This is a genomic window from Neobacillus sp. NPDC058068 (assembly GCF_042885335.1).
Lineage (GTDB): Bacteria > Bacillota > Bacilli > Bacillales > Cytobacillaceae > Neobacillus.
This window is the reverse complement of sequence record NZ_JBHVSI010000005.1, coordinates 115343-230685: the sequence shown is the minus strand read 5'-3', so window position 1 is coordinate 230685 and position 115343 is coordinate 115343. Positions and strand designations below refer to the sequence as shown.

Below are 115343 nucleotides of genomic sequence, written 5' to 3'. Positions count from 1 at the left end.
TGGCTTTGAAAAATGGCGTACCCGTTAATAGCCGCCCAGACGAATATAACCGTTATGACTATATTCCACTTGGAGTGGGGGTTATCATTTCACCATGGAACTTCCCGTTCGCTATCATGGCAGGTACAACGGTAGCAGCCATTGTTTCTGGTAATACTGTTCTATTAAAGCCAGCTTCAACGACACCGATTGTTGCTGCTAAATTTGTTGAAGTAATGGAAGCGGCAGGTCTTCCAAAAGGCGTCTTAAACTTCGTTCCAGGAAACGGCTCTGAAGTGGGCGACTATTTAGTTGACCACAAAGATACTCGTTTCGTTAGCTTCACAGGTTCACGAGAAGTCGGACTTCGCATTTTCGAACGTTCTTCTAAATTAAACGAAGGTCAGATTTGGATGAAGCGTTTAATTGCGGAAATGGGCGGTAAAGATACCATCGTTGTTGATAGTGAAGCCGATCTTGAGCTTGCAGCACAATCCATCATGGCTTCGGCTTTCGGATTCTCCGGACAAAAATGTTCCGCATGTTCTCGTGCAGTAATTGTTGAAGATGTTTATGATCAAGTATTGAACCGTGTTGTTGAATTAACAAACCAATTAACAATTGGTGATCCTGTAGACAATTCAAATTACACGGGTCCAGTTATTGATAACAACGCCTTCAAGAAAATCATGGAATACATTGAAATTGGCAAGCAAGAAGGCAAGCTATTGGCCGGTGGTGAAGGCGATAACTCTAAAGGTTATTTCATTAAACCAACAATCATTGCCGATCTTGCTCCGAAAGCGCGTATCATGCAGGAAGAAATTTTTGGACCAGTGGTTGGTTTTACAAAAGCGAAAAATTTCGATGAAGCCATCGAAATTGCCAACAATACTGAGTATGGTTTGACAGGTGCAGTTATCACAACAAATCGTGCTCACATGGAACAAGCTCGTGAAGACTTCCATGTTGGTAACCTTTACTTTAACCGTGGCTGTACTGGAGCAATCGTTGGCTATCAGCCATTCGGCGGCTTCAACATGTCCGGAACTGACTCGAAAGCGGGTGGACCAGACTACTTACTGCTTCATATGCAGGCGAAAACAACTTCCGAAATGTATTAATTCAAACAAATACTATTCTTAGTATTAATATGAATAACAGTAAAAAAGCCTTCATCCTTAATAGGGATGAAGGCTTTTTACATTCTAATAAGTGTAATAACATTATGCAGCCAATAGTTTTTTTCCATTGTGTAAGCCTTTATCTTTCTTCATCAGTTCCCTGCAATTGTTGAAAGGAAACTATTTTGTTGTAAAAATATATATTAAGCATTAATATACTTAATATAAGTTGTATTATTAAAGGGTAAGGGTGAGCTAAGATTAAGAATGAACCTCTGTATCAACAAATAAAAAATAAAATTAAAGAGCAAATACAATCTGGTAAGTTACGAGTAGGTGACCGTGTTCCCTCAGAAAAGGAGTTAACTGAAAAATTCCATGTAAGTCAGATTACCACTAAAAATGCACTTGCAGGTCTTGCGGAAGAAGGAATAGTAGAAAGAATTAAAGGGAAAGGAACGTTTGTCTGTGAGAGCAGTCTAACGACTTCAATCAGACAACCGAATAAACCGAAAGGATTAATTGGACTTATTCTTCCTAGTATGAAAACAAGGATTGAACAAGAGTTTGTGAATAATATTGAAAAATATGTTTCCCAGACTGGTCATAATCTAATTATAAAGATAACAAGAGAGTCTCAATTTGAAGAAGCAGATGCTATCGAGATGTTTAGAGAAATGGACGTTAAGGGGATGATTATTTTTCCTACAGAAAAAGAAACCTATAATGATGCTGTGCTAAGGCTAACGCTAGATAAATTCCCCTTTGTATTAATAGACAGGTATATGGAGAATATTTTAACTTATAGTGTGACCTCTGAAAATGAAGCTGGAACTTACGAGGCTATCTCATACTTAATAAATATAGGACATAAAAATATTGGGCTTATATCCCCAATTATCACTAATACAGTGACTCACGAGAGAGCTAGAGGATTCGAAAATGCCTTTTTAAAAAGGAAAACTACCATTAATAAAAATCTATGGCTGACTTTGAGCTTCAATGAAATAGCTCAGAGTAAAACCCCAAAGTTAATTAGAGACTTTTTATTGAATAAACCTGAAATGACAGCTGTGTTTACAATGAATGCTGAGTTAGCTTTGTATACTCATTTAGCAATAAGTTCACTAAAGAAAGAAATAGGTCGGGAAATTGAATTACTAACCTTTGATCCACTAGCTATATCTGGAATTTCGTTTATAAAGCAGGATATTGCTGAATGTAGTAAAAAAACAGTTGAACTACTTTTAGAACAAATTGAAGGTACTTATAAACCCAAAAGAATTTATGTACCTGTTGAACTTAAAATAAGTGAAAGTGTAGAAATATTGGAAACTATAATAACTTAGACTATGGGTACTATATAGGACAATAAAATCGTTCAATGTAGGTATCTGTTTAAACAATAGTAAAACCCAAACGTAGACATAACCTTGTGTCGGCGGTTGGTTTTTTTTATTTGTTTGTTTTTACCTCTTTGTATAAAAGGTATATTTTATACTAATTTTAGTATATTAATGAAATGTCGGATAATTTAAAATATGAATGTAAGCACTTCCAATAACTGAATAACTTAGATTTTTAATAAGAAATTATTTAAGGAGCTATATAATATGACAGAAAAGAATATTCCGAGAAAAGAATATCCACGTCCCCAATTTGAAAGGGCAGACTGGATGAATTTAAATGGCGAATGGAACTTTAAGTTTGATAGAGAGAACCAAGGTGAAAAGGAAAAGTGGTTCAAGGAATCAAATTTTGATAAAAAAATTATTGTTCCTTTTACATATGAAACAAAAGCCAGCGGCATTGGTGAGGAAGTATTTTGTCCTAATGTCTGGTATCAAAAAAGCGTAACCATTCCTAGTGAATATGAAAAAAAGAATTTAATACTTCATTTCCAAGCGGCTGATTATATAACAAAGCTATGGGTGAACGGTACTTTTGTTGGGAAAAGAAAAGGTGGACAAATCGCTTTCTCTTTTAATATAACTGATTATTTAGATGAGAAAAATGAACTAAATATTGTTGTGAAAATTGAAGATAGTCAAAGTTGTTTCCAGCCAAGAGGAAAACAACGTTGGTTAGATGATAGTTATGAATGCTGGTATGTTCAAACAACGGGAATTTGGCAAACAGTCTGGCTTGAGTTTTTGAATGAAGCCCATGTTCAAGCAGTTAAGATAACTCCTGATATAGATACAGAATCAGTGGAGTTTGCCTATGAAGTTTCAGGAAATATTGATCCATCTTTAGTCTTGAAAACAACTATTACATTTAAAGGTGAATTAATTAAAGCATTTGAGCAAACGGTTAATCGCCCAAATCAAACAATCAAGACGAATATTGCAAGTGAGTTTCACCATTGGAGAGTGGTCCATTGGAGTCCACAAGCTCCCAATTTATATGATGTAGAATTTACTTTATACAAAAACGGTGAAGTCATAGATTCTGTAAAGTCATATTTTGGAATGAGAAAGGTTTCAATCGAGAATGGGAATGTTTTATTGAATAATATTCCACTTTATCAAAAACTTATTTTGGATCAGGGTTATTGGGAAGAGTCCCATTTAACACCACCCTCAGAGGAAGCGATAATTGAGGATATTGATCGGACAATGGAGATGGGCTTTAACGGAGTAAGGAAGCATATGAAAGTGGAAGATCAGCGCTTCCTTTATTGGGCAGATAAAAAAGGTCTACTTGTTTGGTCTGAAATGGCTGCAACCTATGAGTTTTCAGATGAGGCTGTTCAGAATTTTACAGAGGAATGGATAGAAGTTGTTAAACAACATTATAATCATCCAAGCATTATTACATGGACTCCGTTTAATGAATCATGGGGTGTGAAAAATATTTATACAAACCAAAAGCAGCAAAAGTTTACAGAGGGGATCTATCATCTTACAAAGGCTATTGATAGTATGAGACCTGTTATTGTAAATGATGGCTGGGAGCATACCATTTCAGACATTATTTCGTTACATGATTATGTAGAATATGGTGATGAATTTTTAAAACGATATATCGATAAAGAAAATGTAGTTCATAACGATATAGCATTTAATAATTTTAAACATGCGATGGCACAAGGTTATAAATATAACGGTCAGCCAATCATTATAAGTGAATATGGCGGCATTGCATTCAATTCCGAAAAAGGCTGGGGCTACGGTAATCAGGTAAAGAGCGAAGAAGAGTTCTTACATCGTTATGAATCTATTACTCAAGCAATAAAAGAAACTTCATATATTAGTGGATTTTGTTATACACAAATTACCGATGTGCAGCAAGAGGTTAACGGCTTATTAAAGGAAAATCGAGTAGCCAAAGTAGACTTAAACAAAATCAGGGCAATTAACAATAAATAATTGCCAGATTCATAATTAAGTATAATCTCCTCCGGCTGAAAATTTTAAAAATTCAGCCGAGGGTATTTATATATAGTAAAATATTTATTTAAAAGTGGAATTGCTATTAATTATACTGTATTTAATTGGGAGGGGGACAAGGTACAAGCTGTTAGGGTATCATTTTTATTTTTTAAAAAATCAGGGGGAAAACCAATGAGGAAAATATCAGTATTAATGTTCTCCATACTTTTTGTGGTTATGATGGCTTTGTCAGGCTGTAGTTCAACTAGTTCAGGCTCCGGGGGTTCTTCTTCAGCTAAAAATGAAATTGTCTATTGGAACCCGTTTACGGGGCCAGATGGTAAGAATATGGAACAAATAGTTAATGAATATAACAAGACAAATCCAAAATTCAAGATAAAAAATGTATCCATTACAGCTGATGATATGTATAAAAAGATCCCAACGGTCGTTAACTCTGGAAAAGGGATTCCTGATCTAACAATTGTCCATGCTGAGAGAATTAAACAATTTGTTGATAATGACTTATTAACCAAGTATGACGACAAATTGGCTGACTATCCTGAAATTAAAGCTGAAAACTACGTACCGGCAGGATGGAACATTGGTGATCTTAATGGAAGTAGATATAGTGTTCCATTAGATGTACACAGTTTTGTCATGTATTACAATAAAGATTTACTTGAAAAATATGCACCCCATGCACTTGATGACAACGTGATAACCTTTGATGAAATTAAAGCAGCCGGAGAATTGGCTAAAAAAGATAAAATCGTTGGTATTGGTATAACTTGGACCCGACCAATCTTTTTATCGATTTACAATCAACTTGGTGGAGATATAACTAGTGACGGTGAAACACCAACTCTTAATACTCCAGAAGCTAAGAAAGCATTAGAATTATTAAAAGGGTTAGTTGATGACAAAATTACTAACAAGGATGGAGAAGACCCAGGTAAGTTATTCAAATCCGGTAAGGCAATCTTTTTTCCAGAAGGAATCTGGATGCAAAATAGTGTAAATGAAGCGAAAAATTTAAAGTGGGGTTTAACAAGCTTCCCTCAGATTTCACCTGATAAAATTGTCAACTGGACGTCTTCTCATCAATTCGTTATGTTTAAGGACAAAAATCGATCTGAAGAGAAGACAAAGGGAATAATGGATTTCCTTGATTATGTCAGAGAAAATTCACTTCCATGGGCTAAAGCTGGCCAAAACCCTGCAGCATTAGCGACATTAGAAAATCCTGAATATCAAAACTTACCACAATCATTTTTAGTGAAAAATCCTGAAATGCAAAATACTCTTAAAATCTTTGATTATAAGTACAATGGTTTTGTAGCCGAAGAAGTTGATAAATTAGTTGGTGATGCGATATATGGAAAATTGAATATTGATAAAGGACTAAAAGCGGCTCAAAAAGCAGTTGAGGATAAAATATCGACAAATAATAAAAAATAAAATTGCTAGAAATTAGTTTATTAATATTGGGTGTTAGCAGAATTATAGAGAAATCCTTATAAGAGCATAAGGATTTCTCTCTCTATTCGATAACGTAAGAATAGGAGTTAAAAATTTATGATAAATACTGGAGTGAACAAGGAATTAAGTATGTCTGCAGGTATAGAAAAACATTCGGGTAAAAACCGTATTAATCTTTCTCCATATCTTTACATCGGACCACATCTAATATTATTTGCAATTTTTTTTCTTTTCCCCACTGTATATGGTATTTATATTTCATTTACCAACTGGGATCTAATAGGAGATCCCGAATTTGTAGGGTTTGCTAATTATAAAGAAATATTGTTTAATCAAGAATCTACATTTTATGATCAACTACGTATCGGATTGGGAAATACTTTCAAGTTTGTGCTTTTTACAGTTCCAGCTTGCATTATTGTTCCTTTGCTTTTAGCTGCAGGCCTTAACACTAAACCGAAGGGGATGAAGTTTTTTCAAGCATTATTCTACATGCCCACTTTGTTCTCCGTTTCTGCCGTAATGATTATTTTTTCCATGCTTTATAGTGTTTCTTTTGGACCACTTAATCATTATCTTAATGTAGAAACGAACTGGCTCGCTACCCAGCCATATGCTTGGATTACATTAGTGACTGTTACTGTTTGGTGGACAATCGGTGCGAATATGATTATTTATCAGGCCGCTCTTAACGGTATTTCAAAAGATTTATATGAGGCTGCCTCTATGGATGGGGCAAATAGTATACAAAGATTCTTTAGAATCACTTTACCTAGCATAAGAGCTCAAATATTATATACTGTTGTCATTACAACAATCGCACAATTTAATGTATATGGACAACCCCTTATGTTAACAAAAGGAGGACCAACAAGCTCAACTACAGTTTTGTTAATGTACATTCAAGAGAACGCATTTGGTTCTGGAATTTCCATTGCTGGTATTGGGGCAGCACTGGCTGTAATCCTAGGTTTATGTATTATGGCTGTTTCTGCCATCCAATTCTTCTTTTTAAGACAACGTGATTAGGAGGTGCTTACCTTGGAGAAAAAAAGAATTTCAAAAATTGTTGCTGTAATCTTTTTACTTTTAATGGTGTTTATTTGGATTGTCCCTGTCCTGTATACAATGATCACTTCCTTCAAAAGTGAGGCAGATATTCAAACAAATGCTTTTACGATTTTACCTATTAATTGGGTTATTGGTAATTACCAGGATGTCCTCTTTGGTAACACAAGTGCTCCAGTTGCCAAATGGTTTTTGAACTCGCTTATTATATCGGTATCACAAACAGTATTAGTATTAGTAATCGTTTCATTAGCTGGTTATGGATATTCAAGAATGAAATTTAAGGGAAGAGATGCTATCTTTGTCTTTTTAATGGCAACGATGATGTTCCCAGCAGTCGTAAATCTTATTCCACTCTATAAAATTATTGATACATTGGGTTGGGTAAATAATTATTTAGCGGCGATTGTTCCAGGGGCAGCTGGAGTATTTAATATTTTTCTCATAAGACAGTTTATGCAGGGGATTCCTAAGGAATTTGATGAATCTGCGAGAGTGGATGGTGCCTCTGATTTCCAAATATTCTTTAAGTTGATCTTGCCATTGATAAGACCTGTATTGACTGTTGTAGCATTGTTTACATTTACAGCCTCCTGGAATGACTTCTTATGGCCATCTATTGTGTTTAATGATGTTGAAAAAATGCCAATTACACCAGGATTACAATTACTCCAGGGGATGTATGCACTAGATGTAGCTCATGCTTTAACTGGAGCACTGGTAGCAATTGTTCCAACATTTATTCTATATTTGTTCACTCAAAAATATTTTATGGAATCACTCTCCTTGTCATCCGGTGTTAAAGGATAATTAAAAACAAATTCTGCCTGTTAAGGAGGCTTAATGGTGAATAGAAAGCTCGAGAGAAGATTACTTATGGTCGGTTCTACATGGCAAATAGTCTCAGGTCTCCTTACCATTTTTGTTTATGCATCATATATAAAAAATGAAGGATTGAACTCCTCATATAACACTCTAGCAAAACTTGAGGCTGCACAATCCATTTTTGGCAGTTTGTATATGTTTTCGGTTACCTTTGGGATGCTATTTGTTATTCTGGGAATTTTAAACTTTGTTTTAGCGAAAACATTGAAGGACGATAAAGCGGAAGTAAAGAAACCTATCTGGTTTATTCTATTAGGGTTTGCTTCCTATTTGGTGATGGACCTTTTAGGATGTTTGCTGTTTCTATCGGCAGGAATTTTAGCGTTAGCTAAAAATAAATCAATCTCAAAGATGGTAAACTATCAATTTCAAAAGCAATAATATAAATAGTAGTCCTGCTAATTCAGTCACTATGGACTTATAGAAAATCAATAGTATATAACCAAAGGAAAGTTTACCTTCTATCCTTTCTTTTGGTTATAGGGTGATTTTTTTTTGCCTGTTTTTAACGTTGATTGGTTGCTAAGAGAATATAAAGGAGGAGATTTTTCTGAAAAAGTTTGTAACGACGATCGTTTTGGCTGGCTTTCTATTTTCCATCCCCTTATCGGCCTTTGCCTACAGTAACCCCCTTAGATTATCAAATTCTTGGAATTGGGATACAGGCGTGTTTTATGGAGAAGGAGATCCCTATATTTTAAAACACAACGGTATTTATTATCTTTATGTCAGTACGGTGGATGATAAGAGTGGAGTAAAAGCTTGGAAGTCTGAAGATTTGGTTAATTGGGAGTACGGTGGATTGGTGACGGAGGAGCCTACAACAAAGGCTGCCTATGCCCCTGAGGTTGTTTATTGGAATGGTGATTTTTATATGTACACATCACCTGGGGGACATGGGCATTATGTGTACAAAAGCTCCAATCCATTAGGTCCCTTTGTGAAGCAAACCGAAAACCTGGGCATGGGAATTGATGGACATGTGTTTATTGATGATGATGGAAAATGGTATTTCTACAGTACGGGCGATCGAAGAATTGATGCACGTCCAATGACAGATCCCTATACCTTTGGTCAAGTATCAAACACAGGGGCAGAAATGAATGGCTGGACAGAAGGACCAACCGTTTTAAAAAGAAATAGTAAATATTATATGACCTATACAGGCAATCACGTATGGAATAAAGCATATCGGGTTGATTATTCAAGCAGTGATAGTCCGATTACTGGTTTTTCTCATAACCTTGACCAAAATCCGATTTTGATAAATTCGGAAGGATCGAATGTAGGACTTGGGCACAATTCTGTCGTTAGAGGTCCAGATCTTGACTCTGAGTATATGGTGTATCATAGTCATGCGAATCCAGGACGATATATGAATCTAGATCGAATCGCTTGGAATGGCGAAAAGATGCTTGTTCTTGGTCCTACGACTTCAGAACAGCCAAACCCGGACTTACCCGATTTTAGTGAACGTTTCACACAATCATCATTTACTGAAAATTGGGAAAATAAAAACAGAGGAAGCTGGGGTGTTGCTTCAGATATGCCTGGTTGGCTCCAACAAACGACAATAGAAAATACCCATTCATTTAAACAATTGACGAAGGCTTCTACTTTATCAGACTACACTGCAGAATTCAATATGAAAGCGATTGAACAAGGAGCGAAAGGTGATCCACAATTAGGAGCAGTTTTCTCTTATAAGGATGAAAACAACTACGGCTTAGCGGTGTTAAATCCTAAGAAAAATCAATTAGAATCTTCCTTTATCGTAAACGGGGTCAAACAAAGCAGTGAAGCGACGGACCTGCCTAAGGGCTATGATTATTCAAAGCTCCATCAATTACGAGTAGAGAAGTCTTCTACCACTTATAAGATTTTCGTAGATGGAATGCAGAAGCAAACACGCAAAATAGCTGGGCTAAACGGAGGAAAAATTGGATATATTACTTCTAATCTTCATGCGGCATTTGGCTATACTGCATTCAGTAATAAAGTGAACGGAAGTAATGTATTTAATGCATATAAACCTTTACCGGGAAAGATCGAAGCTGTTCACTATAATACAGGCGGTGAAGGAGTAGGCTTTCATGATTCAACTGCAAAGAATACTAGCAATCTTTATAGAAGAGATTCTGTTGATATTAAAGTGAATTCTGAAGGTGGATATAACGTAAGCTTGAATAAACCTGGTGAATGGTTCAACTACAATGCCAATGTTGCTGAAGACGCTACTTACAATGTAGACCTAAGAGTTTCAGCCTCGAGCGATGATGCCCAAGTAAAATTAGTGTTAGATGACTCGATTGATTTGACAGGTGCATTAAATATTCCAAAAACAGATGAGTGGAAAACATTCTCGATTGAGGGCATTGATTTACCAAAAGGCAAGCATTCGATAAAAATAGTCGTTAACGATGGAACGTTTGATTTAGCCAATATGAATTTTCAAAAATATAAAGAAGTAAAACAAGTGATTTCAGATTTTAATGATGGAAATAGTGATGGCTGGGAGGAAATAGAAGGATATTGGACGGTTAAAACAAATAAACCCAGCGCTTTTGATGCATACAAACCTATACCAGGTTCAATTAGTGCCGCATACTATATAACTGGCGGTGAAGGGATAGCCTATCATGAAACAACAGCTGAAAATATTGGTGGAGTATTAAGAGGAGATGCTGTCGATATCCGTAACAATCCAAAAGGCGGTACTGCTGTTGGATGGAATCAAACAGGAGAATGGTTTAAATACAATGTCGCAATAAAAGAAACAGGTCTCTATAATGTTCAATTAAATACAGCAACAACATTTCATTCGGCAAAGGTTCGTTTATGGTTAGATGATAAAACAGATTTAACCGGTGTGTTAGATGTCCCCAACACAGGTGATTGGAATAATTGGCAGCCTGTTATTAAAGAAGGGATTACATTGCCGGAGGGTGAGCATACGATTAAGGTTGAGATCGTAGAAGGAGAATTTGATTTTACTAGTCTTGATTTTACATCGTTTGATATTCATAAACCAGTGCCAGGTATCATTGAAGCTGCTGAATACAATCTAGGTGGTGAAGGTGTAGGCTACCATGATAACACTGTGGGGAATAGTGGAGGAAAATATCGAGCCGATTCTGTCGATATCCGAGTGAATCCGGAAGGTGGTTTCGCAGTTACCTCCAATCAAACAGGTGAATGGCTGGCATATGACATAAACATTGAAGAAGAAGGAACATATGGTTTAGATTTACTTACATCAGCAATCAAAGATGGAGGAAAAGCAAAGCTCCTTTTAGATGATACAATTGATGTAACAGGAGAAATGACCATACCAAATACAGGTGATTGGAATAATTGGAAAAGCGTTCCATCGGGAGACGTTTCATTACCAGCTGGAAAACACAATTTAAAGCTAGTAACTCTTCAAGGAGAATTTGATGTTTCTAGATTAACACTTCACAGGTTTGACAATCATAAGAAGCTTCCAGGAAAAATCATGGCGGCTGATTATATTACAGGTGGAGAAGGTATTGGTTATCACGATAATTCTCCTGTAAATATCGGTGGTAAATATAGAAGAGATTCAGTAGATATTCGCGTTAATCCTGAAGGTGGTTATAATGTTGGCTGGAATCAAGCGGGAGAATGGTTAAAATATAACGTCGATATTGAAAAAGAGGACAAATATCAAGTAGCCATCAGAATTGCAACTGATTTAGAGGGAAATCAAATTAGGCTTTGGCTTGATGATACTGTTGATTTAACAGGTATCATAGATGTGCCAAAAACAGGCGGCTGGGATAACTGGGAAAATGTCATTAAAGAAAATATCTTTTTACCCGCTGGCAAACATACGATTAAGGCGGAAATGGTAAAGGGTGAATTTGACTTTAGAAGTATTGATTTTACTTTAGATAAAGGAGAAAAACCACCGGCAACTGAAGGGGAATATAGTGCAGCACCAGGTACCTTTGCGAAATCTGTAATCGGAGATAATAAGTGGAAGGATTATACGGTTGAAGCAGATATTAATATTGGAGCCGGGACAGGTGACGGCGGCTTAATTTTTAGAGTAAATAATCCAGCCAATGGGATTGAACTTGGTCAAAATAATCCTAATTTTATGCAAGGATATCTTGCGTATATCAATAAAGATGGTGTTCATTTAGGAAAATTTAATTTTTATTGGTCGTACCTAAAAGGTGCAAAAATCAGTGCTCCTCTAAATACATGGCAGCATATAAAAGTTGTTGCAAAAGGAACCAATATTAAGATATTTGTTGGTGATATGGATAATCCTAAAATAGATTATACCGATAATAGCAGCACAGCATTTACACAAGGAAAAGTAGGACTTAGATCAAACTATAATTTTACGAGATTTGATAATTTTCATGTGAAACCAATAGAAACGAGTCACAAAACAATTTTGAAATTGCTTGATAAATACAATGCTTCTGGAGAAATAAATCACAGTTTATATAAACAATTAAGCAATAAACTAGAACAGTCAAATCATCATATGGAAAATGGCCATATTGAACAGTCCTTAAAACATTTAAATGATTTTCAAGAATTGCTTGATAAAGCAAAAGGAGATTATGTATCTAAACGTGCAAAGGAAGAATTATTGTCAGATGTAGATAGATTAATAAGAGAATTAAAACAAAAAGGTAAATCTTAGATGTCTGCCATTTTTATAAAATGAGTAGCGTTTTGTACTTAACGATAAAATCAATTCAAAGATAGTCATTATAAGCCAATATGGAGGTGCTAATTATGGAAACGCAAACCCACCATATCATTACGAGTCAAAAAAGTGAAATGTTTATGAATCCCCTGCTTGAAAGTGGCCCGGATCCTTATATTTATAAACATACAGACGGGTACTATTATTTAACCATTACTTTATCTGATCATATAGCCATTTGGAAGTGTCCGACCATCACAGGAATTTCGACAACAGAGAAAAAAATAATATGGTCACCTCCAGCAGAAGGTCCATATAGCCACAATATTTGGGCACCTGAAATACACTTTATTAACGGGAAATGGTTCATTTATTTTACTGCCAATGATGGTGGTGGTGATGATACTCGGCAAATCTATGTACTTGAAAATTCTTCGCAAAATCCATTGCTGGGCAAGTGGCATTTCAGGGGTGCAGTGAATACCGATCATCCTGGTTTAGATGGAACCGTTCTTCAGCATAAGGATGAGTTATATTTTCTATACTCAGGATATGGATATTTTCCTGATTATGGTTCAGCACTTTACATGGCAAAAATGGAAAACCCGTGGACACTAATAGGTGAAAACATATTACTATCGGCTCCGGCGGATGAATGGGAGAAACAAGGTGGAATGGCAATAAATGAAGGTCCAATAATTCTAAAACGGAACGGTAAAATTTTTCTCGTTTTTTCTGCAAGTGCAACATGGTCTGATGACTATTGCTTAGGGATGCTTACAGCAAGTGAAACGGCGAACCTTCTTGATCCTGATTCTTGGGTAAAACATCCGGGACCCGTTTTCTCGAAAAGTGTAAAAAACCGAGTATTTTCCCCTGGGCATAATAGCTTTACTCAATCCCCAGACGGAACTGAGGACTGGATCGTCTACCACGCATTTTCGTTTTCGGAGGATGAAGGAGACCATGGTCTGGGAAGGCTTCGGAATCCAAGGGTTCAAAAAATCAATTGGAAACCAGATGGTACCCCTAATTTTGGTACTCCACTACCAGCCTATACCCCGATGGTCAAACCTTCTGGAGAAGTGTAGACTTTATGTTTAAAAGCAGGAGGGAGTTCTCCTCCTAACTGTCTACCCCACACGGACAAATGTCCGCGAGGGGTGTCAGGCACCAACTTCCAAAAAAATGTATTGGTTTATGCGTTCAAAAACCCCTATTCGACTTTATTAGGGGTTTTTTTGGTTTATTTTTTTGGCACATTTATAACAAATGGTACTGTGAAGACTTTACCATTGTGTTTAAATTGTCCCCAAACTTTATAAACGCCAGCTTCCGGGAAAATCGTCATAAAGATAACACTCGGTCCATTTCCTGAAGTGGTCATTGGATGAATGTGCAAGTATTTTTCGGCATCCGCACTGATGGCAACCGTATGACCCATCGCCCCTAAATAGGGCTGCAGATTTTTTATCGGTTTGTTTGTTTTTGCATCCGTGATGGTAAACGTCATATGTAGCGTCTTTCCGGCAGCAAGTTGGCTAAATGTGAGTGTCACTTTTTTGCCATCAACCACTTTGGTAAACGTCTTATCCGGAGTTAGCGGTTCTTCCTTCGCAGGCTCTCCTTCAATATGAACCCAGTGAGTTTCCACGCTGCTATCGCCGCCTCCTTTTGGGGTTGACTCAGCAATAATCTTATAGTCTCCTCCAGCAGGGAAGCTGGTCGTAATATTAAATTTTCCATTCCCTTCATACTTAGGGTGGATGTGGGAAAAATAAGCTAAATCTTTACTAACGATAAATAAATGCATTTTTTTCTCGTGAACCGTTTCAAATGTTTTAATCGGTTTACCTGCCTTATCCATTATTAAAATGGAAATCGGAATTTTCACGTTAGCTTGCGGTTGGTCTGTTAATGTCCATTCGGATTTAGTTGGAACCACATCGGTAGGGGTGGCACTCATTTTATGATCCATTGTCGACTTAGGGACTTTTATTGAATTGCAGGCAGTTAGAAATACAACTGATAATAGTAAAATGCTAATAACAATTTGCTTCATGGAACATTCTCCTCTCCAATCATCGTCCATTACTCTAATGTACATTACCGGATTCAGCCAGTGCAAGAATTTACTGTAAATTAATAGCCAATTTTTCTAAAATTAATGTTAGAATAAGGATTGAAGTTAGAAAAATGAAACATTTTAACTAGGAAATTCGTCTTCTAAAATGAAAGTTGGCAGCAAGCGAATTCTGTTACTATCTTAATATCATGCAGTTTTTGGAGGAAGGCATTTTGATACCGTTATATTTATTGCATGTTACAGCGGTCCAGCATAGTGAGAGTATGCTTTGGACATTTTTGACCTGTAACGTCTTTGTCGTCACAGCAGGAATTGTATTTATGTATAAATTATTCACCCAAAAAAAAGTCCGAAATGCCGGAATCGTGTTCGGTATCGCCATAGCGATTAATTATATCCTAATCGCCATTTTGGGGGATCCATTTGACTTATTAGGATAAGGTCAGGAGAGGGGATGATGAACTTGAAATATTATCGATTATGGGTAATCGCCTTTTTATTAAAATTTATTGGTTCTGCCTGGGATGCATCGTATCACTTTAAATATTTGTTTGAGGAATATTCCATTCCCCATATTGTTAATACACTTGGATTTGTACTGGGGGGATATTTGTTATTTAAAGAGTGGCGGCGCTCTACTTACATGGACGCATTTTCAAGAAATCTAATTACGATTGGCTATGTTTTATTTTTAATTGGAATCCCCTTAGATTTTACCTATCATATTGCCTATGGAATTGATTTAACAACGTGGAGCCCGACCCATTTTATTTATTACATTGCAACGGGTATTATGATATTTGGAGTTTGGCGCGGTTACTACATGTTCACTAGAGATGTAAAGCCGACCTGGAAGTCGATGCATACTTGGTTCGCGATGTTTTTACTTGAATGTTTGATGTTCCCAAATATGCAGCAGGAAAATGGGGCGATTTCCTATGACCAATACATGCAGGGAAAATCGATTGCCTCACCTGAAATTCTCGAACTCATCTCTGACCCGGCGTCACAAATTTTTGGCGGGATTCCGGAGTGGGTTTACCCGATTTATTCAGTGCTAATGGTTGCACTGCTGACAGTCTTTATCATTCGAATTTTTCGAGACTTTACTATACCTGTCATGGCCGCGGCGTTATATATTTTATTAAGATTTGTCGGTAAAGGTATTTTTGCGGCAGTTGGTTATCCAACATCTTATGTACCAATTACACTAATACTGATTCCACTGTGCTATTTATTGTTTAGAAAAATGAACTGGCTGGCCGGGCTGGCAGGCAGTTTAGGTTATTTCCTTATTCTGTATGGCATCCATCAATCAGGCTGGCTGATTACACCGCCGCTCGTATTGTGGGAGCTTGTTCCGGTTGTGCTAGTGGGTGTCCTAATTCCGGTAATAAGTAAGCTTGTCAAACCGATTCCGCTGGTGAAAAAGAATAGGCAGCCGGCATAATAACAAGAAGGTGTCTCCAATGGAGGCACCTTCTTTTTCTTATCGTAAAGCCTTTATGACAAAATTGTGAAACCATTCACATACTGTGGTTGAATGTGACGTACCTCACAATTATTTAAAGCTGCAGGGTTTACAATTTAACTATAAAGAAAACATTAATTAACTTAAATATATAGGGAGCGATCCAAAATGAAAAAATTAGTGATGATCGGAAACGGAATGGCTGGTGTTAGAACGATTGAAGAAATCCTAAAACTGTCGCCAGAACAATTTGACATAACTATTTTTGGACAAGAGCCATACCCAAACTATAATCGTATTAAGTTATCGAATATTCTTCAGGGTGATACAAATTTTGATGAAATCATTATCAATCCACTAGATTGGTATAAGGAAAATAATATTCAATTATTTACAGGAGAAACAGTCGTAAACATTGATGTAGAGGCAAAGCGTGTCATCAGCGATCAGGGACGAGAAGTCGAGTATGATGAATTGATTATTGCGACTGGATCCAATTCATTCATCCTGCCGATTCCAGGTGCAGATAAAATCGGCGTGACTGGATTTCGTGATATCCAAGATTGTGAAATGATGATCAAGTCGGCGGAGCGGTATAAAAAGGCTGTAGTCATCGGCGGCGGGCTGCTCGGTCTTGAGGCGGCCAGAGGATTGCTAAATCTAGGGATGAAAGTCGACGTGGTCCATTTAATGCCGCATCTAATGGAACGGCAGCTCGATCCGATTGCCTCGTCACTACTTAGAGCAGAACTTGAAGCTCAAGGCATGAACTTTTTAATGGAAAAAGAAACTGTCGAAATCCTTGGAGACGAACGCGTCACAGGCCTGCGTTTTAAAGACGGCTCCGAAGTAGAAGCGGATCTTGTCGTGATGGCGATTGGGATTAAATCCAATACAGCAGTCGTAAAAAGCAGCGGCATCTACGTCAATCGCGGCATTGTGGTCAATGACTTCATGGAAACCAGCATACCGAATGTTTACGCAGTCGGTGAGTGCGCGGAGCATCGCGAAATTGTTTATGGCTTGGTGGCGCCATTATATGAACAAGGAAAAGTACTGGCAGAACGTATTTGCGGGGGTGAAGCGAAGCCGTATGCAGGATCTGTTACCGGGACGCAATTAAAGGTGGCAGGTGTTGACCTTTTCTCTGCAGGAGAAATTTTTGAAGATGGATCAACGAAATCAATCATGGTTTACAACGAATATGACGGTATTTATAAACGGGTATTAACGAGAAATAACTTGATTGTCGGGATTGTCCTTTATGGCGATACAAAGGATAGTACAAAGTTGTTCCGGATGCTGACGAAAAAAGAAGATATTAGCGGGGTTTCCATTTTTCAAACAGAATGTTCGGGAAGGGCTAGTGATGATATTGCTTCCATGCCAAATGATGAACTCGTTTGCGGCTGTAATGGGGTGACAAAAGGGGCAATTGTTGAAGCGATTCAAACACAGGGTCTCACGACGCTTGACCAGGTCAGCTATTGCACAAACGCTGGGCGGTCTTGCGGACGCTGCAAGCCAATGGTCAGCAGTATTCTTGCCCATACACTTGGTGATCAATTCGATTCTGCTGCGGCACAGAAAACAAGCATTTGCGGCTGTACAACAATTAGCCGTGAGGAGTTGGTGGAGGAAATCAAGGCGAAGGGCCTAACAGGTGTGAAGGAAGTCATGAACGTACTGCAGTGGAACAATGAGGAAGGCTGTACGAAATGCCGACCTGCTATCAACTATTACCTTGGCATGATTCACATGGATGAATACAAGGATGACCGTGATTCCCGCCTCGTCAATGAAAAAATGCACGCCAACATTCAGAAGGATGGAACCTACTCCGTTGTCCCAAGGATGTACGGCGGGGTCACAACAGCAGCTGATTTGAAAAAAATCGCTGAGGTCGCAGAAAAGTACAACGTACCACTAGTAAAATTAACCGGCGGGCAGCGGATTGGCTTGTTCGGTGTGAAAAAAGAAGACCTGCCAGCGATGTGGGAAGAGCTTGATATGCCATCCGGCTATGCTTACGGAAAAACACTACGCACAGTAAAAACCTGTGTCGGTGCACAATTCTGCCGCTACGGTACCCAGGATTCAATGGCACTGGGAATTGAACTTGAGAAAAAGTTTGAACGTCTGGATACACCGCATAAAGTAAAAATGGGCGTATCAGCGTGCCCGAGGAACTGTTCTGAAGCTGGAATTAAAGACATCGGCTTCGTTGGTATTGATGGAGGCTGGGAGATTTACGTCGCAGGTAACGGCGGTGTTGACCTTCGCCCTGGCGACTTGCTATGCAAAGTGAAAACGCAAGAAGAGGTTATGGAAATGACTGGCGCCTACCTCCAATACTACCGGGAAACAGCGAATTATTTAGAGCGTACTTCAAAGTGGGTAGAACGCGTAGGCTTGGACCATGTGAAGGAAGTCTTGGCAGATGAGGAAACACGTAAAGCGTTAAACGAGCGGATGGATCAAACATTGAAAAAGTACATCGAGCCTTGGAACGAAGCAATTCAAAATGAAGAAATACAAGATAAATATTATGCTCAGCATACTATCAAGGGTGGGGAGTGAGTCCAAATGATTACAACATTAACACGAATTCCGGTGGCAAACTATTCTAATCTAAAAGCTAGGGCAGGTTATTCTCTTAAAATTGATAACACAGAAATTGCACTATTTAAAGTCACAAACGGCAAAGTTTTTGCGCTAGAAAATCTCAGTCCCCATCCGAAGGGCGGTGTCCTTTCGGAAGGGCTTGTCAGCGGTGAATATGTTTACTGCCCCGTCTATGATTGGAAGATTTCATTAGTAGATGGCAAGGTCCAGGCACCGGACGAGGGCCAAGTAAGGACATTTAAGGTAGAAAGAGAAGAAGATATCATTTTTATCGTATTATAGGGGCTGTTTTTCGAAAAAAATCTCCTTGAAAAATTTTTATCAGCGGTTTTAGTGGTTTTATCAGCGAATTTGAAAGATTTATCAGCGAATATTTTGTTTTATCAGCGAATCTAGCATGCTTATTAGCGAATCTCAAAAAGCAAATTAGCACGGCAATAAGGAAGGAAGGCTGCAGGATGAAAACAGGAAAAGTATTTTTAGTAGGCGCAGGGCCAGGGGACGTAGGACTTATCACCGTTAAAGGGTTGGAAGCGATCAAGCAGGCCGAAGTCATTTTATATGACCGGCTTGCCAATCCAAAACTATTAGAATTTGCCACGAGCGATTGTGAGCTAATTTACTGTGGTAAATTGCCTGACCGCCATATTTTGCGCCAGGAAAACATTAATGATCTTTTGGTGGAAAAGGCATTAGCAGGCAAAAGAGTTGTCCGTTTAAAAGGCGGCGACCCCGGCGTTTTTGGCAGAGTCGGCGAAGAAGCAGCCGCCCTTGCCCAATACGAAATTCCTTTTGAAATCGTGCCTGGCATTTCATCGGGGATTGCAGCCCCCCTATATGCCGGAATTCCTGTCACCCATCGTGAGCATGCCGAATCCTTTGCCGTCGTCACCGCTCATGATAAATCTAAGGACGGCAAACCGCTCCTTGATTGGGAAGGCCTTGCCCGCGGTGTCGACACAATTGCTTTTTACATGGGAGTGGGGAATTTACCGTTTATCTGTGATAATCTTGTAACACACGGAAAGCCCGATTCCACACCGGTTATTTTGATCCAATGGGGTACATTTGGCCGCCAGAAAACATTGCAAGGGACGCTTGCCGATATTTCAGCGAAGGTCCTAGAAGCAAAGTTCACCAATCCTGCCATCATTCTTGTCGGTGAAGTCATCTCGCTTCGGGAAAAAATCAGCTGGTTTGAGAAAAAGCCGTTGTATGGCCGGCAAATCCTGCTTGCGCGGACCTGTGAGGGTGTAAGTGGGTTGGCAAAGGAATTGATGGAGTCCGGCGCTGATGTGATTGAATTCCCAAAATGGAAAAGGATATCGTTACCAATTCATTCAGATATTCTAGCAAACATTTCGAGCTATAAAGGAATTTTGTTCACATCTCCTGAAAGTGTCGGCGACTTTTTCAAAACATTGATGGAAAATCGAGTGGATATTAGAAAAGTAACGGCGGATGTATTTGGTGTTTCTATTAAAACAATAAATGCCCTACAGGAACGCGGCTTGACTCCCCATTTAATCGATGAGATGTCAGTGGCAGGTAAACTACTTATTGTCGGTGATAATAGCATTTTAAAACATAATCACCCTAATGCCGACAGCTGGATAACAAGTAGGAAAGAGCTCGATCTCCAATTCCTGCCTATTTTTAAAAGAATGCTAGAGGAAGCAGATGTGAACACAATGGTTTTCCCTTGCCGGGCATCAGTGGAGCCTTTTATTGAAGGGTTAAAGGAATGTGGAATAGATGTCCTGGAGTTTATGAAGGATTTGCAGGTTGTCAGTATGGGCAAACAAACGATGGGCGCTGTGGAAATGGCTGGACTTCGATCACATGGGATGCCAAGAAGAGCAACAAAAGAAGCCTTGGTTGAATACTTGGCAGGACAACCGCATAGGGTGGTGTAGGAGTCATGGAGGCTGTCATTTATCTTGCGCATGGAAGCAGGCGGGCAGCGGCAAACGAGAAGTTTATTGCTTTTATTAAAAAAGTGATGCACCAGTCTGCGGTAGCCATTCAGTCCTATGGATTTCTTGAAAATAAGGAACCATCGATTACTCAAGCGATTGACACCTGCATCGAACAAGGGGCAAGCAAAATCACGGTTGTCCCTGTTTTCCTATTGCCTGGGGTTCATGCGGCGGTTGATATTCCAGCAGAACTGGACCGCTATCCGGACGTTGTTTTCCACTATGGAAGGCCACTAGGTGTTGATGACAGTATGGTGGAAATTCTAGCAGACAGACTGGCTGCTGCTGGTTTTAGCGGGCAGGGGGACGAAACGGTGCTGATGGTGGGCCACGGGAGCCGGGTCCCTAAAGCTGCAGTTGAATTTGAAAAACTAGCAATAGGTTTGGCTGAGAAAATTGGTAGTAAGGTTCACACGGCCTTCGTCACAACGCCCATTTTCTATCAGGATGTGGCGGCAAAACTAGCAAGTCAAAAGATTTATATTCTTCCTCACTTCTTGTTTTCCGGAGGCTATACCGTCAAAATGAAGAGAGAACTGGATAAGGCGGGCGGAGATATTATTTTTTGTGAGCCGGTTGGTTTTGCTGACAAGTTAATTCCGCTAATTGAAAAACGGGTTGCGGAGGTGTCGAATGAGTTCAAATTATCCGATTATGTTACGGCTTGAAGGGAAAAAAGTTGTGTTCGTTGGCGGAGGTAAGGTGGCCGAGCGAAAAATAAGCGGGTTACTTTGTACTGGGGCTCGTGTTGTGATGGTCAGCCCGGAAACGACGGAAGAATTACAAGGGCTCTTTCATGCTGGAAAAATTGAATGGGTGCAGCGGCAGTTTTCTAAAGGGGATTTGCAGGGCGCGTTTATGGTCTTTGCTGCAACAAACGATAAGGCTTTGAACCAACTGGTAAAAGATTCATCGGATGCCTGCCAGCTCGTTATGATGGTCGATGATCCAGAGGAATCGGATTTTCACCTACCTGCTATTTTTCAGCGCGGTCGTTTGTCAATCGCCGTTTCAACCGGCGGTGCGAGTCCAACGCTTGCCAGGAAGATTCGTGAGCAGCTGGAGCAGGGGTTTGATGAAAGGTACGAAGAATACCTCGATTTTCTTTTTGAGAAGCGAAAGTGGATTATTAAGGAAGTGGCAGATACCGCTTTAAAAAGCAAACTGTTAACAGCAATTGCTAGCGATGAGTTTTTAAACAGCGACGACCGTGAGGGAGACTTTCGGCGGTTATATCAAGAAAGAACATTTTGAATTAGTTTAAAGACATTTTCAGTGATTAGCTAATGAATATTGTCATTAAGAATGTTTACCAAAGAAAATTTAGTGGTTTTAGTCAATTGGTTAAAGGAACTAAGCTCCTTTAACCATCGTTATAAATACAACATCCCCGCGATAGAACTCCTTTTCCTTCACAAACCCAAGTTTTTCATAAAGATGGATAGCCCGGGTATTAAACGCTGCCACGGTAAGTCGTACTGGCAGAGCACCGTGCTCCTCGTTAATTTGCTGAAGAATAAATGTTAAAAATGAAAGCCCCTTTCCCCGACCAGTAAACTCTGGGTTCATTCCAATGCCAACATCAATGTAACCTTGAGGATAGGCCCCAAAATCGGCGTCAATCGGTACCTGAGCCGATTCACCAATGCAGAAGAATCCAAATACCTCATCTTGATCATCCAAGATTGCTGAATAGGAGGAATTCAACAATTCCTGCACATCTTCCACACTATACTCATTATTATAAAAATCATAAGGTGCCTCGTATTTCCAACGTAATATCTTCTCTGCATAAATTTCATCCATTTCCTTCAGATAAAGCAGCATTCAAGTCCCTCCAGACAATAAATAGGTAATAATACTCATTCAAAAAAACCAGATATATCAAGTATTTTATTGGTTTAATAAAAAAGAAACAGGGCATTTTTGCCTATTTATTTAAAATTTTCAGAAAAATAGTTCCATTTTTAAATATCGTGTTATATAATACAAAACGTAGATAGTCACTGTATTATAACAAAGAGGTGAATAAGTTCATGTCAACGCAAACGACTGGTATTGAAGTGGTTGGGGCGATAAAAGCCCAGTATGATGAGATTTTAACTCCGGAGGCTTTGAGTTTTATTGAGGAGTTAGAGCAAAGGTTCGGTGCAAGAAGAGTGGAACTGTTACAGTACAGACAAAAACGCCAACAGGAAATTGATAACGGCAAACTGCCGGATTTCCTTCTTGAAACAAAACACATTCGCAATGGGGAGTGGACAATTGCACCGCTGCCAAAAGACCTTCAAGACCGCCGCGTAGAAATTACCGGACCGACAGACCGTAAAATGGTCATTAATGCCTTGAATTCCGGGGCGAAATTGTTTATGGCTGATTTTGAGGATGCCACTTCACCAACATGGGAAAATGCTATCGAAGGACAAATCAACTTACGGGATGCAGTGAAACGGACGATTAGTTTTGAAAACTCGAATGGTAAGAAATATGTGTTAAAGGAACAAACAGCGCTGCTGATTCCAAGACCACGCGGGTTACATCTTGAAGAAAAACATGTGCTTTTAGATGGCAAGCCTATCTCCGGAAGCTTTTTCGACTTTGGCATGTATTTTTTTCACAATGTAAAGGCACTGCTTGCAAAAGGTTCTGGCCCTTATTTCTATCTTCCAAAACTAGAAAGCCATTTAGAAGCGCGACTTTGGAATGATGTATTTGTTTTTGCCCAGGAAAAGCTTGGGGTTGCTCAAGGAACCATCAAGGCAACGGTATTAATCGAAACAATTATGGCGGCGTTCGAAATGGATGAAATTCTTTATGAGTTAAAGGAGCATTCAGCCGGCTTGAACTGCGGCAGATGGGATTACATTTTCAGCTTTATAAAAAAACTGCGTAGCCAAAAGGATGTCATTTTGCCAGATCGCGCTCAAGTCACGATGACTTCGCCGTTTATGCGCTCTTATTCGCTGCTAACGATTCAAACATGCCACCGCCGCAAGGCACCGGCAATGGGCGGAATGGCGGCTCAAATTCCGGTGAAAAATAACCAGCAGGCAAACGAAGAAGCCTTTGCAAAAGTTCGGGCTGATAAAGAGCGGGAAGCACGCGACGGACACGACGGTACATGGGTAGCGCACCCAGGACTTGTCCCGGTTGCAATGGAAGCATTCGACGGCGAAATGCCGACGCCAAACCAAATCCATACAGCGAAACAGCAAAAAATAACAATTACAGCGCAAGACTTACTTGAGGTGCCTGGCGGAACGATAACAGAAGCAGGTGTCCGCACGAATATCAATGTCGGCATTCAATATGTCGCATCCTGGCTTTCCGGCAGAGGAGCAGCGCCAATCTATAACTTAATGGAGGATGCGGCAACGGCTGAAATTTCTCGGGCGCAGCTTTGGCAGTGGATCCGCCATCCAAAAGGGGTTCTAGATGACGGCAGGAAAGTAACAATCGAAATGTATGAGCAATTAAAAGGCGAGGAATTAGAAAGAATTAAGCATGAAATCGGGACCCAAAGCTTTGAGGAAAGCCGGTTTGATGAGGCAATTCGCCTATTTGACCGCTTAATTTTAAATAATGAGTTTGTTGATTTTTTAACATTGCCGGGATATGAGCAGTTATAAAATGCGTTATTTTTTTAAAAAATATTCTAATAGATTGATAGGAGGAATTTTTAAATGACAGATTCAAGAGTGGCTGGGTTGCAGGAAAGCTGGGAGTTAGATAAGCGTTGGCAAGGGATTACAAGACCATATACGGCCGAGGATGTTATAAAGCTGCGCGGTTCAATTGATATCGAACATACTTTGGCTTGCAAAGGGGCTGAAAAACTTTGGAAGCTGTTAAATGAAGAAGACTATATTAATGCCCTTGGTGCCTTAACAGGAAATCAGGCGGTGCAGCAGGTAAAAGCTGGGCTAAAAGCCATATACTTAAGCGGCTGGCAGGTAGCAGCCGATGCCAACCTTTCCGGACATATGTATCCAGACCAAAGCTTGTACCCGGCAAACAGCGTGCCAAGCGTGGTTAAACGAATTAACCAGGCACTTCAGCGTGCAGACCAAATCACCCATTCCGAAGGTGACGATTCAATTGATTGGTTCGCTCCGATTGTCGCCGATGCCGAGGCAGGCTTTGGCGGACAATTAAACTGTTTCGAATTGATGAAGGGCATGATCGAAGCAGGTGCGTCAGGCGTCCACTTTGAAGACCAGCTTTCTTCCGAGAAAAAGTGCGGCCACTTAGGCGGTAAAGTATTGCTGCCAACACAAACGGCGGTTCGCAACTTGATTGCGGCACGGTTATCAGCTGATGTAATGGGGGTTCCAACCGTATTAGTTGCTCGTACCGACGCCAACGCTGCTGATTTAATTACAAGTGATATCGATTTGAATGATGCTCCGTTCATTACCGGCGAGCGGACTGGCGAGGGATTCTTCCGGGTAAAGGCAGGGATTGAACAGGCGATTGCCCGCGGTTTGGCCTACGCACCATATGCCGATTTAATTTGGTGTGAAACCTCCGAGCCGAATATTCACGAAGCAAGACAATTTGCCGAAGCCATTCATGAGCAGTTCCCTGGCAAATTGTTAGCTTACAACTGTTCGCCATCATTTAACTGGAAAAAGAAACTCGACGAAGAAACAATTGCGAAATTCCAAGAGGAACTTGGAAAAATGGGTTACAAGTTCCAATTCGTGACCCTTGCCGGCTTCCATGCATTAAACCACGGCATGTTCGAGCTTGCCCGCGGCTACAAGGAACGCGGCATGGCAGCCTATTCCGAATTGCAGCAAGCGGAATTCGACAGCGAGCAATACGGCTACACCGCCACACGCCACCAGCGCGAGGTTGGAACAGGTTACTTTGACCAAGTATCAATGGTAATTACCGGTGGAACCTCATCAACAACAGCGTTAAAGGGGTCAACTGAAGAGGCACAATTCACCGGTTCTAATCAAAAATAATACCGGGGTCCTTCTCTCCTGTTTGGAGGGGAGGATTTTTTTGTTTTGGGTGATGTTATAGGGGGGCATGATGGTTTACTCTCGGATGGGTTGACATTACTCTCGGATAAGCCAGAATTACTCTCGATCGAGCATTTTCTCGTGCCAAAATGCTGCCTTAATAGCTTAACTTTGGAAAGGAACACATTTTGAGGTATTATCATACATAATAATAGCCTTTATATGGAGTTGATTTGTTTGAAAAAGCCAACCGTTGACGAGGTCTTGCAGCAAGGGATTTATGGCCCTTTGGAAACAAAACCGGATGAGCGGCGAAAATACTTAGGAACGATAAGAGAACGGATCATTGTTGCCCTCTACAAAAGACAGGTGGCAGAGACCGAAGTTTATCCGCAAATTAAGCAGTCAATGAAGAAGTACCCTGGGGCACAACTGCTTCTCAATGGAAATATGAACTATGAAGCGTTATCAAAATATGTTAAATTGGCTACTAAAAATAAGGTTGTGCATAAGATTGTCACAAACAAAGAGCACGACACGGAAATTGGGTTAGTTTTAGCAATGAGTCATGCGATTGATAAAGAAGATATCTTTATCTCAAAAACCCAACCACTCCCTGAAAAATCTCAAAACAAAAAAGGCTTTTTTTCGAAAATTTTCAAACGGTAAAACTTAGAAAAAAGGGTGTAATTCATTTAGAATTATACCCTTTTTACTTTTTCAAGAAAAATTAAATACAAAAGTTGTTTGATTTATCATAAAATTAAGAGAGTTGTAGAAAAGGGAGCGGGTATTGACATGATGCCAATCAAGCAGCCAATCAAACGGAATCAGCTGAGGATTTATTTGGGAACAAAATATTATCGCCTGAAACGATATTGGGAGTGGTACACGGACGGAAAAAGGTATGCAAAACAAAAAGAAACTGCAAAATTAAAACACGTCATTTTTACCCATAAAACTCCTTTACTGCGACAATTGAAGGACGTCGATATGTGGCTGCAGCATAATAAAGTCAAGAACTTAACGATTGCTGTTAAATCGTTAAATGGGATCATCCTCAATCCCGGGGAGACTTTTTCCTATTGGAAACTACTTGGCAATACGAGTAAAAGCAAAGGTTATCTGGACGGGATGATCCTCCACTATGGAAAGGTAACCACGGGAACTGGCGGGGGACTATGCCAACTTTCGAATCTGATATATTGGATGACCCTCCATACACCGCTGTCGGTAACGGAACGGTATCGTCATAGCTACGATGTTTTCCCGGATTCAAAACGGAGCCAGCCGTTCGGAAGCGGGGCAACCTGTGCCTACAATTACCTTGATTTGCAAATTAAAAATGCCACAAATGCCACCTATCAACTAGTTATCTATTTAACCGACACCGATCTCGTCGGGGAATGGCGTGCCGAAGTGCCACCGACAAGAAAGTATGAGGTTTATGAAAAAGATCACTGGATGACACAGGAGTATTGGGGCGGTTATGCTAGATATAACAAGATTCATAGGAAGGTATATAACTTAAATCAGGAATTGATAGATGATGAATATATTACTGAAAACAATGCAATTATGATGTACGAGCCGTTTTTACCTGACGGAAATTCTTGAAAAATATATTCAAATGGAGGATGAAATTGTTGAATCATAAACTATGGGTCCCATCTTTAATTATCTCTTTAGGAATTATTATCGGCTGTTATCTTATCGCATCAAAGCCTCTTTCAGCTTCTTCAACCGAGCCAAAAAGTAAAAACACAGAGGAGAGCAGTGTCATGGTAGATTTAGACGGTGCTTCAAAATTCCTAGGGTTACCCGCAGAAGAAATCAAAATGATTATTTCTAATGAAAAAAACGCTTTGAGAACTTCTGGTGTTTACGAGGGCATGATGCTGCCATATATTACAGTGGATAGAACGGTATATTTTGAAAAAACACAGCTGTTGCTTTGGGCTCAACAGAGTGCCGAGCAGCATAAGGAATACAGTAAGTGATGAAGGGGAAGGTGATCGTATGTTGATAAACGGAATAAACCATTTGTTATTTTCGGTTTCCAATTTGGAACAATCGATAGAATTTTATCAAGAAGTTTTTGAGGCGAAACTGTTGGTGAAAGGAAAGAGTACGGCTTATTTTGATTTAAATGGACTGTGGCTTGCACTTAATTTGGAAAAAGACATCCCCCGTAATGAAATAAACCAGTCCTATACCCATATCGCTTTTACAATCGAAGAAGCAGATTTTTTAAAAATATATGAGAAACTTAAGCTTTTGAACGTCACTATTTTGCCTGGCCGGTCCAGGGATGAACGGGATAAAAGGTCGATTTATTTCACCGACCCGGATGGTCATAAATTTGAGTTTCATACAGGTACATTAAAGGATAGATTGGATTATTATATGCAGGAAAAAAGCCATATGGATTTTCAGCTTTAGGGAATTAACTACGCCGTCCTTTATCCCGTTACAGTTATGTGGCGAGCATTTGAACTGGCCTGGAAATGGGTTGTGATCAATGGCGGTGCCAGGAGCCGCGAGAAGTTTTTTTGGAGAGACAATGAAGAATATTCAATTTGTGAAAAAAGGTAGAATCCCTCAAGCTTTTTTGGGGGGATCTACCTTTTCTGCTTAATTGGACTTTTCAATGTCCTCCTGTTTAAAGGAATAATTTACCGCATATTATCGGTTACTAATGCATTTCCACTGCATTAGTTTCTTTTTCTGTTTCATTCCTGGAATGAAACATTGAAAAAGGAACATAGGCATATCCATCCATAATTCTTCTTGCTGTTCTACCAATCGCTGCTCGAGGGACATTCCAGTTGGAACCTGAATTTAGGACAGTAGATTCTGTATAAACCACACCTGAAGGGTGTCCGATTCTGATTCCTCTTCCTGGTACTGTCACTTGTTGATTTGGAATTGTTCCATTAATTTGAGCTGCGGTGCTTAATGCGATTGAGCCACTTACCGCAAAAGCTCTGTGTAAGGTTCCCATTGAAATATACCGTGATGTAATGTCAATATCTTCTTTCCGAACAACTTTATTATTCAAATTTACATATTCTTGCGGCGGTGCTACGATTGCAATTTTTGGCAAGGCATGGGTGAAAGGTGTAATACCTTCTCTTTTTTCTATGAATTCAGCAAGTATACCTGCCTCTACACGAATGCTCTCAAGGGTATTTAATAATTCAATATTACTATTAATCTCATTTGGTAATTCGGTACCTTGAACACCAACGTCTTTTGCTCGTACAAAGACAAGAGCATTGATCGAGTCAATAATCGAAACTTCAAATTTTCTTCCATCCGGTATCTGAATGATGTCCGTTGGATTAGAGGTTGGCAATGTTTTTCCCGTATGTGTACCACCAGTATCTAAAAAGTTTAACATGATTTTTGATGAGTGACCAGGAACACCGTCAATCATAAAATTACCATCATAAATAATTTGGCCATTTGCAACAGGTATTTCAATGGCAATTATTTTTTTTGTATTTGTGTTATATACCCGAATGCATGTAAGTGGTTCAGTCAGGCTTACATATCCTTCCTCTAAACCATAAAGCCCAACTGCCGTGGCTATATTCCCACATGTAACCTGATAATCAATTGTATTCTGATGGAGACTGACTTGACCGAATGTGTAATCAATATGTGCATCCTGATGTGAGGGAGGACCAATGATGGCCAATTTGCTTGTTAAAGAAGAGCCTCCTCCTAATCCATCAATTTGGCTTGAATCGGGACTTCCAAAAATCCGCAAAATTAATTGATCTCGAAGAAACTTATTATTTGGGAGGTCAACGGATCTTAATATTAAACCTTTGCTTGTTCCGCCTCTCATTATCGTAGTAGGAATCCTGTAATTCTGAATATAGCTGCTCATCCTGCTCACCGACCTTGTAATTAAATTTTAAGTTAAGCTTAACGGGGTTTAAAGGCTAAGGAAAATACAGGTTTTTTATGATTCCTTATAAAGAAAATTTATTAATAGTATATAAATGGTATTAAATTTTTAAATAGATTATTTTTATAGACTATTATAAATTTTTTGAATTTCATAATCTTAAGTTAGTATGTTAACTTATTACTATAACGAAAGGGGAAATGAGATAAATGGCATTTATACAATTTTCCGGTGTATCTAAACAATTTGAACGCAATGATGAAACGTTTTGGGCAACACGTAATATTAACTTAGAAATTAAAAGAGGGGAGTTTCTAACCGTTATTGGTCCTAGTGGTTGCGGGAAGTCAACGGTGTTAAATATGTGTGCTGGAATTATGGGGCCAGATGAAGGAACAATTATGTACGATGGTAAACAGGTAAATAAGGTTAATACAAAGGTTGGCTATATGACCCAAAAAGATAACTTGCTGCCATGGAGAACAGTAAGGAAGAATGTAGAAATCGGCCTAGAAGTACAAGGTGTAAGCCGAAGTGAGCGTGAGAAAATATGTAAGCGCTACATTGAAATGGTGGGATTAGAAGGATTTGAGAAACATTATCCTCAAGAACTTTCAGGTGGTATGCGGAAACGGGTAAGCTTGGCACAATTATTAGCATACAACCCAGAAACATTATTGCTTGATGAGCCATTTGGAGCGTTAGATGCGCAATTACGGCTAATCATGCAAGATAAGTTGTTAGAAATATGGAAGGAAACAAAGAAAACGATTATCTTTGTTACACATGATCTTGACGAAGCCGTTTCTTTGGGTGATAGAGTAGCAGTATTTAGTAAGCGTCCTGGCACAATTAAAATGATAGAGGAAATAGATATTCCAAGACCAAGAGATATATATAACATCCGTCTTTCACAGGAATTTTTAAAAGCGCATACTACACTTTGGAGTGCATTAAAAGATGAATTTGAATTGGAGGTTAGCAGATGAGTTCAGAAGCTGTAGTACTCGAACAGTCCAAGAAAAGGGCCATTTCAAAAAGAAAATTAAGGAAACGTAAGGAACTTCTTAAGCTTACGGCCATTCGAATATTCATATTAATTGTCACATTATCTATATGGCAATTCGCATCTGGAAGATTAATAGATAAGTTTTGGATTAGCTCTCCAACTGATGTGATGCAAGCTATGTACAAATGGACGATTAGTGGAGAATTATTTTTCCATCTTAGCATCACAATGCAAGAAACGATACTCGGGTTTGTTTTCGGTGCATTAGCCGGAGGGTTTGTAGGGTTTTTGCTTGGACGGTGGACCTATGGCGCGAAAATTTTCGAACCTTTTATTATGTCTTTATACAGCTTGCCTAAGATTGCGTTAGCTCCGTTATTTATCCTTTGGTTTGGGATTGGAATTGATATGAAAATAATCTTGGCTGCAGTTACCGTGTTTTTCTTAGTATTTATAAATACTTATGCCGGTGTTAGAAACGTTGATAAAGAGATGCTGGAGAACATTCGGATTATGGGAGCATCTGAAAGTCAAATTACATTCAAAGTCGTTTTCCCTTCTGCATTGACTTGGATTATGGTTGGACTTAGGACTTCTGTTCCATATGCTTTAATTGGAGCAGTTGTTGGTGAAATTACTGCCTCTAACCGGGGGGTAGGTTACTTGATCCAGTATTCGGCTGGACAATATGATACAGGTGGCACCTTTGCAGCCTTGATTGTGCTTATGGTATTTTCAGTAGCATTAAATTATATCATTACAACAGTCATCGAAAAGCGCTTTATGCGTTGGAAGACTGAAAACTAAAAATAGGATAAAAGAAAAGGGGAGACTAAATGAGAAAGATAAAGACATTTGCAGCGGGCTTGCTCTCAAGTTTATTAATTTTATCTGCCTGTAGTGCAGATAAATCTTCAAACGAAGTTGAAAAAAAGGGAAAAAGAGAAAAAATAACAATAGCCCAATCCACAGCCAGCTTATTATTTACACCGATCTATGTTGCGCAGGAGAAAGGCTTTTTTGAAGAAGAAGGTTTAGACATTGAAGTAACACTCGCAGGAGGATCTACCAATGTTCTTTCGGCAGTAGTAGGTGGAGGAGCAGAGATTGGTGCAACAGGTTTGTCTGTGGTAATGGAAATGAATCATAAAGGTCAAGACGTCCAAGCATTTGCATCTTTAATTAATCAGTATGCGTCAAATGTGGTTATTAAGAAGGATATAGCTAAGAAGCTTGGTGTTACCGAAGAATCGTCAATTGAAGAGAAAATTAAAGCTTTAAAAGGATTAAATATCGGAGTTACACAGCCTGGAGGCGGCAGTGATAGATTAGTACGCTATTTACTCAAAAGTCAAAATATAAATCCGGATAAGGATGCAACCATCGTACCTCTAGGGAAAGCCGAAGCAGTTCTCCCGGCGTTTACTAATAATCAAATTCAGGCATTTGTATTCTCTTCTCCAACATCTGAACAAGCAATTGCTAGTGATAATGGTATGCTATTAATAAATCTATCGAAGGGTGAAATTAAAGAATTGGATGGTTTTGCCCATAGCACACTGTTAACAAAGAAAGACTATATTAAAAAGAATCCTGAAACGATCCAAAAAGTGACGAATGCCATTGCAAAAGCGGAAAAATTCATTGGTGAGAATAAAGAAGAGGCAAAAGAATTAGTAAGAAAATCATTTGACAAGCTTGATACAGCAACATTTGACGCTGCGTTTGAAAATAACTTTAATGCATTTGCAAGGACACCTGTCATTACAAAAAATGGTTATGACATGAATATTGAGTTTGAAGGTATTGATGTTCCTTTTAAAGCAGTTGTAAACAACGAATTTGCCGATAAGAGTATTCAATAATAAAGAAGGATAGATACAATGTGTCAGAGAAAGTCTTGTGGAGAAAATTAATCCTACAAGACTTTTCTTTATAATTATTAAGATTGCCAGATCTACTATCTTGAATTTGGAAGAAGGTTTCTCTAGGTGAATAGTAAAAGATTATATATTTTATTACTGAGTATCCTCTCGGGGTATCTCGTGTCTTTAACAGGCATTTCTATTGGTTGGATGATCGGGGCCTTACTAGCAGGAGGAATCCTATCTCTTTGGATACCAGCTTGGATTCACCATACCGAAGGCTCACCAGGAATTCCGAAATACTGGATGTTTATCGGACAATGGATTCTAGGTGTGGAATTAGGACAAAAAATTAACACGGGTGTTTTCCACATATTTATTGAAAATTGGCTATATGTCATTACAATACTCCTTGTATCTATTATTTTTTCCCTGCTTTCCGGCATTATTTTATGGCGTTTTAGTCAAACGGATCTATTAACAAGTTTTATAGGAACAGCACCTGGTGGAATTTCAGTTATGCCTATTTTTGCCGAAGAAGTAGGGGCGAATCCAGCTCTAGTCAGCATTATTCAAATTATCCGCATTCTCTTAGTGATAGGCACAATGCCAATTTTGGCCTTTTATTGGACTAACAGCGAGGGGAAGGGGGCTATTATTCACAACCATGTAATAACTGGTGGGGCTCCTTTCGAGATAAAACAGATTTTGTGGTTAGGATTTCTAGTTATAATTGCAGTTAGTGGTTCATTCCTGGCAAAATATTTGAAATTTCCCACTCCATGGCTACTAGGAAGTATGATCGTCGTAGCCATTTGGCAGGCAATTGGTGGTCTGTATATGGAAAGTTTTACAATCATCTATTGGCCTCATTGGTTGCTCATCATATCGCAATTATTAATTGGCGTTAGTATTGGGTCTCGTTTAACGAGTCGAATGTTCATTGGGATAAAGCGAACATTATTAGTAGGTTCACTTGGATCGGTGGGATTAGTTATTGTGATGGCACTATGTGCAACCGTAATGTCAAAAATCACTGAGATTAGTTGGATTACGGCTATTCTAGCATTTGCCCCAGGCGGAATCGCGGAGATGGCAGCTACCGCAGTTGCCTTAGATGCTGATTCTACATTTGTGGTAGTAGTGCAAGTGCTTCGAATCGCTATTGTAATCACGTTTTTGCCAACTGTATTTAAAGTCTTAGAGCGCCGAATGATGAAGAAAGATGTAAGCATGACAAAATAATTACCAATCTTACGAGGATTGGAGTCCACGAATCAGATGGTGACTCGTGTTTCTTAATCGTTTGTTTTTTGTGTAAGAAGGAAATCTACAAATGCCCTTACGATGGATAATTCTAGTGAATTCTCATGAAAGATCATCCAAGTCTTTCTGGAGAATTCATTATTATTTTTCGGTAAAACTTCGATTCGATGTAATTGATCATATCCCTTTAAGGAAATTTCAGGAACGACGGCGAATCCAAGTCCGTTTAACACCATCTCAATGCAAGTATCAATCCGGTCTACCTCCATTGTATAATTTGGGGGTGTATCAAATGTTTCTTGCCACCAATAATCCGTTAATGATTTCAATGTCAGATCGGTCTTATAATTAATTCTTGATAATGTAGGGAGTTTATCTATATTTATTTCATTTTTAGATACGACAAATAACTTTTCTTCATTAAGCAAATATTTCTTACCCGACCAATTATAATTTCCTCGAATAATGCCGACATGTGCTTCTTCTTTTTGCAGCATACTATGCATATCTGCACTCCAACCAGTTTTCAAAACGATTTCAATTTCCGGATATAATTTTAAGAAGTTACTTAAAATCTCTGGTAGTTCATATCGTGCAAAAATACTAGCAACACCTAGTCGTAATGTTCCTTTAATATTATTGTCCATATTTTCCAAGTGTTCTTTCGTTTTTCTTAAATCTGCCAACATTTTACTTGCATACTGTACGAGATAATTACCTTCAGGAGTGAATTCAACCCCTTTTTTCCCTCTTAAAAGAATTCGAACATTGAATGCTTCTTCTAATTGCTTTATCCGATAGGTAAGAGCCGGTTGTGAAATGTATAAACGCTCTGCAGCTTTCGTAATACTTCCTTCCTGGTAAATGCTTTGAAGAATTCTCCAATCTTTTTCGTCCATTGGGTTACCTCGCTGTTAGTAATATTCTAAATATTTGGTGTATGAAAAAATCTTAGCATTTACTGTAAAAATTTACAACGCATCTATAAAAGAAATTTATCAATCGAAATAAAATAACGGTATTTTATTTATTGATGATTACCAAATAAACTAGAATTATAGGTTAATAAAGGGAGGAATAAAAAATGGTGGATAACTCATTGTTTTATGACGTCGTCGTAGTTGGAGCAGGAAATGCGGCACTATGTGCAGCCATCTCATCTCGAGAAAAAGGAGCAAATGTCCTTGTACTTGAAAAAGCTCCATTGAACAAAAAGGGAGGAAATTCATTTTTCACAGATGGAGCGATTCGTTTTGCCTACCAAGGAATAGAAGAAATAAGGAAGGTAATCCCTAGTATTACGGATGAAGAAGATGAAAAAATTAATATGCCCGTTTATTCTGAAGAGGATTACTATAATGATTTGATGAGAGTAACAGCGGGGAAAAGTGATCCCGAATTAGCCAGCCAACTTGTATCCAAGTCTTTTGAAACGATTACGTGGATGCAGAGCCATGGAGTTGAATTTGAACTTAACTATGAAAATCAATCATTTGAAAAAGAAGGGAAACACCATTTCTGGGGTGGACTACCGGTAAAAACTCATAACAAAGGCGTTGGTCTTGTAAAGCTCTTAAATAAGCGGGCAAATGAGCTGGGAATCGATATCTGGTATGAATCACAAGCTGTTAAACTTTTAACTGAAAATGAACAACTTACTGCAGTCGTCGTTCAACAAGGAGAACAATCTGTGACTGTAAAGACGGGTAGTGTCATATTAGCTTGTGGCGGCTTTGAAGCGAATAAACAAATGCGCACACAATATATTGGATCAGAATGGGGCTCCGCAATTGTTCGAGGAACAGAATTTAACACCGGAGACGGACTTTCCATGGCGTTAGACATTGGTGCACAAAGGTATGGAGATTGGTCAGGATGCCACTCCATTGGTACAGATTTTAACGCACCAAAAGTGGGAGACTTTAATAAGCCAGGCGATATTTATAAAAAATCTTCATTTCCAATCGGTATTTTAATGAATAAAAACGGAGAGCGTTTCGTTGATGAAGGTGCAGATTTCCGAAATTACACATATGCCAAGTACGGACGGGAAGTATTAAAACAACCTGACCATGTCGCATACCAATTATTTGATGCAAATGTACGCTCAATGTTGCGTAAAGAGTATAATCTCCAAGAAGCTACAGTATATGAAGCTAATAGTCTAGAAGAATTAGCGGACCTCATCAATGTGAACAAGGAGCAATTTTTAAAAACAATTTACGAATACAATGAAGCAGTCCAAGATGGGGAATTTAATCCAACAGTTAAAGATGATAAGGGAACCATTGGGATTACCCCTCCAAAAACAAACTGGGCTTTACGCTTAGACAAAGCTCCTTATTATTCCTACCCAGTAACGTGTGGAATTACCTTTACTTTCGGTGGATTACATGTTAACACAGTGGGAGAAGTATTAAACAAAGAGGGAGATGCAATCAAGGGTCTTTATGCAGCGGGGGAAATGGTCGGTGGCATCTTCTATGAAAATTATCCTGGAGGGTCTGGACTTATGTCCGGTGCAGTATTTGGAAAGCTAGCAGGAGCATCAGCGGCTAATTATTCATTGCAGAAAAGAATAAATGTTGTTTTCTAATTAAATTGGGAAATTGAGTAAAGGGGCTAGGGATAGCACTTAAAATCGTAGGTGCTTCAGAAATAAATTAACTATTAAGGGCCATGTTTTAGTTAAGAAACATGGCTTTTTTAACATTTTGCATTCTGTGTTTTCATCGAGTTGCCACTTCTACCTTTGCCTGAAGTTCAATCTCCACATTTCCTTGAACAGCGCGGCTGATCATGCAGGATGTTTCCGCTTTTTTGGCAAGCCGCCGAGCCAATTCAACGTCTTTTTCAGAAGCTTCCGGCTTCAAGATAATACGAGGGCGGTGGATAATCTTTTTATAGGTAATTACTCCCTTGGTTACATCAACAATGCCTTCCGATTCCATTGTTAGGTCCACCTTCTCCAGCCAGCTGCGTTCCATCATCGCTGCAAGGGTAATGATATAGCAGGTTGCTGCAGCCCCAAGCAGCATCTCATCGGGATTGGTGCCAACACCCGGACCATCCATTTCCGGCGGGATGGAGACCTTTGTTTTTAAGTTTCCAGACTCAATCTCTCCGACGTCATTCCGTAATCCCGGCCAGTTAGCTTTTAAGTGAAAAATATGTTCTGCCATTCTAGATTACCTCCTGCATAAATTGAAAATTATGGTACATTTAATGCGGATTAGTGAAAATTGAAAATTAGCCTAATACTAATTCTTTGTTTATCCAATAAAAAAGTCAAGAAAACGCATTTCTATCCTCCTGAATTAAAATAAAGCGAGATAAACAACCATTTTAACAATTATATCCAAAAATATATTGACTGTTCGCTTAAACAAGAATATACTTCAATTATATTGATTGAACGAACAAACAAAATATTGGAGTGAAAAAACAATGAAAAAAACTGAACAAATGGATGGACGCAAGGAAGCAATAATGGAAGCAGCCTATAGCTTATTTGGCACCGTTGGATATGCTCGCACTTCCATGAAGGATATTGCAGCGAAAGCGGGCGTTGCGCAAGGACTAATAGGTTATTACTTTGGCACAAAAGAAAACCTGCTTGTCCAAGTAGTAAGAGAGTGGATGATTAACAGGGGGATGGCAGAATCTTCATCTCAATTAAAAGGGATGACCGAAAACAAAGACATTATTTCAAACGCCATCCAGCATGTAGTGACTTTCAGAAGGAATAATCCTGAGTGGTTCACCTTGCTCATTAGTTTATGGATGGAGAGTCGTAAGAATCCAGATTTAGAAAAAGAGTTTGAGGCGATCTATTCGGAAATGAAGCTTGGAGTGCTGCAGGTCATTAATGGATTAGAGACAACACTTGAACAGGTGGAAAAGGAATCGCTTGCTTCCATTGTGCAGGCTGTTATTGATGGTCTTACATTACAAGCCATGTCAAAAGAGCAGGATATGCTTAGATTCCAGGAAAATTGTATAAACGGCATGGAATGGCTTTTTAAAGGTTCACAAAAAAAACTTTAATAGGGAAGAGTTGAAGAAAATGAAAAAGGTCAGTCGTTCAAAAAAGATTGTTCTGGCAGTTGTGATTTCATTTTTTGTTATAGTAATAAGTCTTAGTTTTGGAAGTAAAAGAATTTATACGGAAGTAGAAATCAATGCATCTGAAGAACAAGTGTGGGCAATTATCTCAGATTTAGAATCCTATTCTGAGTGGAATCCCTTTATGAAGGAAGCACAAGGAAAGCTGAATGTTGGGGAAAAGTTGCTAATGAAATTGCAAAACGGAAGCCTCAAATTAGATCCCTTTGAGCCTTCGTTACTGCAAGTTAAACCAGGAATGGAAATAAATTGGATTGGCCGTGTGGCAAACATCCCGAAAATTTTTGACGGTAATCATCATTTAGTCATCCAACGGTTATCAGATGACCGTGTTAAATTTATTCAGTATGAAGATTTTGATGGCATAGTCGTGTCTTTGACGAACATGTTTTATCAAACGCTTTTTAAGGATACACGTGAAGGCTTTATTAAAATGAATGATGCCTTAAAAGCGAAGGCGGAAGGCGCAAAGACGGATTAAAATTAACAAATTATTATCAAATATAGCGGCATTTTTGGGGATTTCAGCTGGAGTTGAAAAAAGTTTGCAGACATTTCGAAACACCCGATGGATTCCTAATAGGATCCACCGGGTGTTTTTTCGCTGCTAGTTACTGGAATACTATCCACTAACAATTCCATATTTTTCGCTACTTTTGTGCTGTAGGTAAAATCACCATAGCAATAGGGGTAACGGAAATTATTTTTATTGCCGCCACATGTGTAAATGGTTGGCTTTTCTTTTACCCGAAGTAGGGAGAATTCTTTCGCTAATTCCTCACTATGTTTGCCGCCGTGCTGCGCGACATAGTCAATATAGCCCCTGCCCATGTTATATGCCTGTATAATGGTGGGGAAATCGACCTTTTTTTGATTTCCATAAGTAAGTACGCTCTGAAAATGTTTGACCCCAGCTTGAATACTTTGTTTCGGATCATTAATCGTGTTTGGTGCTAAACCAGCAGATTCAGAAGCCTGCATCGGATCTCCTCCTTTGCCGCGGCTTTCCTGATGCATAAGGGCAATAAGGGTATCTGTGTGACTTTCAAGTTGATATTTCGCTAATTCATCATGTATTAAAGGTGTATATTTTTTTACGTCAGTAAATGGATCGTTTTCTATTATATGAGGGGAATCTTGTTTTTGGAAATGATTTTGAAACATCGCCAACGCGCAAAAAATGATAAACAGCACGAAAAAGGTTTTGAATTTACTCCGTCTTCGTTTTTTCATTCAATAACTCTCCTAAACTCAATTATTTCTGACTATTATAAGGGAATGTTAGAGTAAAGTCAGTGATAAACCTATATTGAAAATCATGGAAAAGGTATTGTATGGGATTCGTCATAATCTAAAAAGACTAACTATTGTCCATACTGAAGAAGGAATCATTGCGGTAAAGCGGAAAAGTTTGATATTATCAATATAAAATAACGTCGGGATCGGAGGTCATATATAATGTCACGAATTTCAAATGACCAGGTGAAACATGTTGCCAACTTAGCACGCTTGGCGATTACGGAAGAAGAAGCGGAAAAGTTCACAAAGCAGCTCGATGCGATTATTACCTTTGCAGAACAGTTAAATGAACTGGATACGGAAAATGTGGAGCCTACATACCATGTGCTTGATATGAAAAATGTCTTGCGGGAAGATATACCACAACAAGGATTACCGCTTGAAGAGGTACTGAAAAATGCACCGGAGCATCAAGACGGGCAGATTAAAGTACCGAATATAATGGGGAAGGAGGATTAAAGCAGTGAGTTTATTTGATAATAAAGTTTCAGATCTCCATGAGCTTTTACATAAGAAAGAACTAAAAGTGACTGACCTAGTGGAGGAATCGTATAAGCGGATTGGTCAAGTCGAGAATAAGGTCCAAGCTTTTTTAACGTTGGATGAAGAACAGGCACGGCAATCAGCAAAATTACTTGATGAAAAACTCGCAACCGATTCTCAAACAGGATTGCTTTTTGGAATGCCGATTGGCGTGAAGGATAACATCGTTACAAAGGGCTTACGAACAACCTGTGCGAGTAAAATTCTCGAAAACTTCAATCCAATTTACGACGCAACCGTTGTCCAAAAACTGCAACAGGCAGAAACTGTGACCATTGGAAAGCTAAACATGGACGAGTTTGCCATGGGTTCGTCGAATGAAAACTCAGCTTTTAAAAAAACGCGGAATCCGTGGGATGTTGACAGGGTACCAGGAGGATCATCTGGCGGTTCGGCAGCATCGGTAGCCGCAGGAGAAGTACTATTTTCATTAGGCTCTGATACGGGCGGTTCCATCCGCCAGCCTGCTTCTTTCTGTGGTGTCGTCGGCATGAAGCCAACCTATGGTCGTGTGTCCCGTTACGGTCTAGTAGCGTTTGCCTCATCCCTTGATCAAATTGGGCCGATTACGAGAACCGTTGAGGATAATGCCTATCTTCTACAAGCAATCTCTGGACTTGACCCGATGGACTCGACATCAGCAAATATAGATGTTCCGAACTTTGCGGCTGCCTTAACCGGTGACGTGAAAGGTCTGAAAATTGCTGTACCTAAGGAGTATCTTGGCGAAGGAGTTGGCGAAGCAGCGCGTCAATCCGTGTTAGCTGCTTTAAAAGTCCTTGAAGGTCTAGGAGCAGTTTGGGAAGAGGTTTCACTCCCACACTCCAAATACGCTCTAGCAGCCTACTACTTACTTTCTTCATCTGAAGCATCAGCAAACCTTGCGCGTTTTGACGGTATACGCTATGGTTACCGGACACCAGATGCAGAAAGCTTAATCGATATATATAAAAAGACACGTGCAGAAGGCTTCGGTGATGAAGTGAAACGCCGGATTATGCTCGGTACGTTTGCGTTAAGCTCGGGCTACTATGATGCTTATTATAAAAAAGCACAACAGGTTCGTACCTTGATTAAGAAGGATTTTGAAGATGTGCTTGCCAAATATGATGTGATTGTCGGACCGACAGCGCCAACGCCTGCTTTTAAAATTGGCGAAAATATTGAAGATCCATTAACAATGTACGCGAATGATATTTTAACGATTCCTTTGAACCTAGCGGGCTTACCAGGAATTTCGGTTCCTTGCGGCTTTGATGGTGGTTTGCCGTTAGGCCTACAAATCATCGGTAAGTATTTTGATGAAGCTACTATTTATCGAGCAGCACATGCTTTCGAACAAGCAACAGACTTTCATAAACAAAAGCCGGAATTGTAGGGGGTGGAAACAATGGAATTTGAAACAGTGATCGGACTTGAAGTTCATGTCGAGTTAAAAACAGACTCTAAAATTTTCTCAGCGAGCCCAAACCAGTTTGGGGATGAGCCGAACACGAATACGAGTGTAATCGACCTAGGATATCCAGGGGTTTTACCTGTCCTTAATAAAAAGGCAGTTGAGTTCGGCATGAAGGCGGCGATGGCGTTAAACTGTGAGGTTGCGTCACATACGAAATTTGACCGTAAAAACTATTTTTACCCGGACAATCCAAAGGCTTATCAAATCTCGCAATTTGACAAGCCGATTGGCGAGCATGGCTGGATTGAAATTGAAGTAAACGGTTATACGAAACGGATTGGAATCACAAGAATTCATCTGGAAGAGGATGCCGGGAAACTGAACCATGGAAAAGGGTACTCATTATGCGACTACAATCGTCAGGGTACTCCACTCGTTGAGATTGTTTCCGAGCCAGATATCCGCACTCCAGACGAGGCCTATGCATATCTTGAAAAATTAAAGTCAATTATTCAATATACAGGCGTTTCCGATTGTAAGATGGAAGAGGGATCGCTCCGTTGCGATGCTAATATTTCCATTCGTCCGGTGGGACAAGAGGAATTCGGTACGAAAACGGAATTGAAGAACTTGAACTCTTTCAACTTTGTCCGTAAAGGCCTTGAATATGAAGAAAAGCGGCAACGTGAAGTGGTTTCGGCAGGAGGGGTCATTGAACAGGAAACCCGTCGATTTGATGAGGCGACTGGTGCCACTTTGCTGATGAGGGTCAAAGAAGGTTCCGATGATTATCGCTACTTCCCGGAACCAGACTTGTTGGATATATTCATTGATGAAGATTGGAAAGCGCGGATTCGTGCGGAAATCCCTGAGCTTCCAGACGAGCGCCAAAAGCGTTATGTAGAAGAACTCGGATTACCTGTTTATGATGCCAAGGTGCTTACAATGACAAAAGAAATGGCCGATTTCTTTGAGGCAACTGTGGGTGGCGGGGCCGATGCGAAGCTGGCATCGAACTGGATCATGGGCGATGTTTCCGCCTATTTGAACGCCGAGTCGAAGGAGCTTGATCAGGTGGCGTTGACACCAGAAGGTCTCGCAGGCATGATTAAGTTGCTTGAAAACGGAACGATCTCATCGAAAATCGCGAAAACCGTTTTTAAAGAATTAATCGAAAACGGCGGCGATGCCGAGAAAATCGTGAAAGAAAAAGGTCTCGTGCAAATTTCGGATGAAGGAACACTTTTGAAAATTATCACAGAAGTCCTTGATGCTAATCCGAAATCGATTGAAGATTTTATAGCTGGGAAAAACAAAGCGGTTGGTTTCCTTGTTGGTCAGCTCATGAAAGCTACCAAAGGACAAGCAAATCCGCAAATGGTTAATCAATTATTGCAGCAAGAACTACAAAAACGTTAAATCAGTAGCTGGCAGAATCTCCTCTGTCAGCTATTTTTTTGTCGAGCGGAATTCGACATTATTTTTTTCAATTTCCCGGGAAAAATTCAAATGTGGCAAGGGGTTGCCCCATTTTCAAATAAACGTTTGATTAATATTGAAATATAGGAATGCCTGTCGAAGTCTGTAATATTAGCGGACAAGTGCCATTTTTCGTCAAGGTTAGTGGATGAAAATTGAAAACAGCTCCCAATTGTTGCCACTTTTCCAGCTGATTTCTAGGGGGAAACCCTTTGATTACAGTCTCTGATCCTATTTCAATCAAACGTTTGATTAGTTTTTTTCTATCCAATCAAGCGTTTGATTGAAACTGTGGTTTTCCTTGATATGAGGGAACTTTCGTCACAAATCTTGTGAAAAATTTGTATAAAAAAAAAGTACTTGTGTTTTATGCGGAGAAATATGTTAATATTCAAAATAAACCATTTACCAAGAGGGGGAGAATGATGTTCATCCATAAGATTGACGACGAATTATCTCTGAAGTTAATAGAATTAAAGGATGCTGAAAGAATATTTGAACTGACCAATCAAAATAGAGAACATTTGCGGGAGTGGCTCCCGTGGCTGGATATGACGACTAAAATTGAGGATACAAAAGGTTTTATTCAAATGTGTTTAAAGGGGTATGCCGAGAATAAGAGCATGAATACGGTAATCTTATTCAAAGGGGAAATCGTCGGAGCTGCGAGCTTTAACACGATTGATTGGCCGAATAAAAAAGCTTACATTGGTTATTGGCTTGCCGCGGAATACCAAGGAAATGGGATCATGACTAAAACAGCTAGAGCACTGACCGATTATGCCATAAGCGAATTAAAGTTAAACCGAGTTGAAATTAGGGCAGCAGTGGAGAATAGGAAAAGCCGAGATATTCCTGAAAGATTAGGGTTTGTAAACGAAGGCTGCATCAGACAAGCCGAATGGTTGTATGACCATTACGTAGACCATATGGTATACGGGATGCTGGCTGAGGATTGGAATGAGGAATAATAGATTTATTTCCTCTTCGGAGAAATATGCCATAGACCGGATGAGTCAAAAAGCCACTTGATCTGCATCAACCAAATAAAAAAATGGACTGAACGGTAAAAATGTTCAGTCCGAAATATTTTAGTTATTTAAACAGCCTCTTATTATGCTTTAGAAATATCAATAAATCCTTCTCCGAACACATCACGAACATCGTGTATAGCGATGAAAGCATTCGGATCAGTAGATTGAACAATTCGTTTCAGCTTTATTACTTCTTGCTTACTAATAACAATATAAAGAATTTCCTTTGGGGTTTTTGTGTAATAACCATGACCTGAGTATACGGTTACCCCTCTGTCCATTGATGTAGTCACCTGTTTGGCAATGTCATTCGGTTTATCAGAAATAATCGTAATGGCCTTCTTCGTATTCAAGCCTTCGATTACAAATTCCATTACTTTCGTTCCTACATATAGCATAATAATTGTCAGCATCAGCTTTTCTGCACCAATGATAAAATATGATGAAAAAGCAACGATTAAATCAAAAAACAATAGACCATAGCTAATATTCCATCCTAAAAACTTTTGTGTAATCCTTGCTAAGATGGTAGTACCTGCTGTTGTTCCGCCAACCCGGATAATTAAGCCAATCCCAACCCCGATAATGATTCCTCCAAAAATAGCATTCACCATCAATTCATCTGAAGCAATATTCCAGCCTTCTGTCAGATGAAGGAAAAGCGAATTAAAAACCACTGCAATAATCGTATAAATCGTTGTTACCTTATTCAAAAATTTATAACCAATAATTAACAAGAAGGCATTCAGAATTAAGTTGACTAAACCTGGTGACCACTCAAATAAATAGTAGGTAATAATTGTGATACCCGTTACCCCGCCTTCCCCAAGTTCGTTCGGAATAACAAATAAATTAACACCTAACGCAAAAAGAAAGGCACCAATAATGATAAATATGATGTCTCTGGTTGTTTTTTTCATACTCTACCTCACTGCTTTATTAAGATATTTACTCAGGCACAAACTCTCACCATTATATCGTGGGACATTTAAATCGTACAATAGTTTGTTATTTAATAGGAGTAAAGTTCCGGAGGTTTAGTCTACTAGGCTCCTTAACTTGGCTTATAGGGGTCCTGCCACAAATGGGCGTTTACAACGTTAAGGAAATCCAAATAAAAAAAGCCTAGTTTCTCGCTTACAAAGCCGAGAAATTAGGCATTGGCTACTTCATAAAAGCGCCAGTTTGTTGAAGAAAGCTAGTCCGTTCATGGGGAAAAAAATTCCCTTTCATTAAAAATCTATTTCATATACTTTTTATAATTTAGTTTTAATAAACTTTTAAAATCTAGTTCAGCAATTAGAACACTTATTAATAAGATGGATGCCCCTAAATAACCTCTAGATGTGAGAGTTTCACCCACGAAAATGAAAGCAAAAATAGAGGAAAAAACAGGTTCTAATGTGAAAATAAGACCTGCATGGGTTGGACTGGTATGTTTCTGGGCAATGATTTGAACAATGAAAGCGACTCCCGTACAAAATATACTTAATGCCAAGATTGCAAACCATGACTCATAATTGTCGGGAAGTTTTGGTTTTTCCATAAAAATAGAGAAGATAATACTAAACAGTCCAACAAAACCAAGTTGTAAAACTCCAAGGGAAATGGCATTTACATGCTTAGCCACTGCTCCAGTAATCATGATATGAACTGCATAGAATAAAGCACATAGAATACAAAAAAGATCACCAAAACCTATCTGAAATTGGTTATGTAAGGTTAATAGACTTACTCCCACCATTGATAAAACAATTCCAAAAACAACTTTTTTTTCAGGCGTTTGTTTTAAGAATACAGAAGATAATAATGGTATAAATATGACTGTGAGACTAAATAAAAAACCAGCATTCGATACGGATGTATACTTCGTACCGAAAGTTGCAAACACATAAACAATAAACAAAATAAACGATAATATAAAAGCATATTTTACAGTTTTAAAATCAGTCTTAATTAAGTGCTTGTAAAATACAATCCCTGATAAAAGAAATGCAAGAGTGAAACGTAATGAAATTAAATTATATTCTTGCAGATAGTCGAGACCAATTTTTGTAAGTAAAATCGATCCACCCCAAAAAAATGTAATCATTAGCAGCATTAAATCAGCTCTAAGTTGTGATTTCATCAATTTTCCCTCGTTATTTCTTGAGTTAAATGAATTAAAACGAGATCATCGCCCCGCGTTCATCAAAGACGGAGCTTGGATTCCAGGCTACTTCCCAGAGATTGTTTTCAGGATCGGCAAAATAGGCGGTGCGGCCGCCCCAAAAGGCGTCACTTGGTTCTCGTAAAATTTTCCCGCCGGCTTCACGGATTTCTTTAATGGTTGAGTCAACCTGTTCAGGATTCTCAACGTTAATCGCAAAGGTCACTGCGTGAAAAGTTTCGGTTGATTGTGAAATTTCGATGCCGGCATCTTTGGCCAGCTCCTCTATTGGAAATAAGGATAGTAATGTGCCTGCCGTTTTAAAGACGGCGTATTGATCAGAGCTAAATTCCGTTTCTTCCCAACCTAACGATTGATAAAAAGCACGCAGTGCAGGTAAATTTCTTGCACCTAATGTTAATAAACTTACTCTTTGTGTGACCATTTTCAATCCCTCCATAAAACTTATTGTTTCTTTACCTTTCTTCAAGCAGAGGAAATTCTCCTCCTTGATAGATGAAAAATCTCAATTTGGGTAAAAACTGACTAACTTACAAATTAGCAGCAATGGCATAAGTTATCCCGTATTGAAAAAACGCTCAGGTATGAACCGAGCGTTTTCTAAACACTATTCTTGTTTCAATAAACGGACGCTCTCATCAAATTCCTTCTCAATCGCTTCATTTTTCTTATAAGTGATTAAGCTGACAATGACAGCAACAAGCAGGTTGAGAACAAAGCCTGGCACGATTTCATAAAGTGATTCGCCGAAAAAGACTTTGCCAAGGTCGCCATTTTTCCAGACGATGACGGTAACAGCACCTATAATCATCCCGGACAAGGCGCCCCAGTTCGTAATCTTTTTCCAGAATAAACTTAATAAAATGATTGGACCAAAGGAAGCGCCGAAGCCTGCCCACGCATAGGCAACGAGATCTAATATGGTGTTGTCTTGTTTGAACGCTAGAGCAGCAGCTACGACTGCGACAATTAGGACAGACATTCTGCCTAGAAAGACAAGCTGTTGATCCTTCGCATTTTTGTTCACTACCACTTTGTATAGGTCTTCGACAAGTGCACTGGAAGTCACGATTAGCTGCGAAGAGATGGTGCTCATAATCGCAGCCAAAATTGCTGCCAAAACAAAGCCGGCGAAGATTGGATGAAATAAAATTTGCCCCAATTGAATGAATACTGCTTCAGGATCATCCAACGTAAATTGCGGGTTTTGTTTAAAAAAAGCAATACCGATAAGGGCCGTAAAAACAGTCCCTAATAGTGAGAAAATCATCCAGCCCATGCCAATTCTACGGGCGCTTTTTGTTTCTTTGATCGTTTTGATGGCCATAAATCGGACGATGATATGCGGCTGTCCAAAGTAGCCAAGTCCCCATGCCATCGCCGACACAATTCCGATTAAGGATGTTCCCTTTAAAAGATCAAGTTTAGTAGCATCGATGGCACGAATCGTATCAAATGTTTCGGCAGGTCCGCCTGTGTAAAAAATTCCAATTGCCGGAACCAGCAGCAGGGCAATCAGCATCATTAACCCCTGAATAAAATCGGTATAGCTAACTGCGAGGAACCCGCCAAATAAAGTGTAGGCAACGACAACACCGCCAACAATATAAAGGCCTGTTTGGTAGCTTGTTCCGAACGAACTTTTAAAGAATACTGCTCCCGAAACCATCCCCGAAGAAACATAGAAGGTAAAGAATAGAAGAATAACAATTCCTGAAACAATCCGGAGCAGTTTCGTATTGTCTTTAAAGCGGTTCTCAAGATAGCTGGGAATCGTAATCGAATCATTGGCAACCTGAGTATATGAGCGCAGGCGCGGTGCGACTAAGAGCCAGTTTAAATAAGCTCCGATTGTCAGACCGATGGCAATCCACGCATCTGCTAAGCCGGTTACATAGATTCCCCCGGGCAAGCCCATTAAAAGCCAGCCGCTCATGTCAGCTGCGCCGGCACTTAAGGCAGTGACGGCAGGTCCTAATGACCTTCCCCCAAGCATGTAATCCGTCAGATTGCTCGTTTTTCGATAGGAATACCAGCCGATGTATAACATCATCGCAAGATAGACTCCAATTGAGACCAATTGTAGTGCAACATTGGACATACATTTACCCCCTTTATTATAGATAGAAAATAATTTAAATAATATTCCCTCAATATGAAACATTCTATCAATTCAAAATACCTAATTCTAGTGTAAAATTATTACTTTTGCAAAATAGTAAAAAATACTTATGACATAATGATTAGAAACAAATAAAAGCGGTTCTTTTGTATGATTCGGTTAAAACGATTATGATAAAAGAAAATGAAAGGGGTGCAAGTAAGATGGATTTAAATGTATGGTTTCAAAAAGGAATGACTATGGACGAGTACATAAACGTGATGACGCGTAATCGAGACGAAATGCTTAGCATTTATGAGCAATTTGTTTTGAGAGCTGAGGATCAAAGTCAGCTGGAGACTTTAAGAACACAAAATCTGCGTGCTATTGTGCTAACTGAGGATTGGTGCGGCGATGCGCTGCTGAATAACCCGATTTTGATGCGGATAGCCGAGGCAGCGGGTATGGAACTGCGTGTTGTCCTCCGCGACCAAAATCTCGAGTTAATGGATCAATACTTAACGAATGGCACGTCACGAGCGATTCCTATTTATATTTTTCTAAATGAAGAAGGCAGTGAAGTGGGAGTTTGGGGGCCAAGGGCGCCTGAAGTGCAGGCGCTTGTGATGGAGCGGCGGGCAGCTTTGCCGGATAAGGATGCGGAGGATTTCCAGGAGAAGCAAATGGCGCTCTATAAAGATCTGGCAGCTTCTTACCAAACGGATGCGACAATTTGGCAGACTGTTGCCAATAGTATTAAGCAGACATTATTATAATTAAATTGACCCCTGTAGATGCCATCAGGGGTCTTTTAATGGGCTAGGGGAATCGAGGGCACAAAGTGAGTTTTCTTAAGAATAATTTCCCAGAGCTATCGATAAATAGTATGAAAAATAGTACAATTTGAGTAAGCAATGATTTTTTTTGGGTAGAAAAGAGTGAAAATTCCAACTGTTAATTCAGAAAAAGGAGCTGGAAAATGAATGTGAAAAAGCCAATAAATGCTTTAAATATTACTCAGTTTTTATCGGCTTTTGCCGACAGTGCCATCATCATTATTATTGCATTTATGATGAAGGAATCGCTTGGAACTAATGATGATCATAATCCATACATTTTTTTAGTAGAAACGTTCTTCCTGTTTGCCTATGTATTATTCGCCCCATTCGTTGGTACGTTTGCTGATCGAAATGCGAAGTCGAGGGTGCTTTTTACAGGGAATACGGTCAAGGTAATTGGAATTTTATTATTAATTATAGGTTTTAGTCCAGCGTTAAGCTATGGGGTCATCGGTCTCGGTGCAGCGATTTATGGTCCGGCCAAATATGGTATTTTAAAAGAATTGACAACAGGCAATAAAGAACTGCTTGATGCGAATGGAAAGTTAGAAGGCTTCACCATTTTAGCGATTATCTTAGGTACGGTTGTTGGGGGGATTTTAGCTTCTCATTCTTTCTTTGGAAAAATCCTTTGTTTAGCCATTTATTGTTTGTCCGTTTTGTTGGCATTAAGAATACCTGTAAAAGAAGGAAACAAGCACTTACATTATAAAAAGGAAGCATTACAATTTTTCCAGGATGTAAAGTTTTCGTTTCAAAACCCGCGGCTCAATTTCACTCTTGTCGGCAGCGGTGCCTTTTGGATGATCTCAGTTGTTATTAAAAATGCACTATTTCTTTGGATTCCCCTACATCTGGGGATCAAAAGCGGTTTTCCGTTATCATTAATTATTGGAATGACGGCTATTGGGATTGTCATTGGTTCGTTATTAGCAAAAAAATATACATCGGTTGAAAAGTTCTACCGAGCCAATTTTTATGGTTTAGTTGTTGCTGGTCTTGCGATTATTTTCCCACTGATTTACGGACATAATCTGTTTGCGCAAATTATTGTCTGTTTAGTGTTGCTAGCTCTTGGAGTGTTCGCCGGTTTATTCATTATTCCTTTAAATGCAACACTGCAAGAGGAAGGGAGTGGAACGCTCGGAGTTGGTAAAACCATTGCTGTCCAAAATTTTGTTGATAATTTGACGATGTTATTTGGAACTTATTCTGTATATCTTTTAAATTCGCGATACGGTTTTTCCGTCACCACTTCGCTTGTTCTTTTTGCATGTATTTATTTACTGTTTATTTTGTATTTAAGTTATAAATCAAAAAAGTGGAGTCAGTCCTCACTCGGTGTTCATTCAGGAGTATCAAAGTAAAAAATAGAGCCCCAGTTCACCGGGGCTCTATTTTATATTCCGCTGTTTTTCGGCGGGATGCGGTCGTTAATCAAGGTTTTATCATTGATTTTCGGCTCAATGCCGAGGATAAAGTTGCGAATGTTGGAGCGGTGCAGATAAATTAATAATAACGAGAAAAATAAAAAGATAAGTTCTAATTCTAGTTTTGGTGAGATAAAAGCAAAGGCGAGCATGCTCAGGCCAACTGAGATGGAACCCAAAAATACATACTTTGTTAAAAAAATGACCAAAAAGAAGGTGAGATAAGAAACTATGAATAACGGAAGGTTAGCAACCAACAGTGCCCCTGCTGTTGTCGCAATCGCTTTTCCGCCACGAAAGCCTGCAAAGATTGGAAAGCAATGACCGACAACTGCGATCAGTCCGAAGTAGAGCGGCTCAATATTAAGGTTAAAGTAGATGGGCAGGTATGCTGCTAAAGCGCCTTTTGCAAGATCGATAAGGAGCACAAAGATGGCAGATTTTTTCCCAAGAACCCTCAAGGTGTTGGTTGCACCGGGATTTTTGCTGCCATGCTCGCGGATGTCCACACCAAAGAGCAGCTTGCCCATAATCAAGGCAGTGGGAACACTCCCAATTAAATAGGAAGCAATTAGTAACAACCACAACATAAGCATCATTCCCTCATAAAATATATTTCCTATTCTAATAGCATTCTATCACAATTAAATGGTATTATTTTGTTGAATTATCACTATTCGGAAATAAAGGGAGCTCCCAACATGAAACAGATTGATTTTGGCCAGGTTGCTAATAGCTATGCCCGCTCAAGAGAAGATATTCCGGTCACGTTAATGGACAGCCTGCAACTGCGCAATATTTTTTTTGATGGAAAAAAGGTTGCAGATATCGGCTCGGGAACCGGTGCGTTAACGCGGAAAATTGCGATGAGAAAAGCGGATATTGTTGGCATTGAGCCATCAGTAGAATTGCTGGAACAGGCGAAGGCGTTGAATCAAAAGAAAAATTTTACGATTCCGTATTGGCAAGGAACGGCAGAGGCTACCGGTTTAGAAGATTCCAAGTATGATATTGTCACTGTTATGCGTGCTTGGCATTGGTTCGACCGTTCTAAAGCCATTCAAGAAATGAAACGGATTTTAAAAGCAAAAGGAACGTTAATTGTTATCGATTCTGGTTTTCTAGCAGATTCGGCTGTTGTAGAAAAAACCTTAGAGATATTGTCAGAATACGTAGATGGAGGTTTAAAGCCAGCTGGTTCGAAGGCAGCGTCCAAACAGCGTATTAATGGCTTTCCAGTTGAGTGGTTCGAAGAATGGCAATATGGCGGATTTGAGCTAAGAGACTTTTATAAGCTAAATTACTCGGTAAGTTTTTCGAAAATGGAATGGGTTGAACGGATAGAATCCATCTCGTGGCTGGCAGGATTGGATGAGCCGGTCAGGAAACAAGCGCTTCAGAAATTAGTTGAAGTATTACCAGATCAAGAGCCATACGCTATTCCACATGCGTGCAATGTTTGTATTTTGCGATTAGTTGATTAACATTTTTTTCGTGCGAGGCTGGTTCTTGCACGTTTTTTTGTTTGTTAATTTCCATTAAATGTATAATCAGCCAAAAGGCATTGAAAAATAGCCAAAACCATCTAAAAAATAGCCAAAACCCTTTGAAAAATAGCCAAAACCCTTTGAAAAATAGCCAAAACTAAATAAAAAATAGCCAAAACTCTTTTTTAAAAAAAAACTTCGGTTATCAAGCATAGTTGTACCTCAAAAAAGCCATAAAAAGGGTGATTAATCAAAGACCCCGACTAAACCTTACCCTATTTCTTAAAAAAAGCATGGTATGATGAAGAAAATCTAAAAAAATTTTTAAAAAGTGTAGGGGTTTATAAAAAAGGATTCGTCTATTCAAGTGATAGACAAAAAAGAAAGGGGGAGAGAACGATTAGTGACACAGCTTTAATCGAAAAAGTGCTTGGCGGCAATGATCATGCCTTTCGCCTTTTGGTTGAGAAGTACCGCAATGATGTGTTCCGGACCGTCTTTGCTGTTCTTCGTGATCAGAAGGAAGCGGAAGATGCCGCCCAAGAAGTGTTTATGAAAATATATACTGCTCTCCCCCAATATGAAAATCAAGGTTTTAAAACGTGGATGACGCGGATTGCCGTTAATCATGCGATAGATGTAAAGCGGAAACAGGCAAGAAGAAGAGAGGAAGTTGTCGACGCACTCGAGCAACAGGCCTTGGGAACACCGAAGGATAGTGTTGAAAATGAAGTTATCGAGCAGGACCGACGCAGGCTGGTTAGGAAAAAGCTAAATGAAGTACCAGAGAATTACCGCGAAGTGATTTATGGCTTTTACATAGCGGAGAAAAGCTATCAGCAAATGGCCGAGGAACAAAATGTCCAGGTGAAAACGATTGAAACGAAGTTATACCGGGCACGACATTGGATGAAGAAGAATTGGAAGGAGGATGATTTTTCATGAAGCATTACAGTTACGAAGAATGGCTGCAATATGTCAAAGACGAAATGAGTGACCAGAATCGTGAGCAATTGGAAACACACTTGTATACGTGCGACCAATGTCTTGAGCTATATTTACAAGCAATGGCGGAAAATGAAACATCACTTCCGATTCTATCAAATCAGAGTAGCTTTACAGATCTCGTGATGGCTGAGGTTTCAAATATGGTGCCTGACACCGTTAGAAATCTTAACACTGTGTCAATGGTTCCATTGGTGCCTGACACCCAGCATGTTGAACAAAAAGCAAGCAAGAAAAAGTCTTGGTATCAGCAGGCGGGATTTCACTATCTGCTGGCTGCGGCTGCAACGCTGCTATTAACATTCTCTGGTGCGTTTCAATCGCTTGCCACTTATGCGAAATCAATCGAAACCCCGATACAAGTTCAGGAAAAAAAGCCTTCTGTGACGGAAGGCGTTATTAATAAAACATTTGCATGGATGGATTCACTAGAAAAAAAGGAGGCAAATAAGAAATGAAAAGTTCGACTAAGGCATTAACATTATCGCTATTTCCTGGCCTCGGTCATATTTATTTCGGAAACATCGTTCGCGGGGTGATGTATTTACTATCGGTAATAGGTTTGGCGTTTGTAACTGTGATTTCCTTATTCGCGGGTAATCATAATGGGGAATTCGCGGTCCTAACCTTCATGGCCGGTATCCTCATCTATTTGATTAGTTTCATTGATATGGGCGTTCAGATTTCGAAACAAAAGAAGGCACTTACGGAGGCAAATCCGGACTTCCCGAATTCAAAGACCGCGCAAGATTCAGAACGTTTTTATACGATTGTTCTGTCATTTGTACCCGGTCTAGGTCATTTTCAACTTGGATTAATGAATCGGGGCTTAACGTTACTGGCCACATTTTTGGGTCTAGGTGTCATGGTTATTTTTATTACGGCCCTATCCAGCCGCAGTGAATTTCTCGTCTTTTTGGCGGGCTTGCCGATTATCTGGGTATACGGATTTTTTGATGCTGTGCAGCAGGTAAATAAAAAGCAGCGCGGTGAAGAGTTAATTGACCGAACAATTTATGAGGATTTTGAATTACGGCGCGAGGACGGAAAGAAAAGCAAGGCAATTGCCACCTTCCTCTCGATTTTTCCAGGAGCAGGGCATCTGTATCTAGGCTTGCAGCGACGTGGAATCCAACTGATGGCTGCGTTCTTGTTTTCAGTTTATATCTTAGATGTGTTACGGCTTGGCATCTTCTTGTTCCTAATCCCGATTATCTGGTTTTACAGCTTTTTTGACGCGATGCAAAAGGTTTCAAGGTATGGGGAAGAAAAAGTGGAAGATATCCCAATCATCGCCTATTTTCTTAATCATCAAAAATGGGTCGGAATTGGGCTAATCTTACTGGGTGCCTACTATTTAGTAATGAACGTCCTGCTCCCGGCATTTTCACCAATAATAGGAAGATTAATTAATATCGACGTTATGTATTGGGTTCAAGGTTACTTCCAAACTGGACTTGTTTGTCTCCTGTTGATTGGCGGGGGGATAAAGCTTTTATCCGGAAGCAAGCAAAAGAAGGAGGCGGGGAATCATGAATAAGTGGGGAAAAGCAATAGCAGGACTGGCCCTAATCGGAGCCGGAATTGGGTTTATGCTCCGAAAAAGAAAGGGGGCTGAAAAAATATGAGAACATGGCGAGTTGGTACATTTTCGATGGGTGCCTCGCTCTTATTCCTTGGCCTCTTCCTTTTTTTCTCAAAGTTTCTCGGATTAGATCTTGTTCAGGTAATGACAGCATGGTGGCCGCTTTTATTGGTAGTCCTTGGAATTGAAATTTTGATCTATTTGTTTTTGTCGCGGCAGGAGAAGCCGGTGTTAAAATATGACTTTCTCAGTATCTTTTTTGTCGGAGTGCTTGGGACTGCTGGAATTGTATTTGCAATATTAAGTACCACAGGGATTATGGGCAAAGTGGAAGATGTTATGGCCAGGGAAGAGCGATCGTTTGAACTTCCAGCTTTCGCTTATAAAACCGATGATAGCATCAAACGGGTTGTAGTGAGGACGGTTGGCTATGATATGACGATTGAAGCGACGGAGGAAAAAGCGGTTTCCATGTTTGGAACGTACAGGGTGCAAACGGCGAAAAAAGTGGGTCTGCTTAAAAGCGCCGATGATATTATTGCTGCCAACCAAAAGGGTGATACGCTTTATCTGAATGTAAAGTCGCTGCCGAACGAAATTGGGCCGTTTTATTCGCACGGTATTGTGGCGGCAACAATCCTAGTTCCAAAAGATGTTAAACTTGAAGTCATTGGTAATGATAACTCACTAACCTTAAAACCACGGATGCTTGAAAATGATTGGAGCATTGAAAGTACCTCCTCGATTGCCGTAGATGTCGCATCGGGCAGTAATTTAAAGGTGGCTGCGGTTGATGTCCAAGATGTGAGAGGGAAGGATGGCGACTGGAAGGTAACGGAGAAAGTAAGTTCCGAGGGTCATGATCAATCGAGGGCAAAAAATGCGGTGTATCAATCTGGTGAAGGTAAATATCGGATTAATATTGCCAATGCTTATTCAGTGAGTCTGAATACAATCGATTAAACAAACCTTAGCACATAAGAGTAAGCTTCGGAGGCGGAACGCGCGCTTCCGCTTATTATTTTTGCAAAAATAATAAAAAGAGTTATTATAGGTAGTGGACTTTGGCTTGCTGGTGGTGTGGAACCGCTATCTAAGATTTGTAAGCAAGGATGATAATTGGTAGAATATAGAACTAACGGAGCCAATTGTTATTTCAAAAAATAGGATGATGAAATGATGAAAAGAGCAAGACTGATTTACAACCCTACCTCAGGGCGTGAAATGATTAAGCGTCATCTTCCGGAAATTCTTCAAAAGTTAGAAGCAGCCGGATATGAAGCATCCTGCCACGCTACGTCCGGTGCAGGCGATGCAACGAAGGCAGCTCAGATTGCTGTCAAACGTAAATATGATATCGTTATTGCAGCAGGCGGTGATGGAACGATTCACGAAGTGGTGAATGGACTCGCGGATCAGGAGTATCGCCCGAAACTAGGTATTATTCCGACTGGTACTACAAATGACTTTGCCCGTGCCTTACATATTCCAAGGGACGTTAGTACGGCAGTCAATATTATCACTAAAGGGGAATTGATCCCCGTCGATATTGGACGCATCAATGATAAATATTTTATTAATATTGCAGGCGGCGGCAAAATCACCGAACTTACCTACGAAGTGCCAAGCAAATTAAAAACGATGCTCGGCCAGCTTGCCTACTATCTAAAAGGCATGGAAATGCTGCCATCCATTAAGGCATCACACCTAAGGATCGAGTATGATGGGAAGTTATTTGAAGGCGAAGCGATGATGTTTCTTGTGGGTCTGACCAATTCAATTGGTGGGTTTGAAAGGCTGGCGCCTGATGCCTCGATAAATGATGGCTTATTTTCGCTGTTAATTTTGAAAAAAGTAAATCTTGCTGAGTTTATCCGAATTGCGACGTTAGCCGTTCGTGGTGAACACGTCAATGATCAGAATGTGATTTACACGCAGGCGAACCGCATTAAAGTTTATTCTAGTGAAAAGGTGCAGTTGAATCTAGATGGCGAATTTGGCGGCTTATTGCCAGCGGAGTTTGAAAACCTATACCGTCATTTAGAGGTATTTGTTCCGCTTGCTGACATACGTCCAAATGACCGGCCGACAAATTGGCAATCAGGAAAAAAATATAGTTAAGAAAAAGTTCGTTCCATTGGGACGGGCTTTTTTTAAAAAAGATAAGAATAATGAAATTTTTGACATTGAGAAAAAATGGTGGTTCGGTAGCTTATAGAGGTTGTAAGCGACCGTAGCCAAGAAAAAAGAGGTAGTTCGGTAGCTTATAGAGGTTATAAGCTACCGTAGCCAAGAAAAAAGAGGTGTTTTGGTAGCTTATAGAGGTTATAAGCTACCGTAGCCAAGAAAAAAGAGGTGTTTCGGTAGCTTATAGAGGTTATAAGCTACCGTAGCCAGGAAAAAAGAGGTGTTTCGGTAGCTTATAGTGGTTATAAGCGACCGTAGCCAAGAAAAGAATGATTGTTCGGTAGCCGATGTCGGAGATCCTACAACCAAACAATGTTTTCTTGTGAAAAATGTGGACTAGAAACGTATTCTGATTATTAATAAGAAATATATGGCGAGAGTACTAAAGAATTGGAAGTTCGCTACACAAAAAAGAACTGGGCGGGTTTTTGCCCGGTTTTTCTTAAGAGATTTCGCTTTCAGCGTTCAGGAATAGTATGTATAATGGATTAAAGACATCAGTCAAGACAGATGAAGGAGTGAAGGGGTAATGGTAAACAAGGCATTAATCAATATCGATTATACGTATGACTTTGTGGCGGATGCAGGGGCGTTAACATGCGGTAAGCCGGGGCAGGCGATTGAAGGGAAGATCGCCCAATTGACAAAAGAATTTATTAAAAATGGCGATTATGTTGTTTTTGCCATCGATGTTCATGATCAAGGCGATGAATATCATCCGGAAACGAAGCTGTTCCCGCCGCATAATCTTCGCGGTACCGCTGGCAGGGATCTGTTTGGTGCACTACAACAGGTTTATGATGAAAACAAGAACCGTGACAATGTAGCTTATATGGATAAATCAAGATACTCCGCGTTTGCAGGAACAGACCTTGAAATCAAATTACGTGAGCGGGGCATTACCGAGGTTCACTTGGTTGGTGTCTGCACCGATATTTGCGTTCTTCATACAGCCGTAGATGCGTATAATAAAGGCTTTAAGATTGTTGTCTATAAGGATGCTGTCGCATCATTTAATCCGGCAGGGCATGAATGGGCCCTCGGTCATTTTGAACAATCGCTCGGAGCTATGGTTATATAGTCTTTTTAATGGTATTATTATTTGTAATGGTGAAAAGCTGTAATAGTATTCCGGAGGGCGATTATGAAACACATTTATCATGATGATAGTTTAACTTTGCATACGGACCTATATCAGATCAATATGGCAGAGACATATTGGAGAGATGGGATACATAATAAACGTGCGGTCTTTGAATTATTTTTCCGTAAGCTTCCTTTTGGCAATGGCTATGCTGTTTTTGCTGGCCTAGAAAAAGTCATTCAGTTTATTCAAGGCTTCCGTTTTAGCGAAGAAGACCTTGAGTATTTGAAAAATGAAGTAGGATACAAAGAAGATTTTTTAGCATACCTTAAAGAAATGCGTTTCACTGGCTCGATTCGTTCGATGAAAGAGGGCGAGCTCGTTTTTGGCAATGAGCCGATTATACGGGTTGATGCACCTTTGGCAGAAGCGCAGTTAATTGAAACAGCCTTGCTCAACATTGTGAATTACCAAACATTAATTGCGACAAAGGCGTCGCGCATCAAGCAAGTGGTTGGCAATGAAGTGGCGATGGAGTTTGGGTCAAGACGTGCCCAGGAAATGGACGCTGCCATTTGGGGCACAAGAGCCGCTTATCTCGCCGGCTTTGAAGCAACCAGCAATGTTAGGGCAGGTAAAATGTTTGGTATTCCTGTTGCGGGAACCCATGCGCATTCGATGGTCCAAGCTTATAAAGATGAATACACTGCTTTTCATAAATATGCGGAATCACATAAAGACTGTGTCTTTTTAGTCGATACGTATGATACCCTCCGCCTCGGCGTGCCAAATGCGATTAAAGTGGCGAAGGAACTGGGAGATAAGATTAATTTTATCGGAATTCGCCTCGATAGCGGCGACCTTGCTTATCTTTCAAAGGAAGCGCGAAAAATGCTGGATGAAGCGGGTTTTGCAGATGCAAAAATTTATGCCTCAAGCGATTTGGATGAGCACACAATTATCAACTTAAAAGCGCAGGGAGCCAAAATCGATAGCTGGGGTATCGGCACGAAGCTGATTACTGCTTTCGACCAGGCTGCCCTTGGTGCTGTTTATAAAATTGTCACGATTGAAGAAGCGGACGGCCATATGGAGGATACGATTAAGATTTCCTCTAATCCGGATAAAGTGACGACTCCGGGGATGAAGAAGGTGTACCGGATTATCAATAATACCAACCACCATGCAGAAGGTGATTACATTGCGCTGGAGGATGAAAAGCTCCCGGAAAAGAAGTTAAGAATGTTCCACCCAACCCATACTTACATTAACAAGGTGGTTACAAACTTTACGGCAAAAGAGCTACATGAAGATATTTTTACGGGCGGAGAGCTCGTTTATGAAATTCCTTGCTTAGAGGAGTCCCGCGAGTATCTGAAGCAAAATCTCGATGCATTATGGGACGAGTACAAGCGGATTATGAATCCGGAAGATTACCCTCTTGACCTTAGCCAAAAATGCTGGGATAACAAGATGAAAAACATTGAAGAAGTGAAAGAGAAAGTTGCGGCAATGAAGGAATAAGCCAAAAAAGAAGCAGACGCCAAATGGTTGTTACCCAACCTTTTGGCGTCTGCTTTTTCTATTACTTTTGCTTAAAAAAATCCATAAAGGCATGGAATATTTCGATGCCTTGGTACGTTAGCATGCCTGCTGCTGATAACGAAAAGAACCCAATCATTACGAAACGGATCCACATATTTACATCCTCCTTTAGAATCAAATTTTAACTTATGATTCGAGAGGGAGGATCACGTAATTCGATTGATGAAAAATGGGGATAAGAAAAATATGCTTTCTGTCAAACTTTGAAGACAAACTAATGAGTGGAATCACTTCTGTTAAAAGGGCCAAGGTAAGCCCAAAGAGGATTTGCAGGTCGATTAGCTGCTTTTTCTCATCGTAGGATTGCGACTTCGCCACCGAATCATCAAGGTTGATGATTGCTTTAATTTCTGAATGTGAGCGTGGGATCGTGTTTGAAAAGTGTAAAAAGTTAAAAGCAAGGAAGGCAAGGAGTAATGGAATGGAAAAAATCTTTATTATTTTTATTGGTATCCACTCCTTCCAATGAGATAGTTATAATCATATACACTTTTATTATATTTGAAAACAAAAATAATCTGACAATTTTCTTGCATTTTGTTGAAAAAAGGGCTGCTGGGACAGTTTAACAGGTTCTGTGTCCCATTTCCATTCTTAAATAAGTTACTGGGACCCCTGTTCAGAAAAAAAGGTTTTTCATTTGGAAAAATAGAATTATAGAAGGAAAGAGGATGGAGGGGATCACGTGTTTAATAATTGGAAAAGAGTGATTGAGGAAGAATTGTCAGGCCGACAAGCCTTTCGATATGCAGATCGAATTGCCCAATATCATCGAATTCAAGCATCACCGGGATATCGACAAGCTGCTCGAGAGGTCATTCAGATGTTGGAAAGAGACGGAGTGAATGCTGAACTTGTATCTTATCCTGCGCAATTCGGAGAGCGATTCTTATCGCATTTCTCTTTTCAGGAATGGAAATGTGAGGGAGCAGAACTTTGGATTGAGGTCCCCTTTCGAAAAAGAATTGCCCGATTTAATGAGGAAGAAATCTCCGTCGTTCAAAGAAGTATTTCAACACCGGAAGACGGAATTGAGGCTGAATTGGTCGTCATTGAAAATGCAGAAGAAGAAAGCAGTTATGAGGGGCTTAATCTTGAGGGGAAAATGGCCCTAGTCAGAGGAAATGTTTCTATCATTCATGCGTTAGCAGTCGAGAAATATAAATGTGCAGGTCTTATTTTTGATAATCTTACAGAATTTAAACCAATCCGTACACGGATGGATTTACCGGATACAAGGCAATATACTTCATTTTGGTGGAACCATGAAGAGGAAGTGAAATCCTTTGGTTTTGTAGTTTCGCCAAGGATCGGGGAGGAGCTTAGAAATCTTTCGAAAAAACAACCTGTCCAGTTAAAAGCCTTTGTCAAAGCTGATTTGGAAGAAGGGCAATTTGAAAATATTGAATATCTTATTCCAGGTAAAAAAGAGAAGGAGATTTTACTGGTCAGTCATCTATGTCACCCCTATCCGGGTGGGCAGGACAACGCATCCGGTCCGGGTACATTAATGGAAGTGATACGGACGTTAACCCGATTAATAAATGAAGGAACTCTACCAAAACCGGAGCTTGGAATCAGATTTTTAATGATGCCTGAAATGACAGGAACGTGTGCTTATTTTCACCAGCATCCTGAGCGAATTCCACTTACAGTAGCAGCTTTGAATTTAGATATGGTAGGGGCTGACCAAACGAAGGGCGGCGGTCCTTTATGTATTGAACAACCGCCATTGGCGCTGCCGACTTTTGTTGACAGGTTTGCGTATAAATTAGTTGAAGAGATTGCTAATAATACCGCAAATTTCACTGGCACTACAGAATATAGCACGGTGCATTATGTGAAGACGCGCTTTTCCGGTGGAAGTGATCATTATATTATTTCTGATCCTACGATTGGGATTCCTTGTCCAATGGTCATTCAATGGCCAGATAAGCATTACCATACAACGGATGATTCTACTAAAAATCTCGATGAAAACATGATGAAGCTTGTGGGAACAGTAACTGCTTTATATGGCTACGGTTTGGCAAATGGAGAAGAGTCTGATTGGCTTTCCTATACAATGCACCATTTGGGAACAGTCGGTACTCATCTTACTCATGCAAAAGAATGGCTATTAAAAAGAAATCTATCTGAGGAGCAATTTAGAAATGCCTTTTCCATCTATATAAAATATGAAGAAGAATCCTTATCACAATTAGATTCATATGCTAACCTTCGTAATTTTAGGAGTTTACAAGAGGCGATCGGACAAATGAAGGGGCTGATTCTTAGACAGGCAGAGATCGTTTCGGAAATTGCTAAGAAAGAGTTTCAGCCATTACTTGCCAATCAGGATGTATCACAAGATTGGATGAATGCCATTTACCGCAGAAATTATTCAGCCCCGATTCTTTTGGTGGATGAAATTAAACAGTTATCACTACAAGAGAGGTATCACTGGTTAAAAGAAGTGAAGCCGAACGTATCACTTGGATATGCTGACTTCCTTTTTTATTGGATGGATGGACAGCGGACAGTGAAAGAACTACTCTACCTGACAAAATATGAAACAGGTGATTTTTTTCCAGAGTATGCAAATGAACTACTACAACTTTGTTTAACTTTAAATATAATAAGCAGAGAGATAGTGACAGACTCCTTGTCCCTTAAATAATCTTGCGGAAAAGAAGGAATAACCAGGCAGCAAGAAGAATAAGAATAGGTGGATTTGATAGGAGTGATAAGTATGTTAACAAGGGTACAATTAAATGAAATAAAGGCTCTTCAGGAGGTTTGTGAGAACGAGGGCGGATTTGAGCTGAAGCTGAATTTTGAGATGCTTGAAAACCGGGACGAAAATAAAACAGAAGACTTCTTCCAGTATGAAGATGGCCAGCTTGTTGGTTTTCTCGGAAGCTATGGTTTTGGCAATAAGGTCGAGCTTTGTGGAATGGTACATCCGGAATACCGAAGAAGAGGAATATTTTCTAGACTGCTGGAAATGGGACTCGAGGAGGCGAAGAATCAAAATTTCGAGACGATTTTGTTAAACGCCCCAACAGACTCGCAGACAGCAAAGGAATTTTTGAAAACGATTCCGTGTACCTTTTCGGTTGCAGAATATCAAATGAAATGGCAGAAAACAGAATTGACTGAAGATTCTGCAATTACGCTTAGACCGTCTATATCAGCTGATGACCGGGAAGCGGAAATTCAGCTGGAAGTCTCAGGATTTGGTTTTAGTGAAGAAGAGGCGCGTGAGTATCATCAGACCATCAGGGACAACAGTGGTGATCAAAGGCTCATTATTGAAGCAAATGGAAAGACGGCAGGGAAAATGCGCGTTTCCGAAAAGAATGGCGAAGTGTGGATTTATGGTTTTGCTATTTTCCCCGAACTCCGGGGGAAAGGGAACGGGAGAAAGGCTTTAACAAAAGTGGTGAAAATGGCGGATCAAAAAGGATTGCCTATTTTTCTCGAGGTAGAGGCTAAAAATGCCTATGCACTGGGACTCTACGAATCATGCGGATTTAGAAGCTATCATTCCCAAGATTATTACGAATATCTTAAATAGACCAAGTGAGGAACCGTTCATGTTTTATGATATGAACGGTTCCTTTTTGCCTCTTTATTACCTCGACAAATTCCTGCAAACTTCAGGGTGTACCTGGCACCATCTTTTTGATCAATCTATTAGAATTCATATTAGCTGGAATTCTTTAACTCGATAAAACTCTTTCGCAAAATCCTGTCATTTCCTATAATGAGTAAAGGGCACGAATGTTTTGACGAGATTCTAATGAAAGCGTTTGAGTATGGTCAGTAAAGGAGGAGAAAAATGCTCAATTTAGCTCCATTGATGCTCGAGAAGGTTGGAATTATTGTCATTGTTGCTTTTTTGCTAGCGCAGATGCGCTCGTTTCGCCAGGTTATTCAAAATAAGCACAGCACAAATGAGAAAGTTAAGCTTATTTTACTTTTTGGTACCTTTGGAATCATTAGTAATTATACGGGAATTGAAGTCCACCATCATACCATTGGCAGACCTGAGTGGCTTACTGAAATGAACCAGGAGAGTGCACTTGCCAATACTAGAGTAATGGGGATTGTGATTGGCGGTCTATTAGGGGGACCTGCCGTTGGCATTGGTGCTGGGCTTATTGCCGGCATCCATCGTTACACACTTGGCGGCTTCACTGCCATTTCTTGTGCCCTTTCTACCATTCTAGCTGGTATTGTGGCTGGATACTTTGGAAAAAAGCGAAAACAAATTACCCCAGCGTTTGCAGTCATAATGGGAATGGTCTTGGAAGCGGTTCAAATGTTAATTATTCTAGTTACCGCAAAACCCTTTAGCCATGCCTGGGAACTCGTTCAGCTCATTGGTTTTCCGATGATTTTCGGAAATGGTTTAGGGACATTGCTGTTTATGCTTATTATTCAAATCATGAAACGGGACGAAGAACGTGCTCGCGCAAATCAAACAAACCAAGCCTTTCTGATTGCGGATCAAACCTTGCCATACTTCCGTCAAGGCCTAACCATCCACTCATGTAAGGAAATCTCCGAGATTATGCTAGAACTTACGAATGCCGACGCAGTAGCGATAACCGATGATCAACAAGTCTTGGCACATGTTGGCGCTGCCTCAGATCACCATGTCCCTAATACCAAGCCTGAGACGGGCTTGACGAGAAAGGTACTCGATAGCGGGAAGATTTCAATTGCAAGAACGAAGCAGGAAATCTCCTGTATTCATAGTCAATGCCCGTTAGAAGCTGCTATTGTCCTGCCATTAAAAGTTAAAAATAATATTTATGGTACATTCAAAATGTACTATACAGAGCCTGATAAACTGGACAAGGTGGAGCAGGAATTGGCAGAAGGTCTAGCCAATCTTTTTTCGACGCAGCTTGAGCTTGCGGAGGCAGAAAGACAGACAAAGCTATTAAAGGATGCAGAGATTAAAGCCTTACAGGCACAGATTCATCCACACTTTTTATTTAATAGTATTAATACCATTTCAGCACTTTGCCGGACAGATGCAGATAAAGCACGTAAACTACTATTAGAATTAAGCTCTTTTTTTCGTGGAAACCTTCAAGGTGCCAGGCAGATGCTGATCCCTCTGGAAAAAGAATTAGCAAATGTTAAGGCCTATTTATCATTGGAACAAACGCGTTTTCCTAACAAATATACCATTGATTTTCAAATAGAACCGGAGCTCGAAAAGGTACTGATTCCACCTTTTATCTTGCAGCCTTTAGTTGAAAATGCCATCCATTATGGTTTTCCACGAAGTAAATCGCAAGGGCAAATTACAGTAACGATTTTTTCAAAAAAGAATCTGTTACAAATTATTGTAGCTGATAATGGAAAGGGAATACCTGAAGGCCAAATAGAAGTCCTCGGTAACCAGGTTGTCGATTCTAAAAAAGGAAATGGCACAGCGATTTTTAATATAAGTGAACGGCTAAAAGGAATATACAATGGTCAAGCCAGTTTAACGTTAAAAAGCAAAGTCAATCGTGGAGCTACCATTACCATTTCCATTCCGCTCGACAGTAAAGGAGTGTTTAAGCAAGATGTTGAAGGCCTATATATTGGATGATGAACCATTAGCGAGAGATGAATTAAAATACCTGCTGATTCGAAGTGAACAAGTGGAAATTTTAGGAGAAGCTGATTGCGTCGAGGATGCAGTCGCTGGTATAACAGAGCTAAAACCAGATCTTGTTTTCTTGGATATTGAATTAGCTGAAGAGAATGGGTTGAGTTTAGCGAGGCAATTAGAACCACTTGAGCAAACTCCAGCGATTGTTTTTGCAACAGCCTATGATGAGTATGCTTTAGAGGCATTTGAATTAAATGCAGTCGATTATATTTTAAAGCCATTTGATGAAGAACGGATTCAAAAAACCTTGGAAAAAATTAAGAAGATGCAAAATCTCGGGAATAAGAATAACCTGATCCAATCGTCCGTGAAACAGAACAATAATGGAAAAATAGCGGTCCTTGTGGATGAAAGGATTGTTCTACTAACCGTAACAGACATTCTTTATTTAGAATCTAGTGAAGGTAAGTGTAACATTGTCACATGCGAACAAGCCTATAAAGTAGCTGAAGCTCTCATTGTTTTGGAAAAAAAGGTGAATAACGCTAAATTTTTACGTGTTCATCGAAGTTTTATCGTGAACTTGGATCATATTGTCGAAATCGAACCATGGTTTAATTCTACTTATAATTTACATATGAGTGATGGCTCGCAGGTTCCCGTAAGTCGAACATATGTAAAGTTATTAAAGCAGCAACTTGGTTTTTAGAAAATTTGCATTTCATTGATTGATTTTTGCAACTCACCCTTCTATTTCTGCATTTTATCTTGAAAACAAAGTAAATGCGCTTTCATTTTGTAAAATGGATGATGAAGAAACAATAGTTAGGGGGTTTGGAGAAGAATGAATGCGATTACAATTGTTATTGCTTCAATATGTATCCTTTTAATTGTGTACCGTTTATATGGTACTTTCATGGCAGCAAAGGTTTTAAGGCTTAATGATTCAAAACCGACACCTGCTCAGAAGCTGGAAGATGGACGAGACTATGTCCCAACAAACAAATGGGTCGTTTTTGGCCACCATTTTGCGGCGATTGCAGCAGCAGGTCCGTTAGTTGGCCCTATTTTGGCAGCACAATTTGGTTATTTGCCAGGCTTGATTTGGCTCCTAGTCGGTGCTGTAATTGGCGGAGCGGTTCACGATATGGTTGTTCTCTTTGCCTCTATGCGTAGAGATGGAAAATCTTTATCAGAAGTAGCAAAAGAAGAACTTGGACCTGTCGCAGGGTTCTGTACAGGACTAGCCATGTTATTTATTATCACGATTACGATGGCAGGATTATCAATGGTTGTTCTTGGTGCACTTGAAAGAAACCCATGGGGAACATTTGCGGTAGGAATCACGATTCCAATTGCAATGGGGGTTGGTTTGTATCATAAAAAGACCGGAAACTTAAAACTTGCTACGATTGTCGGCTTTGCTTTAATCATGGTCGCGATTATTTTAGGACCAAACATTCAAGGAACATGGTTTGGCGATCTATTAACCCTTGAGAAAAGTACATTAGCACTTATTCTTCCAATCTATGCTTTTTTTGCAGCCGCATTACCGGTTTGGCTATTACTGGCACCGCGCGATTATTTAAGTACCTTTATGAAAATTGGCGTATTTGCGGCATTAATAATTGGGGTATTCATTGTCAATCCAGATGTACAATTCCCAGCATTTACAGAATTTCTGAATGGCGGGGGTCCTGTTATAGCGGGTCCGGTTTGGCCATTTATCTCCATCACCATTGCATGTGGAGCGATTTCAGGTTTCCACGCATTCGTTGGCTCTGGTACAACGCCGAAAATGGTTAATCGATGGAGCGATATAAAAGGTGTTGCTTTTGGTGCCATGCTTGTGGAATGTTTAGTAGCGATTATGGCATTAATTGCCGCTGTATCACTGCAACCCGGCGATTACTTTGCGATTAACTCCACACCAGAGAAATTTGCCACACTAGGAATGGAAACGGTTCATTTAGATGAACTTGGTAAAGAAGTTGGCATGGACCTTGAAGGCAGAACAGGTGGTGCCGTTACACTTGCGGTTGGGATGACCTACATCTTCGCTGCTGTTCCGATTTTTGAAAAATTAGCTTCCTATTTCTATCAATTTGTTATTCTATTTGAAGCTGTCTTTATCTTAACCGCGATTGACTCAGGAACACGGGTTGCTCGTTACCTTATTCAAGATTTCTTAGGTGACTTCATTAAACCGTTAAAACGGACAGATTCAATCGGCGCAAATATCGTCGCCAGTGCATTAGCCTGTTTCGTCTGGGGCTATCTTCTTTTCTCAGGTGACATTAGTTCCGTCTGGGCACTGTTCGGTGTATCCAACCAATTGATGGCATCAATCGGCCTCATTGTTGGAGCGACAGTTGTACTCAAGATTGCAGAAAAGCGCTGGTACATGCTGACATGTCTAATCCCGCTTGCTTACCTGTTTGTTACAGTCATGGTAGCCGGATATTGGATGGTGAAAAATGTCTACTTGAATGCAGCAAACCCTGGATATAATGTATTAAATGGTATCCTTTCGATTGTCATGCTGATCTTAGGCATCGTCATCATGGTTACTTCCATTGCTAAATGGATTAAGCTATGGAAAATACCACAAGATGTCTTAGTAAAAAATTCTGAACAGGAAGTCGCTTAACATGACAGCACCCATTCATGGAAGATTGAATGGGTGCTGTTTTTTCGGCCGATAGAAAAGTATAACTTTTCTATCAGGCATAAGTGCAACTACGCCTCTGTCTTCGCCTAACGGCTCGCCAATCGGCGAGTTTTCTTTATTTTTATTGAAGTTTTGCGGAAATGGATTTTAAAATGCTAAACCCGGATAATTTTAATATGAGTTTTTCCTTACTTCTAATATTTTTTTGTACATAGATGGAGAGATTATCGATTAAAATCTCATGATAATTGTTCAAAGTCTTTGGTTTTCCAGGCACAGCCACCAGTTCCTGCACCCCAGGAGCACAGCAGGCTTTTACTTCCAACGTTTTTACCGTTAACTGATTCCCTTTAGATTCTATCCACTCTTTTGATCCAGCATCTATTTCGATATTCAACCATCACCACTCCTCTATTTTCCAACATTCCATCTTAACTTGATTTTACTATACTTCTCATTTGAATGGGGCCAAAAGGCTAAGAACATGAAAAAGGGCATATTTCGTAATCTCTACTAGAATGTGGTACAATTTTTCTAGTTAATTCGGAGCAAAGGAAGAAATCGATGAACAGACCAATACCAGTAACTAAAAATGATTATATAGATGTAGTTTTTGAAGATTTAACCCATGACGGGGCCGGCGTGGCGAAGGTCGAGGGATATCCATTATTTGTCCCAAACGGGCTGCCAGGTGAAAAGGCAAAAATAAAAGTAATTAAGACGGGTAAAGGCTATGGTTTTGGGCGATTGATTGAGCTTTATGAAAAAAGCCCTTACCGGGTGGAGATTGCTAGCAGCGAGCGGCACAAGTATGGCGGCACCCAGCTCGAGCATATTAGTTATGAAGGCCAGCTAAAATATAAGGAAAATCAAGTTCGCCAGGTTCTGACCCGCATTGGAAAACTGGAAGATGTAATTGTTCATCCAATTTTAGGGATGGACCATCCATGGCACTATCGGAACAAGGCTCAGGTGCCTGTAGGGGAAAAGGACGGCAAACTGATTGCTGGTTTTTTCAAACCAAGAAGCCATGAAATTGTTGATACGAATGAGAGCTTGATTCAGCTGCCGGAAATAAATGAAGCAGTCCAAATAGTCAAAGAAATAGCCAGCGAGCTTGGCATTGCTGCCTATCATGAGGAGTCCCATAAAGGGGTGCTCCGTCATATTATGGCCAGGTATGGGCAGCAAACGGGCGAGCTTATGGTGGTCATCATCACCAGAACAGCAGATCTTCCTCAAAAAGATAAGTTGGTGGAGGAAATAGTGGCGCGCCTCCCTAAGGTGAAATCGATTGTTCATAACGTGAATTCAAAGCGGACGAATGTTATCCTTGGTGAAAAAACGAAGGTCCTATGGGGAAATGAGGTTATTTACGATTATATTGGAGATGTGAAATTTGCCATTTCAGCTTTGTCCTTTTATCAAGTCAATCCTGTACAAACCAAGGTGTTATATGAGAAGGCGCTAGAATATGCCGACCTTAGCGGCGAAGAAAAGGTGATTGATGCCTATTGTGGAATTGGAACCATTTCATTATTTTTAGCCCAAAAAGCACAAAAGGTTTTCGGCGTTGAAGTGGTTCCAGAGGCCATTGAAGATGCGAAACGGAATGCAGCCTTGAACGGAATCGAGAATGCGGAATTTGCTGCCGGGGAAGCAGAGGTTGTGATTCCAAAATGGTACAAAGAAGGCAATGCTGCCGATGTGTTGGTCGTCGACCCACCGAGAAAGGGCTGTGATGAAGCATTGCTGCAAACCATCATTGAAATGAAGCCTAAAAAAGTGGTTTATGTATCCTGTAACCCGGCAACATTAGCACGGGATTTAAGGATTCTGGAAGACGGGGGATACAAGACCGTTGAAGTGCAGCCGGTGGATATGTTTCCGCAGACGACGCATTGTGAGGCTGTTGCAAAAATTGAATTAGTGTAATGTTTTAAAAGCTCAATCTTTAAGGAGATTGTGCTTTTTCTTTTTTGGGGAAACATTTTATGAAACAGGATTTCTCTGGGAGGCACTGTGCAGCTAAATTAGAAACCAAACTAAGGTATTCCAAAATCACTCTTTAATGAAAGCAACAATTAAAAAAGTATTACATTCAATAATGGTGAATATCTGTGCCTGTCATTTCTTAATACGTAGTAGACTTATACTACGCAACAAATAATTTCGTTGTTTATATTCAATCGTACAACCCCAATATTCACCTCTAAGTTACCCAGAATCAGTTAAAAAATAATTAAATTCCCAATCATAATTGGTTAAAATAGACTATATTGCTATAGGAGGAATACGTACATAATGAAGACAACAATATTAATAGCAGATGATGATGTTAATATCCGTAGGGTGACACAGCTTTATTTAGAGAAAGAAGGGTTTCAAACAAAAATCGCCTGTGATGGCAAAGAGGCACTTGACATATTAGAACAAGAGAAAATAGACTGTGCGGTTATTGATTTGATGATGCCAAATGTAGATGGTTGGGAGCTTTGTGAAAAAATTAAAGCTTATTTCGAGATTCCCGTTTTGATGTTAACAGCTAGAGCTGAAACAAATGATACAATTAAAGGTTTTAAACTAGGCACTGATGATTATGTCACAAAGCCTTTTCATCCAGTTGAGCTTGTTATGCGAGTAAAATCCCTCTTAAAAAGATATGGTGTAGCTTCGGCCGGGAGAATAACTTTTAATGATATTTCCCTTGATAATAGCAGCTATAAGGTTCAAATCAAGGATGAGGATTTCTTGCTACCAATAAAGCAGTTTGAGTTATTATATATGCTAGCAAGTCAAACTGGAAAAATTTTTACAAGAGAACAGCTGATCGAGAGAATTTGGGGACTTGATTATGAAGGAGATGAAAGAACAGTCGATACTCACATAAAAAAACTCCGAAAGCAATTTAAAAATTATGAGGACATTCTGCAAATTACTACTGTAAGGGGACTTGGTTATAAATTAGAGGTTTTATCATGATCCAATCTATTTATATCAAAAATATTTTAAATTATTTTATTGTTATTATTGTGTCATTGATACTTTCCTTTTTAATCACGTCTCTTTTTTTTCAAAATCAAATTATCAAAATTCGCGAAACGGAGGTCATTAACCAAGGAAAAGGAATGATTAATTTATACAAAAATTTAGGTGATAAGGGCTTTGATGAATACTTAAAAAGCATTTCCTCCTTACCTTATGAGGTATATCTTTATGATCAAAATGGCTTGGTATCAAAAACACCTAATGTTCCAAAATCCAGTGAATTTAGTAAAAAGACGATTAGGGATGTTATTGCCGGTGATGTCTATCGAAAAGAAGTTGAACCACTTTTGATTGGACTACCATTTGAAACTAAAAACGGGAGATATGCGTTATTTATTAAACCTAATTTGACAGAACAATTTAGTCAGATTCGAAATATTTTATTAACCGCATTATTTATCGTTTTGTTTATCGGAACCTCGCTGATTTTAACCACAACCCGTTTTTTAGTCGAACCTCTTGTTAGAATCACCCATGCAACAAAAGAATTAGCAAGAGGAAATTTTCAAATCCGCTTGAATGTAAAAAATAAGGATGAAATAGGACAGTTAGCCAAAAGCTTTAATTTCATGGCAGAGGAATTAGATAAAACGGAGCAAATGCGTAAGGATTTCATTGCAAACGTGTCCCATGAGCTTCAGTCACCGCTAACAGCTATTAGGGGGATGGCAATCGCATTGAAAGATGGTGCTGTGGAAACAGTTGAAGAAAAGCATTATTTTGAACTTATTGAACAAGAGAGTGAACGTCTTTCAAGTTTAACCAAACAATTGTTGAACTTGTCAATCCTAGAAGCGAACAAGTCCCCGTTCAATCCTAAGCTATACCTCCTAGATCGACAATTACGAAATCAGCTTGTTACGATGCAATCTTTATGGATGGAAAAGCGCCTTGACATTGATTTTGACATTCCAAAGATTGAGGTTTATGCTGATGAATCATTAATGAATCAAGTGTGGACCAATTTATATTCGAATGCCATTAAGTATAATCGGGAAGATGGAAAAATTTCGATTCGAGGACATGAACAAGATCATCATGTCGAAATCATCATTAGAAATACAGGTTATGGTATACCTCAAAAAGATATACCCTATATTTTTGAACGCTTTTATCGAGTAGAAAAAGCTCATACAAGAACAACCGAAAGTTATGGGCTTGGATTGGCAGTAGTCAAACGGATTATCGACCTACACAATGGAAAAATCTTTGTAAATAGTATAGAAGGTGACGAAACAACTTTTAGGATTATTTTAGGTAAATAGGAGCAAACAGTTGCGGAAAGCAGTCCCTTTTGGGTCTGTTTTTTTATGTAAAAAATTAAAATTCTTTAAACACGATCAAAAGGTCACATAGAGGACACAAACTTATTATATTCTGATTCGTGTAATTTGAATCAGAGAGGGTGATTATTTTTGAACAAAATATTGAAGTTTAGCTTAAAAAATACAGTTGCGATCATTTTGCTTGCTGTACTTGTAATTGGAGGTGGAATTTATTCTACTAAAAACATAAAAGTAGAAACTTTCCCAAACGTCACATTTCCAGCTCTATTTGTGCAAGCAACCTATCCGGGTCATTCGACACAGGAATTGGAACAACAACTTACCAATCCAATTGAAGATAGTATTAAGCAGCAAAAAGGATATGACACTGTAACCAGTACTTCAAGAAACAATGCGGCAACCATTTCGGTTTCTTATCCGTTCGGTACCGATATTGACAAGCAGAAATCTACACTGGAAGCGGCTATTAATAAGGTAACATTTCCTGATGGCGCAAAGGTAGAAGTCATTAAAATTGATAAGGGGGCACAAGCGGTTTATGAGGTCGCTTTTGCTGGCAATGACAATCAGGATATCCAATCATCCATTGAAAATGACCTTGTTCCAACCCTTGAAATGATAAGTGGTATTGGTACGGTTACGCTTGATGGCGCAAAAGGCCAAAAAGTTTCAATTGAATTAAATCAAGACATGGCACATCAATATGGCTTGACACTCGCAAACATTAAAGAAGCTATTCAATTGAAAAATTATAAGGTTTCATTTGGTCAAGTAAACAGTGGAGGAACCAATATACCTCTTGTTATGGAAGGGAATAGTACAAGCATTGATGACTTAAAAAATATTGAAATTACTGTTGGGGGACAAAGTCAGCAAACCAGTCCAACTACAGGAACAATAGGATCTACAGCAGGGTTAACAAGCGGTACAAAAGGACAAACAAACAGTTCTGCAAAACAAGTGAAATTAAAGCTGTCAGATATTGCTACTATTGCAACGACATCAAGCCGGGATGTAATTACACGTTTCAATGGAAAAGACAGCTATTTAGTTTCTGTAACCAAGACACAGAATGCAAATACTGCGGAAGTTGTCAATAATGTAAAAGACAAAATCTCATCGTTTAATAAAAATCACCATTACACGATTTATACAGTGACAGATCAAGGAAAAGATGTGGAAAATTCTATTTCTTCACTCCTTAAAGAAGGTGGCTATGGCATACTATTTGCCATTCTTGTCATTTTGATCTTCTTACGTAATATTCGAGCAACTTTGATTGCGATTGTATCTCTGCCGATATCAATTTTGTCAACGATTGCAGTATTAAAGCAATTTGATTATGCCTTGAATATTATGACACTTGGAGGAATGGCCGTTGCCGTCGGACGTATTATCGATGACAGTATTGTTGTGATCGAAAATATTTTCCGCTGGCGCCAAAAAAACAAAGATCTCAGCATGAAACAAGTAGCTTTTCATGCGACGAAAGAAGTATTTGGAGCGGTAACCTCTTCCACTTTAACGACATTGGTTGTATTTGCACCAATCGCTTTTGTAACGGGAATCATTGGGGAAGTCTTCCGGCCGTTTGCGCTTGCCGTCGTGTTCTCCATTTCGGCTTCATTGATTGTGGCAATTATTTTGGTCCCTGCATTAGGGAGCATATTTTTCAAAAAGATTAAACATGTGGAAAAACCAAGCAGGCTAGCAGGTCTTTACGAGAAGTTTTTAAGAAAAGCTTTTCGCAAAAAAACACTCGTTATTGTATTATCACTTCTTCTCTTAGTCGGTTCATTTGCGATTATTCCTAAATTAGGAGTTACGTTCTTGCCATCAAGTAATGCAAATCCAGCCATGCAAGTAAATATAACGGTTCCAAGTTATTTAAGTCTTGATCAAATGGATTCGGTGGCAAAAAATGTGGAAAGCTATTTGAAAAATAAAAAAGGGATAGACTATAGTCAAGTATCAATAGGAATCTCAGACAATTCAGCCATGATGAAAGGCGGCAGCAATAATGTCATTCAATTTTTCATCCAATTGAAAAACGGGCAAAATATAGATGAGCTTTTAAGTGTGTATCAAAAAGATATTGAGAAAATTGCTCATAATGACTATAAAGGTTCGACGGTTACTGTTAAGCAGACACAAAGCGGTGGTATATCATCAGGTAATAATCTTGATATTCAGCTTTACGGTTCTGATCTTACGAAGCTAACGGAAGTATCCAATCAAGTTACTAACTTATTGTCGAAAAATAGTCAATTGAAAAATGTTACGAGTAACTTAGGAGATGAGCAAACAGAATGGAAGTTTGCCATTAGTTCAGATGGAGACAAAGCGGGAGTTACGTACCTACAGTTGATGTCAGCAATTCGCGAGTATGTGTCAACAGTTATGGTGGGTAACTACACCATAAACGGAACTATTCAAGAAGTTGATTTAAGTTATGATAAAAAAATAGCTTCAAAAACAGATCTTGAAAATATTGAGATTAAAACTTCAGAAGGTACGAAAAAAGTAAGTGAGGTAGCGACAATTCAAGATGTAAATGTTCCGACTACATTGTACCATGATGATGGCAATCAACTTGTCAAAGTGTCTGCAATTATCAAAGGAAACAATACTACCAAAGTATCAACTGATGTCAAAAAAGATATCAATTCCTTGTCATTACCAAAAGGTATCACTGTTTCATATGGCGGGGGAATTAAAATGATCTCAGATGGTTTATCAAGTTTAGGCCTTGCCATGGGAGCCGCTATCGTTCTTGTATTCTTTGTGTTAACTGTAACTTATTCAGGGTTTTTGACACCACTTGTTATCTTGTCATCTCTTTTATTCGTTCCAATTGGAGCACTTGGCGGTTTACTAATAAGTGGGCAGCCAATTTCGATGAGTGCCATGATTGGGATGTTAATGCTGATCGGTGTCGTGGTTTCGAATGCCATCGTATTGCTTGATCGTGTGGAAAAAAATAGAAAACGCGGATTAGTACTGAATGAAGCGATTGTAGAAGCTGCAAAGATACGTTTACGGCCTATCTTAATGACAGCATTTGCAACAATCTTTGCCCTTATTCCATTGGCAACGTCGACCTCATCATCTGGTTTAATCTCACAAGGGTTAGCTGTCACCGTTATTGGTGGTCTAACCACTTCAACATTGTTAACCTTAATCTTTGTACCAGTACTTTATTCGCTGGTTGGTAAATTTAGAAAACATCTAACAGATGATGATTTTAAATAAATAAATCTTTTTAGCGGGACTGAAACTTAGGTCCTTTATGGATGTAAAGTACCCTAGGGAAAGTCCCCATATTCCTATTGGCTGTGGTTGATTAAATACCTTTTTTCTCTTTACAAGTGTATCCATTATTAGAAATATAGGAAAAATTGCACTTATTCTATTTATATCAATAAAGACAATAACTTTACTGGCAAAGAAGTAGGAACTGGTGTAGGCGCTTTTGCTGGGGATACCATGGCTTCTCCTCTTGATCCATTTGGTTCAGTTGCGAGTTCAGGTGCTGTTTCTGGTGGAGCACTGGCCAACAAGGCGGGGGAAGGTATCGTTGAAGACGATAATCATCGCTCCAAAACAAGAGATTAGAATTAAGTAAAGTCATCCTTTAACCGAAGGGTTATGGCATGCAGTGGACTTCCTAAATGGGAGTCCTTTTTAGAAGAACTTCTTATGTAAGCCATAAAAAAACATACCACTTGGTATGTTTTTTTATACATTATTTATAATTAAGTTAGAGAAAGATATTTAAGCTCCTTTGGCTGCTTGTACTTCAAGTGTAATTTGAACCTGATCAGCCACTAATACTCCACCGGTTTCTAATGCTGCATTCCACTTCAAACCATACTCACTTCTACTAATGGAACCGTGAGCTTCAAAACCAGCCTTTACATTCCCCCAAGGATCTTTCCCACTTCCTTCATAGGTTAAAGTAAACGTTTCAGGATTAGTTGTCCCACGAATGGTTAAGTCTCCAGTTATCTCGTATTCACCGGGACTCTTCTTAATAATTTTTGTTGATTTAAACGTCATTTTAGGATTGTTCTCTACATCAAAGAAGTCCGCTGAACGTAAGTGATTATCACGATCTTCGTTACGAGTATCTACACTGTTAACGTCCACTGAAAATTCAATTGATGCCGTGGTTAAGTCATCGAGGTCAGCTTCTATCGATGCTTCGAAAGTATGAAAAGTACCTTTAACTTTAGATACCATCATATGTCTGATAGAAAAATCAATACTACTATGTGCAGTATCTACATTCCATTTAGTCTTTTCCATAAAAATCACTCCTGTTCATTTATAAACTACAACATACATCCTAGGCAAATATTAATATTATATACTCCAAGCTATATTTTATTTTTCATTCAAACAGCCTTCTATCACTTTTATTGATTCAAATTTGTTCAAATTTATAAAAAGATTGAATAGCAGCGTTTTTTCCCTTAATAAACCTTTTCGAGGGGATATATAAAAATACCCATAATAAAACTTCTCAGTTTTGTATGAATCTTTATTAACATTGCCATAATAAAAAGTAGAAATATTTTTTAAAAATTTGAACCAAGATTATAGCAATTTAAATTAAAACAACAAGGTAGGGGTATAACTTATGGTTATTCATTGGGAAACAACAGCAGTATACAATACGATTATGTCTGTATCAGTAGGTGTTTCTTTATTATCCATTGTTAAATTTTTTTCGCACTTAAATTCTAATAAAATTGGACATTTAGAAGGTTGGGCTCTTGGCTTTGGAATTCCCGGGTTCATATTAACTTTAACGGGTTTACACATGACTTTAACTTGGCCACTTTCAAAAATGGGATTTGCATTTGATGATATTATCTTTGGTGAATCCTCTTTAGCTTTTGGGGTTCTTCTTTTAGCAATAACGATTCTCTTATGGAGAAAGGCAAATTTTTATTTAAAACAAGGGATTGATATGAATGATACAGCTTTAGTATCTGAAAACTTAAAGAAAAGTTTACCACATTATTTAAAACCATTATCTTATTTTGCAATAGCAATGGGGTGTTCTCTTATTGCAATGGGGTGTGCTGGAGTAACTTTTCGTTTATTTGCCGCCCCTCCGCAAGAACCTATTTCTGGACTATTCGCTGCCTATCCAATGATTGAAGCAACATTTATGTCTATTTTACTTGCTCTTACAGGAGTTGGGGCAATCTTATTCGCTGTTAATCAAAAAGAAAAACCAAACGAAAGTTTTGCTAAATTAAATAAAGGTGCCTGGATTATTACTGGTATTATTTGGACTTCATTTGGCATTTTGAATTATTTTACTCATATTGGATTAATTGTACACACAATGAAATAATGTTTAAATAATTTCTTGGCTATTAAAAGAGTGTTAAGTGATATAAAGTTATTCCATTAAAGGGCGCTATTGTTGCATAAGCAATTAGAAAAAACAATAGATAAATTTATTGCGCAGTACAACGATTCTGGTAACTAATACAATTTATTAGGGGCGATCACTTTTTAAGGGTGATCGTTTTGTCGTATTCGACACATACTGCGTAACAACGATTGCCAAGATTGTGGAAAAAAAACTATAATTCATTATCTTCTTTTATGATTTTAGTAAGAAGATATGTGATATTGTGAAGCATTTCACTTAAACTAACGAAGCAGAATACTTGAATAAGGTATTATAAGAAAATATAAATTATTATAGTTGTTAAATGACAATAAAGTTGTTTAAAAGCACAGGTTGTCGATTACAATTAAAATAAAGACTTACTAACGGTTAGTAAGTCTTTTCTTAACTTTTTGTCTTTAATTTAAATTATACTGTTCTCTGATTACATCAAAAACATCTCGTAAAACTTGGATATTTTGTCGACTTACCATCAGTAAAATTCCGCCTTCAATCATGGCAACAATGGATTCTGCGTTTTTTCTCGGATTAATTGATTGATCTAACTGATGGTTCACAATCATTTCCGTTAAGCAATCAGCAACTGAGCCCACCCAGTGATTTAAAAACTCTTCAATTTTTACTCGGAATTCCTCATTTTGGGCACTCATTTCAATTGCCAAATTCCCTACTGCACATCCGTATTTAATCTCCATTTCTGCATGACTTATTTCAGCCCATTTGAGCATTTGATTTAACCTAGTAACTGGGTCATCTGAAGTATTCAGAATCCCGATTATTAACTGTTCTTCCCAATCATTGACTAAATCATCTACAACAGCTAATCCAAGATCATGTTTTGATTGAAAATAATGGTAAAATTGTCCTTTTCCTATATTAGTAGCAGCCATGATATCGCTAACTGATGTCGCCTGATAACCTTTTGAGTGTATGATATCTCTGGCTATTCGTATAATTTCCTGTTTTTTGGAAGACACTATACAACACCCTCAGTCTTGGTAACTTTGAATCATATTAGCCATGTGTACATAGGAACCACCTGCGCGCAACGCGGAAGTAACCATGATAGCTTCTGCGAGTTCTTCATTTGTTGCACCAAGTTTTTCGGCCTTTTTCGTATGAACGTCGATGCAATATGGACATTGACTGGCTACTCCAGAAGCAGTTGCGATAATTTCTTTAAATTTAGCAGTGAGTTTTCCTTCTTTAGTGGTGGCAGCACTAAATGCTGAGTAGCCTTTGAATCCTTCAGGAGCAAATTTACCTAGGATGCTTAAATTTTTTAAATTGGAACGAGCATAAAGAACATCTGATGCATCTACATTTTTTGCGTTATGTACATGCGTACTATGAGTAACCGCACCACCAGCTTCCACAGCCGTAGCAACAAATACAGCTTCAACTAATTCTTCTAAAGATGCTCCTGCGCTTTTTGCTTTCTTAGTATGAGAGTCAATGCAATTCGGACACTGAGTAATATGTGCAATTGCCACAGCAATGATTTCTTTCTCTTTTACAGTAAGAGCACCTTCTTTAAATACTGCAATATTAAAAACATTAAAAGCTTTAAATTGTTCAGGTGCTAAATCTTTTAATTGAGATAGATTATGAGTGTTTTCTTTTGAATATAGATTTGTTGGCACTTTCAAAACTCCTTTTGAACTTTTATGTTTAGTTTAACCTTAATTGAATAAAATAACATGATTGTTTTTACCAACTGTTCGGTACAGTTATGATAGCATTATCTACTATTAGATTACAATAATATTGTTTCGTTATTAATTTGTAGAGTCTTACCCTCGGAAGAAGTAAAAGGTTGATTTTTCAATAATTTCATTTACCACTCAATGTCAATGATGTTAATTGTTAATTGTTAGAGTACATTTTTTATGAACAAAACTTTTTACTTGCTAATTCTTTAATGGACATGTTAAGCTACAAATTGTACCAACCGGTAGGTAAAATTAACGAGAAAATGTTTTTCTTACCTTTCCACGACTTGATTGGGTACCCGTAGAATAGGATCATTCGTGTATTGGTAAAATAAAAAATAATATTTGATTTTAAGGAGTGTTAACAATGGCTGATATGAAAATAAATGTGAATGCTGTTTGGGCTGACGGGGTAACAGGGAATGGAATACTTAAAACAGAGAATCTTGATACAAAAATCGCTATTCCAATATCTTTGGGAGGCAGTGGTAACGGAGCAAATCCAAAAGAGGTTCTAGTTTCTTCTGTAACTACTTGTTATACAGCAACACTTACGTTTGTGCTTGAAAGCAGAAAATTACCTGTTCTAGAACTTACAGTTAATTCTGAGGCAAATATATCTGATAATGAGTTCAAAATTACTCACTATCCGCAAATCGTTTTATCTGCTGAAGCAACAGAAGAACAAGTTCAATCTGCGCAAAGAGCAACAGAAGCTGCAGATAAAGGTTGCGAAGTCGGAAATTTATTGAAAAAAGCAGATGTTAAAATTGAAATTCAAGGTAAAGTATCTACGAAATGACCTGATTCATCCAAGAATATAGAAATTCATTCATTTTTAGATCTTTCAATTAAAACGGTCTTATTAAATCAAGGCGGCGGTTATGCTGTCTTTTTTATCTGAATTATAACTCACTGGTAAAAACAATAGAGGGAGTGTGTCAAATGGCAATGACCATTACAGAAAGGGCATCAGAAGAACTGAACAAAAAAATTGGGGATCAAAAGGGATATCTTAAAATTCAAAACGTAATGGAAGGGCTTGCCTGCGGGGCAGGAGTACCTACTTTGTTTTTTGTCCCATCCAGAGATGAAACCCAAGACATTCTATTTGAGACTAACGATCGTCCTGTATTGTTGGAGAAATCAGAGATCATTTTCTTTGACGACGAGGACTTAAAAATTGATTTTTCGGATTCAGTGAACAGTTTTCAGTTAAAAAGCCCACAGCAAATAATAAATGGAAGAATGTCATTTATTATGAATAAAATAATTTGATTAAATCTAGTCTTCAACTATTTGATCTTCCACAATACCAACCAATAAAATCATTAGTTATTCAAGAAAAGGGCGCTTTCTCATTTAGTTAGAAAGCGTCTTTTTGATTTGCCCCTACACATAAAGGGATTAGATTATATTAAGGTGAAAATTTGTGAACATATTCACTTAAACTATAGGGGGTTTTAGTTAAACAAGAACTTGCTTATTAAGTAGATTCTTTGCTTCGCAGTACAACGAACTTGTGATGGAAATAGATTTAAAGACGATTGCGTTTAAAGTGATCGTCTTATTTTTAGCACAAACTACGCAACAAAGATCTTTATTTTTAGAGGAATTTATTAAGGAATTCACTTATACTAAACCAGCTAATAGAATCTAATTGTTAATTTGGAATAAAGTCACGATGTTTTGAAAATAGTTTTATACGATTACAGAGTGAAAAACCTTATAGAAGATTATCTAGGCGAGGTATTCAAAGAGAAATAGGATTAATAGCTAAGAAAGCGGGTCTAAAAGACAAAATAAGCCCCCATGTTTTAAGATATACGTTTGCAACATTAAAATTAAATAATGGAGCTGAGCTCGTAGCTATTCAAGAGATGTTAGGTCACAGTTCGCCAGATACCACACTTAGGTATGCAAAGATAACTCACGAAAGAAAACGTGAGCAGCATAAAAGGTACCTAATTCAATAAGAGTGATTGTCATTAGACTTATAAAATTACACAGAGTAAGGGTGGTTTCAGAAGTAACCACTCTATTTATATTTCCATTTTATAGGTGACTTTAAAGGTGTTTTTCAATAAATATCGAACAATGTATCTTAAGGTCCTTATAGTATATGAGTACAATTAATATATTCTATATTAATATTTATACTCAAAGAAATTTTTAATCAATTAAAGGAGGAGGGGTTCAAATGATATTTAAATTTTATAAGGATGAAAACGGATATGAGAAATGGCTACTTGATAACAAACCAGGTTATGTTTTTAATCATTTCGGTACTGCTGAAATGAATAAAATGCATCATGCTACTTGTTACACATTACATACGGCAAAACATCAAGGTTCAAGAACAAATTATGAAAAAATTTGTTCCTTAGATTATAAAGAGTTAGAACAAGAGGAATTATTAAATGTTTAAAATGCGGATGTACTAGAGAATTAGAATATAATTTTTCTAAAAGATCTGGGGATATAGAAGTTTTTAATAACGAAAGCGTTTTAAATGCTGATGAAATCATCGTATCAATTCAATGCAACAAATGTGGAAATAACTTAGACAGTTCAGAATATTAATGCACAGTTCAACGATACTATGCAATAAAAATAGGAAATAAATAATAGGTCTTTTTTTTGTAACTACGGTAAACTTATCACAATTAAAACAATAGTCAAGGTAACCACCACTACATCAAAAGTGTCTATGACCAACACTAGAGCTAATTTTTGTACTGATTTAAACTTTGAATAACCTTGTGCCCCCGCAATGTGTTTTTCATTTGATCGTGTTAAAACCGTAGTTAATAATTTTTCATATGTGTGAAAAATCCTTGTAAATGTTTACAGAAAGATTTTTAGTAAATTGGTGGTTCGACTCCAACCGACCCAAAATCTACTTGTCTATAATTAGTTCATTAATGGTTTGGAACAATTCAAGAATAATTGAATAATAATTTATAAAAGTGAACTATTCGAAGATGATATTCAACATTAAGCGAACTCTCTTATCAAACAAAGGGAAAAGGAAAAGTTAATGAATTGGCAAGTGCTACTCTGATAATAATTTTTAACTGTATACACCATCAACTCAACACACTTGGAAGCTGTAGCAAAATTAATATTGAAATAGTCAGAAGCTCATTCTAACTTTAGTTTGGATGAGCTTTTTTAAGAAATCTAAAAGAATATTTATATTAAAAATTTTGGATGACTAATAAAAAGAGGTACTCAAGTGAATTTTTATTCATTGGGTACCCATTAATCTTTATTTAAAACACTTTCGTAGTCCAATCCTCACAGTTCCAAATATCAGTCGCAATTTCACGATAGAAATCGGGTTCGTGGGATACCATCAAGATACTTCCGCGATATGCTTTTAAAGCACGCTTCAATTCATCTTTTGCGTCCACATCCAAGTGATTGGTAGGTTCGTCTAGAATTAATAAATTCGTATCTGTGTTTAAAATTTTACACAATCGAACTTTGGCCTTTTCGCCACCAGAAAGGACTTCGACTTTACTTTCAATATGTTTCGTCGTTAATCCACATTTTGCAAGAGCAGCACGAACTTCAGCCTGATTCATACTCGGGAACTCGCTCCAAATCTCTTCAATACAAGTGTTGTAGTTAGACTGTTTAACTTCCTGCTCGAAGTAACCAATGTGTTGATACTCACCACGTTCCACTTTACCCGAAATTGGATCAATCAACCCTAGAATACTTTTTAAAAGAGTAGACTTACCAATACCATTTGCACCCACGAATGCAATTTTTTGTCCGCGTTCCATTTTCAAATTTAGAGGGCGAGAAAGTGGTTCATTGTAACCAATAACAAGATCTTCAGCCGTGAAAATATAACGACTAGCTGCACGAGCTTCTTTGAAGTTAAACTCTGGTTTCGGCTTCTCTTTCCCTAATTCAATAACTTCCATTTTGTCGAGCTTCTTCTGACGAGACATCGCCATATTACGAGTCGCAACACTTGCCTTGTTACGAGCAACGAAATCCTTCAAATCAGCAATTTCTTGTTGTTGACGTTTGTAAGCAGACTCTAGCTGTTGCTTCTTCATTTCATGAATTTTTAAGAAGTCATCATAGTCACCAACATAGCGATTCAACTCTTGGTTTTCCATATGATAGATCAAGTTAACAACATTGTTCAAAAATGGAATATCATGTGAAATCAAGATAAAGGCATTCTCATATTCCTGTAAATAGCGCTTCAACCATTCGATATGCTGTTCATCCAAATAGTTCGTTGGCTCGTCTAGTAATAGGATTTCAGGCTTTTCTAGCAAAAGCTTAGCCAGCAAAACTTTTGTACGTTGCCCACCGCTAAGATCATCTACATCTCGATCGAGCCCAACATCATCTAATCCTAGACCACGAGCAACTTCCTCAACTTTTGAATTAATTCGATAGAAATCATTACTATCTAAAATTTCTTGTAGCTCTCCAACTTCTGCAAGTAATGCATCGATATCAGCACCTTCATCGCCCATTTTTGCATAAAGTTCATTAATTTCTGATTCAGCATCAAAAAGATATTGAAAAGCAGTACTCAAAGCGTCACGCATCGTAGTACCTTTTTGAAGTACAGCATGCTGATCTAAATAACCTACACGAACTTTTCGTGACCACTCAACTTTTCCCTCGTCGGGTTGCAACTTCCCAGTAACAATATTCATGAAAGTAGACTTACCCTCACCATTTGCCCCAACTAGTCCAACGTGCTCTCCTTTTAAAAGTCGAAAAGACACATCATTAAAAATCGCACGATCACCGAAACCGTGGCTTAAATTTTGTACGTTTAATACGCTCATTTTTTTAACCCCTTATCTAATGTCACATGTGAATATCTTACTAAAATTTGGCTTTTTTTTCTATCTTGAAGTTATTTTTTGTGAAAATTGAAGTCTGCCGCATCTTAATAAAATGAGATTATTGAATAATATTTACTTAGACGTATATCAATTGGGTAAGAGTCTAGTCTATTATACAACCGAACTGTAGGTAAGATAAGAGTTATTCCCATATGGGAATAAATACAGAAAAAATGAAAGAATTGGTTGAGTTCTAAACTAAATTTTTTAAAAACATGTGTAAACTCATCAACACCCCATGTGTTGCCAGGTACACTCTACGCACGTGGAATGTGTGGCACTACTAACGTTGATATTGTAACTGAAAAATAGAAATCCTACATGTTAAAATAAACATGTTCCAAAAACCATGAAGAAAAGGCCCAACAAGCCAGACATATCAACATTCGAGAAAAAAGAAAGAAAGAAAAGCTTTATTCCAACTCGATAAAAAGTGTGATGTTTTTATGGAAAATTGGGCAAAAGGAAAGACTTTATTTTAGCGAACGGTGGAATGCGGGTTTGAGGCGGGGCAAAATTGAAAATATATTTTTTAACTGCACAAAAGAAGGCAACTAACGCTTAGCGTTGTTGCCTTTTAAGCTATTTGTTCATGTAAAGGAGTTGGTTTTTAGGTCTGATTTTTTGGGGACATCAATATGGGGTTATTATTAAATAAACTTCTATTGGAAATTTTGGTTAATTTGAAAAGTACTTGAGTATTAAATCTTTTCTGTAAAAAAATTACTCGAGAGTTTTAAGGAACATTTAATGATTAAACTTGGTTATTCACATAGACAATAATTGATAGAGGTGCTCCAATGCTTTATTTAGATAACGATAATATGTGGCCATTGACAGGTTGAGCCTTTCTGCAACTTTCTCATGAGAATGGTTCCCTTGTAAAAATCTATATTTTAATAGTTTACCATAAGTGGCTTCACGCTCCCTTTCATTGATTAGTTGAGTAATTATATTGCTTACTTCCTTCTGTATTGAAATCCCCATGCTTTTGACGGATTCTGAATCTCTCATTCGATGGGGAAACAAACGAAAATAAGTATCTGATAATGCAGGGTTACTAATGATTTGATTCCATTCTTTTAAAATACTTTTCAAATCTTGAACGTCCTGAGTTTGTGAAGATTTCGTTACTTTCTTTTCAGAGCCCCGACTTGTTAACAAACGATCAAGTTTCGTGAGATAATCTTCTTGTGTAAGGTCAAGTATGAATGCACGATATTCTGTTCCGTAATGTGTTATTGTATTTGCCCATGGAGCGGGGCTAAACCCACACAGTTCGAGTATGGGAAACCACTCTTTGAAGCATGTAAAATCAAGGATCCACTCTGAAAAGGATAAGTGATTTATCATCGTATTAACGATATAAGCACTTGTTTTATCCTCAAGTTTCGGTTCAATCCCAATTAATAAAAGTGAATATGCATTTGGGGTGGGTTTCCACTTTGAAAGAAAAGGCTGTAATATCGGTTCAGTTGCTAATATTTCTAACATTTCAGCATGGAGAGGGACCTTACAGTAAAAAGCAATGAGTTCATTTCGTTCCCAGATGGTTATAAAAGATGTAGGGTCTACTTCCCAGATTGGGCGTATTAACTTTTCCATATAACGCTCTTCAGGGACAATTGGTAATGCATAATGATGATATCGAATATATAAAGACTGTATTGCGGGTAAATCAATTTCCCTACATGCACGTAATTCCACATCCTCTAAATGTCCAGAAAAACATATATTCCGAACCATTGGATTTTCGTGTAAATTCATTTTATCTAAATGCAGCTTTTTTCTAAGTTTCGGATTTTTTCGCTCTTCCAACCAAATCTGGTTAAGTGCCTTCTTCCGCATTTCTTCATATTTGAGTGGCTTCCGCAGCATTAAGTCCTCTAATACCCAAGCTCTAACCGCATCATGTACCATCCAACCATCTTCTATTAATAAAACGTATGGCATCATTATGAGTTTCCGAAATGAAAATGCATCCATTTCTTCGTTTATGATGGATGCCAGTCTCTCTTCGTTAAATTTCCAAAATACAGAAGCAGCCTCTAATAATTTACACACATTTAAAGGTAGCCCGTTAAGCAATTTTTCCATCAAAATGTTGAGAAGCTCCGTTTTTTCTTGTCGATTGAATTGCATGTCTCCTTGAGTCTGAAGCATCAATTCTGCGGCAAGTGTCAATGCAAGGGGAATACCTCTAGAAAACTGGTAAATATCAGACTGCGCTTGGGTGTTAGTGATTCCTTGTTTACGAGCAAATTGCTGAACCTCAATCGAAGTCAAGGCTGGAAGGTGTAATGTATAGATCAAGTTTGCCCATCCATAATGGAGCCATCTGCCAGTCAGTGGATGTTGACCTGATGTGATAATACGTATATTTTCATCTAATTGGTCTAACCATTCAGTTAACCATTTTTCAACCGAACGAAATTGATCGAAGGCATCCATCACAAGTATATGCTTTTTTCCAATAGAGCGGGCTTTATTGTTCATCTGTTGAACCATTACTTCAGAGTCCAGATTATTATTCTTAGATTCACTTGTATTATCCAGTTGTTTTGCCAATTGAGCTAGCACATCATCTTTCTTTATTATTCCTTGACTACCATCCAAAAAGTAAAAACAGGCACCTTTTATTTCTGAAGTCACATGTTGGAGAAATGTAGTCTTTCCGATGCCGCTTTGACCATAAATATGAATCCATTGCCATTTCCAATCACCAGCAATATGGCGGTGAATGATCTCCATTTCTTTGGAACGCCCTACAAAATTCTTCTTTTGCGCATTAACTTTTTTTTCACTTATCCGCACTTCATTCACCTCCACAATACCGCATAATCCTGTTATTTATTTTATACGCTAAGTTTTTAGTAAAGACCGGTTTTTGAGAGTAATGTGAGATTGTTTTTGAGAGTATCTGGAAAGTACATTTAAAGGGAGTATAAAACAATTTACTGGAGGTTTTTTTATGACAGTCCCTTCATTTATAAGATTTTCTGGTTTGTGTTTAATTTTCACTGGAGTTCTTTTCATTTCTTTTGCGATTTTGTATAGTATTTCATCCCTGAAGACAATGGCTGCTTATGTTAATTTACTGGGTATGCTTGTCCTCTTATTAGGAATTGCAGGGATGTATTTTCGCCAGATGCAAATTTTGGGGAAATGGGGGTTCATCACATTTCTTATCTATTTTTTGGGGGCGGGAATGTGGACTGGATTTGGCTGGTCAGATGTTTTCGTAGTTCCTGCTTTAGAAAAGCATGCTCCACAATTAGTAAACACTCTTCCTGAGCAAATGAATATGGGTCTCATAATCTCTTTATTTAGTTTTTTTGGTGGGATGTTCTTATTCAATCTTTTAACAGCAGTGAAAGGAATACTTCCTCGTTGGGCGGCCCTTCTCCTTGTCATTGTACCATTTATAGATTTTATTCCTATTGGCAATTATCTAGCTCAGCCGCTAGCAGGCGTTTCATTCATTTGGTTAGGATATTCATTATGGAAAGGGACGTATAAAGAAGAAGAAACTAGGGGGAACTGATCGATATATATGATCCATAGAAAAAAAGGGTGATAGATATCATCGTATTTAGACAGTACCTGATAAAGAATAGATCAAAACGATTAATGAAAGGGATGAAAAGAACATGGGAAAATTATATTTAAAAGTAGCAGCAGTGTATTTTACGGTAGGAGTTTTAATGGGGATTATGATGGGAATTATACAAGATTTCAGATTTAAATCCATCCATGCACATATTAACTTGTTAGGTTGGGTTTCTATGGCATTGTTTGGAATCATTTATCATTTGTATCCAGCGGCTGCTCATTCTAAGTTGGCTAAAACCCAGTTTTGGCTGCATAATATTGGACTTCCCGTCATGACGGGGGCCATTGTATTTGAAGTAATAACAGGTAGTTTGGCAAGTCTTCCAGCAGCCATTGCCGGTTCAATAGCGGTTGTAGTGGGGGTTATTTTGTTTATGATTAATATTTTTAAATATGTAGGTCAAGAATCATAGTTGCCACATACACTCTCCGCATGTTGAATGTGTCTCGCAACTCACTATAAGTGTCTAACTAAAATAAACATTTCCTGGTAATAATATACATTTTCGCTTCCGACCTTGATTTCGTGAAAATAAACATTTCCGATTTCGGGGTCTTTTTCGTGTTCTTTCCTTGTCCTGTCTCGGTTTGTCCGTGTTTCCCTCATGATACATTCTAGGAGTTTTCTATTTTAACTCTGGAAAAAGGTGAAAAAAATTTTATAGTGTTTAATATCTGTGCTATATTAATAAGAATAATCTAAAAAATAGGAGTGATTTGAAAAATGAGAAAATTTGGTTTACTTAGTTTATTTTTGATTCTTACTCTCTTCATCGCAGCATGTGGAGCCAAGGAAACAACAGGAGATAATGCGAGTAGTAAAAAGGTATATAAAGTTGGAGTGGATACCACTTACCCTCCATTTGAATATAAAGATGGAAATGAGTATAAGGGTATTGATATTGATTTGATCAATGCCATTGCTAAAAATCAGGGCTTTAAAATTGAACTTAATGCAATGGATTTTGGGGGAATAATTCCAGCTATGCAAGCCAATCAGCTTGATATAGCTATTGCTGGAATGAGCATCACAGATGATAGAAAAAAGGTAGTAGATTTCTCAACTCCTTATTTTGATGCAGGTTTAACAGTTGTTGTAAAAAAAGATAATTCAAGTATTAAATCAGTTGATGACCTTCAAGGAAAAAATGTTGCCGTTAAAAAAGGAACAACAGGTGCTAAATTTGCACAAGAAAATGCTTCGAAACTAGGAATTAATGTGGTTCAATTTAACGATAGTCCAGCAATGTTCCAGGAAGTTTCTAATGGAAATGCAGATGCACTTATTGAAGATTATCCTGTTATATCCTATGCGATTGCCCAAAAGGACCTTGGTTTGAAAATTGTGGGTGATCGATTAAATGGCGACCAATATGGAATTGCTGTTTTGAAAGGACAAAACAAGGATTTATTAGAAAAAATTAATAAAGGTCTTGCTGAACTCAAAAATGATGGAACATATGATAAAATTGTAAAATCTTATCTTGGTAAATAAATAATGATTACAGAGCGCGCATAAAGCGCGCTTTCTTTTCGATAGGGGATGAAAAAAGTGGATACTATTATTGCAGCCTTACCAATATTATTAAAAGGACTTCAAGTCACGCTTTATATATTTGTTATTGCCATTATTCTAGGTTTTGTAATTGGTTTATTGGTGGCCTTGTTACGGCTTGCGCCTATTAAAATCTTGAATTGGATTGCGAAAGTGTATGTTGATGTAATACGAGGAACCCCATTTATTGTACAGTTGTTTTTCATTTATTTTGGAATAAATTCCCTTCATTTAGTTTCCTTGAACAATACAACAGCGGGTATTATCACTGTTGCCATCAATGCAGGGGCATATTTTGCAGAGATTATCAGAGCAGGCATTCAATCAATTGATAAGGGACAAACAGAAGCAGCTAGGTCGATTGGTTTTACAGGAGCTCAAACCATGCGCTACGTGGTCCTGCCTCAGGCCTTTAGAAGAATGCTCCCTACGATCACGAACCAATCCATTATTAGTTTAAAAGACACTTCTCTTTTATCAGTTATTGGTATTGCGGATTTAACACAGCAGGGGCAAATTCAGGCTTCAGCAACCTTTGAAGCATTTAAGATTTGGCTGGTTGTAGGTGTTATTTACTTTATCATCATATATTTATTAACAATACTTGCTAGTTTCGTAGAAAGGAGGATTCAGCTGCGATGAGCATTATAACTGTAAAAAACTTAAGAAAATCCTTTGGGGACCTTGAGGTTTTAAAAGATATTAATGCAGAAGTGCAAGAAAAAGAAGTAATATGTGTAATAGGCCCCTCTGGGTCAGGAAAGAGTACATTCCTTCGGTGCATAAACCGACTGGAAGAAATCTCTGGCGGTGAGGTAGTGATTAACGGGCATAATATAACAGACCCCAAAATCAATATAAATAAAGTTAGACAAGAGGTTGGAATGGTATTTCAACAATTCAATCTGTTCCCACATAAGACTGTCTTAGAAAATATCACTTTAGGTCCTGTTAAAATTCTTACTATTGATAAAGCGGAGGCTGAAAAAACTGCTCTTGAGTTACTTGATAAGGTTGGACTTAAAGAAAAAGCAAACAGCTATCCGGGAGAACTATCTGGGGGACAAAAACAGCGAGTTGCCATAGCAAGGGCGCTGGCAATGAATCCAAAAATCATGCTCTTTGACGAACCGACCTCTGCACTTGATCCGGAAATGGTCGGAGATGTTTTAGGGGTTATGAAACAGCTTGCTAAAGAAGGTATGACTATGGTTGTTGTTACACATGAAATGGGATTTGCCCGGGAAGTTGGAGATCATGTTATTTTCATGGATGGAGGATATATTGTAGAAGAAAATGAACCGAATCAGTTATTCGGTAACCCACAGAATGAGAGAACTAAGGCTTTCTTAAGTAAGGTGCTATAAACAAAAATAATAGGGTAATATTAAACGGGGAACCTCAAATAGAAAAACTTTTGAGGTTCTCCCTTTTTTTAATATAAAGTTTATGAAAACAGACGGTTAAGATTTCCAACCGCTGAAGTAAATTTATCTCACCAGCACCCATGTGTTGCCACATACACTCTGGACATTGTGAAGCGGTCGCGTGGTTAGAATTGGTATAATAGAAGAGCAGTTGATATAGATAAAATTTATACCATCTGCTTTTTTGTTTATGGCTCTGTTACAAAATTCATAGGCGGAGAATTTCCGGCTAATGTATATAGAGGAAGCTTAAGAAGCAGAAATAAGCGGAGATTTTCCGATTAACTGCTCTAAATACGGCAAAATCCAACGATTTGGATAATATAAACGGAAATACTCCCTTTATTTTTAAGGAAATATGGATATTTCCCAATTTAAACGGAATTTTACCGTTTATTTTTCAAACACAGTGAAATTAACATTCAGTTATAACAGCGCCTTGTTTATAAAAATACCATTCAGGACCGATTTTCGTTAAAATAAACATTGTCGATTTTCACAATCGTTTTTCACGAATTATAAATGTCCTTGTGTTTGATAATAAGTTATTAAGCATGATATAAGTATAAAAGAAGTGGAACATTTGGCTTTATATTTTTTGACCGAGAGTTTGAAGTTGTATCCATAGTGAGAGGATTTGAGTTTGAAATGATAGATAATTTTTGGCGTGAGTTACCACGACCATTTTTTGTACTTGCACCAATGGAAGATGTGACAGATCTTGTTTTTCGTCACGTAGTAAGTGAAGCCGGTCGACCGGATGTATTTTTCACAGAGTTTACAAACTCGGATAGCTATTGTCATCCAGAGGGCATGAAAAGTGTGCGTGGCCGTTTGACTTTTACAGAAGATGAACAACCAATGGTGGCACATATTTGGGGGGATAATCCCGAATATTTCCGCCAAATGAGTATTGGCATGGCGGAGTTAGGATTTAAAGGCCTCGATATTAATATGGGCTGCCCTGTACCGAATGTGGCATCGAGAGGGAAGGGTAGTGGCCTTATTCTGCGTCCAGACGTTGCGGCAGAACTTATTCAAGCAGCAAAAGCGGGCGGACTGCCTGTCAGCGTGAAAACACGACTTGGCTATAACGATGTAAATGAGTGGGAGGAGTGGCTAACGCATATTTTAAAACAGGATATTGCGAACCTTTCGATTCATTTACGTACAAGAAAGGAAATGAGCCAAGTAGATGCGCATTGGGAGCTAATTCCGGAAATCAAAAAATTACGTGACCGTATCGCACCAAATACGCTGCTAACAATCAATGGAGACATTCCTGACCGTCAAACTGGGCTGAAGCTTGCTGAACAATATGGTATTGATGGCGTTATGATTGGGCGAGGTATTTTTAAAAATCCTTTTGCTTTTGAAAAAGAGCCAAAAGAGCATAGCAGTAAAGAATACCTTGATCTTTTAAGACTGCAGCTTGATCTTCAAGATCAATATGCGGAAGTACTACCACGTTCAATCACAGGGCTTCATCGCTTTTTCAAAATTTATGTAAAAGGATTCCCTGGAGCTGCTGAATTAAGAAATCAATTGATGAACACGAAATCAACAGATGAAGTGCGTGCATTGCTTGATAACTTTGGAAAAGAATGTTGAAGCGGTCGCGAAGCTTGAAATAAACTAGATTTGAATTAAAAAAGTTCCTTTTACCACTCATTATTGCTCCTGGCAATCGACAAAATTCGGGTGGTGCCAGGAACTTTTTTAATTTTTATCAGAAATTATTCTCAATTCTTCTTCTACCATTTGGTCCAATCTTACAATCATTTTTATAGCCTTTTCTTTCTCTATTTCTCTATAATGATGCATGCCGCCTTGTTCCTCGTCTGACTCATCTGCTAATTTTACAATTTCTTGTAATGGTGTCCTTTTGATAAAACCTTCTGGCATATAAGAATCCGTATGAAATAAAATAGCTAACGCAATTTCTTTAGCGATAATTGGATTTTCTCCTAATCTGATCAATAATTTATGGGCTCGTTCCGCCCCTTTTATCGCATGAATATCATTCTTTTTATATAAATCATAATCCCATTTTCCATTACTATACCAAGTATAATGACCCATATCGTGCAGCAGTGCAGCTTTGGTTGCCAAGTCAACAGATACGTTGTATTCTTTTGCTAATTTAAAAGCGTAGTAGGCACAAGCGATTGCATGAGCAATTCCAGAACGACTAAGATATTTTTTCGCTATATGATGATTGAAAATTTGAATCAATGTTACGTGTCTCATGTTAATCACCCTTATTTAAAATTATTAGTTTGTATTATAAAACATTTGGTGTTGTTTTTGTAATAAGTTAAACGATTTAAGTGAAAAAGCATGTTAGAAATAGTAACAAAGCTTATTTAGAATAAGAAAAATGGGGGTTCTCATGAGTCAGATTGAAAAAAATTTGGACCTACTATAGGGTATAGTTTTCCCCTTTATTTACAAAGAAAAAGTCTGTAATCCAAAGAATAAATAACATTTTGAAAACAACGTAAAATGTAGAAATTCGCTTCTGGAGTGAGGGCAATTTTTGATTAAGAATACTTTATCAAGGGAAAACTTGACATGACACAAAATAGTGTCGTATTATAAATTGCAGATAGGACACCATTAAGTGTCATTTATGAGTCACGAGGATTAGGGGACAGTGATATTGAACGGGACAGGTCCAATCAGAGATGTTTATGATGCAATTGCCGATCCAACTCGGCGTAAACTGCTTCGGCTGTTGGCAGACGCCGAAGAATTGCCTCTCAATAAGTTAACGGTTCACTTTCAAATGGGCCGTACTGCAGTTTCTAAGCATTTGGCAATCCTGAAAGATGCCGGTCTGGTCACACATCGAAAGGTCGGCAGGGAAACGCGTTATCGGCTGAATGCTGCACCACTCCGAGAAATTGAGGATTGGGTATCGTTTTACAGGAAATTCTGGAGTGAAAGAATATTACGGTTAAACCAAATATTACAGGAGGAACAAAAAATGACTTTAACAGTATCACAAGATTTTACTTTTAAAAGCCCAATCGAGAAGGTATGGCTCGCCTTAACGGATGCAAATACTCTTGCCAAATGGATCATGGAAAATGACTTTAAACCAGTCGTAGGACATAAATGTCAATTCCGAAATCCGCAGTGGAATTTAATTGTAGATTGTGAAGTATTAGTAGTGGACGAGCCTTATAAGCTATCCTACACATGGGTAGGTGGTCCAATAAACACTACAGTCACATGGACATTGAAGCACGAGGATGGAACAACCTACTTACATCTTGATCAAACAGGATTCGAAAAAGAAGATCAAGCATTCAATGGTGCGAAATTTGGTTGGGTGAAAATGGGCGGCGATCTTGAAAAAGTGCTAGAGGAAATGTAAGACCAAACCTCTGAAGTGAGTTTTTTTAGGATTAAGCTAACGTATAGAAAAAAGCAAATGGCTCAGTAAAGGACTGAGCCGTTTGCTTTTTTAGTACAAATATTGATACAAAACTACAATTAAATGAGTTTGTCGATTCAAAAAAAGCACAACAAATTCATTTGAAGTTATGCTAACATGGCAATACTAGATTTAGAGAATGGAGAGGATATCAAGTATGAAAATAAATCAATTAATTGCCAACAATATTAATCGTTTAGATGCCGTCTTGCCGGAAGATCAATCATTAGGCATTGCGGGTTTATCTGGATCTGGTAAAACAACTTTTTGTCAAACCATTGGGGAAGAATCCAAGAAGCGTCTCGTTTCTTTATTGCCAAAGGCAGACTATCAGTATTTATTTCCTGAAATTATGGAAACAAATTTCAGTTCCATTAATATGGAAGAAATGCCTTTAGTACTTTTTCTTGGAAGATCATCTATTTCTTCTAATCCACGTTCAACAATTGGCACCCATACTGGCGTATTTACAGAGATTCGTGTAAGACTCGCTAAAGAATATAATCTTTCTCCAGAAGTCTTTTCATTTAATAATGAATTAGGCTGGTGTCCTAAGTGTAAAGGCCGCGGTACTAACAGCAATGTCGAATGTCCTAAGTGTCATGGAAAGCGTTATAACGAGGAAACTCTGCAATATACAATCGATTTATTTGGTAAACCGCATAGTATATCAGATATGAATAACTTAAATATGGAAACGATTCTTTCGCTATCAGAAGATTTACATATTAGTGAAGAAAAACAGCATATACTTAAAAACATTATCAGCATGAATATGGGTTACTTAACATTAAACAGAATTATGGGTACATTGTCTGGTGGAGAATTAACACGACTTTACCTCGCAGAATTCATGGCTGTAAGTGAAAATACTGTCATTATCATTGATGAAATATCAGTCGGTATTGATCACGAAACATTACTAAAAATTTTAGAACAAATTAAAGAATTAGGCTATAAGAATCAAATTTGGCTGATTGACCATTCTGACACAGTGCTCGATACAACTGAGACCTGCGTATTCTTTGGACCTGGCAGTGGTAAATATGGCGGTAAAATCGTCGATGAATCTCCGCGCCCAAAACCAGTAAACTCAGAACGAAATGAAGAAGAGCCAACCGATTACTATCATTTTTATGATTTATATTGCCGTAATATTCAAATGGCGGAAATAAAAATACCAAAAAATAGACTTGTAACCATTACCGGAGAGTCTGGATGTGGTAAATCAACACTTGTCAATGAATGCATTGCCGAGGATTTTCAGAAGCGGTACAAAAAAGATAAACTCGTTATGGTTGGACAAGATCGGAACCAATCAATTACGAGTCGGTCAACCGTTGCGACTTTTCTTGATATTAAAAAGAAAATCACAAAATATAGTGAAGATATTGAGGATATTTTTGATCGCTCCATTGAAGATATCATTGATGAACTTCCAAATGAAGACATCGCGCATAAACGTTTGAGCTTATTGATCAAACTTGGACTAGGTTATTTGACTTTAAATCGAAAAACGCAAACATTATCGACAGGTGAATTTCAATGTGTGCATTTAGTCTCGGAACTGTTTGCAAATTCTAGAAATCCACATACACTTTTCATTTTTGACGAACCTTCCAAAGGATTATCACAAAATATCTTAAATCAATTCATTGATAGTATCAGGGGCATTCTACACGATGAGTCCGTTTCAATCATGATGATTGAACATAATGCCTATATGATGGAGAATTCTGATTTTATCGTTGATTTTGGTAAAAGAAAGAATGAACCTGTAACGCATCTTGATGTTGTAAGTCATCAAGAATATTATGAGACTAAAAATAGGGAAGAAGTCGCGCTGCCATCGTCTATTTCCTCTACTCTTAAATCACAACATGGCATTACCTATTTAAAAGAACATCATATCGATTATTTTAAACATGCAGAAAATGTCTATAAGGGCGGTATTTTAAAAAGCTTATCATCAATGGCCCGTTTGATTTATGGTGAATACGATTCTAATAAAATAGCCCCAGTCATTGCGATTGATCTTGAAAGACACTTGTACAGTCAATATAGTTTCCTTTATGAAATGGGCGGCATGATTAACCATATTGTGGCGGCGCATCCAACCAATAAAGACACTAGAAGCTTTGATTTCTTTTCTCAGAACAATCATTGTCCATCATGCTCAGGACGTCTAAAGATTGAAGTATTTGATAAAGATCTTGTGATTCAAGACAAAAATCTACCATTCTGGGATGGCCTATTCTATCCAGAAGTAATGGATGTATTAAAATTTTATCAATACCCAAAATTGGAATTTATATTTGAAGAACTAAAGAATGAGCTTGGGCATGACCTGACGAAAAGCTATAGTGAGATGTCAGATGAAGAAAAGCATACATTTTGGTACGGCTATTTTGAAAAGTCATTTTATGATAAGAAAGGCAAGGCGCGAAGAACATGGGTTGGTTTTAATACCATCCTTGGAATGTATATGGTCGTTTCAAAATCAATTATTAAAGAGCAAATGAAAGCTTCTAAAGAAAAGATTCCATGTCCAATTTGTGAGGGGACTGTTTTAAACCACCATAAACCGCTTAAATTTGGAGACACGGATATTCGTGAAATGATCAATCAGCCGATTAACCAAGTATTGAAAATAGTAGGTGATATACCTGCACTCGTCAAACTGAAATCGATTGTAGGCGGCGATATGATTTTGACAGAGGATGTCTCCTTACTGCCTAGAAAAACACAAGTCTATTTAAAAATGTTTGAATTAGAACAAGCAAGCTTTACGGGTTATGAAATGGTTTTACAAAATGTCTTACCATTCTGGGACATAATTAAAGACAATATCGAATCCATTAGCAGCAATAATCAAGTGACCATCTGTGATTTTCCTGCTATCAATGAAACAAGAGAAACGATCATCGATCAGTATTTCACTAATGGAAAATACAAAAAACTAACCTATGTTTATGAAGCATTTGGTTACAAAAAATTAGTTACCGAAATTAATAAAATTAAAAAAAGCCATCCATGTCCATTCTGTAAAGGAAAGAAAGTGATATCAGAAGATAATCTGCATGATGGCGTGTTTAAATTAACCATTCCATGTGTAAGTTGTTATGCAAGCGGCATCAATGATGAGGGCCTTAAGGAACTTGTTGAAGGCATACCAGTAAAAACATGGTTAACTGGAACAGTTAGTGATGTTGTTGATGAAAGCTTATATACAGAAGCTGTCGCAGACATTCCCATTTTCAATCGTATTCGTGAGTTAAATAAACGAGATATGATGGCGGTTTATCAATGCCTTGAGCAAAATAACTAAATTAGCATGATAAAAATAAGTTATGTTTTAACTTATTTTTGGAGAGACAACTAATCACCCCAGATGGGACCTTTGGCTTTGAGGTAACGGTACTGTCTGGGGAGGATTAACAATCTAGTACCAATTCTAAAGTTTGTAATGTAACATAATTGTATGTTATGGTTTAATTATGTAACATCGTTAATGTTGTAAACGAGCACAATATTCCAGATACTCTTTTTCACATTAATCTAGGAGGAAATCTGAAGTAGTGTGCTATTTTTTCATTTTATTTCAGATTGTGTAAAAGCTTAATCAAATGTAAGCATCAAAAAATCCCCACCTTTTTGATGATGGGGATCTGGTTATGATTTAACTCCAAACGTCCATAGATTAAAAAATCCTTCTGATCTTTCCCGCTGGTTAAGGCAGTAGTTAAACCTCCACCAAGGTTGGAGGAGATATATTATAAGTAATCTTCATCAGAAGTTAAGTTCGTATCCATCTCAACGTTTGTTAAGTTTTTAACAATGTCATCATATACTTTGACTTGTAATGTTTCCTTATCTTTCATAAATTTGAAAATACCGTTATTAAAGTCAGTTCCAAATTCCTTAAAGAAAATCCCTTCGAATTCTATATCCTTTGTATGCTTAAAGATTATCCGGTAGTTATTGTTCTCCTTAACAAGATAAGCACGTACACCTTTTTCGAAATGTCTATCAGGATTTTTTAGATAACGGGAAACGGAAATGATGTGAAGATCAACAAATGGAATTTCACGTAATAACGAGTTAATAATCGACCCCTTAGCTATTTGTTCCCAACGACTTTGAGCAGTTTGGCCGAGTATGATCTGTGTAATGTTTTTTTCTCTGGCAACCTCTGCAATCACTTTTGAAATCGGTCTTTGTTCATTATCCTTAATAATAAATGCGTCAGCATTATGTTGGGAAGCTAATTGTTTCCATCTTGCAATATAGTTTGATTTTTCTGCGTCCAAATCATCAAATGGTTTAGGGTCTACCGTGAGGATGTATAGCGGACAATCCAGCATACTTGCAATTTTACAGCCTCGTTGAATGAGACGTTCACCATTAGGACCATAATATAAACAGACGAGGATACTTTCGTCCATGCGCTCTTTGATTTTTTTCATAATTCGTTCACCTCGGAATGGCTGAGACCCCAACTTAATTCTCTCTTTAATAAACTATGTATGACTATAACTCATGCTATACAAACAGTCAATCGATTTTACAATAATGTACTTTTTTGTAATGTATTTCAAAGGAGGGGTATGATGTCTTTTTGGTTTCACATAATGATTTTGATTCCATTTCTATTTGCAATAGCAGTACCATACATATATAAGCAATTGACACCGCGTATTCATACAGGGTGGTTTGTCCTTTTTATTCCTTTGTTGATATTTGCCTATTTATTTGCATTTATTCCCCAAATTTCAAAAGGGAATACTATCACAGCTACCGTTCCGTGGATTCCGGCCTACAATATTAACTTCACGACGCATATAGATGGGTTAAGCTTGATATTCGGACTATTGATTTCGGGAATTGGTTCATTAGTGATCCTCTATTCCATTTTCTATATGTCTAAACATCGTGAAGCCCTGCATAATTTCTATGTGTATTTGCTGTTATTTATGGGAGCTATGCTTGGTCTAGTATTTTCTGATAATATTGTTGTTCTATATGTTTTTTGGGAAACAACAAGTGTATCTTCTTTCTTATTAATTGCCTACTGGTATGAACGTGAAAAATCACGATATGGTGCACAAAAATCGATGTTGATTACGATTTTTGGCGGGCTGGCGATGTTGGCAGGCTTCATCATGCTTTCTATGATTACGGATACTTATAGTATTCGAGAAATGGTAAGCAATACAGCTGATATTCCTTCGCATTCATTGTTTGTTCCCGCAATGGTATTAATATTAATCGGAGCATTTACAAAGTCAGCTCAATTTCCATTTAGTATCTGGCTGCCAGATGCAATGGAGGCACCTACGCCAATAAGTGCATATTTGCATTCGGCAACAATGGTAAAAGCAGGCATTTATTTAGTTGCCCGTCTGACTCCGATTTTCGGAGGTGCTGCTGAATGGTTCTGGCTTGTGTCAGGAGTAGGAATTATCACCTTATTATATGGGTCTGTCAATGCAGTAAGACAAACAGATCTTAAGGCTTTATTAGCATACTCAACCATTAGTCAATTAGGATTAATCATGAGCCTTCTTGGTTTAGGTTCTGCTTCCTTGTATTACGGAGTTGGTAATGATTCCTCTGTATATGCTGTGGCAATATTTGCAGCGATCTTCCATTTAGTTAACCATTCCACATTTAAAGGCTGTTTGTTTATGGTCGTCGGTATTATTGACCATGAGACGGGAACACGAGATATTCGGAGGTTAGGCGGCTTGATGCACCTTATGCCAATTTCCTTTACCCTAACCGTGATTGGAAGCTTTGCAATGGCTGGACTTCCGCCATTTAATGGATTTTTAAGTAAAGAGATGTTTTTTACTGCCGTATTAAATGTATCAAATATGTCTGTGTTTAATGCAGACGCTATAGGCATGGCTATACCGGTCATCGCATGGATTGCCAGTGTGTTTACTTTTGTTTATAGCATGATTCTTGTTTTTAAAACCTTTAGAGGGAAGAATAAACCTGAAAAATTAGGTAGGGACGTGCATGAGGCTCCGATAGGGATGTTAATTTCTCCACTTATCCTTGGATCTCTTGTTATTGTTATTTTCTTTTTTCCAAATGTTCTTTCCCATTATTTATTAAATCCTGCTCTGCATGCAGTGTTGCCAACGCTCGCTGAAGCAGGTGAATTAAATGTAAAAATAAGTGCTTGGCATGGTTGGAATCCTGAGTTATTTATGACCTTTGGAGTCATCGGACTGGGCGCATTGTTGTACATATATTTGAAAAAGTGGTATCGAATTTATCATTTATACCCAGACAATTTCACGTTAAATAATATGTATAATCTTGGATTGGAGAAAATGGAAAGTTCATCGAAGTTGATAACGGAGGGGTATATGACGGGGTTTATCCGCGATTATTTAGTCTACATATTTTCGTTTATCATACTTGTTGTTGGCGGGGCGATGTGGTTGTTTGATGGCTTTTCCTTTGACCCCTCTAGTGATGCACCTGCCAATTTTTTTGAATTGGGGTTAATGTTTGTGATGATTGTTACCGCAATAACCGTAATGTTTTCAAAAACGAGGCTGACTGCCATTGTTGCAGTTGGAGCACTTGGATTTCTCGTTTCTTTTTTCTTTGTTCTATTTCGTGCTCCCGATTTGGCATTAACGCAACTGGTAGTTGAGACGGTTACAACGGCCCTGTTCTTATTATGCTTTTATCATTTGCCGCAAATGAAGAAGGAGATTAGTCGTGTACGTTTTAAGGCGGTAAATGCTTTTATCTCTATCGGTGTTGGTGTGCTGGTTACAATCGTAGCATTAGCTGCAAACGGAAATCGCCTATTTGAAACGATTTCAAGTTTTTATGAAAACTCTTATGAACTGGCGGGTGCAAAAAATATTGTAAATGCAATCCTTGTTGATTTTAGAGGGTTTGATACAATGCTGGAGATTCTTGTGCTGACTGTTGCCGGTCTAGGGGTTTATACATTAATTAAGCTTAGACCAAGGAGGGATAGAAATGAAGGAGCCGAATGATGTCATCATACGAAGCGTTACAAAAGTTGCAGTCGTTATCATTTTTACGTTTGCCATTAACCTCTTTTTTTCTGGCCATCATTTCCCCGGTGGTGGATTTATCGGCGGTCTGGCATTTGCATCAGCCATAATCCTCTTGTTTCTAACATTTGATATCGAAACGGTTCGTAAAAATATACCATTAGATTTTAAAGTGTTGGCTGCTGTAGGTGTGTTGATTGCTGTTCTAACGGGAGTCGGTGCGATTCTTTTAGATGCCCCATTTTTAACACAGACGTTCGGTTATTTTAATCTCCCTATTTTTGGGAAAACAGAACTTGCAACGGCGGTGATTTTTGATATCGGGGTAGGGTTGGCCGTTATTGGAACCTCGATTACGATCATTATGAGTATAGGTGATGATCGATAATGGAAACGTTAATGTCTATCCTGGTTGGTATACTATTTGCAATTGGAACTTATTTGATTTTGACAAAAACCCTGCTAAGAATCATTTTGGGAACATCCATCCTTGGTCATGGCGTCAATTTGCTGATTATCACGATGGGGGGATTAAAAAAGGGTGGCCCGCCGCTTCTTGGAATAAAGAATCTAACCTATGCTGATTCATTACCACAAGCCCTTTTATTAACAGCAATTGTGATAAATTTTGCAACAACAGCTCTTTTTTTAGTGCTGAGTTATCGTGCTTATAAAGTGTTGGGCACGGATGATACAGAGCAACTGAGAGGTACTGAGAATGAATAATTTGGTCATTTTGCCCATCATTATCCCAATTATAGCGGGAATGATAATGGTGATCTTTAGGAAAAATTTAATATTACAGAGATTTCTAAGTGTTTTTTCTACAATAGCTATTTGCGTTTCGACACTATTATTGATCATTCAAATTGCTTCAAAAGGAATTCAAACCCTTCATTTAGGCGGCTGGGAAGCTCCCTTTGGGGTTAGTATGGTGGCTGATATGTTTTCAGCTATACTGATTCTGGTAACGAGCATCGTTTCACTCTGTTGTTTATTATTTGCTTTTAACTCTGTTGGAAGAGAGAGAGAATCGTACTACTTTTACCCGTTATTTTTGTTTCTGATTACAGGGGTTAATGGATCCTTTCTCACGGGAGATATTTTTAATTTATTTGTTTTCTTCGAGGTGATGTTAGTTGCCTCCTATGTCTTGATTTCACTAGGCAGCACGAGAATTCAGCTCAGGGAATCAATTAAATATATATTGATTAACATCATCTCTTCCTTTCTTTTTCTTGTTGCTATCGCATTCCTTTATGCAATGACTGGCACCTTGAATTTTGCGCACCTCTCGCTTCGTGTAGCTGAGGTTGGACAAGAGGGTCTTATGACTACGGTTGCCCTTCTCTTTTTAATTGTTTTTAGTTTAAAGGCAGGCCTTTTTCTATTCTTTTGGCTGCCTGGCTCCTACAGTGCCCCTCCAACAGCGATTTCGGCTATTTTTGCTGCTCTTTTAACAAAGGTGGGAATCTATGCGATTATGAGAGTTTTCACACTCGTCTTTTATCATGAGCCAGAGGTTACCCATTTATTTATAGGGATTTTGGCTGCAGTAACAATGCTATTAGGAGCAATTGGGGCAGTCGCATATTGGGATATAAAAAGAATTTTGACTTATAACGTTATTGTGGGTGTTGGATTTATTTTAGCGGGAGTTGCATCCTTTACAACTGAAGGGATGACGGGATCTCTTTACTATTTGATTCACGATATGATTATAAAGGCGCTGATTTTCCTTTTAGGTGGAACAATCGTACACCTCACTGGAACGAGTAAGCTAAAAGAAATCAGCGGACTTATCCGATTACACCCGGGACTAGGCTGGATGTTTTTTATAGCAGCATTATCCTTGTCTGGCATTCCGCCGTTAAGCGGCTTTCTAGGGAAAATTTTCATATCAGAGGGCACTTTTAAAGCTGGCTACTTTTGGTTGGGTGGAATTGGACTGATTACCAGCCTCATGGTCCTATATTCGATAATGAAAATATTTATTAATGGATTTTGGGGGTATACCGACTTAACAGAGGAGAAAGAGAAAGGGACAACGAAGGGGTTATTGTTACCAATAGGAATCCTTACCATATTAACGATTGCGCTCGGATTAGGTACGGAAGGAATTCATGATTACGTTGATATTGCAGTAGAAGGCTTAATGAATCCAAGCCAATATATTGAAGCAGTCTTGGGCAGCAATCAGGCACAATAGATACAAATTGTTATCTTGATATATGGAAAGGGGTGGTACCAATGCCCATGCAAGTATTAGTGAATTTATTAATTGGTGTAATCTGGATGTTTCTTCAGGATGATTGGAGTGTATTAACATTCTTTAGTGGTTATCTATTTGGTTTATTGGTGCTTTATATATTGCGTAGATATCTCCCTACTCAATTCTATTTGGTCACATTACTTGCTATCGTTCAACTTTTTTTCGTGTTTATTTATGAATTGTTTACATCAAGCATATTAGTGATTCGTCAGATTATTCGTCCAAAAATTAATATTACTCCAGGGATTTTCACTTTGGAAACTGAGTTAGAAGGAGATATGGAGGTTACATTACTCGCATTACTGCTAACCTTAACCCCTGGATCTGTAGTAGTAGAAGTATCTTCAAACAGCAAGAAGTTTTATATACATGCGTTGGATATCCCTGAATCCAGTAATGCAGTACTCCAATCAAAGGCTAAGTTTGAAAAAGCTATTAAGAAGGTGACTCGCTGATGATACAGGAAATTTTAATTTGTTCATTAATTTTTCTTAGTTTTGCTATTTTTGCTTCCATCTATCGTTTAGTAAAGGGGCCAACTGCTCCAGATAGAATTCAAGCGCTGGATGCCTTAGGGATTAATTTAATTTCGGGTGTTGCAATTTTTTCTGTTTTTTTAAGAAGTACTAGTTTTTTTGAAGTCATTTTATTAATTGGAATCCTTTCCTTTATTGGAACAATTGCCTTTGCGCGATATATTGAAAGAGGTGTGGTCATTGAGCGTAATAATTCAGAGTGAATACGTTGCTGTTTTGTTTATACTGATTGGAACAATCTTTAGCTTTTTAAGCGCAGTTGGATTAATTCGTCTCCCTGATATTTATACCCGTTCTCATGCACTTTCAAAAGGGTCAACGATAGGCGTTCTGTTTACGCTTGTAGGAACCTTTCTTTTTTTCGCGTTAGATGGTTTTTTTAGTATTCGATTATTTTTGGGGATATTCTTTGTATTTCTCACTGCACCTGTGGCCGCACATGTCATTGTCCGAGCAGCCTATCGCTCAAATGTCCCTCTCGCAAAGGTAAGTGTACAGGATGATTTGCAGGAAGCTATTAGGAATAATGGAAGCGATAAATAGAGAAAATTGTATTCCCAAAAAATAACCTATGAAAAGTTTCATAGGTTATTTTTTGCCTTATTCTACTTTGCCTTCCACAACTACATCGTCTGCTTTGATATTATCACCAAATGCAGGTTTTAATGTTTCATCATAAGCTTTATGGAAGAATTCTTCACTGCCTAAAGTTTCAAGTTCTTTGTTTAACCATTCTAAAAGCTCTGTATTCCCTTTTTTTACTGCTGGTGCGATGTAATCAAGCTCACCAACAGAAGTAATGCCTACTTTGTAGCCTTTGTTTTCATTGGCCCACCCGAATAATAAAGCGTTATCTTGTGCTAAAGCACCACCACGCCCATCTTTTAGTGCTGCAAATGCTTCTGTATTTTGGTCATATTTCACTAACTCGATATCTGGATAATTTTTCATTAAATACGATTCAGCAGTTGTCCCCTTTGTTACAATTACTTTTTTACCTTTTAAAGCATCAATGTTTGTCACTAATGCATCGTCAGGAGATACTAGACCAATTGCTACTTTCATGTATGGATTAGCAAAGTCTACTTGTTCTTTACGTTCTTTTGTTACTGTAAAGTTTGCTAATACGAAATCGACTTTATCTGATTTTAATAAGTCAACACGAGCTTGTGCTTCTGTTAACACGTATTCAACTTTTGATTCATCACCTAATAAATCTTTTGCAATCCGTTTAGCTAGTAAAATATCATATCCTTGGTTTTTACCGTTTTTATCCACATACCCAAATGGTGGTTTGTCACTGAATACAGCTACACGAACAACACCACGTTTTTTAATGGCATCTATCGATGATGTTTGCTTACCACTTGAATCAGTTGGATTGTCGCTGCCAGCACTTTCACTATTACCGCAAGCAGCTAATACTAATAGTGTTAAGGCTGTTAATAAAAATGCTATAAACCGTTTTTTCATCAAAAATTCCTCCTAAAATTGGATAATATTTAAAAATTGTCGGGCCCGTTCTGTTTGGGGCGAAGCAAAAAACTGTTCAGCACTCGACTTTTCGTGAATATTTCCGTTATCCATAAATATAATTTCGTCAGCTACGAGCTTTGCAAAATTCATTTCGTGAGTAACGATTAACATTGTCATCCCTTGCTCTGCCAGTTGTACGATAACATCTAAAACCTCACGAACCATTTCTGGATCGAGAGAAGCGGTTACCTCGTCAAATAACATAATTTCCGGGTTTGTACAAAGTGCTCTTACAATGGCAATACGTTGCTTTTGACCACCTGAAAGCTGTCTTGGATAATCATTTGCACGATCAAGCAAGCCAACGCGTTGTAAAAGTTCATTTGCTTGTTTAGTTGCTTCTTCTCGATCGCGTTTTTGTACTTTAAGCGGGGAAAGCAATATATTTTCCATGACTGTTAAGTTCGGAAATAAATCATAGCTTTGGAACACCATACCAACTCGTTGTCGAACTTTACGCCATACCGTATTTTTATCGGTTAAGCTTTGTCCTTCGAGTACAATGTCTCCTCCTTGAATGTCCTCCAAGCCATTTAAACAACGAAGAAATGTACTTTTCCCACAGCCAGAAGGTCCTAAAATAGCGATAACCTTCCCTTTATCTACATTTAAATTGATACCGTTTAGAATGATTTTTTCGCCAAAAGTTTTTTTTAGCTCTTTAATTTGGAGAAATGGTGTACTCATTAGTTCAACTCCTTACACAGCCCATTTACGTTCCAGCCTTTTTGAAATTCGTGATAGTGGAAAACAAATGGCAAAGTAGAGGAAAAAAATAAATCCATATACCCAAAATGCTGCACTTGGACTTTCCTTACTGCTTACCTCAATTATTTGTTGTCCAACCTTAATAACTTCAATAACTCCAATCATTGCAAGGAGCGATGTTGTTTTAATCATCCGTGTTACTAAATTGATGGTCCCTGGAAGGGAACGTTTAATGGCTTGTGGTACTAATACATATTGATACATTTGTATAACCGTCAAACCTAACGCTTTACTGGACTCTCGTTGATGTTTTGGAAGAGAAATTAGCGATCCACGTACAATATCACTCATTTCAGCAGTTCCCCATAAACTAAATACGATTAGAGCAACCATATCGGCTTCGAGATTAATTTCAAAGTTAGTTGGTATGATGTAATACAGGACAAATAACCAAACTAAAATCGGAATAACGCGGAAAAGCTCTAAATAAATTCGGAAGATGAGTTGAATCAGTTTATTTTGAGACGTTCGAATAATACCGATGATTGTTCCAGCGATACAAGAAATGATGATTGAAATCGCAGCAACTCGAAAAGTCACAACTAGTCCCAATAGTAAACGTTGTAAGTTAATTCCTTCAAATAAAACATTAATGCCCGAATTCAGCATGGCGTACTCTCCTTTCAAGCCACGTTAAGAATAGTGATAGTGGCAATAAAATAATTAAGTACCCTATAACTAACATAAATAGCGCTTCATTCGTTTTGTAGTAAATGCCCATTAAATTTTTTGTTGTTGTTGTTAACTCTAAAATAGCAATTCCACTGAAAATCGATGTTTCTTTAAGTAAGAAAATGCAGTTCGCACCAAAAGCTGGTACGCTGTATGAAAAAGCTTGTGGCAAAATAACATAGCGCATAAGCTGCAAATTACCTAACCCAACTGCTTTTCCTGATTCAATCTGCGATTTTGCAACTGCTTCAATCCCACCTCTGAATGCTTCAGCCATATAACTACCGCCTAAAAAGGTAAGGCCAATGATGGCACAAAGCTCTCCACTTAGCGTAATGCCCATTTTTGGCAACCCATAGTAAAGGAAAAATAGTTGAATAAGTAGTGGGGTGTTCCTAGCGAGCTCCAAATATACTTGTATGATTTGTGATAATATTTTTACCTTATAAAATTGAAGGACACTACAAATAATGCCGACAATAATTGATAATAATATTCCAATTACTCCTAATTTTACTGTTAGCCACAACGCCTTTTTATAAAAAGGTAATGATTCGATAATATAACTCCAATCGAAATTCATGTTGTTCATCAACTACCTTCTTGAAATGATAGGTATGGATTCGTTCGGTTGTAACGTTCGAACGCCTGTTACTTCAACTGTTTCTGGATATTTAATGCCAGCACCTGTGTTTAAACATACAACACGTTCATCCTCTGAAATCCAGCCTTGCTCACGTAAAATTCGTGCTGCTGCAATTGTAGCTGCTCCTTCTGGGCAAATGAAGTTTCCTTCCAGTTTTGCAACTTGCTGTTGTGCTTCAAGTAGCTGCTCTTCAGAGATTGCTATAGCACAACCCTTTGTTGCATATAAGCTCTCTAATACTAAGAAGTCGCCAAGAGCTTTTGGAACATTTATACCAAATGCAATAGTTTCAGAGTTTTCAAAGAAAGCAGATTCCTTTTCTCCTTTTTTCCAAGCTTCAACAATCGGTGCGCAGCCTTCTGCTTGAACTGCGACTAAACGAGGAAGTTTCCCTTGTTCAATCCAGCCTAATTCTTGAAGCTCAAGAAGCGCTTTATAAATGCCTATTATGCCAACGCCGCCACCTGTCGGATATAAAATAACTTCTGGCACTTCCCATCCGAATTGCTCAACAATTTCATAGCCCATCGTTTTCTTTCCCTCAATACGATAAGGTTCTTTTAATGTGGAGGCATCATATACACCTTTTTCTTTAACAAGCTGCCCAACGATTTTTCCCGCATCACTAATTAAGCCATTTACTAAATATAAATCCCCGCCAGAAATATAAACTTCTTTTCGTGTAATAAGTGGCGCATCAAGTGGCATGACAATCGTTGCTACTATGCCTGCCTTTGCTGAATAAAGGGACCAAGCTGCTCCTGCATTTCCGTTTGTCGGCATGGCCAGCTGCTTAACACCTAATTCTTTTGCTTTTGAAATCCCTACGCTTGCCCCACGCGTTTTAAATGATCCGGTAGGAATAATACCTTCATCTTTAATGTAAAGATTTTTTAAATTGTATACACTTCCCAATCTTCTGAACTTTTCAAGCGGTGTCATACCTTCTCCAAGTGTTACAATGTCCTTTTCATCTTTCACTGGTAGTAATTCATGGTATCTCCATAAACTATTTGGACGATTTTCAATTTGATGTTTTAAAATTTCAGCTTTTACTGCTGCTAAGTCATAACCTACTAAAAGTGGTGAACCGCATATGCAAAGCTGTTGAATTTCATTCTCAGGATACTGTTTATTGCATTTTGGACATTCTAAATGTGAGACGTAACTAAAAGCCATCTAATTAATCCTCCTAATGAAAAAAACCGAAGAGCACTATGCCCGTAAGTATTTTACGAGTCATGAGTGCCTTCGGTTTTCCAATCAGCATTGTTTTATTATATGTTAATCATAAATCATACTTTTCCTAGCTGTCAACTATGTTTTTAGATTCTCATTTTATCAATAGCATTCTTAGCTATCGTTTTATTCAAACATTTGATTACAACATAAACTTCGGGGCAGGCAATTAAATCAGAAAGAAATAATCATTCCATCTTTACCGGCATACGTTCCCATTGTAGCGCCCATATAACTAATAATGACTTCCTTTGGGTGAAATCGCTCGATAAGTTCTTGTTTGATGGCCTCTGCATCTTCTACATTTCCTGTGTGTGTGATTCCAAATGTTAGGTTAGAGAAATCAGTTCCTCTTTCCTGAATGATTTCTAGAACTCTCTTATGGAACTTCTTTTTCCCTCGTATTTTCTCAAGAATTTCTACTTTGCCTCCGGAGACTCTTTCTAAAATCACCTTGATATTGAGAATTTTGGCAAGTGACCCTTGAAATTTACTTAATCGTCCGCCTTTTACGATATTTTCTAACGTGTCTAAAAGGACAAGGATATTCATGTTATCCCGATAAGCGATTAATTCTTCGACGATTTCATCAATTGTATGTCCCTGACCAGCAAGTTCAGCCGCACGGATAATCTGGAGACCATGCCCTAATGAGCCTGCTAAAGTATCAAATACTGTAACCTTTGAATTGGATAATTCTTTTCCAATACATGCTGATTGATAGGTGCCACTAAGCCCTGAGGAGATGGTAAGGCAAAGAATATCAGTGTCTGAATCATCATATTTGGTAAACGCGTCTGCAAATGAGGCAGGGGAGGGCTGGGATGTCTTCGGGAGGACATCTGAAGAAAACATCTTTGTAAAAAATTCTTTTGGTGTAAGATCGACTTTTTCTAAATAATCGTGTTCCCCAATCGTAACTGTCAAGGGGACCAACGTGATATCATATTGCTCTATTAATTCCTTAGGCAGATCAGCCGAACTGTCTGTAATGATCTTTATCATTGCCATTTCCACCTCTTGTTTTTATAACAGTATTATTAAGTATAACATTTCTGGATTTTCATCGCATAAAAGACCACTAAGTTGAGGTCTTTGGGTCTTTCTTCTTTTAATTGTCAGTGAGATTGATTTAATCATAGTTATATAGTAATTCTGTGGGTATATGGGTAAACAAAGGTGACATAAAAGTAGGTATTTTTAATTGGATTCATTGAGGAAGGTCATCATTGAATGGATGCTCTGACGTTACTTCGTATTTTCCGCCAAATCCGTCGTAAAAGAATCTTTTGAATTACTCTAATTTGGGTTTCCGTGGGGGCGATTTTTTACGCTTGTTCGGGCTCAGCGATTCCCTCAGAGTGCCCGAACCATGCGTTTTTTCACTTCCGTGGGTACTGTGAACCTTTCAGAGTGTCCGTACCATGAGTTTTTTTGCTTCCATGGGCACTGTGAACCTTTCAGAGTGCCCGTACCATGAGTTTTTTTGCTTCCATGGGCACTGTGAACCTTTTAGAGTGCCCGTACCATGAGTTTTTTTGCTTCCATGGGCACTGTGAACCTTTCAGAGTGCCCGAACCATGAGTTTTTTTCGCTTCACGGGCACTCTGAAGAGGTCTACGTAGGTCTTTTCGCTGAAAATATGTCAAAAAGTCGAAGTAGAATCCATTTACGTCGTCCTTTGAGCCAACTATGTAATAAAGCGAGCGGGATTTACAGACTCATTTATGAATAACAACAGAGGTGCCAATTGAAACTCTAGATGATAAATCTAGAACATCATGGTTAAGCATTCTAATACATCCATGTGAGACATTCTTACCGATGGACGCTGGGTTATTGGTTCCGTGGATTCCGTAATGCGGTTTAGACAAGCCCATCCATAGCACTCCAAAAGGACCGCCTGGATGAGGCTGTTTATTGATGATCGTGTAAGTCCCAGAAGGTGAGGGGGTCAATATTTTTCCAACTGCAATAGGATAAGTTTTTAAAAGCGTATTTCCATCAAACAGTTTTAATTGATGCTTCGACGTCGATACGTTAATCCATTTTGCCATGAAAAACAACTCCCATTTTTTTGAATAGTGTATGAAATAAAGTAGGTATTTGTGATACAGAGGTATGAATAAGGGAGTAAAAAGGCTGAATGAAAAAAGTTTTTCACTCAAGCCTTTAATTATCTTTCATAACAGTTAAGGTTATTTAGTTGTATGAAATCAAAGCTGCCGCTTTTAGTTAGTTTGCTGCTTGCTCATTTTGTGATTGACATATAAATAGAGGGCAATGCCGCCAAATGTGATAATCGTGGATAGGATTAATTGTGTTTCTGGACCAACATCGATGTAACGGAAAAGAAAATCTGGGAATACGAGTAAAGCCAAAATAAACAGCATCACCCATATCTTTGTCCATAGAGACATGCCAATTAAAAAGCCAAGTGTCAATACCACAGCTAAGAGGATTCCAATACTGCCAAAATGGAATATTGGCGTTTCAATTAGACGATTGATATAAAATAATCCGACAAATAACGCTATCGGTAAAAGCCCAACCACATAAAAAAGCGCAAATTCTTTCTTTTTTGATAAGCTATTTGCAGCAACATATTTAAAAAGACTTCTTATTGCAATGATAAAAATCAAGCTAATCATAATTGAACCAAGAATTTCAAGCAGGGAGTAGGATAGCTGCCCTTTAACAGCATTCGTTAAAATGGAATAGGAGAGAGCTCCAAATAGGATCATGATGATATATTTAACCCAAGTTTTTGTGTCTGTAGTCATTTCATTTGATAACTGCATCATATATTGTTTTGGTGATTCACCGACAATATGATCGACTGTTTTTCCTCTCGCTTCAGCCTCCATTAAATGGTCTTCTAATTCTTCAACAATTGTATGTATTTCCTTTTCATCTTTACCATTAGAAAATAGATATAGGCGTAAGTTTTCCAAAAATGTTTGGCTTTTTTTAGATAAACCTTGCTTCATTCTCATTCCATCCCCTTCATATGAATTATGTTCGTTGCTTTCGTAAACAATGGTTTACGTTACTTTGAAGCTTCTCCCATCTGGCAATAAATTGCTGCAATTCTTCCTCGCCTTTTTGTGTGAGTGTATAATACTTCCGCTTTGGACCTGCTGTGGATTTTTTTAAGGTAGACGAAACCAACTCCTCCTTTTGCATCCGCATCAGAAGGGGATAAATCGTCCCTTCACTAAAGGAATCAAAGCCATATTGCTCAAGTTTTTCCGCAAGTTCATAGCCATAAACTTCTTTCTCATGGATGATGGCTAATAGGCATCCATCAATAATACCCTTTAACATTTGTGTAGTAGACAAACAGTGATCACCTCTTTATTACTCTTGCATTGCAAGGTACTAAAAGCATCATATCATTCGGTATCTTGTAATGCAAGATATAGATTGAAAAAATAACTAGGTCGTTAGGATCTCGCTTGAACAAGCATGGCACGATTTTTACACTCATTCAAAACTTTCTTTCCGAAGCCGAACTTCAAGCGAATTTAGCTGAATCCAACTATGTAGATATAGCTAATCAAGTCAATGAATAAAAAAACGACATATTCAGGATTGAAGACTGAATATGTCGAAAAATTTATTTTGGGTTAAACTTGAGAGCTTTAAGATGACTTTAGTCGCCGACATTTTATGTCCCAATCCACCTACTTTAGCAGGTAGTCGTTTAAGGCATGTTAGCGGTTTTATTAATTTGATTGCATTGCTAAATCGTCAATTTTTACATTTCTTTGAGCAAAAACTCTTTTTACTATCTTTAGAGCATTCAAGACCTTAGGGAAGCCTGTATAAGGAATCAAGTGCACGATCGTTCCAACAATTTCTTTTGGTGTTAATCCAATTGTAATTCCTACGTTGATATGCAATTCTAATTGCGGCTCCGTACCTAGAGTGACAAGAGAAGCGATTGTGGCCATCGTTTGTTGATGTTTAGTTAAGCCCTCTCGTGAATAAATATCTCCAAAAGCAAATTCAACAATAAAGCTCTCTAAATCAGGTGCAATGTCTTTAAATGCGGCTACAATATCCATGTGTGTTCCAATTTCCTTGTTATCTGTTACAGTAATCTCATTTATAATATCTACACCTTTTTGGTAACGCGTTTTTTCCATGTTATTTCCCCCTAAAATGTCATTTGTAGTTGACAGAAATAACTATAATGCAGTTTCAACTATTCGTAAAATATATATAATGCATATCATGTATTCCTTAATTTCATGATTCAGGGGGTAATTCAGCTGAAATATACTGGATAAATTCACGGACTGCAGGTGAAGCGTATTTCTTTTTTTTCGAAATAAATCCTAATTTCCAAGGGAGAGTTGGATTGACGATAGGAATCGTCTTGATTAAATCTTGATTGACTTTTTTTTCAATAGGTTTTGGAAAAATAGAAATCCCTAAGTTTTCACCGATCATTCCAGTCATAAAATCCCACTCAAAGCTTTCGTAAGCAATTTCAGGGCTAAACCCTGCTTGTAGACACTCTTGAATAATTAGATCATGTAGAGCAAAGCCTTTCTTAAATAGAATGAAGGTTTCATTTCGCAATTCTTTCATTTCAACTTGTTCTCTCTGCGCTAATGGGTGGGAAGCATGGACGAAGAGCATCAGTTCTTCATTAACAAAGGGAACAACATCAAACTCTTCTTCATTCACCGGTAGAATAACCACGCCAAGATCTAATAGCCCATCTCTGACTTCTTGTTCAACCCTAATTGTTCCATATTCAAACAGTTTTATTTTGATATCTGGATAAAGAGTATTGAATCCTTTAATGATTTTTGGGAAAAATAAAAAGCCAATGATTGGCGGTATGCCGATTTTTATTTTTCCTTTTTTTAAGTTCATTAAATCATATAGGTGGTCAGATAAATCATTTATCGATTCTATTATCATTTCCCCTTCTGCTAAAACGATTTCGCCTGCTTCCGTTAATTCAATGTTCTTTGTGGACCGGTCAATCAGTTCTACATTTAATTCTTCTTCCAAACTTTTGACTACTTTACTTAGAGTAGACTGTGACAAGTGGAGGGATTGGGAAGCCTTGGTAAAACTTTTGTATTTGGCTACTTCTATAAAGTAAGTGAGGTGACGTATGTCCATAAATGCAATCTCCAATCTATGAAAAATATACATATGTTTTATTCCTATTATTCATTTTACTCATATAAGTATGCGATGTATACTAAATGTGAACAATATGTGAATTAAATTTAAATTATAGGAGTAAGATCATGAGTAAAAAAATTGGATTTATAGGATTAGGAACGATGGGCTTCCCTATGGCAGTTAATTTAAAGAAAGCTGGTTTTGAGGTAATCGGTTATGATGCCTTTAAAGGTGTTTATGAGAAGGCAGAAGCTGCAGGAATAACAATGGTAGAGACCTTAAAAGAAGTGGCGGAACAAGCTGACGAAGCGATTATCTCAATGGTTCGGGACTATGCCCAAAATATTGAAGTTATTTTTGGTGAGGGCGGTTTATTATCTGCACAACCTAAAAATAAAACAATTATTGTTATGAGTACACTTGACCCTGATGCAATGAATGAATTAGGCAAAAAAGTTGAAGAAGAAAGTGATTTAAGATTAATTAGCGCTGCGGTAAGCGGTGGTGCCTCAGGTGCTCAAGCTGGAACATTATCGATTATGACATCAGGTTCAGAAGACATCGTGAAATCTTTTATGGCCTACTTTGATGCGATTGGATCCAATACATTCTACTATGGTGGCGAACCAGGCAACAGCCAAGTAGCAAAATTAGTTAATAATATGATTCTAGGTATTAACATGAATGCTCTAGCTGAAGGACTTAAATTAGGAAAACACTATAACTTACCTGAAGAAGAGTTATTAAACTTATTAAAGGTAAGTACAGGTGATAGCTGGGTAGTTAGAAATTGGAGCGATGTCTCTGAATGGACAGCAGACACCGCCTTGGCTGTTTTACTTAAAGACTTAAAAGCGACTTACAACGAAGGGCTTAAACACAATGTAACTTTACCATTCAATGCCTTATCATCCACACAATTATTTGACTCAATGGGAAAAGAGAAACCAGAAGCCTAAACCCACTAGAAGGTTCAGCTACAGAAGAGATTGTGAAGAACTTTAAACTATAGGGGCAGGATAGTGAAAGTTCGTATTGATTGAGGGGGTAGGGGAAATCCTACCCCTTATTTAATTTTTCATGATCTAGTGATCTGGAGCCAAGTTCATTGCTGTAGTCAAAACATCTTTCATGCTCATATTTCTCTCGATTCTACTACTAATCAGAAAGCAGCGTAAAACCCCTTACGAGGTAAAGACCATCATCATAAATAGTGAAGATGATATACAACCAAACAGATTTTTCATTCGTGATAACTTGTGGTTTTGGTATGTTACTTTCCATAAAACTAAAGTAAACTTGCCAATAAAAGTAACAGCTTTTGATGCAAAGGGTCACGATATGTCTGGAGAAAATGAATAAACAAATAGAGTAATTCTGTATTTCGAAATATTTGAGGGAGGAATTTTATTTTATTAGTCGAATTAAGTACTTTAATTATGTATAGAGGTTAATAATGATTTAAGGAAGTAGTTATTTTTTGAAAAAATAGGAGGTAATTATGGGAAGATTAGTTCATTTCGAAATTCATGTGAGTGACATGGAACGGGCCAAGAAGTTTTATGGAGAGGTATTTGGATGGTCATTTCAAGATTGGAGCGAGTATGCAGGAATGCCTTACTTTGGAGCAGTGAC

Annotated in this window: 106 protein-coding genes and 1 pseudogene (2 of these 107 running past the window's edge); 77 read left to right on the top strand and 30 right to left on the bottom strand. The window is 38.2% G+C overall.

What is annotated here, in order from left to right; all coding sequences use genetic code 11:
• From pruA to ACFVSW_RS08365, 9 genes are all read left to right on the top strand, one after another.
• A protein-coding gene (pruA, locus tag ACFVSW_RS08405; protein WP_387314571.1) for an L-glutamate gamma-semialdehyde dehydrogenase crosses the window boundary here: on the top strand, positions 1-1103 show its 3' portion. The gene continues 445 nt to the left of window position 1, outside the view; the window shows 1103 of its 1548 coding nt (coding positions 446-1548); its start codon lies off the left edge, out of view; it ends in the stop codon at positions 1101-1103.
• A gap of 260 nt (positions 1104-1363) precedes the next feature.
• The gene (locus ACFVSW_RS08400; protein ID WP_387314651.1) at positions 1364-2452 is read left to right on the top strand and encodes a GntR family transcriptional regulator; all 1089 of its coding nucleotides are present in this window, start codon (positions 1364-1366) and stop codon (positions 2450-2452) included.
• 264 nt (positions 2453-2716) lie between these two features.
• Entirely contained in the window at positions 2717-4474 is a 1758-nt protein-coding gene (locus ACFVSW_RS08395) for a glycoside hydrolase family 2 protein (protein ID WP_387314568.1), read from the top strand.
• A gap of 195 nt (positions 4475-4669) precedes the next feature.
• Positions 4670-5938 (top strand): extracellular solute-binding protein, encoded by a 1269-nt coding sequence (locus ACFVSW_RS08390; RefSeq protein WP_387314565.1) that lies wholly within the window; start codon positions 4670-4672, stop codon positions 5936-5938.
• Between the two features lie 117 nt (positions 5939-6055).
• Positions 6056-6988 carry a carbohydrate ABC transporter permease gene (locus ACFVSW_RS08385; RefSeq protein ID WP_387314562.1) on the top strand — a complete coding sequence of 311 codons (933 nt, stop codon included), beginning with the start codon at positions 6056-6058 and terminating at the stop codon, positions 6986-6988.
• Between the two features lie 12 nt (positions 6989-7000).
• A complete protein-coding gene (locus ACFVSW_RS08380) occupies positions 7001-7837 on the top strand; it encodes a carbohydrate ABC transporter permease (protein ID WP_387314559.1) in 837 nt (278 codons plus the stop codon).
• 36 nt (positions 7838-7873) lie between these two features.
• Positions 7874-8293: a hypothetical protein gene (locus tag ACFVSW_RS08375; protein ID WP_387314557.1), complete on the top strand. Its 420-nt coding sequence runs from the start codon at positions 7874-7876 to the stop codon at positions 8291-8293.
• A gap of 286 nt (positions 8294-8579) precedes the next feature.
• Positions 8580-12596, top strand: coding sequence for a carbohydrate-binding protein (locus ACFVSW_RS08370; protein ID WP_387314555.1), 4017 nt, complete (start codon positions 8580-8582; stop codon positions 12594-12596).
• A 95-nt stretch (positions 12597-12691) separates the two neighbouring features.
• On the top strand, positions 12692-13693 hold the full coding sequence (locus ACFVSW_RS08365; RefSeq protein WP_387314553.1) for a glycoside hydrolase family 43 protein: 1002 nt from the start codon (positions 12692-12694) through the stop codon (positions 13691-13693).
• 155 nt (positions 13694-13848) lie between these two features.
• On the opposite strand, the gene ACFVSW_RS08360 is transcribed toward ACFVSW_RS08365, so the two are convergent.
• Entirely contained in the window at positions 13849-14664 is an 816-nt protein-coding gene (locus ACFVSW_RS08360; protein WP_387314550.1) for a hypothetical protein, read from the bottom strand.
• 236 nt (positions 14665-14900) lie between these two features.
• Here ACFVSW_RS08360 and ACFVSW_RS08355 point away from each other — a divergent pair, with 236 nt between their 5' ends.
• The 7 genes from ACFVSW_RS08355 (at position 14901) to ACFVSW_RS08325 (ending at position 22017) form a co-directional block, all read left to right on the top strand.
• Positions 14901-15128 carry a hypothetical protein gene (locus ACFVSW_RS08355; RefSeq protein WP_387314548.1) on the top strand — a complete coding sequence of 76 codons (228 nt, stop codon included), beginning with the start codon at positions 14901-14903 and terminating at the stop codon, positions 15126-15128.
• Positions 15129-15145: 17 nt separating this feature from the next.
• On the top strand, positions 15146-16138 hold the full coding sequence (locus ACFVSW_RS08350; RefSeq protein WP_387314545.1) for a hypothetical protein: 993 nt from the start codon (positions 15146-15148) through the stop codon (positions 16136-16138).
• A gap of 189 nt (positions 16139-16327) precedes the next feature.
• Complete coding sequence (nirB, locus tag ACFVSW_RS08345; protein WP_387314544.1) at positions 16328-18739, top strand: nitrite reductase large subunit NirB; 2412 nt, start codon at positions 16328-16330, stop codon at positions 18737-18739.
• A 6-nt stretch (positions 18740-18745) separates the two neighbouring features.
• Entirely contained in the window at positions 18746-19066 is a 321-nt protein-coding gene (gene nirD / locus ACFVSW_RS08340) for a nitrite reductase small subunit NirD (RefSeq protein ID WP_387314542.1), read from the top strand.
• A 176-nt stretch (positions 19067-19242) separates the two neighbouring features.
• Positions 19243-20700, top strand: a complete 1458-nt coding sequence (cobA, locus tag ACFVSW_RS08335; protein WP_387314539.1) for a uroporphyrinogen-III C-methyltransferase — start codon at positions 19243-19245, stop codon at positions 20698-20700.
• Between the two features lie 5 nt (positions 20701-20705).
• On the top strand, positions 20706-21431 hold the full coding sequence (locus ACFVSW_RS08330) for a sirohydrochlorin chelatase (RefSeq protein ID WP_387314537.1): 726 nt from the start codon (positions 20706-20708) through the stop codon (positions 21429-21431).
• On the top strand, positions 21397-22017 hold the full coding sequence (locus ACFVSW_RS08325) for an NAD(P)-binding protein (RefSeq protein WP_387314534.1): 621 nt from the start codon (positions 21397-21399) through the stop codon (positions 22015-22017). The genes ACFVSW_RS08330 and ACFVSW_RS08325 overlap by 35 nt, the downstream gene beginning before the upstream one ends.
• A gap of 99 nt (positions 22018-22116) precedes the next feature.
• Here ACFVSW_RS08325 and ACFVSW_RS08320 read toward each other — a convergent pair whose 3' ends face one another.
• On the bottom strand, positions 22117-22590 hold the full coding sequence (locus ACFVSW_RS08320) for a GNAT family N-acetyltransferase (RefSeq protein ID WP_387314531.1): 474 nt from the start codon (positions 22588-22590) through the stop codon (positions 22117-22119).
• A 209-nt stretch (positions 22591-22799) separates the two neighbouring features.
• On the opposite strand from ACFVSW_RS08320, the gene aceB reads away from it, so the two are divergent.
• From aceB to fosM, 6 genes are all read left to right on the top strand, one after another.
• Entirely contained in the window at positions 22800-24392 is a 1593-nt protein-coding gene (gene aceB / locus ACFVSW_RS08315) for a malate synthase A (protein ID WP_387314528.1), read from the top strand.
• A gap of 54 nt (positions 24393-24446) precedes the next feature.
• Positions 24447-25736, top strand: a complete 1290-nt coding sequence (gene aceA, locus ACFVSW_RS08310) for an isocitrate lyase (protein WP_387314525.1) — start codon at positions 24447-24449, stop codon at positions 25734-25736.
• A gap of 237 nt (positions 25737-25973) precedes the next feature.
• Positions 25974-26405: a YueI family protein gene (locus ACFVSW_RS08305; protein ID WP_387314522.1), complete on the top strand. Its 432-nt coding sequence runs from the start codon at positions 25974-25976 to the stop codon at positions 26403-26405.
• Positions 26406-26534: 129 nt separating this feature from the next.
• Positions 26535-27353, top strand: coding sequence for a VanW family protein (locus ACFVSW_RS08300; RefSeq protein WP_387314519.1), 819 nt, complete (start codon positions 26535-26537; stop codon positions 27351-27353).
• Positions 27354-27382: 29 nt separating this feature from the next.
• Positions 27383-27736 (top strand): hypothetical protein, encoded by a 354-nt coding sequence (locus tag ACFVSW_RS08295; RefSeq protein WP_387314516.1) that lies wholly within the window; start codon positions 27383-27385, stop codon positions 27734-27736.
• 22 nt (positions 27737-27758) lie between these two features.
• Positions 27759-28178, top strand: coding sequence for a FosM family fosfomycin resistance protein (gene fosM / locus ACFVSW_RS08290; protein WP_387314514.1), 420 nt, complete (start codon positions 27759-27761; stop codon positions 28176-28178).
• Positions 28179-28431: 253 nt separating this feature from the next.
• On the opposite strand, the gene ACFVSW_RS08285 is transcribed toward fosM, so the two are convergent.
• On the bottom strand, positions 28432-29634 hold the full coding sequence (locus ACFVSW_RS08285; RefSeq protein ID WP_387314511.1) for a 2-methylaconitate cis-trans isomerase PrpF family protein: 1203 nt from the start codon (positions 29632-29634) through the stop codon (positions 28432-28434).
• A 230-nt stretch (positions 29635-29864) separates the two neighbouring features.
• Here ACFVSW_RS08285 and ACFVSW_RS08280 point away from each other — a divergent pair, with 230 nt between their 5' ends.
• The 4 genes from ACFVSW_RS08280 to ACFVSW_RS08265 all read left to right on the top strand — a co-directional run bounded on the left by ACFVSW_RS08280 (position 29865) and on the right by ACFVSW_RS08265 (position 33774).
• The gene (locus ACFVSW_RS08280; protein WP_387314508.1) at positions 29865-30644 is read left to right on the top strand and encodes an ABC transporter ATP-binding protein; all 780 of its coding nucleotides are present in this window, start codon (positions 29865-29867) and stop codon (positions 30642-30644) included.
• The gene (locus ACFVSW_RS08275; protein WP_387314505.1) at positions 30641-31471 is read left to right on the top strand and encodes an ABC transporter permease; all 831 of its coding nucleotides are present in this window, start codon (positions 30641-30643) and stop codon (positions 31469-31471) included. The genes ACFVSW_RS08280 and ACFVSW_RS08275 overlap by 4 nt, the downstream gene beginning before the upstream one ends.
• A gap of 29 nt (positions 31472-31500) precedes the next feature.
• Complete coding sequence (locus ACFVSW_RS08270; protein WP_387314503.1) at positions 31501-32529, top strand: ABC transporter substrate-binding protein; 1029 nt, start codon at positions 31501-31503, stop codon at positions 32527-32529.
• 126 nt (positions 32530-32655) lie between these two features.
• Positions 32656-33774 carry an AbrB family transcriptional regulator gene (locus tag ACFVSW_RS08265; protein WP_387314501.1) on the top strand — a complete coding sequence of 373 codons (1119 nt, stop codon included), beginning with the start codon at positions 32656-32658 and terminating at the stop codon, positions 33772-33774.
• A 53-nt stretch (positions 33775-33827) separates the two neighbouring features.
• Here the strand turns inward: ACFVSW_RS08265 and ACFVSW_RS08260 are convergent, their stop codons facing one another.
• Positions 33828-34694: a LysR family transcriptional regulator gene (locus tag ACFVSW_RS08260; RefSeq protein ID WP_387314499.1), complete on the bottom strand. Its 867-nt coding sequence runs from the start codon at positions 34692-34694 to the stop codon at positions 33828-33830.
• A 185-nt stretch (positions 34695-34879) separates the two neighbouring features.
• On the opposite strand from ACFVSW_RS08260, the gene tcuA reads away from it, so the two are divergent.
• Positions 34880-36391, top strand: a complete 1512-nt coding sequence (tcuA, locus tag ACFVSW_RS08255) for an FAD-dependent tricarballylate dehydrogenase TcuA (protein WP_387314497.1) — start codon at positions 34880-34882, stop codon at positions 36389-36391.
• Between the two features lie 133 nt (positions 36392-36524).
• Here tcuA and ACFVSW_RS08250 read toward each other — a convergent pair whose 3' ends face one another.
• A complete protein-coding gene (locus tag ACFVSW_RS08250; protein ID WP_387314495.1) occupies positions 36525-36977 on the bottom strand; it encodes an OsmC family protein in 453 nt (150 codons plus the stop codon).
• A 265-nt stretch (positions 36978-37242) separates the two neighbouring features.
• Between ACFVSW_RS08250 and ACFVSW_RS08245 the strand changes: the two genes are divergently transcribed.
• Positions 37243-37842: a TetR/AcrR family transcriptional regulator gene (locus ACFVSW_RS08245; RefSeq protein ID WP_387314493.1), complete on the top strand. Its 600-nt coding sequence runs from the start codon at positions 37243-37245 to the stop codon at positions 37840-37842.
• 19 nt (positions 37843-37861) lie between these two features.
• The gene (locus ACFVSW_RS08240; RefSeq protein WP_387314491.1) at positions 37862-38401 is read left to right on the top strand and encodes an SRPBCC family protein; all 540 of its coding nucleotides are present in this window, start codon (positions 37862-37864) and stop codon (positions 38399-38401) included.
• A 95-nt stretch (positions 38402-38496) separates the two neighbouring features.
• Here ACFVSW_RS08240 and ACFVSW_RS08235 read toward each other — a convergent pair whose 3' ends face one another.
• Entirely contained in the window at positions 38497-39153 is a 657-nt protein-coding gene (locus ACFVSW_RS08235) for a lysozyme family protein (protein ID WP_387314488.1), read from the bottom strand.
• A 225-nt stretch (positions 39154-39378) separates the two neighbouring features.
• On the opposite strand from ACFVSW_RS08235, the gene gatC reads away from it, so the two are divergent.
• From gatC to ACFVSW_RS08215, 4 genes are all read left to right on the top strand, one after another.
• Positions 39379-39678 carry an Asp-tRNA(Asn)/Glu-tRNA(Gln) amidotransferase subunit GatC gene (gene gatC / locus ACFVSW_RS08230; RefSeq protein ID WP_387314485.1) on the top strand — a complete coding sequence of 100 codons (300 nt, stop codon included), beginning with the start codon at positions 39379-39381 and terminating at the stop codon, positions 39676-39678.
• Between the two features lie 4 nt (positions 39679-39682).
• The gene (gatA, locus tag ACFVSW_RS08225; RefSeq protein WP_387314483.1) at positions 39683-41140 is read left to right on the top strand and encodes an Asp-tRNA(Asn)/Glu-tRNA(Gln) amidotransferase subunit GatA; all 1458 of its coding nucleotides are present in this window, start codon (positions 39683-39685) and stop codon (positions 41138-41140) included.
• Between the two features lie 12 nt (positions 41141-41152).
• Positions 41153-42580, top strand: coding sequence for an Asp-tRNA(Asn)/Glu-tRNA(Gln) amidotransferase subunit GatB (gene gatB, locus ACFVSW_RS08220; RefSeq protein ID WP_387314481.1), 1428 nt, complete (start codon positions 41153-41155; stop codon positions 42578-42580).
• Positions 42581-43065: 485 nt separating this feature from the next.
• Entirely contained in the window at positions 43066-43611 is a 546-nt protein-coding gene (locus ACFVSW_RS08215) for a GNAT family N-acetyltransferase (RefSeq protein WP_387314478.1), read from the top strand.
• Positions 43612-43754: 143 nt separating this feature from the next.
• On the opposite strand, the gene ACFVSW_RS08210 is transcribed toward ACFVSW_RS08215, so the two are convergent.
• The 4 genes from ACFVSW_RS08210 to putP form a co-directional block, all read right to left on the bottom strand.
• Positions 43755-44594 (bottom strand): YitT family protein, encoded by an 840-nt coding sequence (locus ACFVSW_RS08210; RefSeq protein ID WP_387314476.1) that lies wholly within the window; start codon positions 44592-44594, stop codon positions 43755-43757.
• 320 nt (positions 44595-44914) lie between these two features.
• Positions 44915-45802 carry a DMT family transporter gene (locus ACFVSW_RS08205; RefSeq protein WP_387314474.1) on the bottom strand — a complete coding sequence of 296 codons (888 nt, stop codon included), beginning with the start codon at positions 45800-45802 and terminating at the stop codon, positions 44915-44917.
• Between the two features lie 34 nt (positions 45803-45836).
• A complete protein-coding gene (locus tag ACFVSW_RS08200) occupies positions 45837-46268 on the bottom strand; it encodes a VOC family protein (RefSeq protein ID WP_387314471.1) in 432 nt (143 codons plus the stop codon).
• A 183-nt stretch (positions 46269-46451) separates the two neighbouring features.
• Positions 46452-47945, bottom strand: coding sequence for a sodium/proline symporter PutP (putP, locus tag ACFVSW_RS08195; protein ID WP_387314469.1), 1494 nt, complete (start codon positions 47943-47945; stop codon positions 46452-46454).
• Positions 47946-48169: 224 nt separating this feature from the next.
• On the opposite strand from putP, the gene ACFVSW_RS08190 reads away from it, so the two are divergent.
• Positions 48170-48721, top strand: coding sequence for a thioredoxin family protein (locus tag ACFVSW_RS08190; RefSeq protein WP_387314466.1), 552 nt, complete (start codon positions 48170-48172; stop codon positions 48719-48721).
• A 203-nt stretch (positions 48722-48924) separates the two neighbouring features.
• Positions 48925-50151, top strand: a complete 1227-nt coding sequence (gene lplT, locus ACFVSW_RS08185; RefSeq protein ID WP_387314463.1) for a lysophospholipid transporter LplT — start codon at positions 48925-48927, stop codon at positions 50149-50151.
• A gap of 32 nt (positions 50152-50183) precedes the next feature.
• Here lplT and plsY read toward each other — a convergent pair whose 3' ends face one another.
• A complete protein-coding gene (gene plsY / locus ACFVSW_RS08180) occupies positions 50184-50804 on the bottom strand; it encodes a glycerol-3-phosphate 1-O-acyltransferase PlsY (RefSeq protein ID WP_387314649.1) in 621 nt (206 codons plus the stop codon).
• A gap of 111 nt (positions 50805-50915) precedes the next feature.
• Between plsY and ACFVSW_RS08175 the strand changes: the two genes are divergently transcribed.
• The 14 genes from ACFVSW_RS08175 (at position 50916) to ACFVSW_RS08110 (ending at position 67416) form a co-directional block, all read left to right on the top strand.
• Entirely contained in the window at positions 50916-51698 is a 783-nt protein-coding gene (locus ACFVSW_RS08175) for a class I SAM-dependent methyltransferase (protein WP_387314460.1), read from the top strand.
• 429 nt (positions 51699-52127) lie between these two features.
• Positions 52128-52646, top strand: a complete 519-nt coding sequence (locus tag ACFVSW_RS08170; RefSeq protein WP_387314457.1) for a sigma-70 family RNA polymerase sigma factor — start codon at positions 52128-52130, stop codon at positions 52644-52646.
• The gene (locus ACFVSW_RS08165) at positions 52643-53164 is read left to right on the top strand and encodes an anti-sigma factor family protein (protein WP_387314454.1); all 522 of its coding nucleotides are present in this window, start codon (positions 52643-52645) and stop codon (positions 53162-53164) included. The genes ACFVSW_RS08170 and ACFVSW_RS08165 overlap by 4 nt, the downstream gene beginning before the upstream one ends.
• Positions 53161-54246, top strand: a complete 1086-nt coding sequence (locus ACFVSW_RS08160; protein WP_387314451.1) for a hypothetical protein — start codon at positions 53161-53163, stop codon at positions 54244-54246. Before ACFVSW_RS08165 ends, ACFVSW_RS08160 begins: the two co-directional genes overlap by 4 nt.
• The gene (locus ACFVSW_RS08155; protein ID WP_387314448.1) at positions 54239-54334 is read left to right on the top strand and encodes an LPXTG cell wall anchor domain-containing protein; all 96 of its coding nucleotides are present in this window, start codon (positions 54239-54241) and stop codon (positions 54332-54334) included. The genes ACFVSW_RS08160 and ACFVSW_RS08155 overlap by 8 nt, the downstream gene beginning before the upstream one ends.
• On the top strand, positions 54331-55254 hold the full coding sequence (locus ACFVSW_RS08150) for a hypothetical protein (protein WP_387314447.1): 924 nt from the start codon (positions 54331-54333) through the stop codon (positions 55252-55254). The genes ACFVSW_RS08155 and ACFVSW_RS08150 overlap by 4 nt, the downstream gene beginning before the upstream one ends.
• 216 nt (positions 55255-55470) lie before the next feature.
• Positions 55471-56412, top strand: a complete 942-nt coding sequence (locus ACFVSW_RS08145; protein ID WP_387314444.1) for a diacylglycerol kinase — start codon at positions 55471-55473, stop codon at positions 56410-56412.
• Positions 56413-57007: 595 nt separating this feature from the next.
• A complete protein-coding gene (locus tag ACFVSW_RS08140) occupies positions 57008-57559 on the top strand; it encodes a cysteine hydrolase family protein (protein ID WP_387314441.1) in 552 nt (183 codons plus the stop codon).
• A 63-nt stretch (positions 57560-57622) separates the two neighbouring features.
• The gene (locus ACFVSW_RS08135; protein WP_387314439.1) at positions 57623-59086 is read left to right on the top strand and encodes a nicotinate phosphoribosyltransferase; all 1464 of its coding nucleotides are present in this window, start codon (positions 57623-57625) and stop codon (positions 59084-59086) included.
• Positions 59087-59852: 766 nt separating this feature from the next.
• A complete protein-coding gene (locus ACFVSW_RS08130; protein WP_387314436.1) occupies positions 59853-61826 on the top strand; it encodes a DUF4910 domain-containing protein in 1974 nt (657 codons plus the stop codon).
• A gap of 72 nt (positions 61827-61898) precedes the next feature.
• Positions 61899-62726, top strand: coding sequence for a GNAT family N-acetyltransferase (locus ACFVSW_RS08125; protein WP_387314433.1), 828 nt, complete (start codon positions 61899-61901; stop codon positions 62724-62726).
• A gap of 264 nt (positions 62727-62990) precedes the next feature.
• Entirely contained in the window at positions 62991-64763 is a 1773-nt protein-coding gene (locus ACFVSW_RS08120; protein WP_387314431.1) for a LytS/YhcK type 5TM receptor domain-containing protein, read from the top strand.
• Complete coding sequence (locus ACFVSW_RS08115; protein WP_387314429.1) at positions 64738-65475, top strand: LytR/AlgR family response regulator transcription factor; 738 nt, start codon at positions 64738-64740, stop codon at positions 65473-65475. The genes ACFVSW_RS08120 and ACFVSW_RS08115 overlap by 26 nt, the downstream gene beginning before the upstream one ends.
• Positions 65476-65610: 135 nt before the next feature.
• Positions 65611-67416, top strand: a complete 1806-nt coding sequence (locus ACFVSW_RS08110; protein ID WP_387314427.1) for a carbon starvation CstA family protein — start codon at positions 65611-65613, stop codon at positions 67414-67416.
• A gap of 142 nt (positions 67417-67558) precedes the next feature.
• Here the strand turns inward: ACFVSW_RS08110 and ACFVSW_RS08105 are convergent, their stop codons facing one another.
• Positions 67559-67834 carry a CC/Se motif family (seleno)protein gene (locus tag ACFVSW_RS08105; RefSeq protein WP_387314425.1) on the bottom strand — a complete coding sequence of 92 codons (276 nt, stop codon included), beginning with the start codon at positions 67832-67834 and terminating at the stop codon, positions 67559-67561.
• Positions 67835-68001: 167 nt separating this feature from the next.
• Between ACFVSW_RS08105 and rlmD the strand changes: the two genes are divergently transcribed.
• From rlmD to ACFVSW_RS08080, 5 genes are all read left to right on the top strand, one after another.
• Positions 68002-69372: a 23S rRNA (uracil(1939)-C(5))-methyltransferase RlmD gene (gene rlmD, locus ACFVSW_RS08100; protein ID WP_387314423.1), complete on the top strand. Its 1371-nt coding sequence runs from the start codon at positions 68002-68004 to the stop codon at positions 69370-69372.
• Between the two features lie 369 nt (positions 69373-69741).
• On the top strand, positions 69742-70419 hold the full coding sequence (locus ACFVSW_RS08095) for a response regulator transcription factor (protein WP_387314421.1): 678 nt from the start codon (positions 69742-69744) through the stop codon (positions 70417-70419).
• On the top strand, positions 70416-71750 hold the full coding sequence (locus ACFVSW_RS08090; RefSeq protein ID WP_387314419.1) for a sensor histidine kinase: 1335 nt from the start codon (positions 70416-70418) through the stop codon (positions 71748-71750). Before ACFVSW_RS08095 ends, ACFVSW_RS08090 begins: the two co-directional genes overlap by 4 nt.
• Before the next feature lie 150 nt (positions 71751-71900).
• Positions 71901-75023 (top strand): efflux RND transporter permease subunit, encoded by a 3123-nt coding sequence (locus ACFVSW_RS08085; protein WP_387314417.1) that lies wholly within the window; start codon positions 71901-71903, stop codon positions 75021-75023.
• Between the two features lie 234 nt (positions 75024-75257).
• Positions 75258-75386: a hypothetical protein gene (locus ACFVSW_RS08080; RefSeq protein WP_387314414.1), complete on the top strand. Its 129-nt coding sequence runs from the start codon at positions 75258-75260 to the stop codon at positions 75384-75386.
• Between the two features lie 159 nt (positions 75387-75545).
• Here ACFVSW_RS08080 and ACFVSW_RS08075 read toward each other — a convergent pair whose 3' ends face one another.
• Complete coding sequence (locus ACFVSW_RS08075) at positions 75546-76079, bottom strand: YceI family protein (RefSeq protein WP_387314412.1); 534 nt, start codon at positions 76077-76079, stop codon at positions 75546-75548.
• 334 nt (positions 76080-76413) lie between these two features.
• Here ACFVSW_RS08075 and ACFVSW_RS08070 point away from each other — a divergent pair, with 334 nt between their 5' ends.
• Entirely contained in the window at positions 76414-77139 is a 726-nt protein-coding gene (locus ACFVSW_RS08070) for a DUF981 family protein (RefSeq protein ID WP_387314409.1), read from the top strand.
• A 461-nt stretch (positions 77140-77600) separates the two neighbouring features.
• Here ACFVSW_RS08070 and ACFVSW_RS08065 read toward each other — a convergent pair whose 3' ends face one another.
• Both ACFVSW_RS08065 and ACFVSW_RS08060 read right to left on the bottom strand, forming a co-directional pair.
• The gene (locus ACFVSW_RS08065) at positions 77601-78179 is read right to left on the bottom strand and encodes a TetR/AcrR family transcriptional regulator (RefSeq protein ID WP_387314406.1); all 579 of its coding nucleotides are present in this window, start codon (positions 78177-78179) and stop codon (positions 77601-77603) included.
• 12 nt (positions 78180-78191) lie between these two features.
• Positions 78192-78845 (bottom strand): carboxymuconolactone decarboxylase family protein, encoded by a 654-nt coding sequence (locus ACFVSW_RS08060; RefSeq protein ID WP_387314404.1) that lies wholly within the window; start codon positions 78843-78845, stop codon positions 78192-78194.
• A gap of 436 nt (positions 78846-79281) precedes the next feature.
• Between ACFVSW_RS08060 and ACFVSW_RS08055 the strand changes: the two genes are divergently transcribed.
• From ACFVSW_RS08055 to ACFVSW_RS08040, 4 genes are all read left to right on the top strand, one after another.
• On the top strand, positions 79282-79716 hold the full coding sequence (locus ACFVSW_RS08055; protein ID WP_387314403.1) for an OsmC family protein: 435 nt from the start codon (positions 79282-79284) through the stop codon (positions 79714-79716).
• A 143-nt stretch (positions 79717-79859) separates the two neighbouring features.
• Positions 79860-80192, top strand: coding sequence for an iron-sulfur cluster biosynthesis family protein (locus ACFVSW_RS08050; RefSeq protein WP_387314400.1), 333 nt, complete (start codon positions 79860-79862; stop codon positions 80190-80192).
• Positions 80193-80587: 395 nt separating this feature from the next.
• Positions 80588-80890, top strand: coding sequence for a tyrosine-type recombinase/integrase (locus ACFVSW_RS08045; protein WP_387314646.1), 303 nt, complete (start codon positions 80588-80590; stop codon positions 80888-80890).
• A 224-nt stretch (positions 80891-81114) separates the two neighbouring features.
• Positions 81115-81342 carry a hypothetical protein gene (locus ACFVSW_RS08040; protein ID WP_387314398.1) on the top strand — a complete coding sequence of 76 codons (228 nt, stop codon included), beginning with the start codon at positions 81115-81117 and terminating at the stop codon, positions 81340-81342.
• Positions 81343-82189: 847 nt separating this feature from the next.
• Here the strand turns inward: ACFVSW_RS08040 and ACFVSW_RS08035 are convergent.
• Together ACFVSW_RS08035 and ACFVSW_RS08030 are read right to left on the bottom strand one after the other, a co-directional pair.
• Positions 82190-83743 carry an ABC-F family ATP-binding cassette domain-containing protein gene (locus ACFVSW_RS08035; protein ID WP_387314395.1) on the bottom strand — a complete coding sequence of 518 codons (1554 nt, stop codon included), beginning with the start codon at positions 83741-83743 and terminating at the stop codon, positions 82190-82192.
• An 828-nt stretch (positions 83744-84571) separates the two neighbouring features.
• Positions 84572-86617: an AAA family ATPase gene (locus ACFVSW_RS08030; RefSeq protein WP_387314392.1), complete on the bottom strand. Its 2046-nt coding sequence runs from the start codon at positions 86615-86617 to the stop codon at positions 84572-84574.
• 157 nt (positions 86618-86774) lie between these two features.
• Here ACFVSW_RS08030 and ACFVSW_RS08025 point away from each other — a divergent pair, with 157 nt between their 5' ends.
• The 6 genes from ACFVSW_RS08025 (at position 86775) to ACFVSW_RS08000 (ending at position 92008) form a co-directional block, all read left to right on the top strand.
• On the top strand, positions 86775-87347 hold the full coding sequence (locus ACFVSW_RS08025) for a hypothetical protein (RefSeq protein ID WP_387314389.1): 573 nt from the start codon (positions 86775-86777) through the stop codon (positions 87345-87347).
• Positions 87348-87453: 106 nt separating this feature from the next.
• On the top strand, positions 87454-87828 hold the full coding sequence (locus tag ACFVSW_RS08020) for a cytochrome-c oxidase (RefSeq protein WP_387314386.1): 375 nt from the start codon (positions 87454-87456) through the stop codon (positions 87826-87828).
• A 311-nt stretch (positions 87829-88139) separates the two neighbouring features.
• Positions 88140-88910 carry a transporter substrate-binding domain-containing protein gene (locus ACFVSW_RS08015; protein WP_387314384.1) on the top strand — a complete coding sequence of 257 codons (771 nt, stop codon included), beginning with the start codon at positions 88140-88142 and terminating at the stop codon, positions 88908-88910.
• A 57-nt stretch (positions 88911-88967) separates the two neighbouring features.
• The gene (locus ACFVSW_RS08010) at positions 88968-89612 is read left to right on the top strand and encodes an amino acid ABC transporter permease (RefSeq protein WP_387314382.1); all 645 of its coding nucleotides are present in this window, start codon (positions 88968-88970) and stop codon (positions 89610-89612) included.
• A complete protein-coding gene (locus ACFVSW_RS08005; RefSeq protein WP_387314381.1) occupies positions 89609-90337 on the top strand; it encodes an amino acid ABC transporter ATP-binding protein in 729 nt (242 codons plus the stop codon). The genes ACFVSW_RS08010 and ACFVSW_RS08005 overlap by 4 nt, the downstream gene beginning before the upstream one ends.
• A 687-nt stretch (positions 90338-91024) precedes the next feature.
• Complete coding sequence (locus ACFVSW_RS08000) at positions 91025-92008, top strand: tRNA dihydrouridine synthase (RefSeq protein WP_387314379.1); 984 nt, start codon at positions 91025-91027, stop codon at positions 92006-92008.
• A gap of 108 nt (positions 92009-92116) precedes the next feature.
• Here ACFVSW_RS08000 and ACFVSW_RS07995 read toward each other — a convergent pair whose 3' ends face one another.
• Positions 92117-92647 (bottom strand): HD domain-containing protein, encoded by a 531-nt coding sequence (locus tag ACFVSW_RS07995; RefSeq protein ID WP_387314377.1) that lies wholly within the window; start codon positions 92645-92647, stop codon positions 92117-92119.
• Positions 92648-93059: 412 nt separating this feature from the next.
• Here ACFVSW_RS07995 and ACFVSW_RS07990 point away from each other — a divergent pair.
• From ACFVSW_RS07990 to ACFVSW_RS07980, 3 genes and pseudogenes are all read left to right on the top strand, one after another.
• Positions 93060-93386 (top strand): annotated as a pseudogene (locus ACFVSW_RS07990) (ArsR/SmtB family transcription factor); the annotation flags it as partial.
• The gene (locus ACFVSW_RS07985; protein WP_387314644.1) at positions 93387-93779 is read left to right on the top strand and encodes an SRPBCC family protein; all 393 of its coding nucleotides are present in this window, start codon (positions 93387-93389) and stop codon (positions 93777-93779) included.
• Between the two features lie 217 nt (positions 93780-93996).
• On the top strand, positions 93997-97167 hold the full coding sequence (locus tag ACFVSW_RS07980) for an ATP-binding cassette domain-containing protein (protein WP_387314374.1): 3171 nt from the start codon (positions 93997-93999) through the stop codon (positions 97165-97167).
• Positions 97168-97612: 445 nt separating this feature from the next.
• Here the strand turns inward: ACFVSW_RS07980 and ACFVSW_RS07975 are convergent, their stop codons facing one another.
• Positions 97613-98305 carry a universal stress protein gene (locus ACFVSW_RS07975; protein ID WP_387314371.1) on the bottom strand — a complete coding sequence of 231 codons (693 nt, stop codon included), beginning with the start codon at positions 98303-98305 and terminating at the stop codon, positions 97613-97615.
• A 144-nt stretch (positions 98306-98449) separates the two neighbouring features.
• On the opposite strand from ACFVSW_RS07975, the gene ACFVSW_RS07970 reads away from it, so the two are divergent.
• Genes ACFVSW_RS07970 through mnhG form a run of 7 tightly spaced genes read left to right on the top strand, consistent with a single transcriptional unit; the run spans position 98450 to position 104239 of the window.
• Positions 98450-100867, top strand: coding sequence for a Na+/H+ antiporter subunit A (locus tag ACFVSW_RS07970; RefSeq protein ID WP_387314368.1), 2418 nt, complete (start codon positions 98450-98452; stop codon positions 100865-100867).
• Complete coding sequence (locus ACFVSW_RS07965) at positions 100851-101276, top strand: Na(+)/H(+) antiporter subunit B (RefSeq protein ID WP_387314366.1); 426 nt, start codon at positions 100851-100853, stop codon at positions 101274-101276. Before ACFVSW_RS07970 ends, ACFVSW_RS07965 begins: the two co-directional genes overlap by 17 nt.
• A complete protein-coding gene (locus ACFVSW_RS07960; protein WP_024028404.1) occupies positions 101276-101614 on the top strand; it encodes a Na(+)/H(+) antiporter subunit C in 339 nt (112 codons plus the stop codon). The genes ACFVSW_RS07965 and ACFVSW_RS07960 overlap by 1 nt, the downstream gene beginning before the upstream one ends.
• A complete protein-coding gene (locus tag ACFVSW_RS07955; protein ID WP_387314363.1) occupies positions 101607-103097 on the top strand; it encodes a Na+/H+ antiporter subunit D in 1491 nt (496 codons plus the stop codon). Before ACFVSW_RS07960 ends, ACFVSW_RS07955 begins: the two co-directional genes overlap by 8 nt.
• A 41-nt stretch (positions 103098-103138) precedes the next feature.
• On the top strand, positions 103139-103615 hold the full coding sequence (locus ACFVSW_RS07950; protein WP_024028406.1) for a Na+/H+ antiporter subunit E: 477 nt from the start codon (positions 103139-103141) through the stop codon (positions 103613-103615).
• Positions 103615-103899 (top strand): Na(+)/H(+) antiporter subunit F1, encoded by a 285-nt coding sequence (locus ACFVSW_RS07945; protein WP_387314361.1) that lies wholly within the window; start codon positions 103615-103617, stop codon positions 103897-103899. The genes ACFVSW_RS07950 and ACFVSW_RS07945 overlap by 1 nt, the downstream gene beginning before the upstream one ends.
• Positions 103877-104239 carry a monovalent cation/H(+) antiporter subunit G gene (gene mnhG / locus ACFVSW_RS07940; RefSeq protein ID WP_387314359.1) on the top strand — a complete coding sequence of 121 codons (363 nt, stop codon included), beginning with the start codon at positions 103877-103879 and terminating at the stop codon, positions 104237-104239. The genes ACFVSW_RS07945 and mnhG overlap by 23 nt, the downstream gene beginning before the upstream one ends.
• Positions 104240-104296: 57 nt before the next feature.
• Here the strand turns inward: mnhG and ACFVSW_RS07935 are convergent, their stop codons facing one another.
• The 11 genes from ACFVSW_RS07935 to ACFVSW_RS07885 all read right to left on the bottom strand — a co-directional run bounded on the left by ACFVSW_RS07935 (position 104297) and on the right by ACFVSW_RS07885 (position 113702).
• Positions 104297-105169 carry a cysteine ABC transporter substrate-binding protein gene (locus tag ACFVSW_RS07935; RefSeq protein WP_387314357.1) on the bottom strand — a complete coding sequence of 291 codons (873 nt, stop codon included), beginning with the start codon at positions 105167-105169 and terminating at the stop codon, positions 104297-104299.
• A gap of 12 nt (positions 105170-105181) precedes the next feature.
• Positions 105182-105919 carry an amino acid ABC transporter ATP-binding protein gene (locus tag ACFVSW_RS07930; protein ID WP_387314354.1) on the bottom strand — a complete coding sequence of 246 codons (738 nt, stop codon included), beginning with the start codon at positions 105917-105919 and terminating at the stop codon, positions 105182-105184.
• Between the two features lie 12 nt (positions 105920-105931).
• Positions 105932-106609 carry an amino acid ABC transporter permease gene (locus tag ACFVSW_RS07925; protein WP_387314352.1) on the bottom strand — a complete coding sequence of 226 codons (678 nt, stop codon included), beginning with the start codon at positions 106607-106609 and terminating at the stop codon, positions 105932-105934.
• The gene (locus ACFVSW_RS07920) at positions 106590-107255 is read right to left on the bottom strand and encodes an amino acid ABC transporter permease (protein WP_387314641.1); all 666 of its coding nucleotides are present in this window, start codon (positions 107253-107255) and stop codon (positions 106590-106592) included. Before ACFVSW_RS07920 ends, ACFVSW_RS07925 begins: the two co-directional genes overlap by 20 nt.
• A gap of 12 nt (positions 107256-107267) precedes the next feature.
• Positions 107268-108497, bottom strand: a complete 1230-nt coding sequence (locus tag ACFVSW_RS07915) for a threonine synthase (RefSeq protein WP_387314350.1) — start codon at positions 108495-108497, stop codon at positions 107268-107270.
• Positions 108498-108731: 234 nt separating this feature from the next.
• Complete coding sequence (locus ACFVSW_RS07910) at positions 108732-109562, bottom strand: DegV family protein (RefSeq protein ID WP_387314347.1); 831 nt, start codon at positions 109560-109562, stop codon at positions 108732-108734.
• Between the two features lie 716 nt (positions 109563-110278).
• On the bottom strand, positions 110279-110614 hold the full coding sequence (locus tag ACFVSW_RS07905; protein ID WP_387314345.1) for a L,D-transpeptidase: 336 nt from the start codon (positions 110612-110614) through the stop codon (positions 110279-110281).
• 174 nt (positions 110615-110788) lie between these two features.
• A complete protein-coding gene (locus ACFVSW_RS07900) occupies positions 110789-111547 on the bottom strand; it encodes an HAAS domain-containing protein (RefSeq protein ID WP_387314344.1) in 759 nt (252 codons plus the stop codon).
• 25 nt (positions 111548-111572) lie between these two features.
• Positions 111573-111899: a PadR family transcriptional regulator gene (locus ACFVSW_RS07895; protein WP_387314342.1), complete on the bottom strand. Its 327-nt coding sequence runs from the start codon at positions 111897-111899 to the stop codon at positions 111573-111575.
• Positions 111900-112285: 386 nt separating this feature from the next.
• Positions 112286-112708 carry a carboxymuconolactone decarboxylase family protein gene (locus ACFVSW_RS07890; RefSeq protein ID WP_387314340.1) on the bottom strand — a complete coding sequence of 141 codons (423 nt, stop codon included), beginning with the start codon at positions 112706-112708 and terminating at the stop codon, positions 112286-112288.
• 103 nt (positions 112709-112811) lie between these two features.
• Positions 112812-113702 (bottom strand): LysR family transcriptional regulator, encoded by an 891-nt coding sequence (locus tag ACFVSW_RS07885; protein ID WP_387314339.1) that lies wholly within the window; start codon positions 113700-113702, stop codon positions 112812-112814.
• Positions 113703-113833: 131 nt separating this feature from the next.
• Between ACFVSW_RS07885 and ACFVSW_RS07880 the strand changes: the two genes are divergently transcribed.
• On the top strand, positions 113834-114667 hold the full coding sequence (locus ACFVSW_RS07880) for an NAD(P)-dependent oxidoreductase (protein WP_387314337.1): 834 nt from the start codon (positions 113834-113836) through the stop codon (positions 114665-114667).
• A gap of 542 nt (positions 114668-115209) precedes the next feature.
• Positions 115210-115343 carry the start of a VOC family protein gene (locus tag ACFVSW_RS07875; protein ID WP_387314334.1) on the top strand. It continues 262 nt past the right edge of the window, so 134 of the gene's 396 nt are visible here — the first part of the coding sequence; its start codon is at positions 115210-115212; its stop codon lies off the right edge, out of view.

What these genes read in the sequence shown, in the direction of transcription:
- ACFVSW_RS08020 (WP_387314386.1), top strand. Translation starts at nt 87,454, where the DNA reads ATGGGAAAATTATATTTAAAAGTAGCAGCAGTGTATTTTACGGTAGGA.
- ACFVSW_RS08210 (WP_387314476.1), bottom strand. Translation starts at nt 44,594, where the DNA reads ATGAAAAAAACAACCAGAGACATCATATTTATCATTATTGGTGCCTTT.
- ACFVSW_RS07985 (WP_387314644.1), top strand. Translation starts at nt 93,387, where the DNA reads ATGACTTTAACAGTATCACAAGATTTTACTTTTAAAAGCCCAATCGAG.
- ACFVSW_RS08360 (WP_387314550.1), bottom strand. Translation starts at nt 14,664, where the DNA reads ATGAAGCAAATTGTTATTAGCATTTTACTATTATCAGTTGTATTTCTA.
- ACFVSW_RS08245 (WP_387314493.1), top strand. Translation starts at nt 37,243, where the DNA reads ATGAAAAAAACTGAACAAATGGATGGACGCAAGGAAGCAATAATGGAA.
- gatB (WP_387314481.1), top strand. Translation starts at nt 41,153, where the DNA reads ATGGAATTTGAAACAGTGATCGGACTTGAAGTTCATGTCGAGTTAAAA.
- ACFVSW_RS07960 (WP_024028404.1), top strand. Translation starts at nt 101,276, where the DNA reads ATGGAAACGTTAATGTCTATCCTGGTTGGTATACTATTTGCAATTGGA.
- ACFVSW_RS08115 (WP_387314429.1), top strand. Translation starts at nt 64,738, where the DNA reads ATGTTGAAGGCCTATATATTGGATGATGAACCATTAGCGAGAGATGAA.
- ACFVSW_RS07935 (WP_387314357.1), bottom strand. Translation starts at nt 105,169, where the DNA reads ATGAAAAAACGGTTTATAGCATTTTTATTAACAGCCTTAACACTATTA.
- ACFVSW_RS08395 (WP_387314568.1), top strand. Translation starts at nt 2,717, where the DNA reads ATGACAGAAAAGAATATTCCGAGAAAAGAATATCCACGTCCCCAATTT.
- ACFVSW_RS08070 (WP_387314409.1), top strand. Translation starts at nt 76,414, where the DNA reads ATGGTTATTCATTGGGAAACAACAGCAGTATACAATACGATTATGTCT.
- ACFVSW_RS07885 (WP_387314339.1), bottom strand. Translation starts at nt 113,702, where the DNA reads ATGGACATACGTCACCTCACTTACTTTATAGAAGTAGCCAAATACAAA.
- ACFVSW_RS08200 (WP_387314471.1), bottom strand. Translation starts at nt 46,268, where the DNA reads ATGGTCACACAAAGAGTAAGTTTATTAACATTAGGTGCAAGAAATTTA.
- ACFVSW_RS07975 (WP_387314371.1), bottom strand. Translation starts at nt 98,305, where the DNA reads ATGAAAAAAATCAAAGAGCGCATGGACGAAAGTATCCTCGTCTGTTTA.
- tcuA (WP_387314497.1), top strand. Translation starts at nt 34,880, where the DNA reads ATGGTGGATAACTCATTGTTTTATGACGTCGTCGTAGTTGGAGCAGGA.
- ACFVSW_RS08285 (WP_387314511.1), bottom strand. Translation starts at nt 29,634, where the DNA reads ATGAGCAGCTATATTCAGAATTACAGGATTCCTACTACGATAATGAGA.
- ACFVSW_RS07900 (WP_387314344.1), bottom strand. Translation starts at nt 111,547, where the DNA reads ATGAAGCAAGGTTTATCTAAAAAAAGCCAAACATTTTTGGAAAACTTA.
- lplT (WP_387314463.1), top strand. Translation starts at nt 48,925, where the DNA reads ATGAATGTGAAAAAGCCAATAAATGCTTTAAATATTACTCAGTTTTTA.
- ACFVSW_RS07955 (WP_387314363.1), top strand. Translation starts at nt 101,607, where the DNA reads ATGAATAATTTGGTCATTTTGCCCATCATTATCCCAATTATAGCGGGA.
- gatC (WP_387314485.1), top strand. Translation starts at nt 39,379, where the DNA reads ATGTCACGAATTTCAAATGACCAGGTGAAACATGTTGCCAACTTAGCA.
- ACFVSW_RS08205 (WP_387314474.1), bottom strand. Translation starts at nt 45,802, where the DNA reads ATGAAATCACAACTTAGAGCTGATTTAATGCTGCTAATGATTACATTT.
- ACFVSW_RS08005 (WP_387314381.1), top strand. Translation starts at nt 89,609, where the DNA reads ATGAGCATTATAACTGTAAAAAACTTAAGAAAATCCTTTGGGGACCTT.
- ACFVSW_RS08330 (WP_387314537.1), top strand. Translation starts at nt 20,706, where the DNA reads ATGGAGGCTGTCATTTATCTTGCGCATGGAAGCAGGCGGGCAGCGGCA.
- ACFVSW_RS08270 (WP_387314503.1), top strand. Translation starts at nt 31,501, where the DNA reads ATGAGAAAGATAAAGACATTTGCAGCGGGCTTGCTCTCAAGTTTATTA.
- ACFVSW_RS08120 (WP_387314431.1), top strand. Translation starts at nt 62,991, where the DNA reads ATGCTCAATTTAGCTCCATTGATGCTCGAGAAGGTTGGAATTATTGTC.
- cobA (WP_387314539.1), top strand. Translation starts at nt 19,243, where the DNA reads ATGAAAACAGGAAAAGTATTTTTAGTAGGCGCAGGGCCAGGGGACGTA.
- ACFVSW_RS08155 (WP_387314448.1), top strand. Translation starts at nt 54,239, where the DNA reads ATGAATAAGTGGGGAAAAGCAATAGCAGGACTGGCCCTAATCGGAGCC.
- ACFVSW_RS08190 (WP_387314466.1), top strand. Translation starts at nt 48,170, where the DNA reads ATGGATTTAAATGTATGGTTTCAAAAAGGAATGACTATGGACGAGTAC.
- ACFVSW_RS08365 (WP_387314553.1), top strand. Translation starts at nt 12,692, where the DNA reads ATGGAAACGCAAACCCACCATATCATTACGAGTCAAAAAAGTGAAATG.
- ACFVSW_RS08110 (WP_387314427.1), top strand. Translation starts at nt 65,611, where the DNA reads ATGAATGCGATTACAATTGTTATTGCTTCAATATGTATCCTTTTAATT.
- plsY (WP_387314649.1), bottom strand. Translation starts at nt 50,804, where the DNA reads ATGTTGTGGTTGTTACTAATTGCTTCCTATTTAATTGGGAGTGTTCCC.
- ACFVSW_RS08390 (WP_387314565.1), top strand. Translation starts at nt 4,670, where the DNA reads ATGAGGAAAATATCAGTATTAATGTTCTCCATACTTTTTGTGGTTATG.
- ACFVSW_RS07925 (WP_387314352.1), bottom strand. Translation starts at nt 106,609, where the DNA reads ATGCTGAATTCGGGCATTAATGTTTTATTTGAAGGAATTAACTTACAA.
- ACFVSW_RS07910 (WP_387314347.1), bottom strand. Translation starts at nt 109,562, where the DNA reads ATGATAAAGATCATTACAGACAGTTCGGCTGATCTGCCTAAGGAATTA.
- ACFVSW_RS07945 (WP_387314361.1), top strand. Translation starts at nt 103,615, where the DNA reads ATGATACAGGAAATTTTAATTTGTTCATTAATTTTTCTTAGTTTTGCT.
- ACFVSW_RS07915 (WP_387314350.1), bottom strand. Translation starts at nt 108,497, where the DNA reads ATGGCTTTTAGTTACGTCTCACATTTAGAATGTCCAAAATGCAATAAA.
- ACFVSW_RS08025 (WP_387314389.1), top strand. Translation starts at nt 86,775, where the DNA reads ATGACAGTCCCTTCATTTATAAGATTTTCTGGTTTGTGTTTAATTTTC.
- ACFVSW_RS07950 (WP_024028406.1), top strand. Translation starts at nt 103,139, where the DNA reads ATGCCCATGCAAGTATTAGTGAATTTATTAATTGGTGTAATCTGGATG.
- ACFVSW_RS08280 (WP_387314508.1), top strand. Translation starts at nt 29,865, where the DNA reads ATGGCATTTATACAATTTTCCGGTGTATCTAAACAATTTGAACGCAAT.
- ACFVSW_RS08260 (WP_387314499.1), bottom strand. Translation starts at nt 34,694, where the DNA reads ATGGACGAAAAAGATTGGAGAATTCTTCAAAGCATTTACCAGGAAGGA.
- ACFVSW_RS08160 (WP_387314451.1), top strand. Translation starts at nt 53,161, where the DNA reads ATGAAAAGTTCGACTAAGGCATTAACATTATCGCTATTTCCTGGCCTC.
- ACFVSW_RS08250 (WP_387314495.1), bottom strand. Translation starts at nt 36,977, where the DNA reads ATGGCAGAACATATTTTTCACTTAAAAGCTAACTGGCCGGGATTACGG.
- ACFVSW_RS07880 (WP_387314337.1), top strand. Translation starts at nt 113,834, where the DNA reads ATGAGTAAAAAAATTGGATTTATAGGATTAGGAACGATGGGCTTCCCT.
- ACFVSW_RS08125 (WP_387314433.1), top strand. Translation starts at nt 61,899, where the DNA reads ATGTTAACAAGGGTACAATTAAATGAAATAAAGGCTCTTCAGGAGGTT.
- nirB (WP_387314544.1), top strand. Translation starts at nt 16,328, where the DNA reads ATGAAAAAATTAGTGATGATCGGAAACGGAATGGCTGGTGTTAGAACG.
- ACFVSW_RS08275 (WP_387314505.1), top strand. Translation starts at nt 30,641, where the DNA reads ATGAGTTCAGAAGCTGTAGTACTCGAACAGTCCAAGAAAAGGGCCATT.
- ACFVSW_RS07970 (WP_387314368.1), top strand. Translation starts at nt 98,450, where the DNA reads ATGTCTTTTTGGTTTCACATAATGATTTTGATTCCATTTCTATTTGCA.
- ACFVSW_RS08150 (WP_387314447.1), top strand. Translation starts at nt 54,331, where the DNA reads ATGAGAACATGGCGAGTTGGTACATTTTCGATGGGTGCCTCGCTCTTA.
- rlmD (WP_387314423.1), top strand. Translation starts at nt 68,002, where the DNA reads ATGAACAGACCAATACCAGTAACTAAAAATGATTATATAGATGTAGTT.
- ACFVSW_RS08320 (WP_387314531.1), bottom strand. Translation starts at nt 22,590, where the DNA reads ATGCTGCTTTATCTGAAGGAAATGGATGAAATTTATGCAGAGAAGATA.
- ACFVSW_RS07995 (WP_387314377.1), bottom strand. Translation starts at nt 92,647, where the DNA reads ATGAGACACGTAACATTGATTCAAATTTTCAATCATCATATAGCGAAA.
- ACFVSW_RS08300 (WP_387314519.1), top strand. Translation starts at nt 26,535, where the DNA reads ATGATGCCAATCAAGCAGCCAATCAAACGGAATCAGCTGAGGATTTAT.
- ACFVSW_RS08095 (WP_387314421.1), top strand. Translation starts at nt 69,742, where the DNA reads ATGAAGACAACAATATTAATAGCAGATGATGATGTTAATATCCGTAGG.
- ACFVSW_RS08140 (WP_387314441.1), top strand. Translation starts at nt 57,008, where the DNA reads ATGGTAAACAAGGCATTAATCAATATCGATTATACGTATGACTTTGTG.
- aceB (WP_387314528.1), top strand. Translation starts at nt 22,800, where the DNA reads ATGTCAACGCAAACGACTGGTATTGAAGTGGTTGGGGCGATAAAAGCC.
- ACFVSW_RS08090 (WP_387314419.1), top strand. Translation starts at nt 70,416, where the DNA reads ATGATCCAATCTATTTATATCAAAAATATTTTAAATTATTTTATTGTT.
- ACFVSW_RS08080 (WP_387314414.1), top strand. Translation starts at nt 75,258, where the DNA reads ATGGCTTCTCCTCTTGATCCATTTGGTTCAGTTGCGAGTTCAGGTGCT.
- ACFVSW_RS08325 (WP_387314534.1), top strand. Translation starts at nt 21,397, where the DNA reads ATGAGTTCAAATTATCCGATTATGTTACGGCTTGAAGGGAAAAAAGTT.
- ACFVSW_RS08235 (WP_387314488.1), bottom strand. Translation starts at nt 39,153, where the DNA reads ATGAAAAAACGAAGACGGAGTAAATTCAAAACCTTTTTCGTGCTGTTT.
- ACFVSW_RS08075 (WP_387314412.1), bottom strand. Translation starts at nt 76,079, where the DNA reads ATGGAAAAGACTAAATGGAATGTAGATACTGCACATAGTAGTATTGAT.
- ACFVSW_RS08040 (WP_387314398.1), top strand. Translation starts at nt 81,115, where the DNA reads ATGATATTTAAATTTTATAAGGATGAAAACGGATATGAGAAATGGCTA.
- ACFVSW_RS08145 (WP_387314444.1), top strand. Translation starts at nt 55,471, where the DNA reads ATGAAAAGAGCAAGACTGATTTACAACCCTACCTCAGGGCGTGAAATG.
- ACFVSW_RS07890 (WP_387314340.1), bottom strand. Translation starts at nt 112,708, where the DNA reads ATGGAAAAAACGCGTTACCAAAAAGGTGTAGATATTATAAATGAGATT.
- ACFVSW_RS07930 (WP_387314354.1), bottom strand. Translation starts at nt 105,919, where the DNA reads ATGAGTACACCATTTCTCCAAATTAAAGAGCTAAAAAAAACTTTTGGC.
- aceA (WP_387314525.1), top strand. Translation starts at nt 24,447, where the DNA reads ATGACAGATTCAAGAGTGGCTGGGTTGCAGGAAAGCTGGGAGTTAGAT.
- ACFVSW_RS08215 (WP_387314478.1), top strand. Translation starts at nt 43,066, where the DNA reads ATGTTCATCCATAAGATTGACGACGAATTATCTCTGAAGTTAATAGAA.
- ACFVSW_RS07965 (WP_387314366.1), top strand. Translation starts at nt 100,851, where the DNA reads ATGAAGGAGCCGAATGATGTCATCATACGAAGCGTTACAAAAGTTGCA.
- putP (WP_387314469.1), bottom strand. Translation starts at nt 47,945, where the DNA reads ATGTCCAATGTTGCACTACAATTGGTCTCAATTGGAGTCTATCTTGCG.
- ACFVSW_RS07905 (WP_387314345.1), bottom strand. Translation starts at nt 110,614, where the DNA reads ATGGCAAAATGGATTAACGTATCGACGTCGAAGCATCAATTAAAACTG.
- ACFVSW_RS08165 (WP_387314454.1), top strand. Translation starts at nt 52,643, where the DNA reads ATGAAGCATTACAGTTACGAAGAATGGCTGCAATATGTCAAAGACGAA.
- nirD (WP_387314542.1), top strand. Translation starts at nt 18,746, where the DNA reads ATGATTACAACATTAACACGAATTCCGGTGGCAAACTATTCTAATCTA.
- ACFVSW_RS08240 (WP_387314491.1), top strand. Translation starts at nt 37,862, where the DNA reads ATGAAAAAGGTCAGTCGTTCAAAAAAGATTGTTCTGGCAGTTGTGATT.
- ACFVSW_RS08175 (WP_387314460.1), top strand. Translation starts at nt 50,916, where the DNA reads ATGAAACAGATTGATTTTGGCCAGGTTGCTAATAGCTATGCCCGCTCA.
- ACFVSW_RS07980 (WP_387314374.1), top strand. Translation starts at nt 93,997, where the DNA reads ATGAAAATAAATCAATTAATTGCCAACAATATTAATCGTTTAGATGCC.
- ACFVSW_RS08035 (WP_387314395.1), bottom strand. Translation starts at nt 83,743, where the DNA reads ATGAGCGTATTAAACGTACAAAATTTAAGCCACGGTTTCGGTGATCGT.
- ACFVSW_RS08135 (WP_387314439.1), top strand. Translation starts at nt 57,623, where the DNA reads ATGAAACACATTTATCATGATGATAGTTTAACTTTGCATACGGACCTA.
- ACFVSW_RS08350 (WP_387314545.1), top strand. Translation starts at nt 15,146, where the DNA reads ATGAACTTGAAATATTATCGATTATGGGTAATCGCCTTTTTATTAAAA.
- ACFVSW_RS07920 (WP_387314641.1), bottom strand. Translation starts at nt 107,255, where the DNA reads ATGAATTTCGATTGGAGTTATATTATCGAATCATTACCTTTTTATAAA.
- ACFVSW_RS08050 (WP_387314400.1), top strand. Translation starts at nt 79,860, where the DNA reads ATGGCAATGACCATTACAGAAAGGGCATCAGAAGAACTGAACAAAAAA.
- ACFVSW_RS08055 (WP_387314403.1), top strand. Translation starts at nt 79,282, where the DNA reads ATGGCTGATATGAAAATAAATGTGAATGCTGTTTGGGCTGACGGGGTA.
- ACFVSW_RS08385 (WP_387314562.1), top strand. Translation starts at nt 6,056, where the DNA reads ATGATAAATACTGGAGTGAACAAGGAATTAAGTATGTCTGCAGGTATA.
- ACFVSW_RS08015 (WP_387314384.1), top strand. Translation starts at nt 88,140, where the DNA reads ATGAGAAAATTTGGTTTACTTAGTTTATTTTTGATTCTTACTCTCTTC.